Genomic DNA, 115,343 nt, shown 5'->3' with positions numbered 1-115,343 from the left:
AGTAGTGCTTGTGAAACGGCATCACGAATGTGTGGTTCGTCATCAACAAAGATAACTGCGTTATGCATGGTCGTTTTCCGTTACTGGTTTGGTGGTACTGGTGTTTGCCATCGGAACGGTGACCACAAAGGTCATGCCGCCTGACTCACCCGATTGCGTCCCTTGGTGGTTATAGGCGCTGAGCGCTCCGTGATAGCTTTCTAAAATACGTTTTGAAATGGTCAAACCCAGTCCGAGCCCTTCTGGTTTGGTGGTAAAAAACGGGTCAAAGATTTTCGCCAGTGCCTCGTCAGACATCCCCGGGCCGTTATCTGACACCAGAATATCGCAGCTCGAATCGTGGCATTGAATCGCGATGGAAATTTGTGGATCAATACAATAGCCATCCATCGCTTGCGCAGCGTTGTGGAACAGATTGATGAGCACTTGTTCTAGTTCAACGCTGTGAATGGCGAGCCTCACCTCGTGGTCGATCGTCGGTACTTTGAGCGTGACGCCTTGTTTGATCAACTTATTGCTCAATATGCTGGTGGCATTGTGCACCGCATCGTGGAGTATCGACACTTCATTATGAGGTTCATGAGAAGTTTTACGGGTGAAGACTTTTAGCCTAGCAATGACCTCGGCAATAGTCTCGTTTAGCGAGAGCATCTTGTTTAAGTTGTCTGCGACCATCGGGTAGCGTTCCATCGACAACAAGCGCTGGGAGTTTTCGGTGTAAGTTCTCAGCGCGGCAAGTGGTTGGTTTATCTCGTGGTTGATACTGGCAGACAACTCTCCCAGCAAAGCAAGTTTGGCGGCTTGAGTCAGCTCTTGCTGAGTTTGTCTTAGCTCTTGCTGGCTTTGTTCATACTGACGAACCGTTTGCTGCAACTTGTGGTTTGCTTCACTTAGTACAACTGTGCGTTGCATGACTTTTTCTTCCAAGCTCACATTGAGATTGGCAAGACGTGCCTTGTTCACCAACATCTGAAACCATGCCAATGCGATCAGTGCAATCAGCGCGTATAAAATCAAATAGACTACATCTGCTTGCAATACTGCCGTCAGTACGGTGTGGTGATTGATTAACGCTACAACGCGAAAACCTTTATCCAACAAATGTGTTGCGTACGCGAGGTAGTTTGGTGACAGCAACAATTGGTTATCCGCAAACTCACTTTCGTCACTTTGCGCGGTAAGTTCGCCGTAATATTCGGGCAACGTGTCACCGTATTGGCGAGTTTCAGTCAGTTCATTGATGGCCGTTGGTGAGAGTGGAAACAGTGCGCGATAGCGCCAATCGGGTAGGTTGCTCATAAACACTACGTTGTGTTTGTCGGTCACCAAAACGTCTGCGCCACTTTGTGCAAGGCGCTGTTCCAACTGCTCCAAATTCACTTTTACCGTGATGACGCCGATGACATCGCCGTTCAACCATAGTGGAGAGGAAAAGAAGTAACCCCGTTTGTTAGAGCGTACTCCTAACCCCACGTATTGGGCTGGCTCACCACGACGGGCATTTTTAAAGTAAGGGCGATAACTAAAACTCGAACCGACAAACGTATCCGCCTGTTGATAGTTACTCGAAGCGATAACCAAGCCTGTTTTATCATGGACATAAATGGTATCGGCCAAACTTTGCTTCAGCCATTGCGCCAACAGTAAGTTCAGTTCTGTCGACGGTGCACCTTTCTCAACGGCTTCAAGCAAGCGTGGGTCATGGCTAAGCAAATTGGGAATTTGTTCAAACTTCGCCAGTTCGTAGTCGACTTCTTGTGAGACTTGAGCCGCTTGGCTTTTGAGCTTTTGTTGCCATTGATCGTGTTGATAGCGAGTTGCGTAGTGATGCGTAAGAGCAAGCCCTAAAATGCCGATAACAAACAACAGCAATAGAAAATGACGCAGGGCTTTGGGATTGAGTAAGTTCACAATTAGCTCACCGGAGTTTTTAATGCCATGTTATCAAAAGGTATTAAACGATGCTGTGAGCGGTAACGTTAACTAGGAATCGAACTGCATTTTAGAAGTAGTATTCCGTACTAATAAATACGTAACGGTTGTTTGCCAAGTAAGCGATTGGTTTGTTGCGTAACATAGCGGTCAGTTTATGCTCACTTGAGGTTAAATAGTCAATCTTGTCCCGTTAGAGAGCAAACGAAGCGAAGTTATTTTTGGATGACTTCACGTTACTTCTCGTCGCTTCATTCTCATCATTTGGGTGGAAAAACTTGCCCTGCCGTTGGTCTTTGGTCTCGTTAGAAGTGTTGCTGGGCCTCGCTTTTTGCCTGAACCTAGAGGTTACCATCGGTTTTTCAACATCTATGTTTGCTGTCCTTGTATTTCAGTAGCTTCGGGAGCACAATCGACAAAAACGAGTGAAGGAGTAAAGATGGAACTTGCTGATATTCGTCGTGAGTACACGAAAGGTGGCCTACGTCGTAAAGATTTGAAAGCTGATCCAATTGATCAATTCAACCTTTGGTTGGAGCAAGTGATTAAGGCGGGGTTGACTGATCCTACTGCGATGACAGTGGCGACCGTGGATGAAAACGGCATGCCATTTCAACGAATCGTTTTATTGAAAAACGTCGATAAAGATGGCTTCGTGTTTTACACCAACTTAGGTAGTCGCAAAGCGCAGCATCTTGAACATAACAGCAACATCAGCCTGCATTTCCCTTGGCATCCATTAGAGCGCCAAGTTCACATTACTGGTGTGGCTGAAAAGCTGACTGCGATGGAAAACATGAAGTATTTTACTTCCCGCCCTAAAGATAGCCAGTTGGCGGCCATTGCGAGTAAGCAAAGTAGCCGTATTTCTGCTCGTGGAGTGCTGGAAGGTAAGTTCCTTGAGCTCAAACAGAAATTTGCCAAAGGTGAAATTCCAATGCCAACTTTTTGGGGCGGCTTTAGAGTTAAACCGCAAAGCATTGAGTTTTGGCAAGGCGGTGAGCATCGTCTGCATGACCGTTTCCTATTCTCTCAACACGATGGCGAATGGGATATAGACCGTCTCGCGCCATAGGGCATCTTATTTAACGCCTAACAAAACACCGCCATTTAGGCGGTGTTTGTGTTTATAAAGATAAAGCGGCGTGGCGTTAGCGCTCTCCATTCAAAACAACAGAAAGCTGATGTTTAAGCAGCGTTTTGGGTACAACAGATCCATAGCCTGCCTCCATTGCTTTATCGATCAGCTCGTTCTTACTATTCGCTTCAAACTTGTTTCTTAGACGTGCGACGTGCCCTTCTACCGTTTTTGTGGAGATGCCCATCACTTGAGAAATAAACTGAGGTTTTTTGCCGTAAAGCAGTAAAAATAGCGTTTCTTGCTCGCGGCATGTGAGCTTTTCTGGTTTCGGATTCAGATTCGAAAAGCGGAAAATGGATTGATGGTTTATGTCTGTACCGATGGCTCGACACACCCAGTAGCCCACTTCAATCACGGCGGTGTCGGTTAACTCTCGGCCATAAAAAATGGTGCCGAGGGTGTTGCCTTGTTCATCTCGCCAAGGGGTTTTCGTGAAAATATGTGCGCGCCAACGCCCGTCAGGGTAAGGATGAATATCAAGGATCTTCAACGATTCGCCCGTTTCGATCACATGTTTATCTTGGCGTTGAAATTCTTGTGCGCATTCAGTGGTTGGGCTCGACATCTCGAAGTCAGTTTTACCAATGCACTCTTCTGGTGAGGCATGGCCCAATAATTCGGCGTATTCCTGATTCACATAACGGAATACCGAATCTTTATCTTTGCACCCCCAACAACCCGGTAGCTGTCGGAGAAGCGACTGTTCTATGGTATTGACTGGAATATTCACAAGAGGACTCACTACTGCTATTTGGCCCCAAGCCATCTCTCCATAAGCTGTGTTTACACCAGCATTCAGACATGACTTGGATACATTGCCTGCTTTATGCAGGTCAGTATGCTCACTTCATGGATTCTTTCGTCATCTACGCGGTGTTATTCCTTGATCATGCTTTCGGTAAATAGCACCAGATGACACTGGGAGCGGAGAAAAATGGATCAAGAGTACTCAGCGTGGTGATTGACGTAAGGATACGGTGAGATGGCCGATATAATATCAGCTTATGCCATTGTTTTCATTTTTGAGATATAAAAAAAAGCCAGCCTGAAGACGGGCTGGCAACACAAGATATAATCTTGTCGACGTGTAGAAGAGGTTCTAAATTACATAGCGAGGGTCTGCTAAGTAAGTTAGAGGTATCAATCAGATACCGAGAGCTCAGGGTCGTATGCATCCTAGAGCTCGAGGTCTAATGTATTGAATCAGGGGCATATTAGTAAGGGGGGAAATCCCTCTATGTGGTTTATATTCAATCGATTAATGCGTTTTTAGCCATTCGCGGCAGGAATACATAGAAAAATACGAGACTTTTGTAGTGAAGATCTTTAGGAACTTAGCTTGTTGCCAATGCCCACCTTTTCTATCTGCCCGTTTTTGTTAAGAAAGTTGGTTGTACATTGACCGTAAGTTAATCTAGCATGATCATCGTTCCGGAACTATGATCATGTGGTTGGGGTTGATCTTGTTGGTTTGATCTTACGCGATTGGCTTCGTGGAGATTTGCAAGGCAACCGAGAAGGTATATCATGCCTCGATGTAAGCCGAACGCTTAAGATGACCGTGTGAAATGAGTGACTCAGATAACCCGAAAGCCCCACCATATAAAGAAAGTATGCTGCCAAAACCAGCAGAACTGATCACATTGCCATCTTATATGGATTGCCATGATCATGCTTACACGCAGATTGTGATTGGGTTGAAAGGTCAAGCGGAATTCGAAGTCCGTGGGCAGGGTAATTTAGTCGGTCCTGGGCAAGGTTGTGTGGTAACAGCATGCTCTGATCATGCTTTCGGCGGCGTGATTCATCAATCGGATATTTTAGTGCTGAATATGCCGAAGCCGACCAATGATGACCCTGAGATGCTTCAGAAGATCAATAACCTAGAGCGTTCCCACCTTTATTTTCAACTCGATGGTCAAATTCAGAAGCTGATTCAGATGCTGGTACAGGAAATGCGTAACCATCCTGATGATCTGCTGCTTAGTCGCGCGTGTAATGACACCGTGATTGCATTGATGCAGCGCCATATCTCTGCATTTGAAACCAGCCGCAAAGATTCGCGCTTTGATCTAGAAGCAATAGATCGCTACATCGAACAACACCTCAGCCATAAGATCAGCGTTGCTCAGCTTGCGGGGCGCGTTTTCTTGGGTGAAAGCCAATTCCACAGCTTGTTTAAAGATCAGATGGGGATTACTCCGCATCAATACGTATTAGGTAAGCGCATTGATATGGCTCGTGAGCTAATCGAGCAAGGTCACCTCTCTTTAGGGCAAATCGCCGAGTTTACCGGCTTCTCAAGTCAAAGCACTTTTACTCATACCTTCACTCGATTGCAGGGGCTTTCTCCCTCTCAGTATAAGAAACAGGTTGGGTAAATTTACCCAGAAAAAGACAAAACCATGCTCTATGCATGGTTTTTTTGTACTTTTTTACCTGTGATCTATTTCTCAATTTTATAGATTTGAGGCCAAATTGACGGTTTATTGAGCGTTACGGCCTCCAATGCTCAAAAGAAGGTGTTGCTATAAGAATAATCTTATTGATATTCCTAATGTTTTGTTGTGATTAAAATGCAAAAATTAAAATTTACAACACAAAATATTATCTATTTGAATGTGACTATGTGGATGTTTTGTTATAAAAGCGAGTTTTTGGCAAAAATATCGTAGTTTTTGACAAGTATTATTATCGGCCTCAAAATACACTGCCAGCCATTGATGATCCTCGAAGCGGTTTTCGAGGAGTGAGATTGAGGAACACACATGTTTACAGCTACGAACGTGTTGACACCGGAATTTATCGGGCAGCCGCTTGATAAGTTGTGGTCACTGATCTCGCCATTGTATATGGTGGACGAGTCTCAATGGCTAGAGCAATTATTGCCACTAGCGACGCCGACAACGGAAGAAAAATCGGCGATCACTAACCAAACGACCAAACTTATTGAAGCCATTCGTGCCGATAAGAAGTCAATCCAGATGATTGATGCACTTTTGCTGGAATACAGTCTCGATACTCAAGAAGGTATCTTGCTGATGTGTCTTGCAGAAGCGTTAATGCGAATCCCGGATGCGGCAACCGCAGACGCGCTGATTAAAGACAAGTTAAGCGTTGCGGACTGGAAATCTCACCTGAAAAACTCAGACTCTGTTTTCGTTAACGCGTCAACATGGGGCCTAATGCTGACAGGTAAAGTGGTCGGTCTTGGTGAGCAAGGCACCCAGAGCCCAAGTCAGGCTGTAAACCGTCTGGTTAACAAATTCTCTGAACCTGTGATTCGTAAAGCCATGTATCAGGCAATGAAGATCATGGGTCACCAGTTTGTTCGCGGCCGCACGATTGAAGAAGCGCAGAAAAATGGTCGCCCGATGCGCGACAAAGGTTTCACTTACTCATTTGATATGTTGGGTGAAGCGGCGCTAACAACAGCGGATGCAAACAAATACTTCAAAGATTACCTAATGGCGATCGAAGCGGTGGGTCGCGAGACTTACGGTAACGACACTAGCCCTGCGCCTTCGGTTTCTATCAAGCTTTCAGCATTGCACCCTCGCTACGAAGTGGCGAACGAAGAGCGTGTTATGACTGAGCTGTACGAAACGCTCATGCAACTACTAAAACGCGCGATTGAAGTCGACGTTGCGATCACGATTGATGCAGAAGAAGCTGATCGCCTTGAGCTGTCCCTAAAGCTGTTCGAGAAGATTTACCGCAGTGACCTCGTGAAAGGTTGGGGCAAGTTTGGTCTTGTTGTGCAAGCGTACTCGAAGCGTGCTCTACCAGTATTGGTTTGGCTCAATGCCCTTGCGAAAGAGCAAGGTGACTTGATCCCACTTCGCTTGGTAAAAGGCGCGTACTGGGATAGCGAAATCAAATGGTCACAACAAGCGGGCTACGACAACTACCCAGTGTACACACGCAAAGAAGCGACCGATGTTGCTTACCTTGCATGTGCGCGTTTCCTATTAAGCGAAGGCGTACGTGGCAATATCTTCCCGCAGTTTGCCAGCCACAATGCGCACACAGTTACTGCGATTGCAGTGATGGCGCAGCATAAGGATTTTGAATTCCAACGCCTACACGGCATGGGAGATTCACTCTACAACCATGTGATGGAGAAATACGGCCAACCTGTTCGTATTTACGCTCCAGTTGGTAGCCACGCGGATCTACTGCCTTACCTTGTTCGTCGTTTGCTAGAAAATGGCGCAAACAGCTCGTTTGTACACCGTTTGGTTGACGCGCGTTGCCCAATTTCTGAACTGACACATCACCCTGTGGATGCGCTAACCAGTTTTGCGACGCTGAATAACGATAAGATCCCAATGCCTTCAGGTATTTTCCCTGAGCGTAAAAACTCTTACGGCGTCAACATCGATATCGAAAGCGAAGCAAAACCATTTGAAGCGCAAGTTGAAAGCTTCCTAAACAATAAGTGGGCTGCGGGCCCTGTGATCAACGGTGAACGTTTTGCCGAAAGCATGATCAAGGAAAACCTCGCTGAGATCATTACCGCGCCTTACGATCGTCGTGTTGAAGTGGGTCAAGTCGCTTTTGCAACTCTTGATCATGTTTCCGCTGCGATTGAAGCGGCGCAAGCGGCATTCCCAGAATGGAAAGGCACTGCGATTGAGCAAAAAGCGAAGTGTTTAGAAACACTTGCTGACCTGATGGAAGCAAACTTGGCGGAGTTGGTGGCGATTTGTCATCAAGAAGCGGGTAAAACCATTCACGACAGCATTGATGAAGTTCGTGAAGCGGTTGATTTCTGTCGTTACTACGCAAAACAAGCGCAAAACCTACAACCATTTGAACTGGAAGGTTTTGATGGTGTGAAACGCATTTCAAGCCGTGAAGGTCTTGGTGTGTTCGTTTGTATTAGCCCTTGGAACTTCCCTCTGGCGATTTTCCTTGGTCAAGTAACCGCGGCGCTTGTTGCGGGTAACACAGTGGTTGCTAAACCGGCTGAACAAACCAGCTTGATTGCTGCTCGCGCGATTGATTTGATGCTGGAAGCTGGCTTCCCAGCTGGCGTAACTCAATTACTTCCTGGTCGCGGTGGTGAGATTGGTCATGCACTAACCTCTCACGACGCCATCGCAGGTGTCGCATTTACGGGCTCTACGGCAACGGCACAGCGCATCAACGTAACGTTGGCAGAGCGTACCGCGAAGCCAGTACCGTTTATCGCGGAAACTGGCGGCCAAAACGCCATGATCGTCGACAGTACTGCACTGCCAGAGCAGGTGGTTCGGGATGTGATTCGCTCTGCGTTTGCATCGGCGGGTCAACGCTGTTCTGCGCTTCGTGTGCTGTTTGTTCAAGAAGACGTTGCGGATCGCATCATCACCCTTATCCAAGGCGCGATGAAAGAGCTACACGTTGGCTTGCCTTACTTGCACAAAACCGATGTGGGTCCGGTTATTGACCGCAATGCGAAGCAAAAACTCCTTGCTCACCTAGAGCAGATGAGCAGCACGCAGAAGAAAGTTGCGCAGCTGCAACTGGAAGAAGCGTGTCAGTATGGCGATTTTGTTGCGCCAAGTGCGTTTGAAATCTCAGGCATTGATGTTCTGAAAGAAGAGCAATTTGGTCCTATCTTGCACATTGTTCGCTTTAAAGCGTCTGAACTGCCAAACGTGGTAGAGCAGATCAACCAAACAGGTTTTGGTCTAACAATGGGCATTCACAGCCGTAACGAAACCACTTATCGCTGGATTGAAAAGCACGCTCGCGTGGGTAACTGCTACATCAACCGAGATCAAGTTGGTGCGGTTGTTGGCGTTCAGCCATTTGGTGGTCAAGGCTTGTCTGGTACAGGTCCAAAAGCTGGTGGTCCTCACTACTTGTACCGCTTTACTCAACATCTTCTTGCTCAAGCAGAGAACGCATAAGGAGTCGCATTATGGTTCATCAGATCACATATTTTAAAGATGCATTCTCTGCTTGGGAGCAGTGGAATCTGACCGATTTTGATTACAAATGCGAACATGTGTTGGCATTAAAATCTGCACTAGAAGGGCAGAATGCTGTTGTGGCGAAAGTAGTGTCTTACCACTTGCAACAAGCGTCTGCACTGCTTGCAGAACCTCATCAGTTAGTGGGCCCTACGGGGGAAACTAACGAGCTGTACGCGGCTGGTCGTGGTGTGGCTTTGGTGATTTGTGAAAACAACATCGAAAACACTGAAAACGCGCTGTACAGCACTTTTGCAATGATCACTTGTGCCCTTATCGCAGGTAACAGTGTTGTGATTTGCAGCGACAATGCCGAGCTAAACCGACTGGTTGAGCAAGCGGTATCGTCAACAAACTTCCCATCTAACTTAGTCCAAGTAGTTGCGTACGATGCGTCTGCCCCGTTGCTAGAAAGCGATGTACGTAGTGTGGGTTATGTTGGGCATTCTCAGGTTGAGCATGCGCTCAATCTTCAATTGGCTAAGCGCGATGGTGCCATCGTCGGCTTAGTTTCTGAAACGGATTTGGAGTCACCAAAACTGGCTCACGATCCGCATCTCTCGTTGCGCTTTATTACTGAGCGTACTCGAACGATAAATATTACAGCGGTGGGTGGTAACGCGACTCTACTCGAGTTGGGGAACGAAACTCACTAACCTGACTTGTGACACCAATTTGAAATAACCAGCCTGAGAGCTCGTTCAGATTGGTGTCTCTTGCTTTGATGTATTGCTGAGATGGCAAAATGTCAGAGAAGACAAGGAAGGAAATAATTATAACGAGGACTATCAAATGATAGAAAATAGCTTTGCTATCACGTCCACTTTTGTGGCGTATTTAATAATTATGGTTGCCATTGGCGTTTACGCGTATAAGAGGACTTCCAATTCATCTGACTACTTCCTAGGTGGCCGTAGCCTAGGTCCGTGGCCTGCTGCGTTATCTGCAGGTGCATCAGACATGAGTGGCTGGCTGCTACTAGGTTTGCCTGGTTACGCGTATGCAGCAGGTATCGAGGCATTTTGGCTAGCAGGTGGTCTACTTGCTGGTACATGGGCTAACTGGTTCATCAGTGCAAAACGTCTGCGTACTTACAGCATCCAAACTGACGCGTTAACGTTGCCAGAGTTCCTGTCACGTCGTTTCAACGACAAATCAAAACTGATTCAGACCATCTCTGCGTTTTTCATTCTTCTATTCTTCCTTTTCTACACCAGCTCAGGTTTGGTTGCAGGGGGCAAACTGTTTGAAACCGTATTCGGCCTTGATTACAGCATTGCAGTAGTTATTGGTACAGTTTGTGTGGTTTCTTACACGCTGTTCGGTGGTTTCTTAGCGGTATCTTGGACTGACTTAGTGCAAGGCCTATTGATGGCAGCAGCACTGATGATCGTTCCGATTGCTGTTATGGACGGTGGTTTTGGCCAACTGTCTTCAGACATGCACAACATCAACCCAGAACTACTGACGTTGTGGAATGATGTGAAAGGTGAACCGCTGTCAGCTATCGCGATTATCTCGCTAGCGGCATGGGGTCTTGGCTACTTTGGTCAGCCACACATCCTAGCGCGTTTCAAAGCATCACGTTCAAACAAGGACCTAACTACAGCGCGTCGTATCGCTGTGGGTTGGACTGCGCTTTCAATGGCAGGTGCAATGCTAGTGGGTCTCGTTGGTCTGGTATGGGTGACTGGCCACCCAGGCACGCAACTAGAAGATGGTGAGAAAATCTTTATGTTGCTTGTGAACACCGTATTCCACCCAGTGGTTGCTGGTATCCTACTAGCAGCAATCCTAGCGGCAGTAATGAGTACAGCGGATTCACAGCTTCTAGTATCTTCATCTGCACTAGCAGAAGACTTCTACAAGCAAGTGATCAAACCTGATGCTTCTTCAGAAGAAGTGGTGATGATTGGCCGTGTGGGCGTTATCGTGATTTCTTTGATTGCATTGTTCCTAGCAATGACACCAGACAGCTCTGTGCTAGGTCTTGTATCTTACGCTTGGGCAGGCTTCGGCGCGGCATTTGGCCCTGCAGTAGTACTTAGCCTTTACTGGAGCGGTATGAACCGTAACGGCGCACTAGCGGGCATCCTAGTGGGTGGCGTGACCATCGTAGTTTGGAAACAGCTAACTGGCGGTTGGTTCGACGTTTACGAAATCGTACCGGGCATCATCTTCTCAACACTGGCTATCGTGTTGGTTAGCAAGATGACTGGCGGTGCAGGTCAAGAAGTTCTAGACCAACACCAAGAGTACAAGCAGAAGTTGGTTGATCTAGACTAACCGCTGCAAAGATGACAAAAGCCCGCGAATATCGCGGGCTTTTTTATTGTGTTTAAATCGGTTTAGCTAAGCGACTTATTCGCGGATTTTTGAGTAAATCACGGTGTTACTCAGCTCTCCCGATGTGGTAAGACGTTCGTTTCTGAGTTCGCCTTCGAACTCATAACCACAGCGCTTGGCTACAGCACGGCTCTTTTGGTTGGTGCTATCAGCATGAATTGCGATTCTCTTGGCACCCAAATCATCAAACGCATAGCGCTCAACTTCGAGCACAGCCTCGGCAACATAACCATTGCCAACGGCAGCATCATCTAACCAATAACCTATCTCAAAGGATGGCACGTCGGGATCTCGAATCATCAAGCCGACCGCACCCAGTAAGCGATCGCTTTCCTTTTCAATGATGTAGTAACGCAGCTCTTCTTCGAAGTTTTCAAAGTTTGCGATGGCTTTCTCTGTCCCTTCTATCATCGCTTCTAATGTCAGCACATGAGGCACCCACGGCAGATAGACTTCGAGAGTCTTTTGGCTGCGAACGACAGCTTGATGCGCCTCTTCGGCTCGTTCTAAACAAGCGGGGATGAGTTTGAGACGTTTCGTTTCCATGCTGGCTATCCTATGGGTGAAAAATGAACGGAAAATCATTTAAACAGATGTACTTAGAATGATCTAGTCACCGCCGTCATATTATTCACTTGGTTTGCCAGAGAGAAACTGAGAGAATCGAACCGTTATCAAACCAACTAGGTTCATTATGAAACTTTTAGTAAGAAACTTGGCTCGTCACATGACCGAGCAAGATATCCGCAAATTATTTTCAGCGTACGGCAAAGTAGAACTGTGTTCGCTAGTGCTTGATCAAGAAACGGGTTTGTCGAAAGGCTTCGGTTTTGTCATCATGCCGGACGAAGCAGAAGCAATTTCTGCTCTTGAAGCACTGAATTTGACGAACGTAGAAAAAAGCAAAATTCGCGTGAAAGTCGCACAAGACTAACACAGAGAAAAGCCAGCGTTATTGCTGGCTTTTTTGTCTTTCTATTTAGAGACCAAATTGGAAACTTCTGGAATATCTTCTTTTTTTGCTTTAACGACGTTGATCATCAATCCTCTTTTCAAGTTGTTTCATTAAATCCTTTAACTGCAGAGAATCGAAATTGTCAGAATTCGGCACTTGGTAAGCGTCGTTGACTGTGTAGATCATTAAACTTTGGCTGGAGAAGGACTCTTTCTGTATTTGGACTCTGACAATGTCATCAAGAGGTAGACGGAAGTAAACCGTTGAGCCCTGGCTGTACTTCAAGGCGCTAGTGCTTGCATCGATATATAGCGTTTTAGGATTGAACGCGCGGCGCGTGAAGTACGTTGAGATCAGTTTCAATCCGACTATTGTGAGTGCTAAGAGTCCAAACTCGACGAGCTTGTCTGCCAGGTAGGAAAAATAGAACAGCGACAACGATACAGTTCCCAGCAATAAAGGGTTGTTCTTGGGCAGATTTTGTGAAGTTTCATGGATGATCATCCGACATATCCCTCGACTTTATTCAGAAGCGACGAACGTGAGTTGGTAGACACAAACCTTTCGTTCTTTGCCTTGCATGCGCAATGTTTTGTCACCGACGTAAGGGATCTTTAGTTTTTGGATCACCGATTTAGAACGCAGATTGTCCACCAAATGCATCACGGTTATTCCGTTTAACTCAAAGTGCATTCGAGCAAATTCGAGTAAGGCTTTGGAGGCTTCGAATGCATAGCCTTTCCCCCAATGTGGCACGCCAACCCAGTAGCCTAATATTCCGTACCCCTCTTCGATACGCGGTAAACTCACCGCACCAAGTAACTCCCCAGTGTTTCGCAAGGTAATAGCGTACGCCACGCCTTGATGCTGCTGATACATCGGATAGTGCCTATCTATCCATGCTTGCGCCATCGGTAGCTCATAAGGATGTGGGATGTTTGCTGTCATGTCGGCAATTCGCTTATCTCCAGCGAGTAAAGCCACTTGTTGGCAGTCACCGATATTGAATGGCCGGAGGACGAGTCTTTCGGTAGTGAGAGTCGGTTGTATCGTCATGCATTTCTTCCTTGATGAGACGGCTGTTGTTGCTAGCAACTGGTTTGCGGGGTAAATCGAGATAACAAAGCGTTACGAAAGCTCGACCTAGCCAACTGTAAAGTTGTCACGCGCCTTACTAAATAATAAGCCCTAACAATAGCTTATGTGTGATGTGTCGTATTATTACACACATAGGTGCTGTTTTTCATATAAGTGGTATAAAAGTTGAGGTCTGACCAAGGTCTCAGTTTTTTCATACTTTAGTAGGATTTTTTGAAGATAGGGCACAAAAAAGTAAAGGGGCTTTTTTATTGTGGAATTATTTTGAACAAAATATGTCAATTGTCAGTAGCACACAAAAATTCAGGGAGAAGAGAGATGCCGGATATATATTGCTCAGCGTGTAGAAAATCAACGCAACATAAGGTGATCATGAAGCGTTGTGAGCCTCAATCCGTTGACACGTTAACCGGTAAGGTGGTGAGTTTCACGCAACTGATGGCGAAGTTTGTCTCGGGTGAGCACTATTACGAGATGGAACCACAGTATTTTTGTCGTTGCTGCAACCACCGAGCGATCGGTGAAGTGGTACCTCACCCGGCAAGACACGTATCCGCCGCTCTGTAGTTTAACGTTACGCTGCTAAAGGTTCTTCGTTGGAGTAGGGCGATCCGTCGATCATCACTGGCCAGCCATAAGATGCGTATTCACGTGCTAAAAACTTAGCGACTTCGTGAGAAACCGTGGTGTATGTCCATTCGCCAACACCAAACGGTTTGTACGCCAGTTGTAAGGTTAACATTGCTTTTTCCTCAATAATTTTTCCTATTATTGCCTTACTATTTGGCTCATTTCTTCTGTTTATAGCTCACTTTATTCTCTGCAAAGTTCATCGTTTCACTTTTTCATTCACACCGATTTTTCTCTTATAAAAGCCATGTGAGTGCCTTTGTTATTTATAAACTTATGTTAACAGCTAGGATGTGTTTTTAGGTTGATGATGACTTTTTGTGCTAAGCAAACGTTAAAACTAAGCGGAATTCACACGTTGTTCATTTGTTAGTTTGCAAACATAACGGTAACGATTAATGTAAAGCTCCCTGAGTTGTTACAAGGATGTGTTGATGAGCTACCAATTAGACAGGATTGATCTGCATATTTTGAGAGTGCTTCATTCACGCGGGCGAATTCCAGTCGTCGAACTGGCGAAGCAGATTAACTTAACCACGTCGCCGTGCTCAGATCGCGTCAAAAGGCTTGAGAAAGAAGGCTATATCAATGGTTATCATGCCGAGTTGAATGCTGAAAAATTAGGATTGGATGTTCAGGTGTTCATTCATATTCGTTTGGATCAAACCAGCTTCTCGATTTTTGAAAAGTTTGCCAAAGCGGTGGAATTGATGCCAGAAATTGAAGAGTGTTATTCGCTCTCTGGTGACTTCGACACCATGATTAAAGTCCGAGTGAAGAACATGAAAGCGTATCAAGAGTTCATGTCGAGTAAGCTAGGCACGCTACCGGGTGTTATTCAGACGCGAAGTGAAGTGGTGATAGAAGAGCACAAAACGGGATTTGGTGTGAATCCGGAGCTATTAGGCTAACGCACTTGTCGTGGGACAGGACATAAAAAAGGAGCCAAAAGGCTCCTTTTTCGATAGGTCTCTCGATGTTTAGTGAAGGATTATGCGCCGATAAAGGTGCTAATAACACCAATCAAACCACCGAATACGCCACCCCAAACTACTAGCCAGCCTAGGTGTTCTTTAATCATTTTTTGCACCATTTCTTTAACCAATGCCGGCGTTAACTCGCTAAGGCGTTGGTCGATGATGCCTTCGATGTTCTGCTTAATCTCATCCATCATGGCTGGTGATTCAAACTGCTCTTTCAAAGCTTCTTTAATGCTGTCGCTCTTGCTCAGTTCGATGATGGACACTTGCATCTTTTCGACGAAAGGTTGTCGCATCGGCTGTAGAGCTTCCGCGCCACCAAACATCGCTAGCATGCCGCCAAACTGGGAGCCCTCAATGACTTCTACTAATGAGTCAAAGGCTGGGTTTAGATCCACTTTCTCAATCACAGGTTGAAGATCGATGTTCACACCGCCCGCCATTTCTTTATTCAAGAATCGGTCGATGTTCGCTTCGGTAAAGAACTGTTCCATCATCAAATTTTTGATCGCCAGTTTGAATTCTTCAAACCGTGCGGGAATCACACCAGAACCGTATAAGCCCGGCACTTTTTCAAACAGCATGTGGATGGCAAGCCAGTTAGTGATGGCGCCAGAGAAGGCAAAGAGACCTGCATACCAAAGATAGTCGTTCTGAAATTGATGGCCCGCACCCATCAAAGCGATGGCGAGCAGATTCGTTAGCAAACTTTTGTTCATAGTGACCAGTTATGTATGAATAGAGGAAGAAATAAGTGGGCCAGATTCTATACCTAAGTCACATTGAGATGCTAGGTGTTGAGCAGATTGGTTTGCGTGGAAGCGTAGGGAGATAATTGAGGCTTTAGAAAAACAAAACCCGACAATCATTGTCGGGCCACTGCTTTTTCTTAGAAAAACTAAGATTCTATTTTTTTTATTTTTAGATGCGGTAGATCTTACAACAAAGTTGGCATTTCCATCTTTCTGAATAGCCGAATAGCTTGTCAGCCCAACTAGGTTTTACTTGTACGATCTGCATTGAACCACATTTACACATAAGCTAATTACCTTATTGTTAATTTAATAACTAAGCCATCTATTGAGTATAGCTGCTTATCAAAAAGTGAAACGATAAATGAATTCAGCTAGGTACTCTGCATTGTGTCCATTGCAATAGATACGCAACGAGGCGCTATATTAGCAGAAAAAGTGTGATCTTCATCATTGTTGGTGTTTCATAAATGAGAATGAGTGAGTTCGTCAGTTCAGTGCTCATGTAATTCGAGAATAAAAAACGGTGTTAAGAAGCTTGCTGATTGTCTAGTTCTTCACCAAGAAAACCGCCAGTTTGGTGTGCCCAAAGCTGTGCGTAGATGCCGTTATGAGCGATCAGCTCTTGGTGCGAGCCTTGCTCTACGACGTTACCTTTGTCGAGAACGATTAAGCGATCCATCTGGGCGATGGTCGACAATCGGTGTGCTATTGCAATCACGGTTTTTCCTTGCATGAGCTCGTTCAAGCTTTCTTGGATAGCGGCTTCGACTTCTGAGTCCAGAGCTGAAGTTGCTTCATCCAGTACCAACAGCGGCGCGTCTTTCAATAACACACGAGAAATAGCGATACGCTGACGCTGACCACCAGACAACTTCACGCCTCGTTCGCCAACTTGCGCATCGTAGCCGACATTGCCAAATGGGTCTGTCAGTGTTTCGATGAACTCGTGAGCGTGCGCTTGTTTCGTCGCTTTAAGCAGTTCCTCTTCTGAGGCGGTTGGGTTGCCGTACAAGATGTTATCTCTTATTGAACGGTGCAAAAGAGACGTATCCTGTGTCACCATACCAATTTTCGAGCGCAACGAATCTTGCGTGACGTCAGCAATGTTTTGACCGTCAATCTTGATGCTACCTTCTTCCACATCATGGAAGCGTAACAGCAAGTTCACCAACGTGGATTTGCCAGCGCCAGAGCGCCCAACCAAGCCGACTTTTTCTCCAGGTTTGATGTCGAGATTCAGATGGTTGATGACGCCTTTGTTTTCACCGTAATGAAAGCTGACGTTATCGAACTGGATGCCACCTTGAGATACGACCAAGTCTTTCGCATTCGGTTTGTCTTGGATATCGATAGGTTTGGACAGTGTTTTCATGCCATCCACGACAGTACCCATGTTTTCAAACAGGGCTCCGACTTCCCACATGATCCACATCGACATGCCGTTAACGCGCAGCGCTAGGCTGACCGCAATAGCAATGGCGCCGACGCTAATCGCGCTGTCCAACCACAGATAAATCGACAAAGCCGCGACGGAAAACACCAAGATGTAGTTGGAGATTTCAACCGCCACGTCAAAGCCCGTAACCAAGCGCATTTGACGATAAACCGTGTTGAGAAATCCTTTCATGCCTTGTTCGGCATATTGGGTTTCTCGTTGGCTATGTGAAAACAGCTTCACGGTTTGGATGTTGGTGTAGCTGTCGACAATACGGCCTGTCATGGTTGAGCGCGCATCGGCTTGCTCAGAGGCCACATCTTTCAGTTTCGGTACAAAGTAAATCTGAATCGCGATGTAAACCAAAAGCCAGACAATCATTGGAATCATTAAACGCCAATCTGCAGCTGCTAACATCACGACCATACTGGTGAAGTAAACCGTCACGTAGACAAACACGTCCATGCTCTTCATGACCGTTTCACGTACTGCGAGAGAGGTTTGCATCACTTTGGTTGCAACGCGCCCTGCAAAATCATCTTGATAGAAGTTCAGACTCTGATTGAGCAGATAACGGTGAGCAAGCCAGCGAATGGACATTGGGTAGTTACCCAACAAGGTTTGATGCACCAGCAAAGAGTAGATAACAACCAAAAGTGGCATCACAACCAGAAGTAAGACGCCGTAAAAAATCAGATCCGCTCGGTTATCTTGCAAAAAGGTTTCTGGATTACTGGTGGAAAGCCAGTCTACCAGTTGGCCCATTGCACCAAACAGCATGACTTCAACGATGGCAACAATCGTCGACATCAGTGACATGATGATCAGTGGCTTTTCATACCCTCGGGTGTAATGGCGTAGAAAGGCAAAAATCCCTGAAGGGGGCTGATCGGGCGTAGATTTGGGAAACGGCTCTGTGAAGCCTTCAAATCGTTTAAACATAACTCATCCTAAAGTTAAAACAATGCCATCTCGGTCTACTGAATCCATCGATTTACACTGCTTGGACATGGCAGTGCGCACCGAGATAGGTGGTAAGAAATATCGTTGTCCGCTGGCCAGAAAAGCAGACGAGTTTGTGAGAGGGGCGAAAAAATAGTCTAACCGATCGCCTTTTAAATGTAACTAGTTGGTTATGAACTGAATTGAAATATCCCATTTATTGGATTTGTCATGTCCGAGCCACAAAAGCGTAAACCAGCAAAGTGACAATAAAAAATCGTGTTTCGCTGTCTAATTGCAGGAAAAATTACTTTTAGAGAATAGAAATAATCGCGAAAACAGCAAAACTGAAGTTAACAATAAATTTACAATCTCTCCATTCTAGAGATAAGGAATATATTGGATGCTATTACACGAATCAGTACCCCAATTTGCTGATGGGAAAGAAGAAAGCACACAAAGTGCTCTGCGCCAAACCGCAAACTGCGTAGTGATGGTGCCACCTAAAGAATTTCGTTTTAATGAAGAAACGGCGCAAGACAATGAGTTTCAGCATCAGGTGTCATTGAGCCAGAAAGAAGTATCGCAAAAAACCATGGCTGAATTTTCGGCAATGGTTGCCACGTTGCGCCAAGAAGGAGTGCAAGTGGTGGAATTTGACTATCCAGTTTCTGATGTTGCGACGCCAGATGCGGTATTTCCAAACAACTGGTTTAGCACAACACCAGACGGCACGCTTTATACCTTCCCAATGGCCTGTGAAAACCGTCAGCATGAGGTGCGCCCAGAAGCGTTAATTGCCGTGCTAGCCGCTGCAGGACGTGAAGTTCACCAACAAAGCAGTCTAACGGATTACTTAGGCGATCATGCGTACCTAGAAAGCACTGGTGTGATGGTTTTTGATCATCTAAACAAAACCGTTTATGCCGCGTTGTCACAGCGTTGTGATCGCCTAGTGTTGGAAGATTACGCGAATCGCATTGGTTATGAGCGCGTGATTTCATTCCAAACCCGGTTGCCATCAGGTTCGCCGATTTACCATACCAACGTGATGATGGCTGTGGGTGAGCAGTTTTGTGTGATTTGTGATGAAGTGATCCCAGAATTTGAGCGTCGTTTTGTTTTGAAGTCTTTGGCAAAAGATAAACAAGTTATCTCAATTTCGCTTGATCAGATGAACCAGTTCTGTGGCAACATTCTGCAACTGGAAACCATCAACGGCGACAAGGTGATTGCGATGTCTCAATCGGCGTACGATGCATTCTCACCAGCACAAAGAAACCAATTGGCGACACACGGTAAATTGCTGCCATTCGATGTTTCTACCATAGAATCTATTGGTGGTGGTTCTGTACGTTGCATGTTGGGTGAAGTGTTCTTACCGAGTCGCAAGGCTGTGCTTTAACAAACTACACATTTTTTGTCAGCCGCAGTGAAGTGCTGACGAAGCGATCTCTTCATGGGTTTTTAGCCGTTAGCTCTGTGGCAGTACAGACTAACGGCTTTTTTGTGACAATCTAGCCTAAATTTTCTCTTAGCAATTTGATGTCTTTAGACGGCGGTGCGCCAAACAAGCGGCTGTATTCCCGACTGAATTGAGACGGACTTTCATAGCCAACTTTGAATGTCGCAGCCATGGCGTCTAAGTTTTCTGTCAGCATCAATCGGCGTGCTTCGCTTAAGCGTAACTTCTTTTGAAACTGTAATGGTGTCATGGACGTCATGGAGCGAAAGTGCGTGTAAAACGACGACTTACTCATACCTGTGTACGAAGCCAAATCTCCAACACTTAATGGTTTGACAAAGTTGTTTTTGAGCCAGTCGATGGCTTTGGCTATTTGATGGCTATGGCTGCCCGCAGTCACGATTTGATGGAGACGCGTGCCCTGTTCACTCATCAAAAGGCGATAAAAAATCTCCCGTTTAATGATGGGCGCTAAAATTTTGATGTTTTGGCCTTCGTCTAATAATTCTGCTAAACGTACAAACGCATCCAATAGAGATTCCGACAACTCACCGACAGCAATGCCTTTTTGCGCTTCTTTGGCTTGAGTAAAGGCAAGTTCGCTATCGACAATCAGTTGGGAAATCTCGGTCAAATCCAGCTCCATGATCAGCCCTAAATAAGGTTGCTCCTCACTGGCTTCGATAATGTTGGCAATGATAGGGAGATCGACAGAAGAAATCAGGAAGTGGTTGGCATCGTAAATAAAGCTTTCCTCTCCCAATAAGACTCGCTTCCTGCCTTGCGCGATAAGACAAATACTTGGATTGTGGGTATAGCTCGTAGGCGGCGTCGGCGTTGTCCAGCGACTGAACCTCAACCCCGAAATTGGCGTGTCGTATTGGTTTGCGTTTCCCGTCCATCGATCAATCAGTTTGGCTAATTTCTGAGTGGCGAATGCTCTACTTGGTAAGTTGGTTGGTGATGAATCTGACATCGCGAAAAGGCTCTCGGATTATTGAGGTTGTTATTCAATGTATACACGACATTTTGCGAAGTAAAGATTATCAGGCAAGGTTCTGTTTTTCTTTTGTGCGATTTTGAACCGATCCAATTTAAACGTTTTTAATCTCTGCTCTTATTTATTTTACTTTTAAATTAATGGCTTACTTATTGTTTTTGGCAAGGAAAGAGACGGTTGGTCGTCTTTCGTACCAAAATGAAAATCAGATTGTTTGGAAAATTAGGCAAGTATTAGCCATGAATAGGCTAACGATAAATGGCCTGCGGCGTTAACGTTATCTACACAGTTTGGCGAATGCTCGATACGCATCCTGCATTCCATAAAGAGACGTAGAGCAATGGTTAATCACACAGCAAAAACACAGATTCCACAATCACTAAAAGCCGGAGTATTTAACGGCCATGGCATTTTTGATTTCGGGGCTAAGAACGAAGCGTATGCCGATTACTTCACGGGGACAAGCTACTTGGCGTTGCTCAACCAACCGGGGCTGCTCGTAGCAAATGTGACGTTTGAACCGGGCTGCCGTAATTTTTGGCACATTCATCACGAAGGTGGACAAATCTTGCTCGTGACGGGAGGCCGCGGGTGGTATCAAGAATTTGGTCAGCCAGCACAAGCGCTCAACGTGGGCGATGTCGTGCATATTGCGCCTGGCACTAAGCATTGGCATGGCGCAGCTAAAGACAGCTGGTTTTCACATGTAGCAATAGAAATACCCGCTGAAGGAGCAAGCAATGAGTGGTGTGAACCCGTGACGGACGAAGAGTACGCAGAGCTTGGCTAATTGAACGCTAACTTAAGGACGTCGGAGATCTGACAATGACAGGCAAGCCAAGTAAATATCAAACTTACATGAGCGTAAATATTGCGCTCATTGGTGTCGCTTTTATGGCTCCTCAAGTCGCTTCGGCGTGTGGTCAACCAACGGAAGGTTCTGACGATGATCGCAATTAAAACTTCAATTAAGTCCATATTAATTTGGGTACTGACTATGACAACGATATCCGCCGTTATGCCTGCTTTTGCAACAGATAAATTGAGTAATAAAGAACGAGCAATCGTTCCAATCGCGGCTTTCACCGCAAGCGGTGACGTAGAAAAACTTAAGATTAGCCTGAGTGATGGTTTAGAGAGCGGCTTAACGATCAATGAGATTAAAGAAGTTCTCGTTCAACTATACGCTTACGCAGGTTTTCCCCGCAGTTTGAATGGATTGGCTGCTTTTATGGAAGTAGTTGAAGTGCGCAAAAATCGTGGTATTACCGACACATTAGGGCGTGAATCGACGCCGTTATCGACAGATAAAAGCAGCTTAGAGCTAGGCAGTCAGAACCAAACAACGCTGGTCGGTATGCAAGTCAAAGGCCCGCTGTTCGACTTTTCACCTCAAATAGATCAGTACTTAAAAGCCCATTTGTTTGGTGACATTTTCGCGCGTGACCTCCTGACGTGGAAACAACGAGAAATTGCCACGATTGCAGCGCTGGCAAATATCAACGGAGTGAACAGCCAGCTTGCGGCGCACTACAACATCAGCATGAATAATGGCGTGTCTGCCGAAGAACTGAATGATTTCATTCTGGTTTTAAAGCAGTGCTGTGATGAAAGTATTGCGAGTAATGCTCAATCTGTACTGGATTCGGTGTTAGACGCCAAAAACTGATTGTTTTGGGTTTGGGAGAGGCGCTCTTGGGCATGAAACAAACGATAAATGGTCAACAGGTTGGTGACGATAAAGGTGCTCTCAACCAATGAGCCACCGATCGAGCCAAGCCATAGGTTGTGGCTCACCCAACAAAATGAGTTGAATAAAATTAAGCTGCGCAGGGCGATGCCTTGTTTGGAAAACAGTGCCCAAGTGGCAACGGAGGAACCAAACACGGTGATGAATTCAAAAAAGTGGCTCATGTTTGGCAGGGTCATCAGCCACATCAGTGCAATGAAGAACCACATCACTTTGCGTGATTGGGTTTTGATGGAGGCGAAACTGCGAATGCCATTAATGACCACGCCAATGGCCGCGACGGTTGCGCCCAGTAAGACGAAATGAACGCCCATGATGAAACAAAACGCCATCATCTGATAGCGAAAGCGCAGGTCATCTTTCTGCCAGAAGGCCATCACGCCAACCATAAACGCGATGCCACCAATGCCTTGTGCTAGCCCATTTTCCATCTAGGTTCCTTAATCACGTGAGTGAATGTGAATGCAAACGAATCAGCCCTCCACCGAGGGAGGGCTGGGCACTTTATTCAATCGCTAAAAGCGATTACTCATTTACAAGCGCAACCGCTTCGCGAGTTAGGCGTGCAAGCTCTTCCCAGTTGCCCGCTTCGATCAGTTTCTTGTCTACCATCCAGGTTCCGCCACAGGCCAAAACGCGTGGAATCGCTAAGTAATCTTTGATGTTCGCAGGGTTAATGCCACCAGTAGGCATCAGTTCGATGTCGGTGTATGGCGCAAGCAGTGATTTCACCATGTTGATGCCGCCAGAAGCTTCTGCAGGGAAGAACTTCAAGGTGGTTAATCCCATTTCCAACGCGACTTCAACTGTGCTTGGGTTATTCACACCCGGTACGATATCAATCCCGATCTCTTGGCACGCTTTAACGGTATTTGGGTTAAAGCCAGGCGATACAATAAAGGTTGCGCCTGCTTCTTTTGCTGCAATTGCTTGCTCGCGGTTTAGCACCGTACCGGCACCAATCAGCATGTCTGGCTGGGTTTCACGCAGTAGGCGAATCGCTTCTTCAGCCGCCGCTGAACGGAAGGTGATTTCAGCCGCAGGTAGTCCGTTCTCCGCCAGTACTTTACCTAGTGGGATAATGTCTTCTGCTTTATCAATGGCGATAACTGGGATAACTTTCAGAGCTTTCAATTGTTCTTTAATGCTAGACATGAGTGTTCCTTAAACGACGCCAAGCGCCGGTTGTGTGAATGCTTTGGGAATGATGGCACCGCGATGTTGAATCACAGCACCTGCCAGTGCGTTGCCTCTTTGACATGAGGTCGCGAGATCGGCGCCAGCAAGGTATGCCGATAAAAAGCCACCATTGAATGAGTCGCCCGCAGATGTGGTGTCCAACACTTGAGCGACAGGTTGGGTTGGCACGGCTTGTGGAGCCAGAGCCGCGCTCGAACCCTGATTTGTTGGGTCTTGTACCAAACAGCCATCCGCGCCGAGCTTGACGATGCATTTGCCCACGCCAAGAGAAGTCAGGCGTTCAATGGTTTGCTCTGGTGTTTCGTCACCCCAGATCAATTGCTCATCATCAAAAGTCACCAAGGCAACGTCCGTCAGTTGATACATGGCTTGGTAAACGTTTTTGACGGTTTGATTATCGTCTTGAGGCCACAGTGCTGGGCGGAAGTTACTATCAAACGCGATTTCAACGCCTTGGGCTTTAAGTTCGACCAATAAGTTGAGCAGTGAAATTCGGTCTTCTTCTGGCAAGATGGCCAAAGAGATACCGCTGAGAAACACCGCATCCACTTGAGTTAATGCTTGCTTAACCAGACCAAAGTTAGGATGTTGAAGTAGGTAACGTGCGGCTGATTGATTGCGCCAATATAGAAACGTACGCTCGCCTTGTTCATCAAGCTGAATCAAGTACAAACCCGGTGTGCGAATCTCATCGCGTAGCACTAAGTCTGTTGAGACGCCTTCGTCTTCCCAGCGAGTCAGCATACCCGTGCTGATTGGGTCATTGCCAAGCGCTGTAACGTAAGAGATTTTAACTTCATCAGGTTTGCTATTGGCTTCGCAGCCGCGGCTCAAATAAACCGCAGCGTTGAGCGTATCCCCACCAAATGTTTGATGCATTGAGCCGAACGGTTTGCCATTCAACTCAATCATACATTCACCAATAATGGCGATGTGCTTCATTGGTTACACCCTCTCTTCAAAGTAGCGTTTTGCGTTACCAAAACAGATGTCTTCGACCATAGGGCCAAGCAACGATAGGTCATTCGGAACTTCGCCGTTCTCTGCCCAACGACCGGCCATGTCACACAAGATGCGGCGGAAGTATTCGTGGCGGGTGTAAGACAAGAAGCTGCGCGAGTCCGTTAACATGCCGACGAATTGGCTGAGCAAACCAAGTTGAGAAAGCTGCTCCATTTGGCGTTGCATGCCGTCTTTCTGGTCGTTGAACCACCAACCAGAGCCAAACTGCACTTTGCCCGCGATACCGCCACCTTGGAAGTTACCAATCATGGTTGCCATCATTTCGTTGTCACGAGGGTTCAAACAGTAAAGAATGGTGCGAGGCAGCTCGTTGGTTTGGTCCATTTCATCCAATAGATGTGCCAGTTCAAAAGCAAATGGGCGATCGCCAATCGAGTCAAAGCCAGCGTCGGCACCTAGAAGTTGGAACATGCGTGTGCTGTTGTTGCGCTGCGCGCCAATATGAAGCTGCATGACCCAGCCCAATTGCGCGTAGCGTTTGCCTAGCCAAACTTGAACTGCGGTAGAGAACTGCGCACATTCAAGCTCTGACAGTACTTCGCCATTTAAACGACGAGCCAGCAACGCATCTAAATCAACTTCGCTTGGAATTGGCGCGTAACGGACGATCTCAATGCCGTGGTCTGCCGCACGACAGCCATGTGCATCGAAGTGTGCCAAACGTTTATCTAGTGCAGTCAATAAATCATCAAAGTGGCGAATCTCAATGTCTGCTACTTCGCCCAGTTTGTGCATGTAATCCGCAAACACGTCCAATTCAATCTTGAACGCTTTATACGGACGCCAACTCGGCAGCACTTTAACGTTAAAGGTGTCGTCTTCTGCGATTGCTTTGTGGTGTTCTAGTGAATCGATAGGATCATCGGTCGTGCCCGCCATTACGACGTTCATTTGCTGCATGATGCCACGAGCCGTAAATTCAGGTGTCGCAAGTAGCTCATTACATTGATGCCAAATCTGATCAGCGGTGTTTGGGTTAAACAGCGTATTGGTAATGCCGAATGGGCGACGCAGTTCTAAGTGCGTCCAGTGGTAAAGCGGGTTGCCCAAGGTTTGAGGTACCGTCTTCGCCCACGCCATGTATTTGTCGTAATCGCTCGCATCACCCGTAATCAAACGCTCTTCAATGCCTGCCGAGCGCATACCACGCCATTTGTAGTGATCGCCTTCAAGCCAGATTTGACCCAAGTTATCGAACTGACGATTTTGCGCCACTTCCGCTGGGTTTAGGTGGCAGTGGTAATCATAAATTGGCTGGTGGAACGCATGCTCATGGTACAAGCGGCGCGCCGTTTCGTTTGAGAGTAAAAAGTCTTCACACAAGAAATTCTTCATCGTTAACTCCTATTACAACGCAGCGACAGTGGCACGAGCACCGTTATCGATTAGCGATTGGTAAGCACTGCTCACCGCATCAATCACTTGTGGGTTTTGACCAAGCTCTGCAGGGAAGATGGCTTCAACCGCGAGCAACGCAGGCACAACAGAAACGTTCAAGCCGTGTTGGTCGCAAATCTGACGTAGTGTCTCTGCCATTGGATCGCGAACATCAATGTCGTTGCCTTGCTCGTCCACGCCGGATACGTAGCGCATCCAACCTGCAATCGCCGTTGCCAACCATGAGAAGTTAGAACCTTGAGCAAGATGGAATCGCAAGCTGCCACCCATGCGTTGTGGGATCTTCTGGCTGCCATCCATCGCGATTTGCCATGTTTTGTGTTTCAAGCTTGGGTTAGTGAAGCGCTCGATAAGCAGCTTTGCGTAGCCTTCTAAATCGGTGCCTTCTGGCATGGTCAGCGAAAGAGCTTGCGCTTGCATCATCATGTCGAATGCCGCTTTGCGGTAGCCTTCATCTGTCATGGTGTCAGAGATGTGCGCGTAACCACCAAGGTAACCTAGGTAGGCCAAGAACGAGTGGCTACCATTTAGCATGCGCAGCTTCATTTCTTCGTAAGGCACAACGTCGGCAACAAATTCTGCGCCAGCCACGTTCCAATCCGGGCGACCTGCCACGAAGTTATCCTCGATAACCCATTGGCGGAATGGTTCACAAGCGATGCCACATGGGTCTTCACAGCCAAGTCGCTCAGCGATTTCAGTCAGTGTCTCTTCCGTTGCTGCTGGCACAATGCGGTCAACCATGGTGCAAGGGAAGGTAACGTTGGTTTCAATCCAGTCGCGCAATTCTGGGTCAAGCAGTTGAGCGAACTCAAGTACCGCTGCTTTTGCTACGTGACCGTTCTCTTGCACGTTATCGCAAGACATCACGGTAAATGGCGTCAGACCGCGTTCACGGCGCATCTTCAGTGCTTGCACGATGTAACCCAGTGCCGATTTTGGCTCCGTTGGGTTGGCAAGGTCAGCAATGACTAGCGGGTTGTTTTTATCAAGCGTGCCCGTCGCTGGGTCGGCGCAGTAGCCTTTTTCGGTAATCGTCATTGAAACGATCGCCACTTGTGGCTCTGCCATTTTTTCTAGCACCGCTTGAATGCTGTCGAGGCTTGGGTGGAGTGATTCAGTCACTGAGCCAATCACTTTTACCTCAGTCGATTCTGCGCCTTTCTCTGCCACTGTGTAGAGGTGATCTTGCGCGCGCAGCGATTGAATTAACTCTTCACCACCAAATAGGTTGATTTCGCAAATGCCCCAGTCAGAGCCCGTTTTGCTCAACATTTCATTGGTGAATAGAGCTTGGTGCGCTCGGTGGAAAGCACCGAAACCGAGGTGAACAATACGGCTTTTAAGTGTTGAGCGGTCGTAGTCCGGAAGCAGAACGTTATCATTCAGAGTGGAATTGGAAATAGTCTTCATTGTGGTATCCCTTTTCCCGCAGGCGAACCTGCGGGATGGTGTATTTTAATAATTCGTAATCTAAAACTTATAACCAAGCGCTTAGTAGCCAAGAACAAGGTTAGGCAAGAACAGGCTTAGCTGAGGAATAAAGGTCACGGCCATTAGTGCTGCAATCAGTGCAACGTAGAATGGAAGTAGAGGTTTAATTACTTTGTCGATGGCAACGTTCGCCACAGAACAACCGATGAACAACGCGCTACCAACTGGTGGGGTACAGATACCGATAGCCAAGTTGAAGGTCATCATGATGCCGAAGTGTACAGGGTCAATACCCATATCCAGTGCGATTGGCAGGAAGATAGGCGTAAAGATCAGTACCGCTGGTGTCATGTCCATGAAGATACCGACAATCAGCAGAATGACGTTGATGATCAAGAGAATCATCATTGGGTTGTCAGAGATAGCAAGTAGGGCATCTGCAATCATGTAAGGAATATCGGCGTTTGCCATCGCCCAAGACATGCCCATTGATGCGCCAACCAATAGCAATACGATAGAAGTGGTCACCGCAGACTCTAGGATGATCTTTGGAATGTCACGCCATTTCACTTCGCGGTAAATCAACACCGCTAACACAAAGGTATAAACCACCGCGATAGCTGATGCTTCTGTTGCCGTAAAGATACCGCCAATGATGCCACCCATGATGATCACAATCAGTGCCAAAGATGGGGCTGCTTTCAAGAAGGTATTCCAAACCATTGCCAGAGAAGGGCGTGCTGCCACTGGGTAACCACGACGTTTTGCAATGATACCTGCTACCATCATGATGCTAAGACCCATCAAAATGCCAGGAATGTAACCCGCTAGGAACAATGCTGCGATAGACGTACCGCCAGACACTAATGAGAACACGATCAGTGTGTTACTTGGCGGAATCAACAAACCAGATGGGCAAGAAGTGATGTTCACTGCCGCAGAGAAGTTTTCATCGTAGCCATCTTTCTTTTGCAGAGGAGACATGGTGCCGCCAACCGCTGCTGCAGACGCTACCGCAGAGCCAGAAATCGAACCAAACATCATGTTCGCCATTACGTTCACGTGTGCGAGTGAACCAGGAAGGCGGCCACCAAGCACTTTTGCAAAGTTGATAAGACGCAGTGCGATACCACCTTGGTTCATGATGTTACCCGCCAAGATAAAGAACGGGATTGCCAGTAGAGCAAAGTTATCAAGACCTGCTGCCATGCGCTGAGCTACAACCGCAATCGCCGGCTCTAATGGTAGGCCCATTAAAATGGTTGCCAGTGAAGAAAGACCAATGGCGAAGGAAACCGGTACACCAATTGCCAGTAATACAGCGAAGCTGCCAAATAAGGTAAGAATTAATTGCCATTCCATTGTGGAACCCTCTAAGAATCAAGTTGTGAGTCGGTGACTAGGGCTTCACCAGACATTAATTGTTTGACGCGCTCATAAGCGAAAATCACGGAATAAAAGATCATCAGTGCGCCACTGATAGGCAGGCAGAAATAGATGTAGCCCATCTCTAAGCCCAATGCTGGGGTCAGCTGGCCAGTGGCCAATGTTTTGAGTGCTAATTGTGTTCCGCCGTGGACCAACACCACATAAGAGAAGAGCGCAATGGCCACTTGGATGACGATTTCATTCACCAGTTTTTTCTTGCCTTTGAGTTTCATCGTCAAAAGGTCAATGGCGAGGTGACGTTTGAGACCTGTGGTGTAAGCGGCACCGATAAGCGCCACCCACATAAAGAGATAGCGAGCCAGTTCATCCGTGACGGTGCTTGGTTTACCGAGTACGTAGCGTGAAAGCACCTGCCAAACCACGCAGAAGACAAGAAAGGTCGAAAGAGAGACAGTAAATGCTGCCAACCCCCTGTTGATATACGTGACCAGTTTATTCATTTTCATTTCCTTAAAGTAAACACGCGGACTGCATAACAATTGGTTTACCAATGTGGGCGAGCGTATTTGTGTAGGGTCTCAAAATAGGCATGTTGTTCTGAGTGGATTATAAGTTAGGCGATTTGGTTGTCACGTGAGCAGCTTCACAAATGAATTGGTTAACCAATTTAAGGGTAATTAGTGTGATTTTGGTCAATCAATTTGCTTTTTTGTTTTGACGATAGGTTTTTCGATCGCCAATAATGACCTCGAAACAAGAAATACCGTGAAAAATTAAAACTACCCTACATATTGGATAACCAATCCAAGGAGAATAGAACAATGATGACGCGTAAGACTCTTTTAAGCGCTGTAGTAGGTGCTGCAATGACCTTCGGCGCCACTGCTTCTGCTTATGCTGCGACCACTTTGAAGCTAAGTCACAACCACCCTCGTGACCATGCAGTACATAAAGCAATGGACTTTATGGCAAAAGAAGTTCGTGAAATGACAGACGGGGAAGTTCGTATCCGTATCTACCCTGATGCGCAGTTAGGCACTCAGCGTGAATCGATGGAGCTGATGCAAAACGGTGCTCTGGATATGGTGAAGAGCAACGCGGCAGAATTGGAAGCTTTCTCCCCTGCTTACGCAGCATTCAACATGCCTTACTTGTTCCGCGATAAAGACCACTACTACAAAGTGACAGACGGGGAAGTGGGTCGTGAAATCCTGAATTCTTCAGCGGACAGCGGCTTTATTGGTGTGACTTACTACGATGCGGGCGCACGTAGCTTTTACACCAACAAACCAATCAATACGCCGGAAGATCTAAAAGGTCTGAAAGTACGTGTACAGCCGAGCCCATCTGCTATTGCGATGGTAAAAGCGTTAGGTGGTAACCCGACACCATTGGCATACGGTGAGCTATACACAGCATTGCAACAAGGCGTGGTGGATGCTGCGGAAAACAACATCCCATCATTTAGCTTGAGCCGTCACAGTGAGGTATCGAAATACTTCAGCCTAGACGAGCACACCATGGTGCCAGACGTATTGGTTATTTCGACTAAAACGTACGACAAGCTAACACCTGAGCAACAAAAAGCACTGATGAAAGCAGCAGCAGACTCTTCTGAATACATGAAGAAGTTGTGGGCTGAGTCAGAAGCAAAAGAGCGTACAAAAGCTGAAAAGATGGGCGTAACTTTTGTTGAACCAAATAAAGCGGCATTCGTTGAAGCGGTTCAACCAATGTACGCGGACTTAGAAAGGACAAATCCTGAATTAAATGAACTGGTTGAGAAGATCAAAGCAGTTAAGTAATTCACAAAGTAATTAGTAATAAACAATCGAAAACAAGGTGTTACCACATTCTGGTACATAGAGGTTGACCAATTGCTATTGGTCGTTATGATGGCGTGAGAAGTTAGATGGAATATAGTGATAATATCATCATGATGCCTTTTGAACCGAAAAGACCGTATCAAGAGATCGGTTTAGTCCTTAGACAAGAACTTATCAATGGCCGTTACGTGGTCGGAGATAGGCTACCGCCTGAGCGCGATATCGCAGAACGTCTCGACGTTAGCCGCACAGTAGTGCGTGAAGCGATCATCATGCTGGAGCTGGAAAACCTTGTCGAAGTGAAGAAAGGTTCTGGAGTGTATGTCATCAATATTCCATCTCAACCGAACTCCCGTGAGAACGTGATCAGCGATGATGCCGGTCCGTTTGAAATGCTCCAAGCTCGCCAGTTGCTTGAAAGTAACATTGCGGAATTTGCAGCGATGCAAGTAACGCCTGGCGACATCGTGAAAATGCGTGCAGCCCTTGAGTTAGAACGAGAAGAACTCGCCAGTGGCACCGCAGATTGCAACGGTGATGAGAAGTTTCACATGTGCATTGCAGAGGCAACTCAAAACTCTGTGCTGGTGGACATGTTGAAGCAATCTTGGGAGCGACGCGAGAGCAGCCCAATGTGGAAGAAACTTCATTCTCACATTGCTGGTCAAGACTACCGTGAAGAGTGGTTAGACGATCACGCCAAAATCCTTGCCGCATTGCAGCGTAAAGATCCTATCGCTGCAAAAAATGCCATGTGGCAACACCTTGAAAACGTTAAACAGCGCCTGTTGGAGCTGTCTGACATCGATGACCCGAATTTTGATGGTTACTTATTCAGTTCCAACCCTGTTGTTCTGCAGGGTGCTGAAAACGGTTAACCACATTGCCGGCTTCGGTCGGCTCTAGTCAGCGCAGCTGCATTATCGTGGCTGCATATTAAGAAGTCGTTGTGCACTTAGCTTGATAAATTCGAGCGGGCTGAGTGCGTCTTAAAAAAGGTGAGTGTCATGGAACAAACTTGGCGTTGGTACGGTCCGAATGACCCTGTGTCGCTAGACGATATTCGTCAAGCAGGCGCAACAGGCATTGTGAATGCCTTGCATCACATTCCAAATGGTGAAGTGTGGTCTAAAGAAGAGATTTTAAAACGTAAAGCCATCATCGAAGAGAAAGGCTTAACGTGGTCAGTGGTTGAAAGTGTGCCAGTTCACGAAGAAATCAAAACTCAGACGGGCAACTTCCAACAATGGATCGACAACTACAAGCAAACCCTGCGTAACCTTGCAGAGTGCGGTATCGACACCGTTTGCTACAACTTTATGCCGGTGCTTGACTGGACGCGCACCGACTTAGAATTTGAAATGCCAGATGGCTCTAAAGCGCTGCGTTTTGACCAAATCGCCTTTGCGGCATTTGAGCTGCACATTCTCAAGCGTCCGGGCGCGGAAGCGGATTACACCGAAGCGGAACAAGCGCAGGCATTGGAATACTTCAACAACATGTCTGAAGCGCAAATCCAGCAGCTCACCAGCAACATTATTGCAGGCTTGCCGGGCGCAGAAGAAGGCTACACCTTGGAAGAGTTCCAAGCGCAACTCGACCGCTACGCGGGCATTAGCAAAGACAAACTGCGTGAGCATATGGCGTATTTCTTGTCGCAACTGATGCCTGTGTGTGAGGAGCACGGCTTGAAACTCGCGGTGCACCCAGACGATCCACCGCGCCCAATTCTTGGCTTGCCGCGTATCGTTTCAACCATCGAAGATATTGATTGGTTGACCGAAAAAGTGCCAAGCAAAATGAACGGTTTGACCATGTGTACCGGCTCTTACGGTGTGCGTGGTGACAACGACTTAGTGAAGATGATCAAAAAGCACGGCGAGCGCATTTACTTCACCCACTTGCGTTCCACCAAACGCGAAGAAAGTAACCCGATGACATTCCACGAGGCGGCTCACCTTGATGGCGATGTGGACATGTACAATGTGGTGATGGCGATTCTGGATGAAGAACGGCGCCGCGCAGAAGTGGGCGACCATCGTTTGATCCCAATGCGACCGGATCACGGCCACCAAATGCTGGATGACCTGAAGAAGAAAACCAACCCAGGCTACTCCGCTATTGGTCGTTTGAAAGGTCTTGCAGAAGTGCGTGGTCTAGAGATGGCACTAAAACGCGCTTTCTACACTAAGTAACGATTTACAATGTAAAACCGTTTTTAAAAGCGCAGGGTTTCGGCTCGGCGCTTTTTTGTTTTCTGACGATTTGCATAGGCGACGTTTGGTTTAAGCGCCTAAAATAGGATGGTTCACCTAACAGATTGTGATAAAGTCCGCGCCTGCGTTTTACCGCATCTTCATTGTTTTTATTGCTTCTTCAACCAAAAGTACAAGGTTTCGCTAATGCCATTTTCTACTCTCTCATTGAGTTCTGAGCTGATTCACGCCCTGCCAAAAGACTTCAAGAGGCCGACCGATATTCAAGCGTTAGCGATTCCTGAACTGTTAGCAGGCAAAGACGTGTTGGCTTTGGCAAATACAGGCAGCGGCAAAACACTTGCTTATGGTTTGCCTTTGTTGGAAAAGCTGAGTGTCAATCCAGAACAAAAAGCGCTGATTCTTGTGCCAACTCGTGAGCTGGCAATGCAAGTGAGTGAAGTAATTAACCAAGTTGGTCAAGTTCTTGAACTCAACGCAGTGTGTTTGTGTGGCGGCGTTGATAAAGAGCAACAACAGCAGGCGCTAACGACAAATCCTCATATCCTTGTTGCGACAACTGGTCGTTTGGTTGATCTAGCAAACAATGGCTTGGATTTGAGCAAGGTTCATTACCTAGTATTGGATGAAGCCGACCGTTTGTTGGATATGGGCTTTTGGCCTGACGTACAAAATATTGCGGGGCTGATTTCAAACCAGCGTCAAACGGCAATGTTCTCGGCAACGTTTTCAGATGAGTTGAAGGGTAAAGCGAAGCTGCTTATGCAGGCACCAAAGCAAGTCGCAGCGCATCAAGAAAACAGCACGAATCAAGACATCGTTGAAACGTTGTACATGGTCAATAAAGGCAGTAAAACCAAGGCATTGATTGAACTGATTCAAAAAAACGCGTGGACTCAGGCGTTAGTCTTTATTGGTGCGAAAGAGAATGCTGATGGCTTAGCGAAAAAGCTGAATAAAGCGGGTATCTCAACCAATGCACTGCATGGTGACAAGAGCCAAGCAGAGCGAGAAGAAGCACTGGCGCAGTTTAAATCTGGGCAAATTCAGGTGTTGATTGCCACTGATCTACTAGCGCGCGGCATTCACATTGAGCAATTACCTGTAGTGATCAACTTTGAACTGCCAATGCATGCAGAAACTTATGTTCACCGAGTAGGACGTACCGCTCGCGCCGGCGAACAAGGTGTGGCGATGTCATTGGTATGTCATGGTGAAATGGACGCACTAAACGCGATTCGTCACCTGACTCAACGTGCATTGCTAGTGCAAGATCTGGTAGGTTTTCCAGTAACGGATAAGCCATCAACTGGCGAGAGCAAACGCGCGCCACGCGATAAAAAAGCCAACCGCCGAACTCATGCTAAGAAGAGCATTAAGCAGTTCCAAGGTAAGTCGAAACGTCCAGCCCCGAGTGCGAAGTAAACCAAAAAACACGCTCTGACGGCATAGTCGGTTCAGAGCGTGGCTTAAAATTTTACTTTGGGGTGTTAACCCGCCGTTGGGCCAATCAAGCGCATTTCCCAATCTTCAACTTCGCCAGTTTCTAGGCGGCGCTCGACCAACTTGCCCCAAGACTCGACTAACGGCAGCTCAGACAGCTTCGTGAGTTCTTCTCTATCTAAACAGCCAGTGAAAACCGCGCCCATGATGCGAGCCAGTGGCCATTCTGGATAAGGTCTTTCGCACAGAATAATCTCGTCACCTGCACCGATATCGCCTTCTTCCAGCACTCGGAAATACCAGCCTGTTCGAAGCGTATCTTGCAGTCTTCTCGCCATGTCGTGTTGGTCAAAGCGTACGTTAAGTTTCCAACAAGGCATGCGACCTTGCGACACTTCCAGTAGTGTTGAGCCGATGCGAATTTTATCTTTCAAGCAAATCGTGGATTCGGTTACGCCTTCGGAGCTGATGTTTTCGCCAAAGCCGCCGGCGGATTGGAAAATGGTTCTTTCGCCTAATTCTTGTTGCCAGATTGGGTAGTGTTCGCTTGGGTAAATATGAAGCGCTTTTTGAATGCCACCATGAAAGCGCGGATCGCCTTGCTCATCACTGGTAAAACCAAGCTCTGTTGCGTGCTGGCGATCAGGCAGCACTTGTTTGTTGATTGCGCTTTGCGCTCCATGAGCATAAGGGACGGTTTTCCCTGCTAGCACAGCTTTTACGACGCCGATTTTCTTCATATAACCTCCTTATTATTTGAATGAGAGATAAAGTGTTTACCTTCATTCACGATGCGGAGCATGATAGCCTAGAGAACTTGTGTCGGAATAGGGATGAAAAGACAATCAACAATGCTAACTCGCCAAATTGATTCGAAGTCAGGCGTCACCACCTCCAATGAGATGATGGCCGCGAATCCCCATTTTCCTGTTTTGGTGAAAACCATCGACATGCCAAAAGGTTACATTGATGCGCTGCATCAACACACTTGGCATCAAATCATCTTTCCTATCAAAGGGTTATTGCAAACGCAAACGGAGCATTATCAGCATTTGGTTCCGCACACTTCTGCGTTATTTGTTCCTGCGGGCGTTCAACATGAGTCGATTGCTCTAAGCAACACGATATTTGTTGGCATTTACCTCAACCCTGAGTTTGGCGCAACGTACGAGCCACAAGTGAGAACCATTGCTTTAACGCCGTTTTTAAATGAGCTTTTACAAGAGATCCGTAGACAGTGTGAAGGTGAGACAAGCCACGAAGAAGTGCTGCATTTGCTAGCGGTGTTGCATGATCAAATTTTGAAAAGCAACGTGCAGACATTTCAGTTGCTGCTGCCACAAGACAGACGACTAAAACTGATTTTCGAGCAGTTGACCGACGAGCCCGCGTTGAGCTGTTCGCTAAAAGAGTGGGGGGAGAAAATTGGGGCGTCTGAGCGCACTTTATCACGGTTGTTCGCTAAGGAATTCAACACTTCATTTCTGCTTTGGCGGCAACAAATTCGGCTAATTTACTCGCTTTCTTTGTTAGATGAATCGTTGCCAATCCAAGCCATTGCAGACCTAGTGGGTTATCAAAATGACTCATCCTACATCAAAGCATTTAAAGCCTATTTTGATATGACGCCACAACAGTTTAGAGTGAACGGCGCATCGCGCAGGTAGAAATACAGAGCTTCGACTTCACTTAATGCTTTTGAGTAGAAGTCGCGAAACTTCCTTTTTGAATTTCAATTACATGGTATGAATAACAATGGCACCAACGATAAATACACGAGTTAATCAATTCTGTTTTGGTCAACCTAAAACGTCGCTGTCGTTGGAAAAAGAGCCCCTAAAACCGCTTGCTCAGGGCAAGGTTCGGGTGCGACTGGAAGCCACCAATATTAACCCAAGTGACTTGCTTTCCATTCATGGTGTTGGGCAATACCGCCGCGTTCACGTACCACCTCGCGTGCCGGGATTTGAAGCGGTTGGGCGTGTGGTGGAAGTCGGTGCTGTCGGTCAAGCTGGCTTTCAAGTTGGGCAAAAAGTGTTGGTGGCGATGAGTGGTACTTGGCAATACTACATCGATGCTTTGCCCGAGAATCTTTTTCCGCTACCTGAAAGTTTGGATAACGGCTATGCCTGCCAGTTGTACATCAACGCGCTAACCGCGTGGGTGATCACCACTAAAGTGGCTAAGTTGAACAAAGAGGATGTGGTGATCATCAATGCGGCAGGGTCAGCGATCGGTAAGATATTTGCCCAGCTTGCTCATTCACTGGGTTTTACACTGATTGCTGTGACTTCAAAGCCAGACGAGTATCCGTACGATACGATTCCAGTGTTGGATGCGAAGAAAGACTTACACGCGCAACTGCAAACACGCAAACTGCTACAACCAACGGTCGCTTTGGATGCGATAGGCGGTGAGGCTGGCACGGATCTCATTCGTACCTTGAAAGAAAATGGTCAATACATCAACTACGGGACGTTATCGTTAGCGCCTTATACGCCCGTGTTTTTTGAGTCCATGAAGACCAACAACACCGACTTTAGTACCTTCTTTTTACGGTATTGGGAAGAATCGGTAGGTAAAGGCGGGAGAAAGACGGCATTCGCTGAAATGTTAAAACACTTTATTGCCAATGATATAAAGCTCGCAGTTGCACACTACTTGCCGTTAGAAGCGTTTCAAACTGCGATTGAACAAATTGAAGAAAAATCACTAGCGCGGAGTGGCAAGATTATTCTAACCATGTGAACACAAAAAGGGATGGCACTCGCCCTCCCTTTTGCATTTTAGTTAGGATTAACGAAACTGCGGCATGTAATCGAGGTTCGCTTGAATGGTCTCTTCCAATGCCTGCTCTAGAATCGTTCCCGTTGTGACCAATGGGTTGAGAATCAACGCTCGGTGCGCCGCATTGCGGTTGCCAGTGACCGCGGCTTCGACAGTGAGCGATTCAAAATCCTTCATCAATTGAATCAGGCGCAGTGTATCTGTTGGAAACGGCGCAACATTCAAAGCAATGGGCCCTGATTTGGTGATCATACAGCTGACTTCCACAGTGCAGTCGTCCGGCAAGCCCGCAATCGCGCCGTTGTTGCGAGTGTTCACGTGCATGATGGTGCGTTTGTCATTGTAGATCGAGCTCATCAGCTCACAGGCCGCTTCTGAGTAATATTGGCCACCGCGCTTTTCGAGTTCTTTTGGTTTCTCGTTAAGCTCTGGGTTGCGGTAGATATCGAACAGACGTTTCTCCATCGCTTTGACCACTTCGCCGCGAGTGCCTTCACCGTTCGCCTCTTCAATTTCCTGCTTCATGATGTCTTCGCTGGTGTAGTAGTAGCGAAGGTAAGCACACGGGATCATCCCCATATTGCGCAGCAGCTCTTGTGGCCATTCGAATGGAGGAATGTTTTGCGGTACTAAAGGATCGTTGCCAGATAGGATCTCTTCGACTACCTCTTGCAGCTTATCGCGACCTTCATGCAGGATCTGACGCGCCCAGATAAAGTGGTTCAAACCCGCGACTTGCAATACAAAGTCTTGCTCGTCAGCCCCCAGCATTTGCGCGATGCCTTTTTGCATGATCACTGGCACGTTGCACAAACCGACCGCTTTTACTTTGGTGTGTTTGAGAATCGCTTCGGTCACCATGCCCGATGGATTAGTGAAGTTCAACAGCCAAGCGTCAGGACACAATTCTTCCATCTCTTTACAGATTTCTAGCGCGATAGGAATGGTGCGACAGGCATTAGCAAAACCGCCTAAACCATTGGTCTCCTGACCGATCATGCCGTATTTAAGCGAGATGCGTTCATCGCGGATGCGACCTTCCAAACAACCCGCGCGAAATTGAGAACAGACAAAATCGGCGTTTTTTAATGCGGGTTTGCGATCCAGCGTTACGTGAACATCAATATGAGACAGGTTGTTTTTCGCCAACATACGGCGTGTTAAGTCGCCAATGATGCTGACTTTCTCTTTGCCATCTTCAATATCGACCAACCACAACTCGCCGATAGGCAATTCATGATTGCGCTTGATGAGACCTTCGATAAGCTCTGGCGTGTAACTGGAACCTGCACCAATAATGGTAATTTTTAGATTCTTTTTCATCGTGCTGTTTCTCGTTATGGATAAGACAGTTTGATTTAAAAGCATCGTGATTCGCTATACAAACCAATTTAAACTTGCTATGCATTAGCCTTTCTAATTTATGTTGAGTGCCAAGATGGACAGAAAACAGCAGATGCTCTCCAACATGTACACTTTCGCCGTTGCTGGTAAGTGTCTCAGTTTTACCAAAGCCGCTGAAGAGTTGTTTATTACCCAAGGGGCAGTGAGCCAACGCATTAAGTCACTGGAAGAACAACTGGGTTTCAGCTTATTTGTGCGTATGACTCGGCGATTAGAGCTGACCAAAGAAGGAGAGCGGTTACTGCACGCGCTTAACCAATCGTTTGAGGTGATTTTCTCTGAACTTGAAGACATCAAATTCAACGAGCTGCGTGGCGAGCTTTACATCGGCGTGGCCCCCACGTTTGCACAGAGTTGGTTACTGCCGCGTATGGTGGAATTTCAGCGTTTGTATCCTTCTCTCAATATCAAGCTTCGAGTAAAGGCAAGCCGATTAGATTTCTTACATGAGCCCGTTGATATTGCGATTTACTACAGTGACAGCGAGCATCCGGGTTTCCATCATCAAAGGCTATTTGATGAAGAGTTGATGCCGGTTTGTAGCCCTGAATACAGCCAAATACATTTCTCCAATGGTATGAGTAGTGCCAGTCAATTTGAGGCCGTGACCTTTATCCATTGCACAGAATCGTTAGAAGCAAACGAGCCAAATCATGAATGGCAGAGCTGGTTAGCAAGCCAAAGCAACCCTGAGCTGAAATCGCTTAATGTGATGGATAAAACCTACCTTTTTAACCATGCCGATATGGCGATGATTGCCGCCAAAAATAGCATGGGCATCGCAATGGCACGGGCATCTTTGGTGCAAACCAGTTTGGAAAAGGGAGAACTGGTCGCGCCTTTTGAACGCGTCAACGCAGGGAGAGGGTACGATTTGATTTGTTTAAACGGCCAGCAGCACAGACCGAAAAATGCCGCGTTTATCGAATGGCTAGAAACGCAGCTACCTCCCCTTGCATCGCAATAAAAACAAAGGGAGGCACAAGTCTTAGTTTGCGATGATTTCATCCATCAAGCGGTCAATGTGAATCACCACTTGCTCACTCGCGTCTTCCATCGAGTTGATGGAGGTCACCATGCCGGCCATATTTCCTGACTTCGCGTGGTTCATCGCATCACGGCCGCTGTCGTGCACACCTTTGTGTGGCGCTTCGAGCTGCGCATAGCTTCTTAGTTGGCTATATGCTTTGCCGTCACCTCGGTAGTACCACTGGCCCAATCGACATTCTGAATGGCTATTGACGGTTTCACCAAAAGAGCCACTTTGCAGCAAGCGATAGATGTTGTTTTTCCAAATGGCATGATCAAGCTTGACCGTATCGAGGAAAGAGCGGGTAGACGCAAAGTGGATCACCCGTTTCATGTGCTCTGATTTGACAACCACCTCGTTGACGATTGAGCCAATTTGCGCCGAAGAGGCGGATACTTCTTCTGCGCAGACTTGGTTTTCATCAATCGCGCTTTTGATTGAGCTGACTTGGGTTAGCACCTGATTAACCAGCGAATCAATTTGTTCGCTCGCTTCACTGGCTTTGCCTGCCAAATTTCTTACCTCGTCCGCCACCACGGCAAATCCGCGGCCTGCTTCACCAGCGCGTGCAGCCTCAATCGCTGCGTTGAGAGCCAATAAGTTCGTTTGGTCAGAAATCTCTTGGATAGTAGATACAAGGTGGGAAATAGAAGTCGCGGTGTTATCTAATATCTGCACAGATTCAATGCTTTGAGTGGCTTGTGAGCTGATTTTTACCGCTCGGTCATCCAGACGTGCGAGTGCTTGATGTGTTTGCTTGAACATATCATCAAGCAGCTTTAGCTCTTCGTTTTCATGCGCCATAGATTGAGCGCTTTCGACCATCGCTGTGCGAATGGTTTGGAGCATATCTCCGCCTTTCAAGCTGCTCGACATCAACTCGTCGCTACTTTCGTAACGCTGTTGCGCTGTGTTCAGTAGTTGTTTGGCTTCTTTTAACTGACGTTCCAACGTCTCTACGTCGGTTTGGTACTTGTCTTTAAGGCTCGCTAATTCCTGCTTAAGCGCCTCATTTTCCATTTTTAATTTTTTTGATCCGAACATATTTTTTATAAATGCAGCAAGGTTTTAAAAAATTCATGTTAAATCAGTTGGATAAGCAATGCACCATGACTTTCATATACTTGTTCATTTTTGTCACATTTTTTATGTGGGTTTTCATAAAAAGAGCGAAAGTCGCCCCTATCAATGTGAACGTGGTCAACACTGAGTGACGGATGAGTGAATCTAAATGGAAAGCTATGGAATAGAAAAGGGCGGGTGGAAGATAGGGGAAGAGGGCTCTTCCCCTTAGTATTTCGAGTGCTGAGGTTTTACTTTATGTGGAAAATTTGTTCAGTTTCAAGAGACGTCATTGCGCGAATTTGACGCCAAATGTAGTAAAAAATACCAAACATCATCAACATGCTAGGAATGGCGATCATTGGGTAGCTGTAAAGTGTCAACTTACCGAGCTCTTCATTGAAGGCCGCAGTGCCTGATGGGCTGGTGACGATCCACGTAGCAAGGAAGTAGTTCATTGCAGATGAGAATGCAAAGGTGCTTGCGAACAAGTAGTTCGAAGACATTAGGCAACGTTCGAACGCATCGGTTTTACCATTTTCTCTCAAACGCTCGTTAATCAATGCGAGGTTCAAAACCGTGTCGTTCAATACCATTTTTTGCATCAATGGGTAGCGGGTAAAAGTGGAGCCCAATACCGCGATGCCGATCAGGCCGGGAATCAAGGCTTCTTTCAAGGCTAACCAGCGAGTATCAAGCTCCAACAAGCCGATGCCACCAGTTAATAATACGCTGATAAAACCAAGCGCTGAGATAAAGTTAAATTTCTTGTTGCGGATGAGATCCATACCGCCGTAAACCACAGGAAAGAGCAAAGCGACAACCAGTGCCATTGCGGTTCCTAGGTGCTCTTCGCCACTGTATTTCATCAAGATGAACGAAGGGATGAATACGTTAAAAAGGATCTCGAATAGGGGATTCGACTTTTTCGCCGTCGTGTTACTCATAATTTCCTACTGACTCTATTATGTCGGCTGCCATTGTACTTTGGGTGGAAGTGTTCATCCAGTAACGCCAGATGTAAAGCGTTAACGCACCAAGTTATGTAACGACTTATGAAATAGACCCGAGCATAGCCAGTTAGTTGGCATGATTGACCAAGTTTTCTTGGTGGCTAGGTGAGCTCCATACCAGTAGGAACTTCTGTCTTAATGGTTTCCTTGCTGCGCGATGAGCTGGTTGCGCGCTCTGAATAATCGAGTCGCCACCGTATTGTGATTGAGCCTCAAGGCTTGGGCAATCTCATCATGATTCAGCCCAGCCACTAGGCTCAAGAGCAATGGCTCTCGGTATTTGGGTTTGAGAATCATCATTTGTTTTTGAAGCCAATCTTGGGCCATGTCGTGGTCACTGCCGGGGTAGGTTTTTGTCTGTATTGCACACTCATCAATGTCGACAAAATCGAACTGTTTTCTATCAAAGCGCCGAGCATTCTCACGACGCAAAATAGTGATGAGCCAAGACTTCTCGGCGTTGGGATCATTTAAGTTATCAAAGAATCGCCACGCTTTCAGGAAGGTCTATTGCGCCAAATCTTCAGCAATGTGTTGATCTTTGCACAGCCAATATGCGAGACGATAGATATCTTGGTATCGCTCTTTCGTCAGTGTTTCGTAACGTTTTTGTTTTTTCATAACATTAAGACCTGAAGTGTAGAAGTGGGCTGCAAGGTAACCTCTGAAACACCGAAGGTTACCTGTGGTTTCGTCCTTGCCCGCTTAAAATGGCTGGGTAGAAAAACGTGAGTATTGAAGGGCGTCTGCGACTTCTTGAGCTTTAGATTCCGAAGTCATGAGATGCAGTAATTTGAGGGCGGCCTGATAGCTGACTAGGCTGCCGTTTGAGGTGATGACTCCATCATCAACCACAAAATTCTGGTCGAACTGTACATCAACTGCTGGATAGTCTTTTTGTAATCCGTTTTCACCTCCTGCCCACGTCGTCGCTTTCTTACCGTTTAACAGGCCAGCCTCGGCCAATAGATACGCACCAGAGCAATTACTTGCCATCCAATCTGCCGCCTTTGATGTGGTTTGAATAAAGTGAATGAGATCCTTGTTTTCGATTAGCGCATCCATGTCGTAGCTGGATGTTAAAACCAGCACGTCGAGTTCTGGCTGATCGCCAATCCAAGCATCCACACCAATTTTTAATCCCTCTTCAGTGGTGATGGTTTTCTGATCAGAGACGGAAATGGTGAGTACTTCATAATCACTAAACCAAGTCAGACGACTTGCAACGCCAAAGACCTCTAAAGGCGCAGTAACATCAGAGGTCAGTACGCCGTCGTAAACCAGAATGCCAATGCGTTTATCCGCCGCATGTGCCGTTTGAAGCATCCCAAAGAATAGGACTAAGGTCGCTATTAGTAGATGTAGTGCATTCTTTAATCCATTTTTACCCATTGTTTTTTCCTCGCTAACAGAGCATCAAGTTATTGAGATTCATTATATTTGGGCTGATTGGTGATTGAAGAGCCAGTTTGTCTTTACTAAAGTGAAGAAAGTTCACGAATGGAATGTGCGAGTTTTATGGATAAGATACGGTCCCTACGATTTTTTATTGCTACTTTAGAAGGTGGCAGTTTTGCTGCAGCCGCCAAAGCGTATGGCACAGACCCTTCTACAGTGAGTAAGGCAATCCATCGTCTTGAAAGCGACTTGGGAATACAGCTGTTCCTGCGTTCTACGCGACAGATCCGTCTGACAGAAGCCGGTCGTCGATACGCAAATACCGCTAGGTTTGTACTGGACGAACTGACGGCGTGTGAGGATTCCTTAAAAAGCCACAATGATGCGCTTTCAGGACTGCTTAAGATTAATGTGCCGGTCTCCTACGGTCGCCTTTACATTCGCCCTTTATTAAAAGAGTTTTGTCGCCGCTACCCAAGCATCACTATCGATATTCATTACGATGACGCCTACGTTGATATTATTGAACAAGGGATTGATGTGTCGATTCGTTCTGGTGTCGTTCAGGACAGCCAGTTGATCGTGCGCCAGCTGAGTCCTATCGATTTTATTATTTGTGGCAGTCAGGATTACTTAACACGGCATGGTGTTCCTAGTGGCCCAGACGCATTCAATGACCATTCTTGGGTTCGTTTTCGTTTTAAACAAACGGGGAAACTGTTGCCGATTCGAATGCCAGAACCAGACGGTGCAAGTGAGTATAACCCCGAGAGAAATTTTATTGTAAACGACGGCGAATCGATGGCAGAGCTTTGCGCAGAAGGCTTAGGGTTAACTCAGATTCCTCACTTTATCGCGAGAGATTGGCTCAAAGCAGGGCGTTTAGTGCCGATATTTCCGAGCATGCGTCAAGCAGGAAATGGCGTGTATCTTCTCTATGCTAACCGGGAATATGTGCCTGCCCGAGTGAGGGTGTTCATCGATTTTATCACTCAAGCAATACAGGATATGGATGAAACGCCATTCCATACGTGGGCTGAAACGTTGCCGATTTACCAACCGAACCAAGGTGATTGAAAACTTCATGTGAGTCTTTGGTTAAAACACCCCAAGCCATATGGTGCTTTTATTGGTTTTTGTTAGGTTATTGGGCGTTATTATCGAAAAGCGCAGTTTGCTCTTCGTCACTCATAAAGGAAAGACAATGCCAACTAAGATCTTAGTGCCAGTTTTGGCTCTACTTCTCAGCGCATGTGGCGGCGACGGGGAGTCGTCAGCACCTGTAGAAAACGGCTCTCAAAACACAGGTTCCACATCGTCACAAGGTACATTTGCCGAGCAGATGCTCGCAGCGGTCAACAGTGCTCGCTCTACCAAACAACAGTGTGGCGCAACCACCATGCCACCTGTTGGAGCACTGACTTGGAGCTACGATTTGGAAAGCGCTGCTTATCGACATTCGAGCGATATGGCGAACAGCGATTTCATGAGTCATACAGGCTCTGACGGCAGCACGCTGTCAGATCGAGTCAACGCAACGGGCTATGCTTGGAGCGCTATTGGTGAGAATGTCGCCGTAGGGCAAAGCTCCATTAACGCCGTCGTCAATGCTTGGCTATCGAGCGAAGGTCACTGCCTCAATATCATGAGTGCGGATTTCGATCAGATGGGCGCGTCGCTTGTCGAAAATCACTCTGCAAGCTACGGGTATTACTGGACTCAGGTTTTTGCCAAACAGCGCTAATGCGATAAAGAAACCTAATAGATAAACTAAAACGCCAGCAGTCACCATCTGCTGGCGTTTTGTTATTTAAGTCTTTTTAGCTTGTCAGATTACGAAGTTTTGGATCATCCGCCAGGTATTCAACAAATTCGATCTCAAAACCTGCAGGGTCAACAAAATACACATTCTTGCGGTATGGCTCATCAGCCCCGGGTTGGGCAATCGGGTAACCTGCATCGGTCAGTCTTTTGATGATGGCATCGACGTTGTTGGTCACATAAGCAAAATGCGCTAGTCCAACTTGATGGCCACCCAAATCGCGGTTCTCCCCTTCACCGTGGTCACTCATCGCAATGTATTGGTACTCATCGCCAAAGTGCAGCCAGTTTCTATGCTTGCCGCTCCATGTACCTTCCCCCTCGTCACGCACGTACCAATGTGGAAATGCAGTTTGATAAAACTTCAGCATTTCAGGGATGTTTTTCACGACTAAATTAATATGTTCTAGTTGGATCATGATGTGCTCCTTTTTGTCATTTCCTAGCCAACGATGAACATGCTAAAACCTCAAGTTAAGTTGAGGTAAAGAGCTTTTTAAAATTTTTAGTGTTGATGTCTTTGGGTCTTGATGCATGGAGAGGTTCGGTGGGGTGGGTACTTTGAATCTGAGAGTTGGGTTAGGTGCATGTAACCCTTCCAAAAACCAAAAAAGCCAGCAGTTAGTACCTGCTGGCAAAGTCTTTGGGCTTCTAGGTTTTTGCTTTTCTTTCTTGCCACTCCGTTCTACACGGTGCCCCGATTGGTTTTCCGGGGAAGAAAACACCGCACCGTGCGCTTTGTGTTCAAGAAATTTGGAGATTAACCTTGCTTACGGATGAGGTAGTCAAACGCGCCTAAGCTTGCTTTTGCACCTTCACCCATCGCAATGATGATCTGTTTGTAAGGAACCGTCGTTGCGTCACCGGCTGCGAAGACACCTTCTAGGCTGGTTTCACCACGGCTACCGACTTCAATTTCGCCGCGCTCAGAAAGCGCTACTTCTGAATCTTTTAGCCATTCTGTATTTGGTACTAGACCGATTTGGACAAAGATACCTGACAGTTCAATCTCTTTGATTTCATCTGTGTTACGGTCTTTGTACTTCAAGCTTGTTACGCGAGTACCGTCACCCACTACTTCTGTGGTTTGTGCCATCGTGATGATGTCGATGTTTGGTAGTGAGTTCGCTTTGTCGATAAGCACTTGGTCTGCGCGAAGTACGTCTGCAAATTCAAGAACGGTTACGTGCTCAACAATACCTGCAAGGTCGATAGCCGCTTCGATGCCTGAGTTACCACCACCGATAACCGCGGTTTTCTTGCCTTTGAATAGTGGGCCGTCACAGTGTGGGCAGTACGCGACGCCTTTGTTGCGGTACTCTTGCTCACCCGGAACGTTCATTTCACGCCAGCGTGCACCAGGGCTTAGGATGACACTCTTACTTTTCAGCGTTGCGCCGCTTTCAAGTTGGATATGAATCAAGCCATCATCTGTGTGTGCTGCGCCCATCAGTTTTTGCGCTTGTTGCTCAGTCACGACGTCTACGTCATATTCTTTTAGGTGCTCTGCTAGGTCAGTCGCCAGTTTTGGACCTTCAGTACGCTTTACCGAGATAAAGTTCTCGATTGCCATAGTGTCCATCACCTGACCACCGAAGCGTTTAGCGACAACGCCAGTGCGAATACCTTTACGCGCTGCGTATAGTGCTGCTGCACTACCACCAGGGCCACCGCCGACAACTAGCACGTCGTATGGGTCTTTTTCGCTCAGTGCTTTGGCTGCTTTCTCGCTCGCACCGTCATCCACTTTGTTTAGGATTTCAGTTAGAGACATACGGCCTTGACCGAATAGCTCTCCGTTTACGAATACGCTTGGTACTGCCATGATGTCGCGTTGTTTCACTTCATCTTGGAATAGTGCACCGTCGATCATGGTTGCTTTCACTTTCGGGTTGATCGCCGCCATCATGTTGAACGCTTGTACAACGTCTGGACAGTTTTGGCACGACAGTGAAATGAACACTTCAACTTCCAACTCTTTATCTAGCGCTGCGATTTGTTCAATCACTTCCGGCTCTAGTTTGATTGGGTGACCACCAGAGTGCAGCAATGCCAAAACCAGAGAGGTAAATTCGTGACCCATTGGTAAGCCAGCAAAGCGGAGTGCTGTGCCTTTTACTGGGTTGGTCACCGTCATCACTGGTTTACGTGCGCTTGCGTTGTCGTCACGTTCAACGGTGATAAAGTCGCTCATCTCTGCGATTTGGTTCGCTAGAGACAGAATGTCATTCGATGCTTTGCTTTCATCTAGACTAACCACTAGACGAACGTCTTCTTTTACATTAGCCAGATATTGTTTGAGTTGTTGTTGGATCGCTTGGTCTAACATAGTTGTTGTTACCTTAAATAAACAAAAGAGTGGTTACTCTGGATAAAATCAGTAGGGAGAGAGCAAACCAGGCAGAAGGTCGTCAAGGTATCTAACCTGGAATGCTCTCTAAGTTAAGCGTCAATTAGCATGTCAAATTGAGCTTAAATTCAGTGGCTTAGATTTTGCCTACTAGGTCTAGAGAAGGAGCTAGCGTCTCTTCGCCTTCTTTCCATTTTGCTGGGCAAACTTCGCCTGGGTGCGCTGCTACGTACTGAGCTGCTTTCACTTTGCGTAGTAGGTCTTCTGCGTCACGACCGATACCTTCAGCAGTGATTTCCATTGCTTGGATAGTACCTTCTGGGTCGATTAGGAACGTTGCACGGTCTGCAAGACCTTGACCTTCACGCATCACACCGAAGTTGTTTGTGATGTTGCCTGTTTGGTCGCCAAGCATGTAGTACTGGATCTTGCCGATTGTTTCTGAGCTATCGTGCCAAGCTTTGTGAGTGAAGTGTGTGTCTGTTGATACTGAGTACACTTCAACGCCGCGTTTTTGTAGCTCTTCGTAGTGGTCTGCTAGGTCACCTAGTTCTGTCGGACATACGAATGTGAAGTCTGCTGGGTAGAAGAAGAATACAGCCCATTTGCCTAGAACATCTTGTTCTGTTACTTCAACGAATTCGCCGTTTTTGTATGCTGTAGCTGCAAATGGTTTGATCTTTGTATTAATCATTTTTTACTTTCCTCAGAATGTTTTAGGGTGAGCAGTTCTTGCTTTCGGAAAGTATATTCGCATCGGATTGTGTTTAAGGAAAATCGCTTGTAACTATCCTATTGATAGACAAATCCTATTTTCGCTAATAGGGAAATCCGATTATAGACGCGAGAAGTTGATTGGTTTTATTGAAGAATGACAGTAGAAAGAGTGTCTGAAAGCAATGAGATCAATAAAGCCTGCAATGGCAGGCTTTTAGCTATTGAGAGGCGTTTATAAAGGGCTTGGCGGTTAGCTGAGCTTATCGAGCACTTTCTCGCAGAGCGTTTTTAGCGTCACCAATTCTTCTAGATCCAACGTGAACTTACAGGCAATGGCATCAGGGACGGATTTCGCCTGATCTTTAAGTGCTCTGCCTGCTTCAGTAAGGTTCAATACGCGTACGCGCTCGTCGGTTTCACTTCTTCCTCTGCTCACAAAGCCTTTTGCTTCTAAGCGTTTTAGCAACGGGGTGAGCGTTCCTGAATCGAGGTGAAGCTGTGAGCCCAACTCTTTTACGCTTGTGCCATCTTTTTCCCACAACACCATCATTACCAAGTACTGCGAGTAGGTGAGATCAAGTGCGTCCAACAACGGTCGGTACGCGCGAATCACAGCGTTAGCAGCGCTGTATAGCGGAAAGCAGACTTGATTCTCTAGTAACAATTTTTCGTCTGCATTCAATGTACTTGGGGAGTAACACTGGCTCATGGGCTTAATCTCGATAAAGGCGATAAAAATAAATTGTGCACAATATAGTTGCAAACTATCGTCGTTTCGATGTAAGGTTGCAAGCAATTAAATTGTGCGCAACTTAAATTAAAGAGGATATTCGCATGACAACATTATACAAAACTCAAGCTACTGCTCTGGCTGGCCGCAATGGTCAAGTAAAAACCAACGATGGTCTGCTGGATCTTGAACTTGCTTATCCAAAAGAGATGGGTGGTACAGGCGCAGCAACGAACCCAGAACAACTGTTTGCAGCGGGTTACTCGGCTTGTTTCTCTAACGCGATTTTGCACGTTGCGCGTGAAGCAAAAGTAGCGCTAAAGAGCGCACCTGTGACAGCTGGAGTAGGCATTGGCCCGAATGAAAACGGTGGCTTTGCGTTGACCGTTAGCCTCGCGGCAGAGTTAGACCTACCACAAGAACAAGCACTAGAGCTGACGCGCATTGCTCACCAAGTCTGCCCATACTCAAATGCCGTTCGTGGCAACATTGACGTCGCCGTTACAGTAAATGGTGAAGCGATTTAATCGCTTTAGACACTGTTCTAATGCAAGAAAGCCTGCGAACGTGCAGGCTTTTTTCGATTTGAATAGGGCGATAAGGGTTAACGCGACTCCAACGGGTAAGAGCGATAACTCCACATACCGTAAGTACGCAGCGCATCGCGGTAAATGCCAAGTAGTTCGCTATCGCTGGCTTTCGCTAAGTCTTTGAGGGGTTTGTCAGGGTAACTTACGGTGTCGAAAGTGATGCCCTGCGGGCCAGTTTGCCAGCTAGCGATTTCAAACAAGGTTTGACCACGACGCACGTGACTTGCCGAGCTGATAATGGTCGCGTGTTTGATGTTGTGGCGCGCCAAGGCGTAGCTGCTGAACAGGGCATTGCCCACCGTGCTGGTGGCGTAGTTTTCTTCGATGATGCGGTCTTTGCTGACTCCTTTTTCAATCAGCCAGTCCGCCATCAATTTACCTTCGGTTTTGTGGTTCTTTGGTACGCCGCCCGTCAAAATAATTATCGCATCTGGGTTCGCTTTCGCCATTGCTAACGTGGTTTCCAAACGCTCAACCAAGATTTGGTGCATTGAACCATCCGGATTCAGTGCGTATCCCAGTGTGACGATCGCCCCTTTGTTGTCCAGTTTGCCTTTATCGGCTTTCTCTTTCAGCGGCGTTGCCAAAATGCGATCTACTGTGTCGAAGATGCGTTTGATGTCTGCTGCTTTACCAGCATTCAGTTTGGCCAGCGTTGTCATGTGTTGATCTGATTCGGCTTGATTGCCTTTAAAGCGCTGCCACACCGCAAGATAAGCGTGTAAATCTGCATCGTCCGGCGCCACTGCCAAGGCTTGTTCGAACAGTTCAATTGCTCGATCGACGTTCTTGTTGTAAATCTGCGCATTTGCCGCAGAAATGAGTAGGTCGGTGCGGTATGGCTCAAGTTGGTAAGCTTCTAGCAATCGGTCGGTAACCATCTCCATATTGCTCGGCATTTTCGCGGTAAAACCAGCGTGAGATATACGCGCCGGCGATTTAAAGGCTTCCACGGCGTCATTCAAAAGTTGGTCGACAACTTGACGTTTGGTCACCAGTTGCGAGTAGTCTGCGGAAGATTGGATTGTAGAATCGTTGGCGGCCAGTGAATAAGGGGCTGCTGTCAGCGCAATTACGCTGCCAAGGGCGATAGCCAGGAGGTTCTTCTTCATGGGTGAATCCTAGTTTTGTTATTTTTCGAATTAGAAAGGTGGATTTTTTCAGTCTAGGTTTGGCTCATGAATAAACTGTGAAACGAATCTCAAAGCTGCCGAGCCAAGCGACCTTTATCGCCAAAACACGAAGTAGGATCACGAAAATGGTTTACTAATTATTTGTCATGTAACTGTTTGGTTTAAAAGATAAACAGTGCGAATGCAACAAAACGTAGGCATTAAAAAAGCCCGAGTAAGACTCGAGCTTTTTAGATTCGACTGAACGAGAGTTGCTTACACGTAGTACGCTTCAACTTCGCCTTTCAGTTTGATCAGCATTGGGTTACCGAAACGGTCTTTTGCTTTAGGAGACGCAATTTTTACCCAACCTTCACTCACGCAGTATTCTTCTACGTCAGTGCGCTCTTTACCGTTGAAACGGATACCGATTTGGTGCTCAAAACATTCTTTGATGAAGAATGGGCTGCGTGGGTTACCTGCTAGGCGATCTGGTAGAGCTGGTTTTGCTGTATCTGTCATGTTTGTGACCTAAATTCCGTAAAAAGTGCGCTATTGTAGTCAGTGCACAGTGAGTGTTCAAGATAACCTTCAACTAATCTGCTCTCGATACAACTTGGGGCTTGCGCCAGCTTTACGTTTGAATACGCGAGAAAAGTAGAGTGGGTCGGTATAACCAACGATACGACCAATGTGATTGACCGAATAGTTGGTTGTGACCAACAATTGTTTCGCTCGGCTAATACGTTGGTCGTCACGCCATTGAGTAATGGTCATGCCTACTTCATCTCGAAATAGATGCCCTAAGCGTGAGGCGGACAGGCAGGTGAAATCAGCGATGTCTTCTAGTGTGAAATTTTGATTCAGGTTCTGCGTCATGTAGTTCATCGCTTCAATAACACGAGGATCTAACGGTTTGCTCACCACATCAGGTTGAATGGTTTTACAACGAATCAGTAGTTGTTCCAGTAAGTTAATCGCGAGATCATCTCGATAAGGCATGTCTGATTTGGAAATGTACTCAATGTCGATGAATAGGCGTTCAATCTGAGAAATAGTGCTGTTATCTAATCCTTGAGTGAGATACACACCACTTCGTTGTTCATGCCAACACAACCAGTCATTCCAAAAGGCACGAGGACGAAAATAGACCCAGCGGTGAAACCATGATGCGTTGTCTTTTTTACGATGGTAGAAGTGCGTTGCGCTTGGTGGAAACAGTAATAAATCCCCGGTTTTGACATCAAAAGCATCATTACCATGAAATATCGTTCCTTCACCTTGGCTCGTGATGTTGATGATGAACCCTTTCATCCCGTTCGGACGATCAATCACAAAATCGAGCTCGTCGCCTTCGATAATGGGGGTAAGCCCAGCCACAAGGTGTGCGTCAAAGTTGTAGCCGGGTTTTAAAGGGTCGTTGTTTTGCATATTTCAACTAATTTACTTTTTCATCAGTCTATTCTGGAGCGGAAAAACTGTCGTCGTTATTCCTCACAGTTTTCTAGAACGATCCATTGTTTGGCAGAAAAGGCTTCTCGGAAAAAGTCCGTCTTAGCGGTTTTCGATAAGAAGTCACTTGGTAATCCATCTCTTTGGTGCTGCCACTTCGCACTTCGCGCTTGCTCGTTGTCTTCGACAGGTGAATCGACAACTTGTTTGATGGTATGACGGATATCAAGGCGAGTTGGAACCGTGTTTCTCGCCAAATACTCGATCACGAGAGCATCATCAGCAAAGTAGTAGTTCATATTGATGGATAAGGTTTCTGAATGGTGCAGTTGACACCATTGTTCGAGCTTTTCTGGCTTGTGCCTAAAGCGCCAATCAGCATCGTGAACGGCAATGAGTTGTCCGTTGTTTAATACTTCCATGGTGCCGATAAAGTGCGTTTTACCATCCCGCTGTAGCTCGAAACTCGCTGGTTGCTCAGTGGAAAGGTTGAGCGTCCAGCGAGTTTTTTCCAGTTGAAAAGTGGGCACGGTTTCTACGTCTGTATCATTCACTAATTGACTCCAAAGTGCTCCCTAAGCGGGAGCACATTTGTGTGGTTTAACCGAGACGGTAATACACTCCGTTGTTACGCAATTCTTGTTTGAACTGGCGTAAGTTGGTGCTGTTGTCAATCACAACCATTTCGATGCCAAGGATTTCAGCGTAGTCGGCAAGCATCGGCAATGTGACAGCTTGGCTGTACACTGCGTGATGTGCGCCGCCAGCGTGAATCCACGCAGCTGCTGCGATATTTAAGTTGGGCTGAGGTTCCCAAAGCGCGTGAGCTACAGGCAAATGTGGCAGTGACTGTGGTGGTGTGACGGTATCAATCACGTTGACGATCATTCTAAAGCGATCGCCAAGATCAATAATCGACACGTTTAACGCTTCACCAGATTGGCCGCTGAAAATTAAGCGTGGAATATCGCAACGGCAGCCAATGGTGTGACGATGAACTTCCAATCTTGGCTTCGCTGCTGCGATAGTTGGACAAACTTCTAGCATGTGAGCGCCTAACACTTGCCCTTTTTCGCCGAAGTTGTAGGTATAGTCTTCCATAAAAGATGTACCGCCCGGTTTGCCTTGCCCCATGACTTTCATGATGTGCGTCATTGCTGCGGTTTTCCAATCACCCTCTCCGCCGTAACCAAAACCTTTAGCCATTAAGCGCTGCGTTGCTAGTCCTGGTAAATTTGTTAAGCCAGTTAGGTTCTCAAACGTGTTGGTGAAAGCGCCTGCTCCAACAGATTTGAGGAAAGATTCCATCCCAAGTTCTAAACGTGCCTCTTGCGTCATCAGCTTTTTCAAATCAGAGTCGTTGAACAAGTCTGGAGACATCTCATACACGGATGCGTATTCATCTAGCTGGTGATTTACATCCGCATCTGATATCGAGTTGACTACGTCACTGAGCTCACCAAGACCGTACGCATTCACTTCATATCCAAACTGGATTTGCGCAGAGACTTTGTTGCCTTCCGTGACCGCGACTTGGCGCATGTTGTCGCCAAAGCGGGCGACTTTCAGGTGCTGACCTGCATTCACACCAATAGCGGCGCGACACCAATCGTCGATATCTCTATGCACTTGCGGTTCTTGCCAGTGTCCGACTACGACTTTACGTTCAATATTCAGACGGGTGCCAATGAAGCCAAACTCTCGGCAACCGTGCGCACTTTGGTTGAGGTTCATGAAATCCATGTCGATTTCATCCCATGGTAGCGCCGCGTTGAACTGGGTGTGAAGGTGTAAAAATGGCTTATTTAGCTGGGTTAGGCCGGCAATCCACATCTTGGCTGGAGAGAAAGTGTGCATCCACAGCATCAAGCCGATACAGTCAGGATCGTTATTGGCTGCGCGGCATACTGCGAGAATTTCATCCGGTGTTTTTACTGTGCCTTTGTTAGCAATAGAAACTGAAATGTCATCAGACGAATTTAATCCTGCAATGATTTCTTCGCTGTTTTGCGCAACGCTTTCCAATACTTGTGGGCCGTACAGATGCTGAGAGCCTGTTACAAACCATACTTGTTTGTCGTTGAAAATCTTCATCATGTTTCCTTATTTTTTGCTTTGACCGTAGTAGGCGTTCGCGCCGTGCTTACGTAAATAATGTTTGTCGAGAAGCGAAGGGTTAAGAGTGTCTACCTCGGCATTGATTTGCAGTGTTTGCAAAGCCATGCCAGCGACAACTTCAACCACTACGGCGTTGTGAACCGCTTGAGCAGGGCTTTTACCCCAAGTAAAAGGTGCGTGTTCTTTGACCAAAATTCCGGGTGACGCCATAACGTTTGAATCACCGATGGTTTCGACGATGACTTTGCCAGTGTTGAGCTCGTAGTTGTGCGCGATCTCTTCGTCACTCAAGGCGCGAGTGCACGCAATTTGTCCGTAGAAATAATCCGCATGAGTTGTGCCCAACGCGGGAATGGCTCTGCCTGCTTGTGCCCATGCCGTTGCCTGAGGAGAGTGGGTGTGAACGATGCCGCCAATCTCCGGGAAATGGCGATAAAGCTCTAGATGCGTGGCCGTGTCGGAAGATGGGTTGAGTTTCCCTTCAACCACTTGGCCGTGCAGATCGACCACCACCATGTTTTCAGCATTCAGTTCGCAGTACTCAACACCGCTGGGTTTGATAACAACCAATCCAGATTCTCTATCGATGCCTGACACATTGCCCCACGTGAACGTCACAAGGTTATGACGTTGTAAATCCATATTGGCTTGCCAGACTTGGTGACGCAGCGTTTTGATTCGTTCGACTAATGAGTTCGCATCATTCCAGACGGTTTGTTCAGACATCTTCACGCTCCTGCGATTGGTGAAACTCCGCAATCTGCTCCATGTGCTGCCCAAGCTCGCGATACGTCGCGTAACGCTGTGCTCGCAATGTTTGCACTTTTGGTGTTGGTGAGTAGGTTTGACGAACAGGACTTGCCATCACGGCTTGTGCTGATTTAGTCGTCGGGTAAACGCCAGCTGCGACGGCTGCAAAAATCGCTGCCCCCAATGCGCAACATTGATCTGATTCGACCACGATGATGTCGCGACCAATCACATCGGCGCACATTTGCATCACGTAAGGGGATTTTTGCGCAATGCCACCAATGGCGATGACGCGTTCGACAGTGACATCTTGTTCAATAAAGCAATCGACGATCGCTTTTGCGCCATGCGCAGTGGATTCTACGAGTGCGGAGAAAATTGCAGGTGATGAGCTACCAAGGTTTAAGTCACAAATGGCACCTTTAAGACGCTGGTTTGCGTAAGGGGTTCGGCGGCCATTGAGCCAATCCATTGCAACCGGAGTATATTGGTCGATACCTTGCTGCTCGGCAGCTTGCGAGAGCATCGGCAAAAGTTCTGAAGCAATTTCTTCGGCAGTTAAGGCAAAGTCTGGATTGTGTTCGGCATAAGCCTGTAGTGGCCACATTAAGACGTTTTTGAACCAGGCATACATGTCGCCAAAAGCGGACTGTCCGGCTTCAAGTGCTAGCAACTCGGGCATGGCACTGCCTTCGACTTGACCACAAATACCATGAATAGTGCGGTCACCGACGTTTTGTGATTCAACCATCAAAATGTCACAGGTAGAAGTGCCGATGACTTTAACTAAATCGTTGGCACCAGCACCGGCACCAACGGCGCCCATGTGGCAATCAAACTCGCCGATTGCAATCGCGATGCCTTCTGGTAAGCCTAATTTTATTGCCCATGCTTTTGATAGGTACCCGGCCGCCTGATCGGAGGTAAAGACTTCTGTGAACATACGGTCGCGAATACCGTCTAACGTCGGTGAAATTGCGCTTAAAAACGCTTGTTCAGGTAGTCCGCCCCAGCTTTCATGCCACATCGCTTTGTGTCCAGCAGCGCAGATGCCACGACGCAATTTTTGTGGATGTTGAGTATCAGCCAAAATTGCTGGGATCCAATCACACAGCTCGACCCAGCTGAAAGCACGTTTTGCAACTTGTTCATCTTGTTCGCTGACCCAAGCCGCTTTTGCCCAAAACCATTCTGAAGAGTACACACCGCCGACGTAACGCGTGTAATCGGTGAATTTTCCCGAATGGGCGAGTTCATTAATTCGATCTGCTTTGGCTACGGATGTGTGATCTTTCCAGAGGACGAACATTGCATTTGGGTTGTGCTCAAACTCAGGAAGCAGCGCCAAAACAGTGCCGTTTTCATCTATTGGAGCTGGGGTTGAGCCTGTTGTGTCGACGCCTATGCCGACAACAGAATCGGCCAGAGTCTGTGGCACTGTTGCCAGTACCTCTTGGATCGCGCTGGTCATTGCATCCAAATAATCTTGCGGGTGATGTCTGAATTGCGATTGCGCAGGTTGGCAATAGAGCCCCTTCATCCATCGTGAGTAGTACACCACAGACGAGGAAACTTCCTGGCCTGTTTCGGCATTAACAATAAGCGCACGTACGGAGTCCGATCCGAAGTCCAAACCAATTACATGCTGCTGATGTGTATTTATTGTGTCCATGACAACTCCAACTTTTGGTCAGCAAACTAAATCTACTTGTTGTTATAGCCAGAGCAGGTGGGTTATCCCATAAATAGGGTTGCTAAGTTTATGGACAAAAACGTCACTGGGTGTTTTTTGTGTCCTTTTTAACACCTTTATATATTGCTCAAAAATTAAGTGTTTTCGACCATGATTAACGTTCGCGTTGGGGTTTGAGCGATATTTGAAAGTTGCTAGTCGCACAATTGAGAGCTGCTTCATAGCCTCTGTAGCTAAATGAATGGACAAAATTGCTACATTTTCCCGCTGTGATTTTTATCACTAACAAATGGTCAAGGATGCACAAATATGTACAGCGAACACTCACCTCTACCAGTGGATGGATAACAATGAAATTAAAAAAACTACTCACAATCGCTGCCCTATCTGGCATGACAATGCTCAGTGCCTCTGCTAACGCTTTTTTTGGCTCCAATGACGATAACGTCAGACTTGGTTACCTCGTGAAGCAGCCGGAAGAGCCTTGGTTTCAAACCGAGTGGTCTTTTGCGGAAAAAGCAGCGAAGCAATACGATTTTGAATTGGTCAAGATGGCCGTGCCTGATGGTGAAAAAACGCTGAATGCGATTGATACGCTTGCTGCCAGCGGGGCGAAAGGTTTTGTCATTTGTACGCCAGATCCAAAGCTTGGCCCTGCGATTATGGCCAAAGCGAAAAGCTACGATTTGAAAGTCATTACTGTTGATGATCAGTTTCTAAACGCGAAAGGCGAACCGATGAAAGAGGTGCCTTTAGTGATGATGGCGGCGAGTGAAATTGGTTACCGTCAGGGCTCAGAGCTGTTTAAAGAGATGACGAATCGTGGATGGGATGCCGCTACAACAGGTGTTATGGCCATTACTGCTGACGAACTAGATACCGCTCGTCGCCGTGTGGATGGTTCTGTAAAAGCACTTGAAGATGCTGGCTTTCCTAAATCTCAAATCTACCGTGTTCCGACCAAAACGAATGACATCCCAGGTGCGTTAGATGCCGCTAACTCACTGTTGGTTCAATATCCGAAGGTTAAGCAATGGCTGATTGTTGGTATGAACGACAACACGGTTTTAGGTGGTGTACGCGCGACTGAAGGCCAAGGTTTTGCCGCTGAAAACGTGATTGGTATTGGTATTAATGGTGTCGATGCCGTGAATGAGTTGGCGAAGTCAAACGCTACGGGTTTCTTTGGCTCACTATTGCCAAGCCCTGACGTGCACGGCTTTAAGAGCATCGAATCACTTTACAAATGGGTGAAAGAAGATGTGCAGCCAGAGAAGTTTGTGGAAGTCACCGATGTTGTGCTGATCACTCGCGACAACTTCCGTGAAGAGCTACAGAAAAAAGGTCTTTAAGCCTATTTGCGGTGGTGCAATGACCGCCGCTCTTTCGGGAAACGGAGAGAATGATCATGATAAATTCCCCTTCTTACCTTGAGTTTTGCAACATATCGAAGCATTTCCCAGGAGTTAAGGCATTGAGCAACATTAGTTTTCGCGCCAACAAAGGCAGCATTCATGCGCTAATGGGTGAAAACGGTGCAGGTAAATCAACGTTGCTTAAAACTCTCAGTGGCTTACACCAACCTACTGAAGGCGAGTTGGTCGTCGATGGTAAAGCTTTGGTGTTCAACTCAGCGACTGATGCGCTTGAGCAAGGTATCGCCATTATTTACCAAGAGCTGAACTTGGTACCTGAGCTTAGTGTGGCAGAAAACATCTACCTAGGTCAGTTGCCAACAAAAGGTGGCCGTGTAGATGTGGAAACATTGAACGCTCGAGCGCGAGAACAGCTAAAACGTTTGGGGGAGGATTTTGATCCTTCTCGCCCACTTAAAGAGTTTTCTATCGGCCAGTGGCAAATGGTGGAAATTGCCAAAGCACTAAGCCGCAATGCTCAGATTATCGCGTTTGATGAACCAACCAGCAGTTTGTCTCAACGCGAGATTCAAAACTTATTCAAAGTTATTCGCGAACTGCGCGATGACGGCAAAATCATTCTGTACGTTTCCCATCGTATGGAAGAGATCTTCGATTTGTGCGATGCCATTACCATCTTCAAAGATGGGACACATGTACAAACATTTGACGACATGACCGACTTAACCCATGAAAAATTGGTTGAGCTGATGGTCGGTCGTGAAATCAACGATATCTACAACTACCGTTCGCGTTCTCTCGGCGAAAGTGGCCTACGCATTGAAAACCTTGAAGGCAAAGGGTTAACCCAACCAGTCTCACTCGATATTCGTCAAGGTGAAATTCTGGGTCTGTTTGGTTTAGTTGGGGCAGGGAGAACAGAACTAACCCGTCTCATTTTCGGCGCGGAAAAAGCGCAAGCCGGACAAATTTACATTCATGGGCAGCCCATCAGTGTCAGAAGTCCACAAGATGCGATTCGCGCAGGCATTACGTTATGCCCAGAAGACCGTAAAGCGGACGCTATCGTTCCTATTCTCTCGGTGGAAGAGAACACCAACATCAGTGCTCGTCCATGGAATTTGAAATTGGGCGGTTTGATCGATTTCAAATGGGAAAGAGACAACGCAGAGCAGCAACGTAAGGCTTTGAACGTTAAAACCGCCTCACTACAACAGGCTATAGGGCAGTTGTCTGGTGGTAACCAACAAAAAGTGATTTTAGGCCGCTGGCTCTCCACCGATATGAGTGTGATTTTGTTGGACGAGCCAACACGAGGTATTGACGTTGGTGCGAAATCAGAGATCTACGAACTGATTTTCAATCTTGCTGAGCGCGGTGTCACTGTGCTGGTGGTGTCGAGTGATTTGCCAGAAGTTCTTGGTATATCCGATCGCGTAATGGTGATGAAAGAAGGTGCGGTAACAGGTGAACTACAGCGCCATGAGTTTAAAGAACAAACTGCTTTGAGTTTAGCCATGTTGGGCAACAACCAAGCTGCTGCATAATAAAGGAATATCCTATGTCTGTAACAAGCTCTACGAAAATACTAGAACAACAGGACGCGAAGCGTTCATGGAATTTTGCTGGGATTTGGGACCGATTCGGCATGCTGATGGTGTTCGCTGGTCTGTTTTTATTGTGTGCTTTCTTTGTGCCTTACTTCGCGACGTTCATCAATATGAAAGGTCTGGGTTTGGCGATCTCTATGAGTGGCATGGTGGCGTGTGCCATGCTGTTTTGCTTGGCGTGTGGTGATCTGGATTTGTCGGTCGCGTCCATCATTGCTTGCTCTGGTGTGGTTACCGCCGTCGCAATTAACGCAACCAGCAGCGTGGTACTTGGTGTGGGCGCAGGTCTACTTTCTGGCGTTGCTTTTGGTCTGTTAAACGGTTTTGTCATTGCTAAGTTGCAAATCAACGCACTGATCACCACTTTGGCGACTATGCAGATAGCACGAGGCTTGGGCTACATCATCTCAGATGGTAAAGCAGTGGGCATCACAGAAGAGAGCTTCTTTGCACTGGGTAACTCATCATTCATTGGTATCCCAACGCCGATTTGGTTGACGATCATTACCTTTGGAGTCTTTGCTTTCTTGCTGAATCGCACCGTTTATGGTCGTAACACGCTCGCGATTGGGGGCAACGAAGAAGCGGCTCGCTTAGCGGGTGTGAATGTCGTGAAAACTAAGATGATTATCTTCACCGTGTCTGGCTTTATCTCGGCATTGGCGGGGGTTATTTTGGCGGCGCGTATGACCAGTGGTCAGCCTATGACGTCAGTGGGCTTTGAATTGGTGGTTATCTCTGCCTGTGTCCTTGGTGGTGTGTCGCTAAAAGGTGGTATCGGTAAAGTCTCTTACGTGATTGCTGGCGTGCTGATTTTGGGTACAGTCGAAAATGCAATGAACCTTCTTAACATGTCACCATTCGCGCAATACGTCGTGCGCGGTGCAATATTACTTGCTGCTGTTATTTTTGACCGCTACAAACAAACCAGCCGCGCATAATGCTCTTTCTACTTGGTATCACTTCCAAGTGAACACAAGCCCAAAACAGCCATGATTTTATGGCTGTTTTGGGTTTAGCTCTCGAATCAAACCCTACAACCCCTTCAAATACTGCGCGTTGGCTGTTGGTTGAATCATGGCATTCAGCGTTTGGACGGCTTGTTCACTGTGATCTTCAAGTAGAGCTAAGAACGCGTCAATCAACTCAGGTTTGCTTGCTGAGACTTTCGTTTCGGTCTGGATATCACGCAGATCGATCAACACATCGGTAAACAATTGCGGCAGATCGTGCAGCACTTGCAGGTTTAAGACGTTGTGCTCGCTGTAGATTGAATTGTGGCTGCCTTTCTGTTTTTGCACCACGTAAGGATTGTCTTTTAAGTTGATGATAGACGTGCGTTTATCACAGCGTTTCAAACAACCTTTGTTGACCTTCACCTTACGGCATCCTTCGGTTTGTTGGAACAAACATTGGCGGCTCGTGAGTAGGGTATTTGGATGATAAATGCTGTAGAAGCTGCGCATGTTTTTCGGACGCTTGATATGGCGCATCTGCTTCATATTCAGCTCGTTAGAAACAAACGCGCCACTTGCCGCGAACTCGTATTGAAGGCATTTAAACGCGTATGAGTTCACCGTGTTCATTTGTGGGCCTGCCACCCAGCCTAAGCCGAGCTCTTTTGCGATCATGCCGACGCCTGAGTTGTTGGTGATCAACAATTCAGGTTGGATTGTGTCCAAAAATACACGAGCGGCGTAGTAGTCTTCGCCAATCAAAATGGCAGGGAACCAAGGTTTGAGCATTGGGTTGGCTTGGAACAATTCAATCATCGCGCTCAGTTCACCAGACAATCCCATTGGCAATTGATAGTAAACATCAATGTCGTGGTATTCGCACAGCATGGCTTCTTGTGCTGACGAGATCAGAACCGATAGTTTTGGCGCTCCTTGGCGAGGTTCTGGTTGAGGTAACGCTGGCAGAGTTGGTACATCAATCGACCCTTTCAAGCTGCTGCCGGATACTTGTGTTGAAGTGACATCGAACGACTTAGTTTGCTCTGCCACTTTCTCAATGATCGCGGTTTTGTCGTCGTAGAGTTTCTTTTTCACCGCTTGCACATCATCAGCAGATTGGCATTGATAAACCTTCGAAAAATGCTTTACAGCGTGGTCGCGCGGGTTGTCGATGTACATCGCCTTGCCGAAATCACCTTGCAAAAATGCGTTGGAGAAATCGCGGTTGAACACCGTGTATAACTCGGTGGTGTCTTCAGAGAGTTCCAAACCCTCGCACAAGCGATCGATTTGCTGACGCCAATTATCGACCACGGTATAGACGTAGTGCGATTTCTTGATTCGTCCTTCCACTTTTAATGAATACACGCCAGCATCGGCAAGCGCTTTCACGTCCCCAAAGGCGGAGTTGTCTTTCATATTGAGTGGGTAGTTGTTGCCCGTTTTGGTCGTTTCGTACTGTTCGCGACAAGGTTGGCTGCAGCGTCCACGGTTACCTGATGCACCATTGCGAGCGGAACTGATATAGCAAATTCCGGAGAATCCGATGCAGTATGAGCCGTGGACAAACACTTCCATCATTACGTTGTGCTCGCGACCAAATTGCGCCAGATGTTTTATTTCATCGATGTTAAGTTCGCGAGATAAGTTTACTCGGCTTGCGGTGAGCTGGTTGAGAAAGAGGGTCTGACCTTCGTTATGCGTGTTTAGTTGCGTTGAAGCGTGCACATCCAAATCGGGAAAGTGATGTTTGAGAATGTAGGCCAGACCGAGATCTTGCACGATCACGCCATCGATTTTGGTGGTGTTCAGTTGGCTGAGTAAGCGAACAATCGCTGGAATTTCACTTTCTAAAATCAGCACATTCAACGTTAGGAAAATCTTACAGCTGTGCTGATGGGCCAACGTTAACACGCCATTTAAGTTATCTAAGGTGAGGTTGGTCGCTCGGTTACGAGCATTGAAGCGGTCGAGCCCACAGTAAATTGCATCGGCGCCAGCGGCAATGGCGGCTTTGATGGAATCTAAATCACCACCGGGTGCTAATAACTCAAATTGATCGCGTGTCACTACTTTTCTCTTTCTTACTAAAATAGGCTGCAAATGTTACGTATTTCACGCTTTTGATGCTCGGCTAGTTAATGCTTTATTAATCTGAATCAATTAATCCGTGTTACACGGTCGACTCTTGAGTGGGTAGAGTGCAATTCGCGATAGCGGAATCTGACTTCTATAGTTTTCCTACACTTGGTTTTTCTATATTTAGTTTTCGACTCAGAAAGAGGAAGGGACGACAAATGAAAAAAGTAATCATCGGGTTGGTCGTGGCGTTGACGTCATTGAGTGCGTTGGCTTGTGAGGGTGTGGTAACCGTTGCGAGCACGCATTCAGCAAAAGATACGGCGGATAAATTTGTCGCTATCGCGCAAGAAAAAGGGTTGAACGTCTTTGCGCGCATTAACCATCAAGAGAATGCCACGAAAGTCGATATGACGTTGCGACCAACTGAAGTTATCGTGTTTGGGAACCCTAAAGTGGGCACGCCACTGATGATCTGTGCGCAGGAAGTGGCGCTCGATTTACCCCAAAAAGTGTTGGTGTATGAAGATGCAGAAGGCAAAACGTGGTTAGCTTATAACGATCCTATGTATTTAAAGCAGCGCCATCATATTGAAGGCTGTGACGAGGTATTGAACAAAATCAGCGGCGTGCTGGGCAATTTAACCAACGCGGCGGCGAAGTAGGGCTGGTTATTGGCTTCGCTTTTTTTACTCCGAAAACGAAAAAGCCAACCTCACAAGGAGGTTGGCAAATCTTACCTAGATTGGGGGAGGTAAGATCAGGAGGTGGCGAGTACGCTGTGTACTTCTGACTTAATTGAGTCAGACTGCGTACCGAAAATCGCTTGTAAACTGTCGCCAATCACTAACACATCTCGCGCGCCGAGCGCTTTTAGCTTAGCAACATCAACGTTGGCAATGTCTTTTACCGAGACACGCAGACGGGTGATACACGCATCGACTGACTTAATATTGGCTTTGCCGCCCAATGCAGCCACTACATCTACCGCGATTTCATCAGGCTGTCCGGCGATCTTCACTTCTGCAATGTCGGTTTCGCGACCCGGCGTTTTTAGATCCAACTTCACAATTAGGAAGCGGAACAAGCCATAGTACAGCGTCGCCCAGATTGGACCGATGATGATGAACATCCATGCGTTGCTCGACATTGGGTAGTAAAGGAAGAACTGGATCGCGCCGTGCGCAAAGTCAGTACTGTGTTTGATTTCCAAAAATGCGGTGATCGCAAACGCAATACCAGTCAAGAAAATATGAATCACGTACAGCACTGGCGCGACGAATAAGAAGGTAAATTCGATTGGCTCTGTGATACCGGTTAACCAAGAGGTCAACGCCGCTGACATCATCAAACCACCGACGATTTTCTTGCGCTCTGGAGACGCGCAGTGGTAAATCGCCAGTGCCGCTGCTGGTAGCGCCCACATGGAATACATAAAGCCACCAGACAGATAACCCGCGGTTTTATCGCCCGCGAAGAAGCGAGTGAGCTCTCCAGTAAACTCTTTGCCGGTTTCTGGGTCTACATAGCTGCCGACTTCAAAGAAGAACGGCGCATTCCAGATGTGGTGCAAACCAACCGGGAGTAATGAACGTTCGCCCGCGCCGTAAACCGCCCACGCGAGTACAGGGTTTTGGTACGCTGCCCAATGAGAAAATGCATCAAGAAGTTGTCCGACAGGTGGCCATGCAAACGCGAGAATCGCACCAACGACGATCGCCGATAAACCGGTGACAATGGGCACAAATCGCTTACCCGCGAAAAAGCCCAAATATTCCGGCAGTTTGATATTGTAGAAGCGGTTGTACATGATTGCCGCGACCGCACCGATAAAGATGCCGCCAAACACCCCGGTTTGCAGCGTCTCAACGCCCATAATGGTGGCGTCAGTTTCTATGCCGCGCAAGCCAGTCACGATACCGAGCGATGCGTTCATAATGATCAGACCAACTAAGCCTGCGAGCGCAGCGGCACCGTCATTGCCTTTTGATAACCCGAGCGCCACACCGACCGCAAACATCAACTGCATGTTGCCGAACACGCCTTCACCGGCGGCGAGCATCACTTTGTTGACCGCGTCTGGAATAAACGCAAAACCCGCGTTACCAATACCCAGCATCAAGCCAGCCACTGGTAACACCGCCACAGGCAGCATCAACGACCGCCCTATTTTTTGTAGTTGTCCAAATATACTTGCAAACATGGTTTCCTCCTGACGAATGCCAGTGTTGTAGGACCTGATTCCTTCAGGTCATGTTGTTTCACGTAAGGTCAGGATGATCATAGCGAGCAAGGCGGCGCCTAAGGTTACAAAAGGCAATCAGTTTGTAAGTGGCCGCTTACAAATCTCTTACACTGAGAAGTGAAAATTGTAATCGGCTCGATTGTGCATGGGCGTTTAAGAATGCATCATATTGGCCAGCGCTAAGCACAGGCACAGGGAAAGTAGGATGGAAAACAAGCAGATACTGGTCGTCGATGACAACCTCGACCTTCGCGAAGCGTTGTCAGATTACCTTGGCCGCGCAGGGTTTGAAGTGCTTTGCGCGGAAAACGGCGGCGTGATGTGGCAACTGCTCAACGATCACCATCCTGATTTAATCATCCTCGATATTATGATGCCCGGTGAAGACGGCTTTACCCTGTGCCAGAAACTGCGCAAAAATTCCGATATCCCGATCATCATGCTGACCGCCGTCACTGAAGAAGCCGACCGAGTCGCAGGGCTAGAAATGGGCGCTGACGACTACATCACCAAATCATTCAGTCCGCGTGAACTGCTCGCGCGCATCAAAACGATTCTGAGACGCAGCCAAACGACCGCCAATAGCAAACTGACGCGTAAAGTGCGTTTTGACGACTGGTTGTTAGATACAGTAACTCGGCAACTGACCCACGTTGCTAGCCGCGAGGTCAAACAACTGAGTGGCGCGGATTTGTCGCTACTTGGTTTATTCGTCAACCACGCACAATCGATCTTGTCGCGCGATGATATTGCGCGCGAGATCTGGGGACGCGATGCCGACCCGTTTGAACGCGGCATTGACGTGCAGATCAGCCGCTTGCGTCATCACCTTGAAGATAAAGACCGCTCGCTGATCCTAACGGTGCGCAACAAAGGCTACATGCTAACCACGGACGTGCATTATGAGAATTAAACGCTGGACGGGATCACTGGTCGTTCGCACCAGTGTGTTCCTGTTGCTGGTGATCATTTTGGCGCAGGTATTATCCGGAATTATCTGGTATCAACACGCCAGCAAACGCGATAAAGAAGGCCTGACCACCACGGTCAAAAGCTTAGCACTGAGCGCTTCTTCCACCATCGCTTTCTTTCAAACCCTCCCTTCTGAATATCGCCACTTGGTGCTCAATCAACTACGCAATATGGGCGGCACGCGCTTTTTCGTCTCACTCAACAACCACCAGATCGACGTCGACCCGCTGCCAGAAAGCGAACGCAAAACGTTGGTCATCAACCAAGTTCGCGAGGTATTAGAAAGCGAGCTGAGCGGCATTCCTAATATCGAGGTGGAGTTCACCCAGCGCGACAAACTCAAAGTGTTCAACAACGAGCTACCTATCGATGAACTGCCACTATTGTGGGCGCATTATTCGCTTTCGTTTGGTGACCTCAATCCACCGATTCTGGTGATGCAGGTCGAAGTCGCACAGAACGAATGGTTTTATCTCGCGGCGGTGCTACCCGCGCCTTACATCAACCTAGAGACTAACTATTTTGAGCTGCGCCAATGGCTGACGCTATTGGTGTCCGCGCTAATGCTGTTGCTGTGTACCTGGTTTATCGTTCGCAAAGAAATTCAACCCATTCGAGAGCTGGCAAAAGCAGCAACCCTGATGTCGAGCCGATTAGACGTGCCCGAAGTCTCTGAGCGAGGCAGTAACGAACTGAAAGCGGCGGTACGTGCGTTTAATAAAATGAACCGACGCATCGACAGCCACATTAAAGACCGCGAGATGCTGTTCAGTGCCATTTCACACGATCTGAAAACGCCGATTGCTTGCCTAAAACTGCGGGCGGAAATGCTGGATGACGACGCCGACCGAGAACGCTTTATCCGCCTGAGTAACGACCTAGATTTGATGGTCAAAGGCGCATTGCAATGCATTAAAGAGACCGATATCCACGAGGAAATCGAGCCGATCAATTTTACCCAACTGATTCAGCACATTTCCGCCAATGCGCCGGACACAATTCGCATCCACGGTGAAATCCGCACCCACTTTGCTGGTAAACCGTTAGCGATTAAGCGCTGCATTCAGAATCTGGTCGATAACGCGCTCAAATACGGCCATCAAGCGGACATTACGCTGAGTGAAAGCCCAGAGTCGATCCAGATTGAAATTGAAGATCACGGTGACGGTGTTGACGATTTATTACTTGAAAAGCTCTGCCAGCCATACTTCCGCGCTAGCAACGATAAAGAAGGCTGTGGGTTGGGGTTAACCATTTCACAGAGTATTGCAAAGGCTCATGGCGGCAACTTGTTGCTGAGCCATTCTCAGTTTGGCGGCCTCTGCGCCACACTGACTTTCCCGAGAGACTGACTATGAACAAACTGGCATTCTTGTTCCCACTGTTGCTCGCCCCTTGCGTCGCTCACGCTGAGTCGCCACAAGGGGTAGAGTTTTTACATTGGTGGACTTCTGACGGCGAACAGCAAGCGCTGCAAACACTCAAAGCTCAGCTAAAACGGCACGATATAGAGCTGCTGCAAAGCCCGGTATTAGGCGGTGGTGGCGACAGCGCGATGACGGTACTGCAAGCTCGCGCGCTGGCGGGCAACCCACCGAGCTTCGCGCAAATCGAAGGGCCAAGTATTAAGGCGTGGGATGCCATCGGTATTTTGCACAACGTCAACGCGGTAGCGGATGAGCAGCGCTGGGACGAGGTGCTCTACCCGCTGTCTATCGAAATCAATAAAACACAAAACGGCTATATCGCCCTGCCACTTACGCTGCACCGCTTGAACTGGTTGTGGGTCAACCACAAGCTGCTTAAACAACTGAATCTTTCCGCGCCGAAAAATTGGCAAGAAATGTTCGCCGCCATGGAGCTTGCGAAACAAAATGGCATCGTGCCAATCGCGGTCGGTGAGCAGCCGTGGCAAGTCGCCCAACTTTTCGAGAACTTAGTGATCTCCACTGGCGGCGTTGAGTTCTACACCAATGCAATGGTTAAACTTGAGCGAGACAGCATCGACAGTGATACCCTGCGCCAAGCGTTGACGCAATTTCGCCGCCTGAGTTTGTTGATCGACAACCAATTACCCGACAGTAAGTGGGATACGGCGACCCAAGCGCTAGCCGACGGTCAAGCGCTGTTTCAAATCGGTGGAGATTGGATTTTAGGTGAGCTGCTCGCCAATCAAGTCTCAGTCCCGCAAGAGGTCGGCTGTTACCCAACGCCGGACAGCGATGGCGTATTCCTCTACAACATGGACAGTTTGGTGTTTATGTCGAGCAAGTCGTTTTCTGCCGAGGCGGCGCTGCAAACCGCAAGCGCGCTGGCAGACGTCGAGTTTCAAGCTAAGTTCAATAAGGTAAAAGGCTCGATTCCGGTACGCACCGATATCGACATCAGCGATTTTAATCCGTGTCAGGTCCAGTCATATCAAGACTTTCACTACGGCGTTAAACACAACCTCGCTGTGCCGAGTATGATTGATTCGATGGCGGTCAATCCGGTTGCTCAGCAAGCGATAAACTCGGAAATCTTCCGTTTTTACCGCAATCCCAAGATGGAACCCGACGAGCTGATAAAACGCATTATTGCTATTTCGCAAAGCGGTTAATGGCAATGAATTTGTGCCGAGTGGAATAAAAAAGCCCCAATGATTGGGGCTTGAGTAAAGCGAAGTACGCCGTTTAGAAATAGTGGAAGATCGGCGGTTCATGCATCAAGAAGTTTTGATGGGAGATGTTCCACGCATAGGCGCCCGCTAAGGTAAACACAACATAATCACCAATATCGACGTGGGCGACGTGTTGATTGCGTGCCAGCACATCTTTGGGCGTACAAAGCTGGCCGACAAAAGTTGCTTGTGCATGCTGAATTGGATGAGAAATTTCATGGTGTTGCTCGCTTTTCAGGATGACGAATGGATGATCATGGCTCTGCGCTGCTGGCGTGCGAAAATGGTGGGTTCCTCCGCGCGCGATGACAAAGTTTTCGCCAAGATTTTGCTTAATATCCAGCACTTCCATTACGTAATAACCGCATGCCGCCGTGATGAAACGTCCGCATTCAAAACGCAGTGTCCAGTCTTGCACTTGCTCTTTGGCGATGAGGAATTCCAACTTGTCGCAAAACTCCATCCACGGAAAGTGTTGCTCAGGGTTTTGGTAGTTAATCCCCATGCCTCCACCCAAGTTGATCATCAGCTCACCGAGTTCAAACTCTTGTTGCCACGTTTTCACGACTTGGAAATAGCGCTGCATTAACGCTAAGTGACGTTCAACATCGAGCTGATGCGACATCAAGTGAAAATGGAAGCCTTTGAGTGACACTTGCGGGAAATCGCGCAGCAACATCAAAGCATTACTCAGTTCGGACTCGTCCAAACCAAAAGGAGTCGGCTTGCCGCCCATCGCCAACTTGCTGAGCGTGATGTCGCCAATATCGATGTTCATACGCAAAAAGATCGAAGCAGGGCGGTTGAGGCGCTCGGTTAGTGCACCAATGCGTTGCAGCTCGGTGAGGCTTTCGACATGAATTGCATCAACATCAAGCTCAATCGCTTGTTGCAATTCACTTGGCATTTTCCCTGGGCCACCGAAGATCAATGGCTTATCGAGTTGTTGCTGGTGGAGGTGTGCCAGCTCCCCGCCAGACGCCGCTTCAAAACCATCGACATACGGCGCGAGCGTTTTGAGAATCGGGCCCGATGGATTGGCTTTGGCTGCGTAAAATAGCTCGACATTTTTCGGCAAAACGTGACGCAGTTGTTTGATGTGTTCTTCTAAGGCGTTTAGGTCATACAAGTACGCGCACAAGGGTTGATTTTGCTGCTGTGCGAGCGTGTGAACTTGCTGGCTAACGCGTGTCGGTAGGGAGAGTGAATTAGACATATTGCGCTCCTTTTTCGTATTGCTGCCAAGGTGTGGCGACTTGGGTATAGCCCGACTCTTTATCGGCTTTTTGCATCAAACGTGTGGTGAAATTATTTTTGCTTGGGAAGTGACCGCCATTCAGCAACGCTTCTAGTTCCGGCTGTTTTCCATTCACTGACTGCCAACGCACAATGGCACTTTGCACCGCATTCCATAGCGTTTGCTCTAGTGGCTCATCACCTTCTGCGATGAAGAAAATCGCTTCGCTGATGTTGTTGATAAAGGTGCAGTATCCGATGCGATTCCAGCCTTGTTCGCGACTGTAGTAAACCGATTGTCGCGCGCGTTCAGACAAGTCAGTTAATGTTTCTGCTGGCCAAAACTCCGGCAGTAACTTGGTGCCTTCCAAATCACGAATCCAAACACAACACGGCATCTCTTGTTCAAAGCCAATCAAGGTGTTTTGCAAATGCGGCTCAAACGCCACCCCGTGTTTGAAGTAGTAGTTAAACACACCTGGAATCAGGCAATGCAAATAGCGTTCAAACCACAGTGTCGCGATGTCGGAATAGCGATTTTGCGTAGTACGCGCTTTGTTTTTAAGGCGTTGAGCAATGCAACTGTTGCCGTTTTTGTCGTAAGCAAACAGAGCGCCAGCGAGGGTTGGTTTTAAGATGTCGACTTCGCTCAGCGAGAAATTTTCGCGGTATAAAATCCCAAACGATTCGCGCGCTTTGGTGTTGTCGTCCCAATTACGCTCAGCGACACTTTCTAGATTCAACGTAGTGGCGTAAGGCTCTGTCATCACTTTAAATACGGGGTTGTGCAGCTGTTCGTTTTCTCTTATTGGTTTGAGAATCGACGTGAGCTGCACGGCGCTGTCGAGTTCGTACCACGCGTTTTTGCGCACGCAATTGGTTAATCGTACGTTGATGGAGAATTTCGCAAACCAATCCATGTCTGGGTGGTAGAGGGTACGAACTGAAGAGGTCGGCTGCATCTTTTCACCACCTAAACCCAGTGGTGTGATCTTGCCTTGTTCAATGGCACGCTTCACGCTTGGGTTGCTCAAAATGGTGTAGCTTTCCCAAGGATGGCAAGGGTAGAGTGTCTTCCCATTGCTGGTGGCGTGTTGTGGCGCGAGCTGTTGTAGCATGCGTTGCGCAGGGTTAGCTTTTCCGTCGGAACTCAGCACATCAAGTAAGGACGTATCCACTTCAAACCAGTACAGCGGGACTTGCGCGCCGACTTCTGGAGAAAACGCCAAGAGATCATCCATGGTGACGCCCGAACGACTTTTTGGGGTCGGATGGAAAGTGTGCCCCCAAATCAGAGATTGTTCCGAAGCGATAAATTCGTTGTGATGCGATTTGGGCGCGACGTTGAGAAACTGCTCGGTAACCAGCACGCTATTTTCCAGTTGTTCGATCAGCTCATGGTTGAACGGGATCGCCAACACCTGCTTGAGATAGTTCAGCAAAAGCGTAAGAGTTTGCGTGGCATCCAATTTCGCCCAACCAGAGCCCGGCATTTTCGCCCAAGGCAGTTCTGCCAATTTGATTTTGCCCAGTTTGCTCGCGTAGTGAATCGGCAAAACCAGCACGCCATTTTGTTGAGAAAGATGAACGGCTACCCGCTGCTTGGCGGAATAGTTGCGTTTTAACGTTTGGGGTAGCGATGTCGATTGGTAGTGCCATTCCACTTGTTGATTCGGCAGTGCAAATTCACGTAAGTAACAATTAAGAACACCCATTATCGTGTTGAGTTGGGCTTTCTCACGATTGAGCTGCACATCATGCGCGCGCAACTCGCTAGTCTGAGAGGATTGAGTTTGTAACATGTTGATTTCCAAATTTTGAGTGGAGAACCAGCGCGATCAAGGTGATTACGCTGACTATCGCAGAAAGTAGGAAAGGAACCTCAAGTAGCCCCAAGCTAGAAATGAAAGAAGCGCAAAATCCCGCCGCCACGCCACCCCATTTGGACATGGCATCAAAGCGAGAAAATACTTTGCCACTGAGTTTGCGATCCAGATTGCTCGCAAGATGCTGATGCAATCCGTGATAGCAACACACCATCGCGATGCCGAAGATAATTCTCGCAGCAATGAGTGCGGTTTCGGACGCAATCAAATGCAAAGCAGAGCTCACGGCAAGCAATGCAAACCCGAGCCACAACGTGCGCAGCGGTTGATGGCGATTCAGCCCATCTGACAACACGTGGATTTTGCCTGCCAGCAACAGATAGACGCCATGCGGCAGTGCGTACAAAAAACCGATCCATGCGTGGTGAGTGATGCCATATTGCTGCACAAACGGCGAGAAATAAGGAAAGGTCACCACCATAGAAAACGCAAACCCGAACTGAGCAAAGAAGATCCAGCGAATGGCATGCATTGCGTTTTTCTGTGCAACAGGTTGTTCTTGCTGAGATTCTGAGTTTGGCTTTTCGAGGTTTTGGTCGGCGGGTTTATCCACTGGCAGTGTTAGCGTGATGCCCATCGCAATTAAAGGCAAAACGCATAACCAAAGGTACGCGTTGAGCGGGTTGGTCTCTGACAAGCTCCAGCCGAGCCCAATGGGCGCAACGATCAGCGCCAAGCGAGCAGATAGTTGGGTTTTATTGAGTGACTTGCCGAGTGTTTTGGCTTCTTTAATTTGACTAGATAAGTAGCTGTTCGAGGCGGCCATGGTGCCGCCAAAGGTTCCTTGAACAATAAGACCAAACACAAACATGGCGAGGTTGTCTGCCAAGCCGCACAGCGCAAACCCTGCTGCAAGGCCAAGTTGTGCACGCAAGAGTGAGCGGCGGCGACCATAGCGATCGGCAAAGTTGCCCCAAAATCGCGCCGCCAACGCAGTACAAAACGTAGGTAGGATAAACAATACCCCTGCCCAGTCCGCATCAATGCTTTCGCCTAACGTTGGCAACACGACGGGTAGAAATAGCGGCATACCTAACGCGGCAAACGCAGCGATAAAGTGGCACAACAACACACTGTAGATGAGTTTGGTCATAATCGTTTAACGTACGCTTTTTTTGATGGCTTCTAAGTAGGCGCGTTGCGCTTCTTCGCTAGAAAGCAGTAAGAAGTTCGGAGCCGACAAACCATAGAACTTATTGATGTCGCTCGCGCCAGAGGCTTCTTTCGAGAGCAAACTGCCAGAACTCAACAAGTACTTGGCGTATAAATCAGGCGCCTCTTGCAGTAACTCGCGTGCCAGTTTTATTTCTAACCCTTCGCCTTCCAATCGATTGATTTGCTCCGCAATGCTTTTGGCCACGATGGCGTAAAGCGATGCTGAAGAGGCAATGCCCTTCGCTGCCATGGCTTCTACAATCGCCGCGATATCCAGTTGTAATGTGATGGTGGTAAACATCTGACCGAGCGCCAATTCATTGTCGACTTTGATGCGTTGGTCGAGCAGTTCATCACAATTTACAGGAGTTGTTCCTGTGCCGTGTTTTTGGACAGCATGCTCCATTGCGAAGTTGAAGCGCTCAGGCCAAATTCGCGCCGCGTCGTTGTCTTTCATCGCGAGCGTCATTTTGCCCTGTTGATCAAATGCAACGATGGCGTTTTGCTGGTTGGACTCCAATGCAATGCCATAACGAAGCCACAAGGTGAGGTGCACTTGGCATAATAGGTCGACGTAATCTTGGAACCACGCCAGCGTATCTTGTTGATAGTACTGCTCCGCCAAATGTTCTAAGAACAAGCGGTCGTCAGGCATTGGGCTTGCCAGTGCGGCAACCGGAACTAACGCTTTGTCTTCGCAATGAGTAAGTGGGTACTCACGTACGATGTACGCGAAGGTTTTATCCTCACCGACGTGTCCACCGTGTTTTTCGTTGCAATGGAACAAGCGAGTGTTTAAGTCGATGTCCGTTTGCTCAAGGTGGCTGAGTAGGCGTTCAAACCAGTGGCCGTCATACAGTGTTGAAGGCTTGATTAAGCGAATGTTTTTCGTGCCTAGCGATCGCATGATCAGCGGAACTTTGATGTGAATATGCGGCGCGTCGTTGACTACCACAGTACGAACGGAAAGCGTTGGCGTCACGTCTAGGTACGTAAACGGCGCTTCTATCATGCCTTCGGGTAAGGCTTCTAAAGAGCGAAGGGTGAGCGGATGCGCAGGGAACAGTACGTGGCTCAGTGCAAAATCAGCAGGAAGCCCAACTTGTTCCATCGTCGGCCAGCAATCAGGTTGTTCGCTGGTTAATGTCACCAGTGATTTTTCAATCGCAATCCAATGCAGATCAAAGCTTTGTGCGAACTCGGGCGCGTACTTAGCAAGGTCTTCATCGCTCAGACCAAACTTCGCACGCGCAGTTGGATAGTACGGGTGGTCAAGGTAAGAAGCGATCTGGTCGGCAAGCAGTAGCTTTTTATGCCAAGAACCAAGCTCGGATATTGGTTGAGAAATGTGGTCGGCGTGGTGACGAAACGCTTGGTCACAGAGTGCTTTGTGTTTCTCTGCGCATTCCAGTTCTTGAAGATACCCCGCCAACAATTCGTGAGAGCTCTCATGCGCCAGTGTCGTTAGTAGCGCAATCCACTCTTGATAATGCTGCTGATGCTCGACTTGGCCATTACTCTCCACCCACCAACCTAGCGGCGCTTCGCCATTGGCTTGGCCGTAACACCAATGCTGCATGTAATACGTTGGCACAACAGGTAAATAGAGCGTGAAATCCGGATTATCAAAGGTTAGCCAGACTTGCTCGCCTTGAGGAACAATTACCCCTTTTGGTGCGGCGTTACTGAACTTGGCGTTCGATAAAATGCCAAACATGTCTTCGCGCAAGCAAGTATCGATCAATCGTTGGGTTAGGTATAAAGCGTTGTGATTCATGCTGCCACCTCGCGAGTCGGAGCTAGATTGAAATTGTTAAGCGCGTTCTGCAGTGCTTGGTCGAGGTTTCGCCCCGATGGCGAGACAATCGAAATTCGGGCGAGATAATCCTTGTTGGAATAACTCTGTTGGAAGAGTTCTCCTGCGGTTTTTAGTACCTGTTGCTGGGTGATGACATCGCCATCGTGTTGGATGAAGGAGGTCGAATCTCCATCAATCACACCACTGTGTTCCGCAACCACATAGTGCACGTGTGCTGAGCCATGAATTTGGTAATCGCCGTCCAATCTTCGGCCCAAATGCAGACCTAAAATTGTGCTAAACCAACCGAAGTGAGCGAGATTGTTGAGTAAGAATTCGCGACCATCTCCAATGCTGCGGTAGTTGATTTCCACCAGAACTGGGCCGTTTTCCGTGATGATAAATTCGCTGTGGCAAACTCCAAAACCAACGCCGAACGCTTTCAGTTGAGCCAAGCAAGCTTCTCGGTGAGCAATGCCGTTTGGTCCGTTCCAGTCTGCGGCTGTTTCGATAAAGTAAGGCGGTTCAGAGAGCGACACATCAAAACCGCCCACGGCGATAAGGCGCTCACCATCTCCTAAAGTTTCGAGCGTAACCAAAGGCCCTTGAAGGAATTGCTCCACCAGAATGGCGGCGCTTGGGTGTTTTTGCCAAAACGCATCGCACTATGCGTCCAGCTCGCTTTGGGAGTCACAGCGCTGCACATCCAAACTCGCCACGCCTTCTTTGGGTTTTGCTACGACAGGGAAGGCCATGCCTAATGCCACATTCGAATGGCGGTGCAGCAAACAGCTTTGTGTGTTGGGTAGGGCTTTTTCATTCAACACTTGTCGAGTTAAGTGTTTGTTTTTGGCCTTTAACGTGACAGACCAATCTTTGGCCGGTAGACCAAAAAATTGTGCGCAGATGGCGGTGGAAGTTTGTAAGTGATCACTATTGCTGAAAATAGCGTCGGGTTTTAACTCATTCTCAGTGATGGTTTCGATGATCTCCAAGGGATTGAAGACATCGCACTCTAGAATGGCATCCGGATTAAAGTGACTATCACGACTTGCCAGCTCTAAATGGCTGAGCTTGTGATCGGTGATAAGAACGACGTGGAGGTCCATCGCTTTAGCTGCAGGCACGAAGCCGTGAGTGACTGCATCATTAACGACATGACTTACGATAATCATCGTAGATTTCATGAGCTTTCCTAATTTTCTAACATTTCCTAACGTTGATACTGTCTGCTCACAGTCGGCTTCCAATGTGCCTCTCGCGAGGCTACGGGGCAGAAGGTTTGGTCTTTATTGTTATTGTGTTTGATTTTTTGTTGTTGCTTGTGTTTTTAGGGTAAATAAATATAGAGCATAAAATTAATATTGCAAATGTAAATAATATTTGTTCTTATTTCTATCCGTTGGCTTTATAACAACTAAACGGAATTATGGAATGAATAAATTATTGACCCTGACCCCTTTGGCGGTCGCGATTGGTTCTTCACTAGTGGCACCAAGCGCAGTGGCTTCAGAAGAGACAAACTCAACCCCATCGGCAACCGAAACCATTCAAGTCTACGGACATCAGTACGAAGGCTACGCTGAACACATGCCTCAATCGGGCACCAAAACGGACGTCGAGTGGCTTGATGTGCCGCAAGCGGTCTCGGTGGTGACCAAAACAGAAATGCAAGATCGCGGCGCGGTGCGCTTAGTGGATGCGTTAGATGGGGTCGCAGGGGTCAATAACACCTTGGGCGAAGGCAGCCGCGATCAGTTCATGATCCGTGGTTTTGATTCACTCAATGATATGTACCGTGACGGTATGCGAGACGACGGTACGTTGCAGTCTTACCGCAGCTTGGCGAACGTTGAGCGCGTTGAAATTGTGAAAGGCCCAGCAGGCGCGCTGTATGGCCGTGGCTCGGCAGGTGGCATCATCAACTTGGTGACGAAGCGCGCTAACGGAGAGAACTTCACCCACGTAAAAGGCAGTGTGGGCAGCAACAGCCAATATGTTGGTCAAGTCGACAGCTCAATGGCGTTTTCCGACAAGGTCAACGGACGTATTAACTTGGAATACCGTCAGGCCGATTCTTACGTCGATCATGTTGATTCGAACGATTTCTTCATCGCGCCGACCATTCGCGTGTTGCCAGCGGACGGTCACACGATTGATATTGACGTTGAATACGCCCATCAAGAATTAGTGCCATATCGTGGTGTGCCATCAAAAAATGGCAAGCCAGTTGATTTGCCAGTGAGTACTTACTTTGGTGGCACGAACGATTATCAGGAGTCGGACAGTCTTCGCGTTGCAGTGGACTACGAATGGCGTTTGAGTGATCAATGGGTATGGAACAACCGAGCGGCGTTCAACCATATCGAACTTGAGCAAAAAGGCACGCGTCAGGGCAAAGTGACGGGCAATGAAGTGTCTCAAACCGTGAATAACTTTGGCTACGACCCTCGTACTACAACCACTTTGCAATCTGAGCTGATTTGGGAAACCAACGACAATCAATTGATGTTGGGTGCGGATTTCAACCAAATTGATATCGACCTGACGTTGGCAAGTGATAAAACGCTTCCCCCGCAAAATATCTACAACCCAGTTGTGGGCCCAACACCCGATCCGGGCTTCAAACCATTCCGTGACAATACCACCACAACCACGGGTGTGTACGTGCAAGATGTGTACACGTGGGGCGACCTTTCTGTGATCGGTAATGTGCGTTACGACTCGATGGATCTCGAACAGCAAAAAGCGGGCGCAGGAAAGGAAAAATTGGACGATGACAAAGTCAGCTACCGCGCTGGTTTGGTATACCGCATCAATTACGACACCTCCGTTTACGCCAGTTTAGCGCGCTCTTGGCAGTTGCCGTACGCAGGCATCTACATCAATCCAAAGTTGGCGGAATTCTTCCATACAGACCTAAAAGAAGTGGGGGCGAAAGCGTACCTGCTGGATAACGCATTAATGTTGAATGCGGCACTGTTCCAGATCGACCAAGAGCAGCCACAAACCAACGTAGACGGCGATGTCATCGACAAAATTGAAGTACGTCACCAAGGCATTGAGCTAGAAGCTCGCGGCCAAATCACCAAACAGTGGGATATCTCTGTTGGTTACAGCTACTTGGACGCAGAAGACAAAGCCACAGGTAAAAAGCCGAATGATGTGTCAGACCACTTGTTCTCCCTTTGGAGCACTTACCAATTGGATGACAACTGGCGTTTGGGTGGCGGCGTGAAATACGTGGGCGACCGTTATGCAGGTAACGACGAAGCCGTCGCACTTGGCGATTACACCACGGTGGATTTGATGGCGGCGTACACCACTGGTCGTCACAAGATCCAAGCGAACGCTTACAACATTTTGGATGAGAAATACATTCTTGGCGCAACAAACGGCACGTCTGGCCTAAACCAGATTGGCTACGGCGCACCAGCCGAGTTCATGCTTAGCTACGGATACCAGTTCTAGGCTTGTTGTGCGTAGTTGGCGCACGTTAGCCGATTTTTTGCCTCTTATTGAGGATGTTTTAGCCCCGAGAGCCTACGGGAAATGTTTTGCCCGAGGCTCAATTTCTCGCAAAGGAGACCTTAATGTCTTACCAGAATTTGGATGGTAAAGTGCGTGTACGTGCTGGTTTGTCTACCACTTACAGTGTGCTCGCGATTGCTATCGCTTCTGCCACCTCCATGAGCGCAGTTGCCGCTCCTGCCGCAAAAAACGAAACCACCGTGATGGAAACGGTGGTTGTCACTGGCAGCGTGATTGGCAACTCTGACATTGAAGACGTCAAAGAGTACCCAGGTGCTCGTACCGTCATTACCCGTGATCAAATTGAGAAAACCGCAGCGGGTTCGATTGATAATGCGCTACAGCGCGTTCCGGGTATTAAAGTTCAGGATGAAAGCGGAACGGGCGTATTGCCTAACATTTCCGTACGTGGTTTGAAAGCAAGCCGCAGTGGTCATGCTCAGTTCTTGATGGATGGTGTGCCGCTAACGCTCGCGCCTTACGGTCATACTGGTCAGTCTATCTTCCCAGCAACGCTGTCGATGCTTGATCGTATTGACATTGTACGCGGTGGTGCCGCAGTGCAGTACGGCCCAAACAACGTCGGTGGTGTGATCAACCTAGTGACCAAACCGATTCCACACACTTGGCAAACTGAAATCAGCAACCGCCTTACCGTGTTTGACGGTGGTGATGCGCCGCTGAATGATTTTTACCTACGCACGGGTGGCTGGTTAAGCGACACATTCGCGCTGCAGTTGGAAGGTAACTTTCTAAAAGGCGAAAGCTTCCGTGAACATTCCGATACGGACGTGAAGAACTTTCAAGCTAAAGCACAGTGGCTACTGAGTGATACTCAAGAGATTCAAGCATTCCTGCAACGTTACGATGCTGAAACGCAAATGCCGGGCGCACTTTCGCCACAAGATTACGAGCAAGATCGTCATCAATCGAAACGTCCTTACGATGATTATGAAGGTAAGTCGACGCGCTGGAGTGTTAAGTACATCCACGATTTGCCATTTGCCGACAGTGCCGAGCTAGAAGTGCTCACGTTTGGTCACAAATCAGAGCGTCTTTTCAAGTGGGGCTTTAACAGTGCGGGTGGCCATTGGGCGGATCCGGCTCTGCCTGCGACGGACGTTCGTACCTCTCCACGTGAATTTACCGTGTACGGCATAGAGCCGAAAATGGCGATGTATTTTGGTGAAGGAAAATCCGTTACCCAAAACTGGATCGTGGGTACTCGTTATGTTAACGAAGACATTGACTACAAACTCACTCAGACTCCAATCGCTGGTGGCGCAACCAAAGTGCCGCGTGATTGGCATTTAGATACGGATGCGTTTGCTGGTTACGTCAGTAACGAGATTGGCTTGTTCAATGACACGTTGAAGGTAACTCCAGGGCTGCGTGTTGAATCGGTTCGCATGACGTTTACCGATCGCGGTAAAAAGCAAACGGCAGACAACAAGGTGACCGAATGGCTGCCGGGTTTGACGGTGGCATACAACGTGACCGATCAGTGGGTAACGTATGCGAACGCGCAAAAATCGCTTCGTGCGCCACAAATTGCCTACATCCGAGGCTTGGGTGAAGAAGGGAGCGAACTGGCTTGGAACTACGAAGTCGGCGCGCGTTACACCCAAGATGCGACCAGTTTTAACGCTGCACTTTATCGCATCGATTTTGAAGACCAACTGCAATGGCAAAGCTCAACGCAGACCTTCGATAACATCGGAAAAACACTTCACCAAGGTTTAGAACTTTCTGCTCGTTACGTGCCTGAAGTTCTACCTGCTCTGAGCTTGGGCGCAAGTTACAACTACCTCGATGCCACGCTTGAAGAAGAAGGTGCGAATAAAGGTAACCAGCTGCCTTACACCTCTAAACATCAACTTGGTTGGGATGCGACCTACGCGTTTTACGGCATGGACACCACTCTATCGGGTTTCTACTTCAGTGATTCGTATACCGATAACGCAAACACCAGTGCCGAAGACGTAACAGGTGCAACGGGCAAAGTGCCGTCTTACATGGTGTGGAACTTCAACTTAGGTACGGATTTATACAAAGACGACAAAGGCAAGTTACGCATGAATGTTGCGGTGAACAACTTGTTTGACGAGGAGTATTACTTCCGTGGGATTGATACCAGCCCAGTTGGTCGATACCCAGCTCCGGGACGCTCGTACACACTGGATCTGAACTATCAGTTTTAAGCGTTTCGTTCGCCGAGTTTGAAAAGAAAAGTCGCCAATTTACCTTGGCGACTTTGCCGATCTTAGGTAATGGAAAACTCTTAGCACTGGAAAAAGCAAGATGAAAAATAAAAAACAATTTACGATCAAACACTTTTCAACCGTTTTGCTGATGCTGTTGAGCTCAGTTTTTATGTCATTTAGCGCATTGTCTCAGGCGCGCAGCGTGCAAGATGAGCAAGGCACTTTTGAGCTAGAAGCGATACCTCAACGTATTGTGGTTTTGGAGTTTTCGTTTGTGGACGCTCTGGCGGCCGTCGATGTCTCACCGGTAGGCGTTGCCGATGACAACGATGCCATACGAGTCATCCCTGCTGTTCGTGCCAAGATCGAACCTTGGCAATCGGTCGGCATGCGCTCACAACCGAGTTTAGAGGCGATTGCGGTGCTCAAGCCTGATCTGATCATTGCCGATGTCGAACGTCATCGCGCTATTTATCAAGATTTGCAGCGAATTGCGCCAACTTTGCTATTAAAAAGTCGTGGTGAGACATATCAAGAAAACCTCGAATCTGCACAGAAAATCGGGGTTGCGATTGGCAAGCAAGCGCAAATGACACAACGCATTGAGCAGCACAAACAGACCATGGCAGAGTTCAAACAGCATTTTGCGACACAAGAAACCATTCAGTTTGGTGTGGTTTCTGACAAAGGGATGTGGTTGCATAGCCCGGTTTCTTACGCTGGTGGCGTTTTGAGTACACTAGGCATCCAAAGCCCGCTGGCTCCATCTGAGCGCAATGCGTATATCCCAACCAGCTTCGAACTTTTACTAAAAACCAACCCTGATTGGTTACTAGTTGGACTTTACTCTCAACCAAATATCGTGGATGAATGGCGAAAAAATCCATTATTTAAGTTGCTAACTGCGGCGAAAAAGCAGCAACTGGTCGAAGTCTCTCCGGAACTGTGGTCATTAAATCGCGGAATGTTGGCGGCGGAAGAAATTGCCAGCAACCTTGAAGCGTTATTGGGGCGCTCATGAGTGCGTCGATAATCTCAGAAAGCCCGTCTTCGGTTAGCAAATCGCATTGGAAAGCGAGCTTGTTTGTCTGTGCTATGGCGTTGTGTACGCTGTCAGGCTATACCGCCTCGATGATTGGCTGGTCTAACTTTTCCTTGAGTGGTAATGACCTGACAAGCTATTGGTTTGCGTTTGATGAGGGCAATATGCTGCATCAAATCCTCGCGACGTTGCGTGCTCCTCGCACCTATGCTGGGTTATTGATTGGTGCTTCTCTTGCGGTATCTGGCGTGCTGATGCAAGGGTTAACTCGCAACCCTTTGGCGTCGCCATCCATTCTCGGCATTAATGCTGGTGCGGCGTGTTTTATGGCCTTGGCCTCCATCGGCGCACCATTCTTTAGTCAATTGAACCCAATCATCAACGCAGTATTCGGCGCGCTACTAAGTGGTGGTGCGGTCATGTTGTTGGGTGGTTTTTTCTCCGCGCGTTCTCACCCATTGCGTTTAGTGCTAGCGGGCATTGCCATCAGTGCACTGCTGATAGGGTTAACTCGTGCGTCGGTAATTTTGGCGGATGACATGGCTTACAGCGTGTTGCATTGGTTAACGGGTTCACTCTCTGCGGTAGATTCTGAGCAGTGGCAGCAACTGTGGCCTTTTGCGACTTTAGGTTTGGTGCTCGCCATGGGCTTAGCGCGAAACTTAAATTTACTCGCGTTGGGGGACGAAGTTGCTGTTGGGCTAGGTGGTAACATTCGTCTTACGCGATTTATCAGTGGTTTAGCGGTTGTGCTGTTGGCAGGAACTAGCGTAGCGATTGCTGGGCCAATTGGCTTTGTCGGGTTGTTAGTGCCGCACTTGGTACGCCCGATTGTTGGTCACAACTATCACATTCTCATTCCGGTTTCCGCTTTGTGTGGCGCGGCATTGGTGACGTGGTCAGATGCTTTGTCACGCGCGATTGCCTTTCCGGCCGAAACGCCGGTGGGCGTGATTACCGCACTGTTGGGCACTCCTTGCTTTATCGCGATTGCAATGAGGAAATCATCATGATGAATCAAACCAAACTGATAGCACTGCTTGGGCTTTTGCTGATTGCGTCGTCTCTCACGCTGTTTGTTGGCGCGGCTAATCTGTCGGCTCAACAGGTTTTTGCATTGCTGTTTTCTTTCTCTGATTCGGACTTTGTGATTCACCAATATCGACTGCCGAGAATGTTGCTCGCCATTGGCGTGGGCGCTGGATTAGGGCTATCAGGCGTTTTAGTGCAAGGCGTCATCCGTAATCCACTTGCCTCCCCAGATTTGATGGGGATAAGCGCAGGGGCAGGGCTGGCGGCTACCGCTTGCTTGGTGTTGTATCCGAATGCGCCGGTGGCAATGTTGCCGATGGTCGCTATGGCGGGAGGCTTGCTTGCCGCAGGCTTTATTGCAGTGTTGGCTTATTGGTCGAAGCCAACGCCTGCGCGCTTGGCGCTGATTGGCGTTGCTGTCAGCGCGTTTTTAGCCAGCGGTATCGACTTTCTTCTGATTGTGCACCCTATCGAAATCAATACGGCGATGGTATGGCTAACGGGCAGTTTGTGGGGACGAAACTGGCAACAAGTGCCATTTATTTGGAGTGCTCTATTGCTGCTACTGCCATTGGCGTTTTGGCTGGCTTGGCGGTTAGATGTGATGGGGCTGGGAGAAGAAAGTGCCACTACACTTGGCACGAAACCAAGACAGATCCAAATTCTTGCGTTGATTGCAGCCGTGCTATTGGCGAGCATCAGCGTGTCTGTGGCAGGCACGATCAGCTTTGTTGGCCTGCTTGCGCCGCATCTTGCGCGTTTGCTGTTTGGTCACAATCACAAGTTATTGATTCCTGCTTCTGCAACCCTTGGCGCGCTGTTGGTGATTTGCGCCGATGGTCTAGCGAGAGGCTTACAGCCACCAATTGAGTTGCCAGCGGGTGTGCTGACTTCTGTTATTGGCGCACCATATTTCATTTTTCTTTTGTATCGTTATCGAGGTTGGTAAGCATGTTACGAACGCAGAACTTATCCGTCGCGTACGGCAAACAGACTATTATTCCGGATCTCTCTTTGTCGATTCCTCAAGGTAAAATTACCGCGCTTGTTGGCCCAAATGGTTGCGGTAAGTCGACACTATTAAAAACCTTGGTACGCATCAATAAACCAGCTTCTGGCCTAGTGTTGTATGACGACAAACCACTAAGCAGCTACGGTGATAAATGCTTGGCACGCTCGTTGTCTTTGCTGCCGCAGATTCTTGTCAGTCCTGAAGGTATTACAGTCAGAAAACTGGTCGAATATGGCCGCTCGCCTTATCTCTCTCATTGGGGTCGGTTAAGTCAACAAGACAAAGCGTTGGTCGAGCAAGCAATGCAAGATACTGGCGTGATTGAGTTTGCTGACAAGCCAGTTGAATCGTTGTCTGGCGGTCAAAGGCAAAGGGCGTGGATTGCGATGGTAATGGCGCAAGATACCGACGTAGTGATGCTTGATGAGCCAACCACTTACTTGGATCTCTCTCACCAAGTTGAGCTGATGAAACTCATGAGGCATATGAACGACAAAGGCAAAACAGTGGTCGTAGTGCTGCACGATCTAAACCAAGCGTGCCGTTACTGCGATCATTTGGTGGTGTTGGAAAAAGGTCAGTTAGTCACGCAGGGAACACCGCAAGAGGTACTGACAGAAGGCATGTTGGCATCGGTGTTTGATTTACAAGCGAGAGTATTTAACGATCCAATCTCAGGCACGCCGATGTGTGTGGCGGTGTAGGTCTTACGTCTTTCGAAAGCTATCTGCAGTTAAAACGCTGAGCCATAAAAACAAACCCCGTTAGCAACTCAGTTACTAGCGGGGTTTGTTGTTTTTAAGAGCGTTTCTAACGTGGCGCTTAAGCCAGTTTAAACGTTGCCACTTTCGAGTTGAGATCCTCGGCTTGCGATTTCAGCTCAGCAGATTGATTCATCGATTCTTCGGCTCCTATCACCAAGTGATCGGTCACATCTTTAATGGACGTGACGTTTTGTGTGATTTCATTGGTTACGTGCGTTTGCTCTTCGGCTGCGGTCGCGATTTGTGTTGCCATATCGCTGATCAGCGCAACGGCCGCGTTGATTTCATCCAGAGCCAGTGCTGCGCGATCAGCATCTGCTACCGAACCTTGCGCGAGCTGGGAGCTTTTATCCATGATGGTCACAGCGCGTTGTGTGGTTTGCTGCAAAGTCTCGATCGTCGAGCGAATCTCTTCGGTTGAGGTGTGTGTGCGTTGTGATAGCACGCGAACCTCGTCTGCAACTACGGCAAAACCGCGACCTTGTTCACCTGCACGCGCCGCTTCAATCGCCGCATTCAGAGCCAATAAGTTGGTTTGCTCTGCGATGTCTCGAATCGTTGATAGCACGGTTGAGATGTCTTGCGCGTGCTGGTTGAGCTCGCCGATGACAACGCTCGCTTGGTTGACTTCAGAAGACAAATTGTTGATGGACGACTTGGAGTTGATCACCAATTCATGACCATTTTGTGTGCTCGCTGAAGAGTCTTGAGCGGCTTTAGCCGTCTGCTCTGCATGCGCTGCAATCTCTTGCGTTGCCGATGCCATTTCAGTCACAGCGGTCGCCACCATAGTGATTTCTTGTTGCTGATGGTTCAGATCAGAAACCGACTGATTCGCGCGAGTCGTGCTCAGTTCTGATTGCTGGCTGAGTTCTTCCGCTTGGTGACGAATGTGACCTATAAGCTGCTGTAAACTTTCGACAAACTGGTTGAAGTTTTCAGCCAGCTCACCAACTTCGTCACGGTTTTCTACTTTGATGCGTTGAGTCAAGTCGCCGCTACCGTTAGCGATTTGCGAAAGCGCATTCGAAACGTTGTAGAGTGGGCGGAACAAGATGTTACATAGCAGGTTAAACAGCGCCACACAGATGATAACCACGATAGCCGTCGCGATAATTTGATCCCAAACGGCATCGTAAAGTGGTGCAACCAACGAGTTGTGATCCAACACCGTTACCGTCGTGAGCTTGGTGCCCTCAATTGGACGCGCATAAATCACATAATCGGTGCCGCTGATCGACACGCGACGTTCAGTGCCTGAGCGTGCAGCGTTGGTGATGTCGTTGTTGTTTAAGCCCAGTTTGCTAACCGGTTGGTTGAGGAGCTTGCTGTCGTTATGGGTGAAAATATTGCCCTGATCGTTGGCAATAAACATGTAGCCTTCACCCGGAAGGATCACTTGGTTGAGGCTGTTTAAAATATCTCCAATTTCGACATCTGCACCCAGTACAGTTGTTTGGCCGTGCAGTTGTAACGCCTTACCGAGCGACACCACATTCGCACCAGTTGCAGCAGCAACGGTCGGGTTATCCATAAAGACTTTCGATGGATTGGCAATGGCGTTGGTGTACCAGCCCCACTTGCGAGGGTCATTATTGCCTGGCGGTAAAATCACCCCATTGGCGTTGTCTTGTGAGCCGTCTGGGTAAGCGAGGAAGACGTTATCGAACGCGCCGGAATCTCGCACCTGCTTCAAGTGCGTCACGATGGCTCGTTTTTCTGACTCAGCAGAAAGGGAGGTGAGTGCTCGCTCTTTAGAGAGTAGCCAGTCACTTACGTACTGGTTGTATGACGCGCTGGTGCTTTCCAGACGCTGGGCAACTTCCGCATCCAACCGTTGTAACGAATCTCGAAAAGACAAGCCTTCGACTAACACGCCCCCAAGGATGATGGCAGCACTGGCCGAGATAGCCAGTTTATTCTTCAGTGATAAATTTTTGAACATAGCAGCGATTAATAGATTTTTTGTACCCATGCGGCGTTAAGTGTCGGGCTTAATGCCCATTTACCTAAAGCGCGGGGTAGTTTGTTATTGGTTATTTTCATTCGTACATGATTCGGCGTCGTCGCTGAAAAGCGGTTTTGACGCCGAAATCATCGATTGATTATATTTTACTGCTCAAAATAAATACTGGCGCTATGTCGCGAATTTGAGCTTTATAAGAAATAAGAACCTAATACGAGAGCGGTTTGTTTTATGTATTTGTAAAGTAAGGATTTGTCGCGTTTTGTAAATGATAATTGATTTCATTAAGTGGTGATATAGATCACACTTGAGCGGTAAATAATCCATTAAAAATGTGAAGGTCATGGAACGAGGATTATATTGATCGGCTTAATCATAGTTATGGGCAATAGTTATGCGCAGTATATTGTTAGTCCCCGCGTTATTGTTGTCAGGGTGTGCTCTGACACAACAATCCACGCCGATTCAGCCTGATGCCAACTGGCACGTTAATCAGCTATCCAATGGAATGAAATACCACATCTATCCAACTCAAGACCAAGAAGTTTCGGTTCGTTTGGTGATGCACATTGGTTCGTTCCAAGAAGAAGCCAATCAAAAAGGCTACGCTCACTTCGTTGAGCACATGGCATTTAATGGCAGCACGCATTTTACCGGCAACGACGTTGTTAAGCTTTTTGAGCAATCTGGCGGCAGTTTTGGCGCAGATATCAACGCGTTTACCACCTATCAGCAAACCTCCTATAAGCTTGACTTGGCCAATAACGATAAGCTTGAAGATGCCCTGACTTGGATGCGAGACATTGGCGACGGTTTAGAGTTCGCTCCAGCTCAAGTTGAAAAAGAGAAAGGTGTTGTCTTGGGTGAATGGCGACGCGCCAATCCAGATGATAAGTCGTTTTCAATGCACGCGTATGAGGCTTCGATTGAAGGAACGCCTTACGCCGAACATGATCCAATCGGTACTCGTGATGCAATTGAGAACGCGACGTCAAATGGGCTGAAAAACTTCTACGAGAAGTGGTATCAGCCGCAGTATGCCGAGCTGATCGTCACGGGCAATGTGGACGCTAAGTCGCTTGCTAACATCATCAAGAACAAGTTCTCGAACTGGGAAAGTACCTCAGATATCGCCATCGAAAAGCGTCGTGACATTCGACTCAATACTCAAGACGAAATTCTGCCAAGCAACTCGATGGAGTCACCAAGCTTGCATTTGGTGATTGAACGCGGCGCTCTTCGTCGCGAAACGGTTGAGCAGCAACACGCAGAATGGCGAGACGAAGTGGCCATTCAACTGATTCAACAGCGTTTGATCAGTCTTCTCAATGATGCCGCCGAACCTTACCAATACGTTTATGCGCAGCCTTACTACTCGAACTACCAACGGCTGATGTCGGCGGGTATCTCATTTTCGCCTGACCGCCGTGAACAAATGCACCAAATTTTCATCAGTGCGTTGACGTCACTTCGCGATTACGGCGTGACACAAGCTGAGCTAGAGAGCATCACATCTAACTGGTATGGCGAACTGGCAAATCTTGATTCTGATTGGAGCAAACGCAAGCCAAATAGTTACGCGGAAGCGCGTATTTTCCAATTGGAGCAAGACAGCGTAAGCCAATCGAAAGAGAGCTATGCGCAAAGCTTGGCAGCTTTTTTGGATAAAACGACGCTAGAGAGCGTAAACGCGCAGTTAAAAGAGCTGCTGTCTAATCAACCAAGCTTTGTGATTGGCATGGGCAAAAGTGAAACGCAAGCGCAATTTGCTGATGTATTCACTGCGCTTAACAGCGCCTACCTACAAGCTGGTGAAAAGCCTTCTGACATGAACGCCAAAGCAGAAGGCTTCCTGCAACCAGCAGAGGAAGGCAGCATCGTTAGTATGCGTCAAGCTCCGGGTGGTTTTCAGGTTTACACCTTATCAAACGGTGTGGATGTTTGGTTCCAAAAAGACGCAAAAGCTGGTGGCCGCGCTTACATCTACTTCACTAGCCAAGGGGGTAAAGCCGCTCTAGATAAATCGCTTTATCCAGCCTATGAACTGGCTGCCATGACCGCTGTTCGCAGTGGATTAGGAGAGTTTTCTGGCTCAGAGCTGGATGCCTACTTACGTACGAACAACATCGCTTTTGGTCCAATACTCGAGCCAACAATGCATGGCGTTCAGGTTACGACGCAAAAAAATCGTCTAGTTGAAGCTTTGAATGGCTTGTACAACCTTTCGACCGAAATCAAGGTTGATGAACGCCAGCTTGCCGCGGTGAAACAAGAGTTTAAGCAAGAGCGCAGCGCTTTCTTGGAATCGCCAATGGGTAAGCTTATCCAAGTAGCGAACACCAGTGCTTATACGCCGGATAGTCGTCATCGTTTACTGAGCAGTGATGGTGCCGATACCGTCACGCCAGAGCAGATTCTTGCGGTGCATGATCAACTGTTTAAAACCGACCACGGTTACAAAATGGTGATTGTTGCAGACGTTGAGCCTGAGCAAATTACGCCGCTTCTACGCAAATACGTGGCATCAATTAAGATGAAGCCGGGTAAAGCTGTAGATTATCGTGTGTCATTTAATGATGAGCTGCCAGCGCGCTCGGTCGTCACTGATGGTCACGAGCCTTCATCGTTTTACCTGCTGCGTTTTACCAACACCGACAAGTACAACCGTACGGCAAAAGACACGGTGACAGAAGACATTCTGGAGCGCATCAGTGCCGCACGAGTGCTGGAGACGTTCCGTGAAGAATCAAGCTTAGATTACAGCCCTAGCATTTATACGATGACGCAAGATGGTGAGCCGATTTCGGACTGGTTGTTTGAATCGCAGGTGGATCCAAAAGATGTGGGTTTGATGGATAAACTGTTGGATAAGGTTTTCGACGATCTCGCGACCAACATTACCCAGAAAGAAGTCGACACTGCGGCCAAGCAGCTTGCTGTCGCGATGCAAGGATTGGGTGACAACCCTGGTTCTCGCGCTTGGGTTTACAGCCGCTACCTCGCGCACGACTACGGATTGGATGTTGTGCTGGATGTGGAGAAAGCCGCGAAGAGCGTAACACTAGAAGAAGTGAAAGCACGTGCGGCATCGGCGTTTGGTCCGAATGCCAAGCGTTCTGCGCTGATTCTCAATCCGATGTAAAACCAGACATTGGATGCAAACAGTAAAACGAAAAAGACGGCTTAATCGCCGTCTTTTTTATGCGCTTTTGCGCGCGAGTCGCTTTCTGTTGTCTTTCGCCGTTGCGCTTTCTTGCACTTTGCCTTTCAGGCTGACCACTTCTTTTTCTGGCAATTCTGCTGCTTCACCGAAGAACTTACCGCCCGGTTCAATGCTCAGATTGTTGCTCCAGATTTTACCACTGACACGGCCTTTAGTGAGTACTTGGATGTGCTCTGCGTGACAGTTTCCGTCCAGAATACCATTGATGATCAGCTGCTTGGCATACACATCGCCAGTGACTCTACCGCTTTCTGCAACGACTAACGTGCCTTCGACATTCAGTTGACCATCGACGATGCCGTCAATCTGGACGTCGTTTTCTACTTTGAGTTCTCCGCTAACAGTACAGCCTTTGGCGATGAGAGTTGAAGCTGCTGAGCTACTCGTTGTTCCACGGTTTTTATCAAAGATTCCCATCGTATTTTTCGCTCCTTAGTAAAGATATCTTCAAAATTATTAAGGCTCCAATCAACAAACGGTTTTGGGTTCAATGCTCGTCCGACAAAGCGCACTTCGTAGTGCAGATGTGGGCCAGAAGAGAGCCCACTGTTGCCAGAAATCCCAATCAAATCGCCTTTTCTTACGAATTGGCCGCTTTGCACTTTGAATTTCTTTAAGTGCGAGTAAGAACTGGTAAAACCGAAAGAGTGCTGTAGCCTCAGAAAGTTGCCAGAGCCGGTATTGCTGCGACGAGTGACTTCCACCACGCCATCGGCAGGGGCATAAATTTTTGTTCCGATGTTCACCGCGAAATCTAATCCGCGGTGCATTTTCGCTACCTTGGTGACAGGATGAATACGTTTGCCAAAACCGGATGAAAGTCGAACTTTACCCACAGGCGAACCGTTTGGAATTTGATTGAGCATCAGCGTTCGTACATTCGAAGTGATCGCTGCTGAATCCAGTCGAGTATCCAAATCTTCATTGGTGGCGTGATTGTCCACGCCAAGCACTTTTTCTAGCTCGCCTAAGCGTTCGGAAACCAACTGAACCCGCTCCTCTCGCTCTGAAAGGTCGTTTTCTAGTTCAGACTTCAACGCCTTTAATGTACTGAGCTCTTCGCCCATGCTGCGTGAGTGCTCGGTGAGCTGCGCTTGTTTCATCGCTGCGCTATCGACCCGCGCGTAAAGATGGTTTATGAGAATGGCGGTAGCTGCCAAAGTCAGTACAAATAGCCCTAAAAAGGTTTTTAGGTTGCGTTGCATCCGTTTACTGAAATACCAATGCTTGGAGCCATTGATGGTTGATATCGAGATCGTCAGTTGGTCTTTCATCATGTCGTAATGATCGTATTCTGGTATAAGCCTCGTCACTGAGTGAGCTCGACTGTAAGGAAAACCACAGGGGACTGCCAGAGGCAAATTGGAAAGAAGTGTCAGGTCGTGAGCCGTTTTCCGATATTTGATAAAAGACTCAGTGCGGATTTAATGTTGGGTTAATTTTGGTCGGTGTTGCATGTTTGGCACTTTAGAGTGACGAAATTACCAATAGTATGAATGTGCAATTCAACATACTTCACGGTTTATCCTATAAATTGCGGATATTTTAAGAAATTAATATTCATTAAATTGATAACTGGCGACGGATCTTTATGATGACGGTTGATATGCCGATAGAGCACTCATTAGCCAGTGTTTGGCGGTGTAGGAGAACTGTAATTCGTCTCTACAGAACTCGATTTATTAAGGCTTAAAACTCGAATGCAAAACGCATTTACGAACCGATATAACTAACAACGGAGTTGGTCGTGAAAAAACTATTATTGGCTACAGCAGTGGTCGCAGCAGCGGGGGCCGCTGGGTACCTGTACCAAAATAACCTTCCTCAGAGCGGTTCAAGCTCACTATTGGCGCAAATCCCAGCCGATTCGCTCGTAGTTACTTTCCAAACAGAACCTTTCAAACACTACGAATATGTGAACGCGTTTGGCTCTGCCAATCAAATGACCATGTCTGATATGTTTGTTGGTGAGCAGCTGTCACCAAAAGAGCAGTTTGCGATCGATCTGTTTGACGGATACTTAAAAAGTGCTGCGTCGCCAGAAACTTTGAAAGCGTACTTAGGTACAGGCGATGAGATCAACCCAGTGCTTTACACGCTCGGTATGGTGCCAGTTTACAAACTGCCAATCGAGAATCCAGAGGCGCTTTGGAAAACGTTGGATCACGAAGAGCAAATGAGCGGCGTGGCACACGAAAAAGTGAAGCTGGGAACGGTGGAGTACCGTCGTTATGAAATGACGGATGCAGTAGATCCGCAGGATGGCATTGGCTTAGTTGTGGCGGTTATCGACAACGTGCTAACCGTGACGGTGGATATCGCGGAGTTGGGTGATCTTAACCCGTTGAAAATGGCGCTGGGTCTTGAGTCTCCAACCCAATCATTAGCGGATAGCGGTCGTGCTGAAGCCATCCAAACTCAGTATGGTAAAAACAACAACTCTTTTGGCTACATCGACCATCGTGAAATCATCAAAGGTTTAACCACTGTTGATGGCAACATGTTTGCTCGTCAATTAACTCGTCTTAATGTCGATCCAAACATTACGGAAATGCGCACACCAGTTTGTCATAACGAGTTTACGCAAATTGCAGAAAACTGGCCTCAATCGGTGGCGTTTGCGGAGTACAAGCTAAACGGTGAGCAAGCGTCAATCAAAGGCGGCTTTGTTGTTGAGTCGAAGAACAAAGTGATCGTCGATGCGCTTAAATCGATTCGTGGTGTGTTAACCGAGTCTAACAGCGATAAGAGCTTCTTTAGCTTGGCGCTAGGCATCGACATCAATACGCTTGCGCCATCGATTGGTCAAATTTGGACAGAGATAACTCAGCCACAATACCAATGTGCGCTGCTGAGCCAAATGCAAAAAGACATGGGCGGACAAAACCCGGCGGCAGCGGTGAGCATGGGCTCTGGCATGCTGAATGGGTTGAAAGGGTTGAGCATGCAACTGTTCGATCTGAACATCAATCCTGATGCACAGTTTGGCGAAGTGTTTAGCCAAATGGATGGCATGTTTACTCTGTCTGCGAAAGATCCAAACATGTTGATTCAAACTGCGCAAATGCTAGTTCCTGAATTGGCGCAGCTTCAACTGCAACCAGACAATCAACCTGTAAACGTAAGTGACTTGTTAGAGATGCACACTGGCATGAAGATGGACGTGTTTGCACGCTTAAATGGCAGCCACCTAACGCTATACAGCGGCGAGTACGCGGCAGAAGCAAGCAAGGACGTGATGGCTCAAGAGTTGAAGCCAAACGGTTTGTTGAGCTTTAGCATGGACTCAGAGCGTATTCTGGAAGTGTTAGAAAAAGCATCAATGGCGACAGGCCAGCCTCTTCCCGAAGACGTGCTAGTGAGCTTCCAAAACGAGCTAACGGGTGGCATGAAGATGGACGTTACTGACAAAGGCATCGGTTTTGAGTTTGATTACCGCAGCTCAGCTAAAAAGGTGAGCGTTGCCCAGCAGTAAACGCAACAAGACTTGAAACCCTACGAAAACGCCCACGAAATACAGTGGGCGTTTTTCTTTCTTCAATTAAGTCGGTGACATTAGCTGGCTTTCTCTGCCACCTCTCGGTGTTGTTGCGCTTCTTCAGTGTTGAACCCACGTAGAATATTGGTCAAGGTGATGGCGGTAAACAGCACTACAACCAACGACAAATGCCACGCTTCACTCAATCCAAGTTGCACCAGCGTCATACTCACCAAGGAAGACACCACCATTTGACCGCCGCCAGACATGGCTGCCGCCGCGCCCGCTTGTTCTTTGTATGGTTGCATCACAAGTGCTTGTGCACAAGGCAACGCAATGCCATTGCCAAGAATCATCAACAATTGTCCAATCATCAAATACAAGGGTTCTACCGGGCAGAAAAACAACCACAGTGCCGCACTGATATGCAAAACAGGTGTGCAAAGCAACATTTTCTTATTTCCGATGACGGGGCGGATGCGGTTACAAATGGTTGTGCCGCCGAGCATACCTAACGCGGGGATCAGTGCCCACATGGCGTATTCGTCCGATGTCATCCCGATTTGGTCTTGCATGATAAAAGGCATCACGGAGACGGTCGTGATCATCAAGCTGAAGTTGAGCCAACTGATGCTCGCAAAGCTCATAAAATATCGAGACGAGAGCAAATCACGATACTGCACCAACATTTTGGCTGGGGAAGGGATTGCAGAGCGTCGTGTGATGGTCTCTTTGAATCGAAACGCAATGATGATCCAAGCGAGTGACACGTAACCCAACAATGAAATGAACACCATGCTCCAGCCAAAGTGGAAGTTAATGAACCCACCAATCACAGGAGCAATCAACGGCGTGATGGACGCTGCCATAGCAATGTAAGACATCGCGACGGGAAGCTCATTCCCGCTAAACTGGTCGCGAGTAGAAGCCCGAGCCAACACCGCGCAGCAACCCGTCCCCAAGCCTTGCAAAAAGCGGCCTAAGACCATGCCTGTAAACGTATGGCTCCAGAAAATGATCATCAGCAAGCCAGACATTGCGATCAGCAAACCAGCGAGTAGCACTTTCTTGCGCCCTAATGCGTCGGACATTGGGCCATAGATGAACTGGGAAGGGCCAAATCCAAGTAGATAAATACTCACGAGGAGCTGCGCTTGATCGAGTGAAACTGAGAAGTCTTTGGCGATCCAAGGTAGGGAAGGCATCACTAAACCCATGCTCAGTTGGCCAACACTGATGATCAAACATGCCAATAGAATCGTGCGGAAATTGATGGGACGGTTCATGATGATTCACCATCGGCGAATCCGGCATTTTTTCGCGTTCTTAGAGCGCCATCTTCATCAAACTCGCTCAATTTTGCTTTGACTCGTTTAACCGTCGACAAGCTGACATCGCATTGCTCTGCCACGCTTAACAGCGTGTTCCCTTCTAATAGTAACGCCGCGATGAGCCGATGTTTTTCCCGGTCAGCAGGGCGGCCACGGAACTTCTGTTTCCACAAATCTGGTTGATCTTTAATGGCTTGGCGGCCTTGCTCTGCCGCGAACAACCGATGTTGAATTTGTACCTTTCCATAACCTGATAGCAAAGCGAGTAACGTTTTCGTCTGTTCTGAGTCAGGTTCAAACGTCAATGGTTCACATACGGTTTTTAGTGTGACGCCTTTTTCAAGCAAGGCTCGAATGGCGTTGAGAGCCTGACTAAAATCGCGACCAAATGCTGTCAGCCACCACATCACGATGGTGTCGCCAGATTGAATCGTATTGCTAAGTTTTTGAAACGCTTCTCTTTCTGAAGGGGGAACGCAGCCACGAATTTTATCTTCAAAATGCAGCGCATCAGGAGCGGCCTCGCGCAACGCAGCAAGGTGCTCACTGTGGGCTTTATTTTTTGGAGAGTAGCGCGTGTATATATAAGTCGCCATGACCGCATTCCTCATTGGGTTGGTTCATATACTGTAATGGTCCATAAATATACAAGGGTTCATTAATGCTTACAACACTAAATGAGCTATTTAAGTTTTCTTAGAGCATATCCCAATTATCTAGGTGATGAGTTTTATGGCTGACTGGTGTTCAAAGATTTATGTTGGGGTATCTGTCTGCAAGCAATGAAAAAAGCCGATACAGATGTTTGTATCGGCTTTTTATTTTAGGTGTTGTATTGGCTAGCTTTGCAATGGCTCACCTTGTGGCGAATTTGGCTTTGGCTGGTAATGCAAAATCACCATCGAGGTCGGTGACAGCAAGACTTCACCTTCTGCGTGCCCAGGATTGAGGTTGCGCACATTGGTATCACAAATCGTTACCCATTCTTGATTACGCTCGTTTGGCAGCTTAAATCGCGCAGTGGCGTTCGTTTGGTTGATGAGGTAAACCAACTCTTGTCCGTCTTTACCAATGCCTAAGTGAAGCGCTACGGAGCTTAATCGGTTCCAGTCGTCGTGTTCCATTAATCGGCCATCGGTTCGACGCCAGAAAATGCGGTTGTTGTTGCGATTTTCGCCGCTGAAAGCACGGATGAAAGGCACCATGTATTGGTGACGGTTTGCGACCATTTGCGCCATCCAAGTTTTGAAGTGCGCTTTACGCTCTGTCTCGCTCCAGTTGATCCAACTGGTTTTATTGTCTTGGCAGTAGGCGTTGTTGTTGCCACCTTGCGAGTGTGACAATACATCGGCGGTCAAAATGTGCGGAATACCAAACGCAAAGAGCAAGCTCGCAATCAGGTTGCGTTTTTGCTTCTCACGCGTGGCGATGATCATGATGTTTTCCGTCTCGCCTTCTACGCCGTAGTTTTCTGAGCGGTTGTCACCGTGGCCATCGCGGTTCTCTTCGCCATTGGCTTCGTTATGTTTGTGCTTGTAAGAGACTAAATCTTGCAACGTGAAGCCATCGTGGTAAGTGATGTAATTTACCGTGAGTTTGTATGGCCAGTTGGCGGCGCTGTAGATATCGCGAGAACCCATAAGGCGAGTGGCAAACTCTTTCAAATAGCCTTGATCACCACGCCAAAAACTGCGGGAAATATCGCGCAGCTTGTCGTTACATTCGTTCCAACCAAATGGGAAGTTACCAACTTGATAGCCATTAGGGCCAATATCCCACGGCTCGGCAATCAATTTGGTTTCACGCAAAATCGGGTCTTGAGCGACGGCTTTGAAAAATGCCGCTTCCGGGCTGTAATCATCCCCTTGACGTCCCAAAGTGGCGGCCAAATCAAAGCGGAAACCGTCGATTTTGAACTCGCTAACCCAGTAACGCAGCGTGTCCATAACTAGGTTTAATGCTGGTTGATAGGTGAGATCGACCGTGTTGCCACAACCTGTGTAGTTGGCGAAGTGATTGCCGTGTTTGATGTAAAAGCGAGAATCGAGCGCTTTGAGATTAAACACCGTCGCCCCTTCGCCTCCTTCTGCTGTGTGGTTGTAAACCACATCCAGAATCACTTCGATCCCATGCTTGTGCAGCTCACGAATGGTGGTTTTGAGCTCGGTTACCGCGTCTTTTTCTGCGTAACGAGGATCGGGCACCATAAACAAATAAGGGTTGTAACCCCAATAATTGACTTTACCCATCTCCAATAAATGTGGCTCATGCATGCACGCGGCGATAGGTAGCAATTGCAACGTGTTGATGTTTTGCTGTTTGTAAAACGCCAGCATTTGAGGTGAAGCAAGGCCAAGATACCGCCCTTTGGTGGTTGCACTGACTTCTGGATGTAATTGCGTAAGCCCTTTGACGTGCGTCTCAAACAGCACCATGTCCTCTCTCGGGATACGAGGATTATCCGTCTCCTGCCAGTCGAAAGTGTCTTCAATCACGACGCATTTCGGCATATCAAAACTTTTGGCTGGAGTATAAGGAGGATGGTAGTGAAGGGCTTTATCTAAAGATTTGGCGTAAGGATCAGAGATGAGTAATGGTTCATCTCTATGTGTGACAACGTAACCATATTTTTGCCCCGGTTTGATATCGGGAATAAAGGTATGACGTATACCCGCATATTCATTGGGTAAGTCATGCAAACTATAGCTGCCATCGCTTGCAAACAATGCCAGCTGGATATCTTTTACACCCGGAGCATGAATAGAGAAGTTACAGCCTTCTTTATTTAACGTTGCGCCTAGGGGGTAGGGGCGAGAGAAAAGTCGTGTCATCGGAGATACTTTATTTATTATTTATTGCTACCTTTAGGAAACTATAAGTTAAAAACTTTGTCTTACTAAGGTCAACCACCTTAAATAGAAAAATATTCGTGTAATTTAATTACTTTAGATGACGACTTCGGGTCAAAAATATGAATTAGCTATCACTTTGTAGCGGCTCAAAACCGAAGAAACTTACTAATTCCTCCCTAGATTGGTGATCTGACTCGAAAAAACACCATGCGGTAATTTCTCTACTCCCTTCTCATCCCCCCTAAATTAGTTTGGGGCGGAGGAAGTCATCCTTGTACCCCTCGGGTAGTCTTATAACTGTTGAAACAAACGGGGATTCGTTCCCATCTTACCTCTCTTTCTTTAGGTGCGTTTTTACTGCCTATATTCACCTGAGGGCGAGCAGGGAAGACAGAATTATAAATACCCTTAATGGAGTTAAGAATGAAAAAAGTAAGTGTAATTGCAGCTGCTGTTGCTGCAACTTTAGCTGCTGGTTCTGCTTTCGCAGTGGACTTCCACGGTTACATGCGTGCTGGCGTTGGCGTGAACGCTGACGGTGGTCAACAACTAACATTCGAAAAGAACAAGGTTGGTCGTCTAGGTAACGAGAGTGATATTTACGGCGAGATTCAATTAGGTAAAGAAGTTTACAACAACAACGGTAAAACGTTCTACGTAGACTCTATGATCGCAATGACTTCTAACGGTTCAAACGACTGGGAAAGTACTTCAACTAACTGTGGTATGGACGGAAACAACGTGAAATGTGTAGACGATGCACAATTCGCTCTACGTCAGTTCAACGTTCAAGCTAAAGGCCTACTAAACTTTGCTCCAGAAGCGACACTTTGGGCTGGTAAGCGTTACTACCAACGTCATGACATCCATATCTCTGACTTCTACTACTGGAACATCTCTGGCGCGGGCGCTGGTGTTGAAGGTATCGAAGCAGGTCCAGGTAAAGTTTCTTTCGCTTGGGTTCGTAACGACCGTGGCGATATCGTAGATACAGGCAACGACGGCGGCGCAACAAACGTTAACACTCTAGACGTACGTTACGCAGGTCTTCCTCTATGGGACAACGGTTCTCTAGAAATGGGCTTGAACTACGCGATTCTTAACGAAACTGACGCTGCGCCAAACAGCACTAAAGATGCGAAAAACGGCGTAATGTTCACAGCAGAGTTGACTCAAGGTCTAGACTCTGGTTTCAACAAAACTGTATTCCAGTACGGTACTGAAGGCTACTCAAAAACAATGGCGTTCTACGGCGACGGTAGCTGGTACGGTGCAGAAGCGGATAATGGTGCATCTGGTTACCGCCTAATCAACTGGGGTGTAATCGGCATGGGCGACAGCTGGGAAATGGGTCACCAACTAGTATACGGTGTTGGTGAAGACATGTGGGCTGGCCAAGACAAGTGGGAAACAATGTCTGTTGTTGTTCGTCCAATGTACAAATGGGATGACAACCACAAAACTATCTTCGAAGCTGGCTACGCTATCGACGATAACGACGGCGAAGAAAACAAATACGGTAAGCTAACTGTTGCTCAAGCATGGTCTGCTGGCTCTAGCTTCTGGGCTCGTCCTGAAATCCGTGTTTACGCTTCTTACCTAACGGCTGACAAAGAAGACAACTCAAACACATTTGATAACGGTCGTTCAGACGATACGTTCCAATTCGGTGTACAAGCTGAAGCTTGGTGGTAATCATCTAACCACTAAGTCCTAAATTGTCCTAGAATGATACAGCCAGAACCTATCTGGCTGTATTTATTTCAAAAACAATAATGAGTCGAGGTAGACAGTAATGAGAAAATGGCTTGCTCCCGTACTGCTGGGCATGTTGGCTACTGGTTGTGCGTCCGTAGAACAAGTAGAGATGAGTCCAAAAGGTCAGCAACAAGTAATCACTCAATCGGGTGATATTCAATGGGTACCGCTTAATGTGCCTGTGGTTACTGAGTTCGCTTTGACTGATAAAAGCCAAATGCTGTTGGATGGCAACAGTGCTGGCGCAATTGCAGCGTTCGCTCTTCCGGGCAATCGTGGCAGTCTCGATATCAAATTAGAGACATTCGTAAGTAAAGAACTTCAATTTTATGCTCCAAATGTCGCAGTGATGAACTCGGCAGGAGAAACCATTTACCAAGCCGATTTCTCAAAGTTTAAGTACGAACCAGCAAAACTGTTGGACAACGATAAATTCGTACTTGATCTCAATGTGATTCCAGACATGACAGGTAATGATCTGCATGTATTGGTTTACACGACTTCCGCCGATCTAAAAGGAAGTACACAAGTTCTACACCCTGCAAAAGCCTTCGCCATGGCGCGCCATACTCAGCCGCCAGATATTGCAGACCCTCTCGCGAAACATAGCCCATTGGGTCAGTTCCGCTTTTCGGTATCCGCGAATGATATCGTGAATACCAAGATTGTTGCGAAAAACGACAACATTCCTCAAGGTTCGGATCTCACTAGCTACTACCACAGCTCTATTGAAGCGGCAGTCGCAGCGAACGATATTCCGAAAGCACTCACCTTGCTTGATGAAGCAAAAGAGCTAGGTATTGAAGGCGCACAAGAAGTGTTTGTGAAAGCCGTAAATAAAAAATAATCGAATATAAAAGGTCAGCGAAATGCTGGCCTTTTTTCATAGAAAATAAACTAATAAAAATACCCCTACATAGAGTTACCTTATTCACATAATTATTTTTATTGCTTTGTTTTTTATATTGGTTAGATCAATAATTAATGACAGTTCCTAACTTATATTTTTAGCTTAGGAAACAAATAAAACTCTCGAAGTGATTTAAATTCTCAAGCCGACGATATTTAGCGTTCGATATTTCCATTTTAATAACGATTAATATTTATTTTAGTCGTTGAGTTTATTTTGCTTTGGATATACTAAAAAGGAATTACGTGAAATGAACATGATGAAGACCTCTCTTGCTGCTGCCCTACTTGTTGCCTTAGTAGGTTGTCAATCGACGGCAGAACCTGAATCGGCCGCAGAGCCAGTTGTTAATATGTCTCAAGACGAAGTGGTTGCTTTCATGAAAGCGTGTGACAACCCAGATAGCACGGCGAAAGGACCAATTTCTAAACCACTATTTGTGGTGGGTACGTTTGCGGATTCCGATTGGAAACACGTGCCTCAGCGTCAATACACTTACAAAGGGAATAACTTCTACCAAGCGGTGGTTCAAGAAAAAGTAGGCTCATACAAAATGCAGTATGCGACCGAGTTGTGGTTCCCACAATTTACTGCAAAAGGAAATAGAATGAACGTTGGTGAATTAACACCATTAACGTTTGGTGGTTACGGTACTGATACGGTTGTGGATATTAAAGAAGATGGTAAGTATGTCTGGAGCCTTCAGTTTGAAGGAAAAGGCAAACCTGTTCATGTCATGGTAAATAAGTGCCAATAATATTCCATTCAGTTATTTAAAATCTGTTTTTATTTATTAACCCCTACATGGAAAACATGTTGGGGTTAATTTTATTACTCAAATGTTTATAGGTTATTTGAGTAAATTAGGGAGAGTAAAATGCGTAATGTTCTACGTAACCATCGCCTGTATCGATCGTTGCTTGCGTTAAGTGTGATGGGTGCTTTATCTGCGTGTAATTCTTCTGGTGGCGACAGTAATAGCAGCACGCCGCTACCGGATACGAGTTATGCTTGCCAAGCCAATGTCATGACGCAAAGTAACCAACTTCGTACTTATCAAATCATGGTAGAGAGCTTTGTGGATGGTGATGCAAGCATTGGTCACGGTACAGGTTATGGCACCAGCCATCACAATGGTGATTTGCAAGGGGTGATTGATTCACTCGATTACATCCAAGACTTAGGGATGAATGCGATTTGGTTGACGCCAGTTTTTGAGTCAGAAGCGATAGCAGGACAAGATCATTGGGCGGATCGTTTGGACGCCACCGGCTATTTTGCGACAGACTACTTTAAAATCGACCCTAAATTTGGTGACTTAGCGACCGCGAAAACTCTAGTCGAAGAAGCACACAAACGCGGTTTGTACGTATTTTTTGATGGCGTATTTGGCCACCATAAGAATGGTTTGATCAAACCCTCACCTTCCGGCTTGTTACCTTCTGGCTCAAGCCATCCCGTTGATTACCCAGCCAGTCTCGATTTCTACAAAGAGGTGGCGACGTATTGGATCAAAGAACTCAAGATTGACGGCTGGCGTTTAGATCAAGCCTATCAAGTTCCGACAGACGCATGGACACAACTTCGTAAAGCTGTCGATGAAGCCTCACAAAGTGTGACGTACACCAATAGCAAAGGCGATCAAGTGAATCCGTTGGGTTACATGGTGGCAGAGATTTGGAAAGGGGAGTCTGAGATCGCGAATGAGGCGTATGGATCGAACAGCGATCCAGCATTGTGCTCTGCGTTTGACTTCCCTATGCGCTATCGCATCGTTGAAACTTTGGCCGTGAATGAGAGTGGCGTGGGTGGTCGCGGAGTGGATTGGCTAGACAACGGCTACAGCACACACAACCAATATCCAACACATGCGCAGCCGAATTTGATGATCGGCAACCATGATTTAGTGCGCTTTGGTGACTTGTTGCAGCGCGGAAACTTGGCGGATGTGAATGATGCAGAATATTGGTTACGCCATAAAGCCGCGTTTGCTTTCCAAGCTGCGTACACTGGGCCAATCACATTGTACTACGGCGATGAAATCGGGGATCAAGTGGATGGTTTTGCCGCAAAAGAAGACAACAACACCTGTGCTATTCAAGGTTTGTGCGATGATCACGTTGCGCGCAGCAGTGCGAAAATTGAAGGCGTGACGGCGACGCTTGATGCAAACCAAGCCGATCTCAAAGCTTATGTGACATCGCTGATGACAATGCGCGATACGCATCCCGCACTTTATCAGGGGTCACGCACGAATTTAGTTGCGAGTAACGGCAGTTATGTGGACTTGAAACAATCTGGTTCAGACAAAATCTTGTTTGCGCTAAATACCTTAGAGAGCGCGAGAACCGTCATTCTTGCTCAGGAGAGTGTTGGCACAGGTGAGCTGGTGGATTTACTCACGAATGAAAAAATTGCTCCGAGCAATGGTCAATATCAACTTCCGATGTCGCCATTACAAGGGCGATTCTTTGCGGTAACTCCCTAAGGAATCATCCAGCATTGCCGTTCATCGGTTGAGCTGCACAGAACTTTTCTAATACACAAGCCAAGTGTTGTTGCTGACCCCCATAGGCGCACACTTGGCTTTTTTCGCTCTACTTCTCTCCTTTCTTCTCAACTTCTCAATGGTTTTTACCAGAGTGCGGATAACTAGCTACCTCGCGTTTTGTTCAGGTATTTTGCTGTTAATCCGTATGATATTTGTGAGATAAGCTGCACATTAAAAAGCAAATTAACACTCGTGCAACGTAAAAGTGTGACTTACGGGTTATTTATGCCTAACTAATATGTTTATCGTGTGTGGGATTTACATAACTAATGGAAAAGTATAATGAAATCCATCACAGCTCCTCTTTGTCTCCTTGCTGCCGTTAGCTCTCCGCTTGCGTATAGCCAAATTCTTAATGGTGACTTTGAACAGTGGAATGGCAATGCACCTACGCAGTGGTCAGTGATTGACGCTGGCATCGCGGTGTTGCCAAGCAGCGAACAAATCAAATCGGGCGGCTTGGCTGCTCAAGTCGTCGTGAACACGGGAACCAAGAGCAACACCGACTTTTTGCAAACCATTAATGTGGAGCAAGGGAAAACCTATCCGTTCTCAGTCTCGGTGTATCACACTGAAGGGCATGTAAAAGCTCGATTGGTGGCAGACGGTTATCACGGCTACTCCAATCCGCAGCAAACGAATCAGTGGCAAGAACTCACACTCAATTACACCGCGACGACCACGAAAACCATCGATGTGGGATTGCGTTTTTATGATGAAGCGGGCTTTGACGGCTCAGAAGTGGTTTATGTCGATAACTTCCAACCGACCGAGACAAGCACGCAGCCTCCCGTAGAGAGCTGTAGTGATCACCAAGTGGTCTTGACTCTCACGACCGACAACTATGGTTCTGAAACGAGTTGGACGCTGAAAAACAGCCAAGCCGAAGTACTGTTCTCTGGTCAGGGTTATGAGTCGGCAACCACCGTTGAAAAAAGCATGTGTTTAGCCGACGGTGACTACCAGTTCACCATTCAAGATGAGTATGGTGACGGCATTTGTTGTGGAAGTGGCGCGGGTTCGTACACGTTGATGGAAGGAGCCAAGACCCTTGCTTCTGGCGCTGAGTTCGCCAAAAGCGAAACCACTGATTTTACGTTAGGTGACACCACCACGACTTCACCAGTGGTTGATGGGTATTATCAAGCCGCGTCTGGCAAGACAGGCTACGCACTCAAAACGGCGTTGTTTAACATCATCAATAATCACTCCAGCCGAGGCTATTCAGCGATTTGGACTTTGGTAAAAGACGCAGATTTGGATAACTACTACGAGAAAGACGGCTCCATCCTCGATATGTATTCAGAGAAGCCTGCGGGCAACGACGCAGTGAGTTTCACGAAAGTAACCGACCAATGCGGTCAATACAGTCAAGAAGGGGATTGCTACAACCGTGAACACTCGTTCCCGAAAAGCTGGTTTGGTGGAAAAGTTGAACCGATGAACTCAGACGGTCACCATTTGTTTGCCACCGATGGTTATGTAAACGCCAAACGTAGCAACTGGCCATTTGGCGAAGTGGGCACCTCGACTTATGTTTCCAGCAATGGTTCTAAGCTAGGTCAAGCGAGCACAGCACTGGGTTATTCAGGCACCGTGTTTGAGCCGATTGATGAGTTTAAAGGCGATTTTGCGCGCGCGTATTTTTACATGGCAACCCGTTACGAGAACGTGATTGGCAATTGGGAGAACAACACGAGCAACTCTGACGCGGTGTTGGATGGCACCAGTACGAACGTATTTGAACCTTGGATGCTAAACATGCTGAAACGTTGGCACAAAAATGATCCTGTTAGCGCGAAAGAAATCCGTCGCAATGACTTGGTGTTTGAGTTCCAAGGAAACCGCAACCCGTTTATCGATCATCCTGAATTTGTTGAGCAAATTTGGGGGAATTAACGCGCAATTGGTTTCAACATTGCGAGTCAATCTCACGGCAGACCATTGAGAATAGGAAAGGGGAAGCATAATGCTTCCCCTTGTATTTACGGATGTTGTGAAAACTGGAGAACTCAGTTCTTCGTGACGGTTACGATTGGCGCTGACTTGTCAGCCGCATTGAAATGGAAGTTGTAATTTCCTGCTTCTGCAATCGCAATTTTTAGGTTTGCACTACCGCCACCGACTTCCATCGTCAGTGCTTTACCAAGCTCAACACTGCCTTCGCCGCCGAAGTTGGTGTCTGCTGCCCAGTCTGCACTTGCAATCTTCATCTCGTAGCTACCCGCAGCTAAGTCAATGTCTAGCGAGTAAACATCATTGGCGACGTAGCTGAACTTCGCTGCTGAATCTTGCGCCGGAGTGTCCCAACTTGTGATGGTGCCACGTAGGTACAGTGCTGTTTCACCAAACGTTGGCGCATCCGCAGATTTGGTTACGGAAACCACAGGTTTTTCAACTTTCTCATCTTGAACGTATAGCGCGTTCAGTGTGAAGTTGTACTTGCCTGTTTCTGCGACGGTGAGTTTACAGTTTTCGTCTGCACCTAGCTCCAGAGAGCCGCTGCCCACTGTTGCCACAGAACAACCGATGTTCGGATTTGCCCAACCTGTATCTGCAAATTTGAACTCGTGGCTGCCTGCTTCAAGTACGCCTGTTACTGAGTACATGCCGTTGCCAATGAAAGTCATTGCCCAGTCGCTGTTGTCTGACCAATTGTTCATTGTGCCTTTCACGTAAACCACGGTTTCACCGAAAGGAGGAATGCTCGATACGTCTTTGTTGTCCGTATTGACTGGCAGACCCGCACCTTGCGCGCCGTCTTGTGGCTGTACGAATACCGCAGTAGTCAGTGCTGGCACAGTGAAGGTTTCATTTGCGAAGCTTGCGCCTTTCACGATGTCATCTGCAGAGTTTTGTTGAACTTCATGCAGCTCGAAACCTGTCGCGCCTTTCACGACAAATGATTTCTCTGTTGATGTTGAGTTCACCACAGCAACGATCGCATCGTATTTCGAATCCAAATCGGCACCTGCTGATTTACCATCGTCGATAGACATAACGATCAAGCCTTCCACTTGGTCTTTACCAACGTTGCGGAAGTCAACACGGTTCATGACTTCTTGAGCGGTATCTAAGCGGAACAGTTCACTTGAACTACGGATTTTTAGTAGTTCTAGGAATTGTTGTTTGGTTAGCTCAATATCGGTTGCATCTGGCTTCGCTGTCGTATCAGAAACGATCTTCTTGATCAGCTCCCAGTTTGCGCCGTCTTTGTCTTCACGAGGCAGACCTACGTTCCAGTTGTTGTCACTGCCGTCAAAGAAGACGCGGTTGAACCAGTCACCAGAATCGTAAGAGTCGCGCTGCATCGATTTAGAACGCAGCAGCTCAGAACCCATGTGGATGAATGGGATACCTTGGCCAAGCATTACTGTTGATAGCGAGACGGATTGCATGCGTGCACGATCTGCAGAAGGAGTCGCAGTCGCAATCTTGTACGCGTTGTTATCCCACAGTGTTTGGTTATCGTGCTTAGACACGTACGAGATGTTTTCTGATGGCACTTTTGTGTAGCCTGCTGGCGCACCATTGTAATCAACGTTCTTACCTAGTTTAGTGTCGCCTTTGTAGTCTAGAAGAACGAAGTCAGCCAAGTTACCCGCCATGCCTAGACGAACCAAATCTTGGTTGTGTAGACGACCATTCACCGATTCTGCGTCCACTTTGGTTTCTTCATTCGCGTAAGCCGCGTTACCAAAACCTTGGTTGAAGCGAAGTGGATGCTTACCTTCTGAATCGACACCGCCATCAAATGGGCTACCGCCACGAACAGCGTCACGCAGACGATCCGAGAACGTACCGATTTCAGTGCCAGCCATGTTTAGCTGAGTAGCTTGATCAAAACGAGCGTTGTTAGACACTTCACCAAAGTCCCAACCTTCACCGTAGAACAAGGTGTTTTCGTCAATCTTGCGGATTTGCTCAAGTGCGTAGACCATCACATCTTTTGGCTGGTGGCCCATTAAGTCGAAACGGAAACCGTCAACTTTGTAGTCGTCCGCCCACACTTTCAATGAGTCAACCATCAGTTTACCCATCATCAAGTTTTCTGTTGCAGTGTTGTCACAACAGGTTGAGTTTTCTACGCCGCCAGTGTTGACGTTAAGACGGTGGTAGTATCCTGGGACGATTTTATCTAGAACGGATTTGTCGTTAATGCCAGAGGCATTGGTGTGGTTGTACACCACGTCCATGATCAGCTTCAGCTTCATTTTGTGTGTTGCTTGCACCATTTCACGGAACTCAAGAATACGTTTTGAGCCGTTTGGATCGGTCGCGTAGCTGCCTTCTGGCACCGTGTAATGGAATGGGTCGTAACCCCAGTTGAAGCTGTCTAGCATGCGCAAATCGTTCATCAGTGCTTGCGCAGAACCGGTGGCTGGATCGTAGCTGTTTAGCACATCTTCAATCACTTTCCCGCCATCAACTTCGTCACAGACAGACGCTTCTGGTTTGATGCCACACAATTTACCTACGGTGTCAGTAATATCGACGCGGTTCGCCGCTTCTTCATCAACCGTAGCAATATCGAACGCTGGCAGGATGTGAAGCGTTGTTAAACCTGCGTCTTTTAGTGCTTGCAAGTGAGAGACCGATTCGCGGTCTGCTTCTGTGAGTGCTAAGTACTTACCGTTGTATTCTTTGGTGCCTTTTGTATCGTTAAAGCTGAAGTCACGAAGGTGTGATTCGTAAAGTACGTGGTCTTCATCTTTTTTAACGGTTGGGCGTTCGTAGTCGCTCCAGCCTTGTGGCATCAAGCTTGGATCATCCAAATCGATCACTTGAGAGTACATCGAATTTTTCGACAAGCTCAGAGAATATGGATCTGTGACCAAGCGAGTTTCGATGACGCCCGTTGTTGGGTGGTAAACTTTAACTTTGTAACGGTAGTATTTGTTGACGACGTTGCTTTGCGCTTCAGAAACCCAGATACCGGTTGCTGAATCTTCTTTCATCGCAACGGTCGTTTCTTCTTTCAGATTCTCGTCATAGATGATCAGAGCAACGTCTTGCGCTGTTGGAGCCCAAAGCTTGAAGGTTGCTGCGCCGCCTTCCACAATCGCACCGAGTTCTTGGCTAATTGCGTTACCTGCCTTGGAGTCGGCAAACACCGCATCCAAAACGCCCGGCTTTTGCACTTCAGTTGCAGAAATAACGTCGCCATTTGCGTTGTACGCCACCATAACGATTTGTGATTTCAGAATCGTACGTAGGGTTGCATCGTCCACATCAATGCCAGCAGCTTGAAGGCTTGCAAGGTGGCGGAAACGAGATTTAAGACCGTCAGACAAATCGCCCGCTTTGGTCAGCTCAACAGCTGTACCGCCAGAGATTTGCTTGTCTTCATCCATTTGGATGTCGTTGGTCAAGCTGTAGAACAGCTTCATGGAATCAGCATTGGCTGCCGCTTCCCATGCGATAGTGTTGGCATCTAACCAATGCGCTTTTTGACCATCAATATCGACTGGACGTTCTTCGATTGGCTCGTAGTAAAGCTCGCTGCTGCCGTGGAAGCCAAATAGACCTTTAGAGTCGCCAATTTTGGTCAGCTCCACTTTTGAGTTTGAGCTGCCGAAGGCTTTCTCATCGCCTTTGTGCAGAATGAAGTTCATACATTCGTGCGGATCAGACGCATCTGGGTTCACTTTCAGTACGTAGTAAGCGCCGTAGGTGTCGTTGATGCCGTCGAATGGACGCGGTGCAGACCAGTCCGTACCTGTGCCAGCAATACCCATGGCTTCTAAGTCGGTGCTGGTACAGCCTTCGCCGTTCCACAAGTGCAAGCCCCAACCTTCGTAGTCGCTTGCCGTTGATGCGGATGCAATATCACGCTTGTAGTAAATGACAACCTCGTTCTCTCCCGCAGGGTATAGGCCAGAGCCTGGGTTCGTGGTGTCGTCGCTTGTGCTATCGCTGCCACAACCGCTGATGACCGCGATGGAAATCAAAGGCAGTACGGTTTTGGCAATCGTTGATAATTTGAATGTTTTATTGTCCACGTTTACAAATCCATTGTTATTGAATTGATATAACGGACGTGCGGTATTTCGTGGCTCTAAAGCTCGAAGCGCTACACGCCCTATTTGGGGCAAGATGCCGAAAAGGAAATGTTCAACTAGATGCTAATACACTGAATCATCAGCAAAATGTGAGAGCAGGCTGTTAAGTTTTTTACAAGTAAAAATTTTCTGTCACAGTCGATTTTGTTCACAAAATAAATAATAAAACGGTCGCATAGTGAGATATTCCGCACACCATCAAAATGTAAATTTTTATAGGAGGAGTAAGGGGGGATGATAGGGGAGGAGAATATCTCAGCCCCAAAACTGTGATTAACTTCTATAAAAAACAGGGTGATATTTCGCCTTTAAAAATAAGTTACGCTGATATTGAATAAAATAACGCCAACAGACACTTAGAAGCTTCAGATTTTGCGGTAATGGTCGTTATATAATAAAGGCTGTCGATATTGGTCGGCATGTGATTTTCAAGACTCCCCGGTAGGGAGTTCATTTGGGCCCTGACTAAAAAAGAGGCTATCTATGAGTAGTATGGGCATTGCCATTGCGGCAACTGGCCTTTCACTCGTCCTGATATTTGTTTGGATGATCTCATTGTCGATGCGAAGGCAACGGCTGGAGACCGAGAGGAAAGCGCGTGAAGCTGCGTATCGCAAAGCGATGCAAAAGGCGCGCGAGCAAGAACGCAAAGAGCGTGAGTTTAAAGCAGAAACTGGCCACATCCCGACGATTTTGTTTTTAGCGAAAGAAGCTGAGCGGGACAACGTTCGACAAGCGCTGTATTGGTACGACAAAGCGGCGAAGTTGGATAACGTGACAGGCATGTACGGCATTGTGCGCCTTAGTGAGCGCATGCGAGAAGATGTGATCTTAAAAGAGCAGGCGAACTTTTGGCGAACTGCCATCGCGGGCATGGAAGGTGATATTGAAGCGAAGTTCACGACAGGTAAAGCACTGGTGTTTGGTCGAGGGGTAGAGAAGAACATCCCGAAAGGCCACCAACTCATCGAGACGGCGGCCGAAGAAGGTTGCGTTGCTGCGATGCTTTACATGGGAGAGTGGCAGCTCTCGCCTGAAAATACTTCAGGCCATAAAGCCGATGCACTTTACTGGTTTATGAAAGCGGCAGAAAAAGACAGTGCAGAAGGAAAAATTCAAGTCGGCTTGTGTTATCTAAACGGCATTGGCGCAGACAAGAGCATGGTGAAAGGTTGCTATTGGCTGGAACGTGCTGCTGAGGGCGGCAGCGCAGAAGCGATGTACCATGCAGGCGAAGCATGGAAAGACAGAGGCAAAACAGGCAATGCGATTGCGTATGTTTGGTTGTTTCTTTCTGCCAATATGGGTTATCAACCAGCTCGCACCCTTCGCGATGAAGTGGCGGCGAACATCGGTGTGGATGTGGTGGTTGGACTTCAATCCATAGCGAAGCCTCTGCAAAGAAAGCTCGCATCTGGCATGGTGAAAAAGCACTCGATCATTCGTGCGCTGAACAAGGTGTACAAACGTGACGTATATTTCCCTGGCGAAGAAGAGCTTAACGAGGTGTTAAGTGACGAGCACAAATCTGGGGCGAATACGTGGGAAGAGACGACGGAGCTGAACTTCGAACCGGATATGACAACGGTCACAACAGAAGATCAATCAGCGAAACCACCTGAGCAGAAAACTCCTTCCAAAGATGTGCTCGATTTTACGCAGAATTTTTTACAACCTTAATCTTCGAAGAGCCTCAGTAATGAGGCTTTTTTATTGCCTGATAACAGCTACTGGCAAGCTCCTCTAGGCGATGCTACCCTCTCTCTTCCCATCCCTGTTTTTACAACAATCTCTATATAGAGACGAGTACACTGTTTTTAAGACGTTTGCGTGTTTTCTCTTCGCATCGAGTCCTGAATCCCGATGTTCGCTTCTATATGTACCAACGCTGCAAACATGGTCAAGCGGTCATGGTTGAGTGTTGCGAAGATCTTAATTTATTCATTTGCATATTATTTATTCGATTTCTCAACAGATTTTGTACGTTTAGTTCAGACTTTCTAGTTAAACCTAAAAATGGAGGGGAATCCCCCCTGTTTCAGAGATGGTTATTAAGCTCAAATCAAACATTTCCAATATCTAATTAACTGGAATTGGAAATTAATTTCGTGGCTATAAATAAAAGGCTAAAAAATACACTCATTACTTTATCTAATAATATTAATTAAAATTTGTACCTCTAAATCTAAATTTCTATTTTTGGTTTAAGATTTGATTTGTTGATTTTATTCTTAATTAGGCGCAAGATAATAAGCAAATAAAAATAGCGCATACTATGCGTATAAAAACATTCGGAAGTAACTTTTTCATTACATGTTTCAACAGAAAATGGAGCATATTCCATTTGCTCTGTTTTATTTCTATTAGAGATTTGTGTATGTTGAGAATCATTAGTGCAGATAAGTTCATCTCTTCAAGGTTCATCTTGGAATACAGCAAAGCGGAGTTTGCGTCTTTGTTGGGAGTTTCCGTAGCTAAGATAACCAATATTGAAAGTGGCAAATCTTCGATTCCCCCGGTGTACGATTACGCCATCAATCATTTACTCAGTGAGCATCCGTTCAAGGAAAGCGCAGTGGAAGCCCTTTGCTCTCATGAGACTCTTAACTTTGCCCGACGCATAGATGTGAACTCTAAGGTGCAACGCTTGTCCTGTAAGCGTTGCGATAGCCGTAGACTGCACGTTATGGCAGGAATGAGTGGGCTGTACTTTGTCGAGTGCATGGATTGTAAGCATACCATGTACTCGTCTGGTATCGCGGTAAAACGCTATCAACAGTGGTCCAACAATGGCGTAAAGCTAGATAGTCATTTATTTAATTGAATTGTGTTTCCTTTACACCTAAAGTAAAAAGCCATCAATACATGTGTTGATGGCTTTTTTATTATGTGTTTAAATTTAGTTAAAATTAAAATATTTATTATCCCTAATAATATAGTCCTACTAATTATATAGTGATAGAAATCTCAAAAATTTATTTTCTTGATATTTTATTTCTAACAACAATGGCTGTGGTCACACAATTTTTAATTATTTTTCCTTTTAAGCTTGGTTTCAATATCATTGGGCTATCAATTGGAAAGTGATGAAGATCGCGAAATTTTATTTCGAGAAAATAAGACTTTTAAATATGAAAATTTAATCACGAAATTTGTTTTTTGAATTTTAAATATCGTTTTCGTTTGTAATATCTGTACCTGTCAATTTTAAAGAACAAAAAAGAGATATTCCAAATGAAACGTTTAATTATAGGTGTTAGTAATTACATGCCAGAAGACTTCAGCTTATTAGCTGAATCTTTAGATGAACAATTTAATCGTCATTTACAACCTTTAGAGCAAGTTGAATTAACCGACGTTGGTGCGGCTATTATTACTTCAGCAGACATTAAAGCAGGTCTGCATAAAATGATTTCTGAAACGGGTTACGGTATTCCAGTTTTCTTAGTAACGGATGAAAACCCAGTTTCGGCAGAAGATTACGTTTGGCTAACTGGCGTTATCGATTTAGAAAGACAATCTATTGAGTACTACTGTCGTCAAATCAACGAAGCAGTAACCAAGTACGAATGTCGTCTGCTTCCTCCTTTCTTCAAGCAATTAACGCACTATGTTGAGATGGGTAACTCAGCGTTTGACTGTCCGGGACACCAAGGTGGTCAGTTCTTCAAAAAACACCCAGCTGGTAAACAATTCTACGATTTCTTCGGCGAAAACCTGTTCCGTAGTGACTTGTGTAACGCGGACGTAGATTTAGGTGACTTGCTGATCCACGAAGGTTCTGCACACCAAGCGCAAGCGCACGCTGCCAAAGTATTTAACGCGGACAAAACTTACTTCGTACTCAACGGTACTTCTGCTTCAAACAAAGTGGTGTGTAACGCGCTAGTAACTGAAGGTGATTTGGTACTGTTCGACCGTAACAACCACAAATCGAACCACCACGGTGCGTTAATCCAAGCGGGTGGTATGCCAGTTTACTTAGAAACGGCGCGTAACCCTTGGGGCTTCATCGGTGGTATGGATGAGCACTGTTTCGATGAAGAATACATTCGTGCTCAAATCGCGAAAGTGGATCCAGAACGTGCACGCGATGAACGTCCTTTCCGTCTTGCTATTATCCAGCTTGGTACTTACGACGGTACTATCTATAACGCTCGCTACGTGATGGATAAGATCGGTCATCTTTGTGACTACATCCTGTTTGACTCTGCGTGGGTTGGTTATGAGCAGTTCATCCCTATGATGAAAGACTGTTCACCACTGCTGCTGGATTTGAAACCAGAAGACGCAGGTGTGATCGTGACTCAGTCTGTTCACAAACAACAAGCTGGCTTCTCTCAAACATCGCAAATCCACAAAAAAGACCGCCATATCAAAGGTCAAGCTCGTTACTGTAACCACAAACGCTTTAACAACGCGTTTATGATGCACGCATCGACTTCACCATTCTACGCACTGTTCTCTGCGCTTGATGTGAACGCGAAGATCCACGATGGCGAAGCAGGTCTGCGTTTATGGCGCGATGCGGTTAAGACTGGTATCGAAGCGCGTAAAGAAATCCTTAAGAGTTGTGAATTGATTCGTCCGTTCATTCCAGACGAAGTCGAAGGTCAACCTTGGGGCAGCTACGACACTGACGTGATCGCCACGAACAAGAAATTCTTCATGTTTGAGCCAAACGCAAGCTGGCACAAATTTGAAGGTTACGGTGAAGGTCAATACTTCGTTGACCCATGTAAATTGTTGCTAACTACTGCGGGTATTGCAGAAGACGGCAGCTACGCAGATTTCGGTATTCCTGCAACGCTATTGGCGAACTTCCTTCGTGAAAACGGCATCATCCCTGAGAAGTGTGACTTGAACTCCATCTTGTTCCTACTCACTCCTGCGGAAGATATGGGTAAGATCCGTCACCTTGTGGCTCAAATTAACCGATTCGAAAAATTCATCCGTGATGATGCGCCTCTAAGTATCGTACTTCCAAGCGTCTACGAAGCGAATAAAGAACGCTACCGTGGCTACACCATCCGTCAGCTATGTCAGGAAATGCATGACATGTACAAAGAGCTGAACGTGAAACAGCTACAAAAAGCGATGTTCCGCAGCGAGTACTTCCCACAAATGGTTCACAAACCAGACGTGGCGACACGCAAATACTTCCGTGGTGAATGCGATTACCTACCACTTAAAGAGGCCGTTGGTCGCGTAGCCGCTGAGGGTGCACTTCCTTACCCTCCAGGCATCATCTGTGTGATCACTGGTGAAATCTGGACCCCACACGTGGTGGATTACTTCCTATCTCTAGAAGAAGGCATTAACCGCTTCCCAGGCTTCGCGCCAGAAATTCAAGGTGTGTACCTTGAAGATGTTAACGGTCGCACTACCGCACATTGTTATGTCCTAAAAGATTAATCTACCCGTTCTTATTCGTGGAGAATAATTTATGAGTACTGAAACTAAAAAAATGTCGGTGGTGCAGTTAACCATTCTGACATTCATCAACATGGCCGGCTCCGGCATCATCATGCTGCCAAGTAAACTGGCGCAAGTGGGCACCATTTCTGTGTTGTCTTGGCTGATCACGGCGGCGGGCTCTTTGGCGTTGGCTTACGTGTTCGCAAAATGTGGTCGCTTTAGTAAACGTGACGGCGGTATGAACGGTTACGCGTCTTATGCATTCGGTAAATCGGGTGCATTTATGGCGGGCTGGACTTACGGTTTGTCACTCCTTATTGCGAACATTGCGATCGCGATTACTTGTGTGGGTTACGGCTCCGCATTCTTTGAAGTGACCCTATCTCCGGTCGAAACCTGTTTGTACACCATCGCCATTCTTTGGATTTGTACTTTCGCTAACTTCGGTGGCGCGAAAATCACAGGTCAAATTGGTACATTCACCGTGTGGGGTGTAATCCTACCAGTGTGTTCATTGGGTATTGTTGGTTGGTTCTGGTTTAACCCAACCATGTACATTGAAGCTTGGAACCCACACAGCTTGCCATTTGGTGAGGCAGTGAGCGCTTCTATTGCGATGACGCTATGGGCATTCCTTGGTCTTGAATCAGCTTGTGCGAACTCTGAAGCGGTAGAAAACCCAGAGAAGAACGTACCAATCGCAGTACTGGGCGGTACACTAATCGCGGCTGTGGTTTACATTGTATCGACAAACATCTGTTCTGGTATCGTTGCAAACTCTGAGCTTGCTGCATCTACAGCGCCATTCTCAACTGTATGGACAGTGATGTTAGGTTCAGCCGCTGGTAAAGTGGTTGCGGGTATGGCGGTATTGGCTTGTGCAGGCTCTCTATTGGGTTGGCAATTCACTATCGCGTCAGTGTTCAAATCGTCTTCTGATGCTGGCTTCTTCCCTAAATTGTTCTCTCAAGTGGACAAACGTGGTACGCCAATCAAAGGTATGATCGCGATTACTATCATCCAATCTGTATTGTCTCTAATGACGATTTCTCCAACGCTGAACGAGCAGTTCGAAGCGCTGGTTAACCTAGCGGTAGTAACAAACGTTATTCCTTACATTCTATGTATGGGCGCAATCTTCATCATGCAGCAAGTGGCGCACGTGCCGGAGCGCGAGATGAAAACCACCAACGTTATCGCTCTGATTGGCTCTCTGTACAGTTTCTACGCGCTTTACGGCTCCGGCTACGAAGCGATGATGTGGGGCTCTATCGTAACCTTCCTAGGCTGGAGTGCTTACGGTCTGATTGCTGCGAAGCATGAGCCTTTAGCAAATTAAAAAATAATACTGAAAGAGCCTTCCCAAACGCGGTGTGGAAGGCTCTTTGTTTTTAGGCATTTACGCCAAATCTAAGTCAGCTCAATGTATTTGAGGCTAGACATCCAATGACGTGAAAACTCATTTTCGACATTTGGAGGACGAAAGATGATAAGTCAACCTGTTAAAATCGGTGACGATACCGCCGTAGTCATTCCAAGCGCAATCCTGGCTCAGCTCGGGATAAGGGAAGGAGATACCCTAGAAATCGCACTGAATAAAGACAAAATGGAAATTAAGAAGATGGTGTTGAAAACCAGCACTCCAACTTACTCTGAAGATATTGAGGAGAATTGAGTTAGAGAATCTTGGTTTGTCGGATACACTACTGGTTTCGCAAAACTAGCGCTTGCCGCTGTCTTTGAACTATCGATAACAACAATAAGAGGTAAGGTACTATGCAAGGTATCCTCTCTATACAATCTCATGTTTCTTTTGGTCATGCTGGTAACAGCAGTGCCGTTTTCCCAATGCAACGCATGGGTTTCGAAGTATGGCCGATTCATACCGT

General features: G+C 47.3%; 94 protein-coding genes and 2 pseudogenes (2 of these 96 only partly in view). 48 read left to right on the top strand and 48 right to left on the bottom strand.

The features are described from left to right. A protein-coding gene (locus tag OU793_RS02300; protein WP_024702249.1) for a sigma-54 dependent transcriptional regulator crosses the window boundary here: on the bottom strand, positions 1-68 show its beginning. It extends 1,159 nt beyond the left edge of the window; 68 of the gene's 1,227 nt are visible here — the first part of the coding sequence; it begins with the start codon at positions 66-68; the stop codon falls past the left edge of the window. Next, positions 61-1,911, bottom strand: a complete 1,851-nt coding sequence (locus OU793_RS02295) for an ATP-binding protein (protein WP_023623811.1) — start codon at positions 1,909-1,911, stop codon at positions 61-63. The genes OU793_RS02300 and OU793_RS02295 overlap by 8 nt, the downstream gene beginning before the upstream one ends. Positions 1,912-2,371: 460 nt before the next feature. On the opposite strand from OU793_RS02295, the gene pdxH reads away from it, so the two are divergent. Next, entirely contained in the window at positions 2,372-3,007 is a 636-nt protein-coding gene (pdxH, locus tag OU793_RS02290; RefSeq protein ID WP_140103542.1) for a pyridoxamine 5'-phosphate oxidase, read from the top strand. Between the two features lie 76 nt (positions 3,008-3,083). Here pdxH and OU793_RS02285 read toward each other — a convergent pair whose 3' ends face one another. Then, the gene (locus OU793_RS02285) at positions 3,084-3,839 is read right to left on the bottom strand and encodes a PAS domain-containing protein (RefSeq protein WP_043028050.1); all 756 of its coding nucleotides are present in this window, start codon (positions 3,837-3,839) and stop codon (positions 3,084-3,086) included. 802 nt (positions 3,840-4,641) lie between these two features. On the opposite strand from OU793_RS02285, the gene OU793_RS02280 reads away from it, so the two are divergent. The 4 genes from OU793_RS02280 (at position 4,642) to putP (ending at position 11,322) form a co-directional block, all read left to right on the top strand. Then, positions 4,642-5,454 carry an AraC family transcriptional regulator gene (locus OU793_RS02280; RefSeq protein ID WP_005468852.1) on the top strand — a complete coding sequence of 271 codons (813 nt, stop codon included), beginning with the start codon at positions 4,642-4,644 and terminating at the stop codon, positions 5,452-5,454. 387 nt (positions 5,455-5,841) lie between these two features. Next, positions 5,842-8,973, top strand: coding sequence for a bifunctional proline dehydrogenase/L-glutamate gamma-semialdehyde dehydrogenase PutA (gene putA, locus OU793_RS02275; protein WP_140103540.1), 3,132 nt, complete (start codon positions 5,842-5,844; stop codon positions 8,971-8,973). Between the two features lie 11 nt (positions 8,974-8,984). Then, positions 8,985-9,692 carry a 1-pyrroline-5-carboxylate dehydrogenase gene (locus tag OU793_RS02270; protein ID WP_005467523.1) on the top strand — a complete coding sequence of 236 codons (708 nt, stop codon included), beginning with the start codon at positions 8,985-8,987 and terminating at the stop codon, positions 9,690-9,692. Positions 9,693-9,828: 136 nt separating this feature from the next. Continuing rightward, positions 9,829-11,322: a sodium/proline symporter PutP gene (gene putP / locus OU793_RS02265; protein ID WP_005484781.1), complete on the top strand. Its 1,494-nt coding sequence runs from the start codon at positions 9,829-9,831 to the stop codon at positions 11,320-11,322. Between the two features lie 75 nt (positions 11,323-11,397). Here the strand turns inward: putP and OU793_RS02260 are convergent, their stop codons facing one another. Further along, a complete protein-coding gene (locus OU793_RS02260; RefSeq protein WP_053318149.1) occupies positions 11,398-11,928 on the bottom strand; it encodes a GNAT family N-acetyltransferase in 531 nt (176 codons plus the stop codon). 148 nt (positions 11,929-12,076) lie between these two features. Here OU793_RS02260 and OU793_RS02255 point away from each other — a divergent pair, with 148 nt between their 5' ends. Further along, positions 12,077-12,316, top strand: a complete 240-nt coding sequence (locus OU793_RS02255) for an RNA-binding protein (protein ID WP_005466432.1) — start codon at positions 12,077-12,079, stop codon at positions 12,314-12,316. 90 nt (positions 12,317-12,406) lie between these two features. Here the strand turns inward: OU793_RS02255 and OU793_RS02250 are convergent, their stop codons facing one another. Both OU793_RS02250 and OU793_RS02245 read right to left on the bottom strand, forming a co-directional pair. Next, a complete protein-coding gene (locus tag OU793_RS02250) occupies positions 12,407-12,841 on the bottom strand; it encodes a hypothetical protein (RefSeq protein WP_140103538.1) in 435 nt (144 codons plus the stop codon). Positions 12,842-12,859: 18 nt separating this feature from the next. After that, positions 12,860-13,393, bottom strand: a complete 534-nt coding sequence (locus OU793_RS02245; protein WP_025524207.1) for a GNAT family N-acetyltransferase — start codon at positions 13,391-13,393, stop codon at positions 12,860-12,862. A gap of 360 nt (positions 13,394-13,753) precedes the next feature. Between OU793_RS02245 and OU793_RS02240 the strand changes: the two genes are divergently transcribed. Continuing rightward, a complete protein-coding gene (locus OU793_RS02240) occupies positions 13,754-14,002 on the top strand; it encodes a hypothetical protein (protein ID WP_011106558.1) in 249 nt (82 codons plus the stop codon). Between the two features lie 7 nt (positions 14,003-14,009). Here the strand turns inward: OU793_RS02240 and OU793_RS02235 are convergent, their stop codons facing one another. Next, on the bottom strand, positions 14,010-14,177 hold the full coding sequence (locus OU793_RS02235) for a hypothetical protein (RefSeq protein ID WP_005466428.1): 168 nt from the start codon (positions 14,175-14,177) through the stop codon (positions 14,010-14,012). 322 nt (positions 14,178-14,499) lie between these two features. Here OU793_RS02235 and OU793_RS02230 point away from each other — a divergent pair, with 322 nt between their 5' ends. Further along, the gene (locus tag OU793_RS02230) at positions 14,500-14,976 is read left to right on the top strand and encodes an Lrp/AsnC family transcriptional regulator (RefSeq protein ID WP_005465952.1); all 477 of its coding nucleotides are present in this window, start codon (positions 14,500-14,502) and stop codon (positions 14,974-14,976) included. A gap of 80 nt (positions 14,977-15,056) precedes the next feature. Here the strand turns inward: OU793_RS02230 and OU793_RS02225 are convergent, their stop codons facing one another. Together OU793_RS02225 and OU793_RS02220 are read right to left on the bottom strand one after the other, a co-directional pair. Further along, positions 15,057-15,764 (bottom strand): DUF445 domain-containing protein, encoded by a 708-nt coding sequence (locus OU793_RS02225; protein ID WP_005484721.1) that lies wholly within the window; start codon positions 15,762-15,764, stop codon positions 15,057-15,059. Positions 15,765-16,326: 562 nt separating this feature from the next. Next, complete coding sequence (locus OU793_RS02220) at positions 16,327-18,177, bottom strand: ABC transporter ATP-binding protein (RefSeq protein ID WP_005477482.1); 1,851 nt, start codon at positions 18,175-18,177, stop codon at positions 16,327-16,329. A 403-nt stretch (positions 18,178-18,580) separates the two neighbouring features. Here OU793_RS02220 and OU793_RS02215 point away from each other — a divergent pair, with 403 nt between their 5' ends. After that, on the top strand, positions 18,581-19,582 hold the full coding sequence (locus OU793_RS02215; protein WP_140103054.1) for an arginine deiminase-related protein: 1,002 nt from the start codon (positions 18,581-18,583) through the stop codon (positions 19,580-19,582). Positions 19,583-19,694: 112 nt separating this feature from the next. On the opposite strand, the gene OU793_RS02210 is transcribed toward OU793_RS02215, so the two are convergent. Then, the gene (locus tag OU793_RS02210) at positions 19,695-20,618 is read right to left on the bottom strand and encodes an AraC family transcriptional regulator (RefSeq protein ID WP_069489157.1); all 924 of its coding nucleotides are present in this window, start codon (positions 20,616-20,618) and stop codon (positions 19,695-19,697) included. Between the two features lie 364 nt (positions 20,619-20,982). On the opposite strand from OU793_RS02210, the gene OU793_RS02205 reads away from it, so the two are divergent. The 3 genes from OU793_RS02205 to OU793_RS02195 are packed head-to-tail and all read left to right on the top strand — an operon-like array spanning position 20,983 to position 22,311. Beyond that, positions 20,983-21,432 carry a cupin domain-containing protein gene (locus OU793_RS02205; protein WP_031381652.1) on the top strand — a complete coding sequence of 150 codons (450 nt, stop codon included), beginning with the start codon at positions 20,983-20,985 and terminating at the stop codon, positions 21,430-21,432. Between the two features lie 35 nt (positions 21,433-21,467). Further along, positions 21,468-21,602: a hypothetical protein gene (locus OU793_RS02200; protein WP_256898109.1), complete on the top strand. Its 135-nt coding sequence runs from the start codon at positions 21,468-21,470 to the stop codon at positions 21,600-21,602. 58 nt (positions 21,603-21,660) lie between these two features. Continuing rightward, on the top strand, positions 21,661-22,311 hold the full coding sequence (locus OU793_RS02195; RefSeq protein WP_180793840.1) for a carboxymuconolactone decarboxylase family protein: 651 nt from the start codon (positions 21,661-21,663) through the stop codon (positions 22,309-22,311). Here the strand turns inward: OU793_RS02195 and OU793_RS02190 are convergent. The 7 genes from OU793_RS02190 to OU793_RS02160 all read right to left on the bottom strand — a co-directional run bounded on the left by OU793_RS02190 (position 22,272) and on the right by OU793_RS02160 (position 29,336). Continuing rightward, on the bottom strand, positions 22,272-22,823 hold the full coding sequence (locus OU793_RS02190; RefSeq protein ID WP_025545442.1) for a YgjV family protein: 552 nt from the start codon (positions 22,821-22,823) through the stop codon (positions 22,272-22,274). The two genes, OU793_RS02195 and OU793_RS02190, sit on opposite strands and share 40 nt — an antisense overlap. A gap of 94 nt (positions 22,824-22,917) precedes the next feature. Further along, on the bottom strand, positions 22,918-23,547 hold the full coding sequence (locus tag OU793_RS02185; protein ID WP_140103052.1) for a bifunctional 4-hydroxy-2-oxoglutarate aldolase/2-dehydro-3-deoxy-phosphogluconate aldolase: 630 nt from the start codon (positions 23,545-23,547) through the stop codon (positions 22,918-22,920). A 9-nt stretch (positions 23,548-23,556) separates the two neighbouring features. Continuing rightward, positions 23,557-24,534, bottom strand: coding sequence for a sugar kinase (locus OU793_RS02180; protein ID WP_140103051.1), 978 nt, complete (start codon positions 24,532-24,534; stop codon positions 23,557-23,559). Positions 24,535-24,537: 3 nt separating this feature from the next. After that, positions 24,538-25,950 (bottom strand): glucuronate isomerase, encoded by a 1,413-nt coding sequence (gene uxaC / locus OU793_RS02175; protein WP_159404239.1) that lies wholly within the window; start codon positions 25,948-25,950, stop codon positions 24,538-24,540. A 12-nt stretch (positions 25,951-25,962) separates the two neighbouring features. Next, a complete protein-coding gene (locus OU793_RS02170; RefSeq protein WP_159404238.1) occupies positions 25,963-27,426 on the bottom strand; it encodes a mannitol dehydrogenase family protein in 1,464 nt (487 codons plus the stop codon). Positions 27,427-27,507: 81 nt separating this feature from the next. Further along, a complete protein-coding gene (locus OU793_RS02165; protein WP_140103048.1) occupies positions 27,508-28,809 on the bottom strand; it encodes a TRAP transporter large permease in 1,302 nt (433 codons plus the stop codon). An 11-nt stretch (positions 28,810-28,820) separates the two neighbouring features. Continuing rightward, the gene (locus tag OU793_RS02160; RefSeq protein WP_025504690.1) at positions 28,821-29,336 is read right to left on the bottom strand and encodes a TRAP transporter small permease; all 516 of its coding nucleotides are present in this window, start codon (positions 29,334-29,336) and stop codon (positions 28,821-28,823) included. Positions 29,337-29,657: 321 nt separating this feature from the next. On the opposite strand from OU793_RS02160, the gene OU793_RS02155 reads away from it, so the two are divergent. From OU793_RS02155 to OU793_RS02140, 4 genes are all read left to right on the top strand, one after another. Then, positions 29,658-30,641 carry a TRAP transporter substrate-binding protein gene (locus OU793_RS02155; protein ID WP_140103047.1) on the top strand — a complete coding sequence of 328 codons (984 nt, stop codon included), beginning with the start codon at positions 29,658-29,660 and terminating at the stop codon, positions 30,639-30,641. Positions 30,642-30,748: 107 nt separating this feature from the next. Beyond that, complete coding sequence (locus OU793_RS02150; protein ID WP_005461367.1) at positions 30,749-31,540, top strand: FCD domain-containing protein; 792 nt, start codon at positions 30,749-30,751, stop codon at positions 31,538-31,540. A 129-nt stretch (positions 31,541-31,669) separates the two neighbouring features. Beyond that, the gene (gene uxuA / locus OU793_RS02145) at positions 31,670-32,857 is read left to right on the top strand and encodes a mannonate dehydratase (RefSeq protein WP_140103046.1); all 1,188 of its coding nucleotides are present in this window, start codon (positions 31,670-31,672) and stop codon (positions 32,855-32,857) included. Positions 32,858-33,064: 207 nt separating this feature from the next. After that, positions 33,065-34,303, top strand: a complete 1,239-nt coding sequence (locus OU793_RS02140; RefSeq protein ID WP_140103045.1) for a DEAD/DEAH box helicase — start codon at positions 33,065-33,067, stop codon at positions 34,301-34,303. Positions 34,304-34,368: 65 nt separating this feature from the next. Here the strand turns inward: OU793_RS02140 and OU793_RS02135 are convergent, their stop codons facing one another. Continuing rightward, on the bottom strand, positions 34,369-35,061 hold the full coding sequence (locus OU793_RS02135; protein WP_140103044.1) for an MOSC domain-containing protein: 693 nt from the start codon (positions 35,059-35,061) through the stop codon (positions 34,369-34,371). A gap of 111 nt (positions 35,062-35,172) precedes the next feature. On the opposite strand from OU793_RS02135, the gene OU793_RS02130 reads away from it, so the two are divergent. Together OU793_RS02130 and OU793_RS02125 are read left to right on the top strand one after the other, a co-directional pair. Then, the gene (locus OU793_RS02130) at positions 35,173-35,988 is read left to right on the top strand and encodes a helix-turn-helix transcriptional regulator (protein WP_031792002.1); all 816 of its coding nucleotides are present in this window, start codon (positions 35,173-35,175) and stop codon (positions 35,986-35,988) included. 88 nt (positions 35,989-36,076) lie between these two features. Further along, on the top strand, positions 36,077-37,069 hold the full coding sequence (locus OU793_RS02125) for a zinc-dependent alcohol dehydrogenase family protein (protein WP_140103043.1): 993 nt from the start codon (positions 36,077-36,079) through the stop codon (positions 37,067-37,069). Between the two features lie 48 nt (positions 37,070-37,117). Here OU793_RS02125 and OU793_RS02120 read toward each other — a convergent pair whose 3' ends face one another. After that, on the bottom strand, positions 37,118-38,431 hold the full coding sequence (locus tag OU793_RS02120) for a 6-phospho-beta-glucosidase (RefSeq protein ID WP_140103042.1): 1,314 nt from the start codon (positions 38,429-38,431) through the stop codon (positions 37,118-37,120). A 115-nt stretch (positions 38,432-38,546) separates the two neighbouring features. Between OU793_RS02120 and OU793_RS02115 the strand changes: the two genes are divergently transcribed. Further along, the gene (locus tag OU793_RS02115) at positions 38,547-39,479 is read left to right on the top strand and encodes a LysR substrate-binding domain-containing protein (protein WP_023584446.1); all 933 of its coding nucleotides are present in this window, start codon (positions 38,547-38,549) and stop codon (positions 39,477-39,479) included. A gap of 21 nt (positions 39,480-39,500) precedes the next feature. Here OU793_RS02115 and OU793_RS02110 read toward each other — a convergent pair whose 3' ends face one another. The 4 genes and pseudogenes from OU793_RS02110 to OU793_RS02095 form a co-directional block, all read right to left on the bottom strand. Continuing rightward, positions 39,501-40,586, bottom strand: coding sequence for a methyl-accepting chemotaxis protein (locus OU793_RS02110; protein WP_020838310.1), 1,086 nt, complete (start codon positions 40,584-40,586; stop codon positions 39,501-39,503). 269 nt (positions 40,587-40,855) lie between these two features. Beyond that, on the bottom strand, positions 40,856-41,551 hold the full coding sequence (locus tag OU793_RS02105) for a VC0807 family protein (RefSeq protein WP_005477491.1): 696 nt from the start codon (positions 41,549-41,551) through the stop codon (positions 40,856-40,858). A 201-nt stretch (positions 41,552-41,752) separates the two neighbouring features. Next, a pseudogene (locus OU793_RS02100) lies at positions 41,753-42,238 on the bottom strand (sigma-70 family RNA polymerase sigma factor). A gap of 84 nt (positions 42,239-42,322) precedes the next feature. Continuing rightward, entirely contained in the window at positions 42,323-43,009 is a 687-nt protein-coding gene (locus tag OU793_RS02095) for a DJ-1/PfpI family protein (RefSeq protein ID WP_020838307.1), read from the bottom strand. Positions 43,010-43,135: 126 nt separating this feature from the next. Between OU793_RS02095 and OU793_RS02090 the strand changes: the two genes are divergently transcribed. Together OU793_RS02090 and OU793_RS02085 are read left to right on the top strand one after the other, a co-directional pair. Next, entirely contained in the window at positions 43,136-44,092 is a 957-nt protein-coding gene (locus OU793_RS02090; RefSeq protein WP_140103041.1) for a LysR family transcriptional regulator, read from the top strand. Between the two features lie 127 nt (positions 44,093-44,219). After that, complete coding sequence (locus OU793_RS02085) at positions 44,220-44,759, top strand: CAP domain-containing protein (RefSeq protein WP_024702226.1); 540 nt, start codon at positions 44,220-44,222, stop codon at positions 44,757-44,759. A gap of 76 nt (positions 44,760-44,835) precedes the next feature. Here the strand turns inward: OU793_RS02085 and OU793_RS02080 are convergent, their stop codons facing one another. From OU793_RS02080 to OU793_RS02065, 4 genes are all read right to left on the bottom strand, one after another. After that, the gene (locus tag OU793_RS02080; RefSeq protein ID WP_005500076.1) at positions 44,836-45,255 is read right to left on the bottom strand and encodes a VOC family protein; all 420 of its coding nucleotides are present in this window, start codon (positions 45,253-45,255) and stop codon (positions 44,836-44,838) included. Positions 45,256-45,596: 341 nt separating this feature from the next. After that, entirely contained in the window at positions 45,597-47,165 is a 1,569-nt protein-coding gene (gene ahpF / locus OU793_RS02075) for an alkyl hydroperoxide reductase subunit F (RefSeq protein ID WP_054390893.1), read from the bottom strand. 157 nt (positions 47,166-47,322) lie between these two features. After that, complete coding sequence (ahpC, locus tag OU793_RS02070; RefSeq protein ID WP_005395542.1) at positions 47,323-47,880, bottom strand: alkyl hydroperoxide reductase subunit C; 558 nt, start codon at positions 47,878-47,880, stop codon at positions 47,323-47,325. A 273-nt stretch (positions 47,881-48,153) separates the two neighbouring features. Further along, positions 48,154-48,612: a MarR family winged helix-turn-helix transcriptional regulator gene (locus tag OU793_RS02065; RefSeq protein WP_017447146.1), complete on the bottom strand. Its 459-nt coding sequence runs from the start codon at positions 48,610-48,612 to the stop codon at positions 48,154-48,156. A 125-nt stretch (positions 48,613-48,737) separates the two neighbouring features. Between OU793_RS02065 and OU793_RS02060 the strand changes: the two genes are divergently transcribed. Further along, positions 48,738-49,160, top strand: a complete 423-nt coding sequence (locus tag OU793_RS02060) for an organic hydroperoxide resistance protein (RefSeq protein ID WP_021452879.1) — start codon at positions 48,738-48,740, stop codon at positions 49,158-49,160. Positions 49,161-49,237: 77 nt separating this feature from the next. On the opposite strand, the gene OU793_RS02055 is transcribed toward OU793_RS02060, so the two are convergent. The 7 genes from OU793_RS02055 to OU793_RS02025 form a co-directional block, all read right to left on the bottom strand. After that, on the bottom strand, positions 49,238-50,335 hold the full coding sequence (locus tag OU793_RS02055; RefSeq protein WP_140103039.1) for an ElyC/SanA/YdcF family protein: 1,098 nt from the start codon (positions 50,333-50,335) through the stop codon (positions 49,238-49,240). A gap of 276 nt (positions 50,336-50,611) precedes the next feature. Next, positions 50,612-50,857 (bottom strand): DUF3297 family protein, encoded by a 246-nt coding sequence (locus tag OU793_RS02050; RefSeq protein ID WP_005460424.1) that lies wholly within the window; start codon positions 50,855-50,857, stop codon positions 50,612-50,614. A gap of 69 nt (positions 50,858-50,926) precedes the next feature. Then, positions 50,927-51,766: an arabinose operon transcriptional regulator AraC gene (gene araC / locus OU793_RS02045; RefSeq protein WP_020841561.1), complete on the bottom strand. Its 840-nt coding sequence runs from the start codon at positions 51,764-51,766 to the stop codon at positions 50,927-50,929. Between the two features lie 56 nt (positions 51,767-51,822). Beyond that, positions 51,823-52,341, bottom strand: coding sequence for a hypothetical protein (locus OU793_RS02040; protein ID WP_005500066.1), 519 nt, complete (start codon positions 52,339-52,341; stop codon positions 51,823-51,825). Between the two features lie 46 nt (positions 52,342-52,387). Continuing rightward, positions 52,388-53,881 carry an L-arabinose isomerase gene (araA, locus tag OU793_RS02035; protein WP_025501716.1) on the bottom strand — a complete coding sequence of 498 codons (1,494 nt, stop codon included), beginning with the start codon at positions 53,879-53,881 and terminating at the stop codon, positions 52,388-52,390. Positions 53,882-53,890: 9 nt separating this feature from the next. Continuing rightward, positions 53,891-54,631 (bottom strand): L-ribulose-5-phosphate 4-epimerase, encoded by a 741-nt coding sequence (locus OU793_RS02030; RefSeq protein ID WP_005460645.1) that lies wholly within the window; start codon positions 54,629-54,631, stop codon positions 53,891-53,893. After that, complete coding sequence (locus tag OU793_RS02025; RefSeq protein ID WP_005460432.1) at positions 54,624-56,327, bottom strand: ribulokinase; 1,704 nt, start codon at positions 56,325-56,327, stop codon at positions 54,624-54,626. Before OU793_RS02025 ends, OU793_RS02030 begins: the two co-directional genes overlap by 8 nt. Positions 56,328-56,698: 371 nt before the next feature. On the opposite strand from OU793_RS02025, the gene OU793_RS02020 reads away from it, so the two are divergent. Genes OU793_RS02020 through araH form a run of 3 tightly spaced genes read left to right on the top strand, consistent with a single transcriptional unit; the run spans position 56,699 to position 60,275 of the window. Continuing rightward, positions 56,699-57,700, top strand: coding sequence for an arabinose ABC transporter substrate-binding protein (locus OU793_RS02020; RefSeq protein WP_005460652.1), 1,002 nt, complete (start codon positions 56,699-56,701; stop codon positions 57,698-57,700). 56 nt (positions 57,701-57,756) lie between these two features. Continuing rightward, complete coding sequence (araG, locus tag OU793_RS02015) at positions 57,757-59,271, top strand: L-arabinose ABC transporter ATP-binding protein AraG (RefSeq protein WP_180793839.1); 1,515 nt, start codon at positions 57,757-57,759, stop codon at positions 59,269-59,271. Positions 59,272-59,285: 14 nt separating this feature from the next. Continuing rightward, complete coding sequence (araH, locus tag OU793_RS02010) at positions 59,286-60,275, top strand: L-arabinose ABC transporter permease AraH (protein WP_005477508.1); 990 nt, start codon at positions 59,286-59,288, stop codon at positions 60,273-60,275. A gap of 93 nt (positions 60,276-60,368) precedes the next feature. On the opposite strand, the gene OU793_RS02005 is transcribed toward araH, so the two are convergent. After that, positions 60,369-62,360 carry a U32 family peptidase gene (locus OU793_RS02005; RefSeq protein WP_140103037.1) on the bottom strand — a complete coding sequence of 664 codons (1,992 nt, stop codon included), beginning with the start codon at positions 62,358-62,360 and terminating at the stop codon, positions 60,369-60,371. A 227-nt stretch (positions 62,361-62,587) separates the two neighbouring features. Here OU793_RS02005 and OU793_RS02000 point away from each other — a divergent pair, with 227 nt between their 5' ends. After that, positions 62,588-63,034, top strand: a complete 447-nt coding sequence (locus OU793_RS02000) for a DUF302 domain-containing protein (protein WP_140103036.1) — start codon at positions 62,588-62,590, stop codon at positions 63,032-63,034. Positions 63,035-63,129: 95 nt separating this feature from the next. On the opposite strand, the gene ptsG is transcribed toward OU793_RS02000, so the two are convergent. Continuing rightward, on the bottom strand, positions 63,130-64,572 hold the full coding sequence (gene ptsG, locus OU793_RS01995; protein ID WP_159404237.1) for a glucose-specific PTS transporter subunit IIBC: 1,443 nt from the start codon (positions 64,570-64,572) through the stop codon (positions 63,130-63,132). A gap of 247 nt (positions 64,573-64,819) precedes the next feature. On the opposite strand from ptsG, the gene OU793_RS01990 reads away from it, so the two are divergent. From OU793_RS01990 to OU793_RS01980, 3 genes are read left to right on the top strand one after another with little or no spacing between them, the layout of a single operon-like run. Next, on the top strand, positions 64,820-65,527 hold the full coding sequence (locus OU793_RS01990) for a response regulator (RefSeq protein WP_021450481.1): 708 nt from the start codon (positions 64,820-64,822) through the stop codon (positions 65,525-65,527). After that, on the top strand, positions 65,517-66,938 hold the full coding sequence (locus OU793_RS01985) for an ATP-binding protein (protein ID WP_140103034.1): 1,422 nt from the start codon (positions 65,517-65,519) through the stop codon (positions 66,936-66,938). The genes OU793_RS01990 and OU793_RS01985 overlap by 11 nt, the downstream gene beginning before the upstream one ends. Positions 66,939-66,940: 2 nt before the next feature. Further along, complete coding sequence (locus OU793_RS01980; RefSeq protein WP_031814398.1) at positions 66,941-68,185, top strand: ABC transporter substrate-binding protein; 1,245 nt, start codon at positions 66,941-66,943, stop codon at positions 68,183-68,185. Positions 68,186-68,258: 73 nt separating this feature from the next. Here the strand turns inward: OU793_RS01980 and OU793_RS01975 are convergent, their stop codons facing one another. The 5 genes and pseudogenes from OU793_RS01975 to OU793_RS01955 all read right to left on the bottom strand — a co-directional run bounded on the left by OU793_RS01975 (position 68,259) and on the right by OU793_RS01955 (position 75,507). Next, entirely contained in the window at positions 68,259-69,461 is a 1,203-nt protein-coding gene (locus OU793_RS01975) for a type III PLP-dependent enzyme (RefSeq protein ID WP_140103033.1), read from the bottom strand. Then, entirely contained in the window at positions 69,454-71,283 is a 1,830-nt protein-coding gene (locus OU793_RS01970) for an IucA/IucC family siderophore biosynthesis protein (RefSeq protein ID WP_140103032.1), read from the bottom strand. The genes OU793_RS01975 and OU793_RS01970 overlap by 8 nt, the downstream gene beginning before the upstream one ends. Beyond that, positions 71,255-72,460: an MFS transporter gene (locus tag OU793_RS01965; protein WP_140103031.1), complete on the bottom strand. Its 1,206-nt coding sequence runs from the start codon at positions 72,458-72,460 to the stop codon at positions 71,255-71,257. Before OU793_RS01965 ends, OU793_RS01970 begins: the two co-directional genes overlap by 29 nt. 6 nt (positions 72,461-72,466) lie before the next feature. Beyond that, positions 72,467-74,299 (bottom strand): IucA/IucC family protein, encoded by a 1,833-nt coding sequence (locus tag OU793_RS01960; protein ID WP_140103030.1) that lies wholly within the window; start codon positions 74,297-74,299, stop codon positions 72,467-72,469. After that, positions 74,296-75,507 (bottom strand): annotated as a pseudogene (locus tag OU793_RS01955) (acetyl-CoA carboxylase biotin carboxylase subunit family protein). Before OU793_RS01955 ends, OU793_RS01960 begins: the two are co-directional and overlap by 4 nt. 247 nt (positions 75,508-75,754) lie before the next feature. Here OU793_RS01955 and OU793_RS01950 point away from each other — a divergent pair. The 6 genes from OU793_RS01950 (at position 75,755) to fecE (ending at position 83,845) form a co-directional block, all read left to right on the top strand. Next, the gene (locus OU793_RS01950) at positions 75,755-77,791 is read left to right on the top strand and encodes a TonB-dependent siderophore receptor (RefSeq protein ID WP_140103028.1); all 2,037 of its coding nucleotides are present in this window, start codon (positions 75,755-75,757) and stop codon (positions 77,789-77,791) included. A 122-nt stretch (positions 77,792-77,913) separates the two neighbouring features. Next, positions 77,914-80,052, top strand: coding sequence for a TonB-dependent siderophore vibrioferrin receptor PvuA (gene pvuA, locus OU793_RS01945; RefSeq protein WP_140103027.1), 2,139 nt, complete (start codon positions 77,914-77,916; stop codon positions 80,050-80,052). A 100-nt stretch (positions 80,053-80,152) separates the two neighbouring features. Next, on the top strand, positions 80,153-81,076 hold the full coding sequence (locus tag OU793_RS01940) for a Fe(3+) dicitrate ABC transporter substrate-binding protein FecB (RefSeq protein WP_140103026.1): 924 nt from the start codon (positions 80,153-80,155) through the stop codon (positions 81,074-81,076). Continuing rightward, positions 81,073-82,110 (top strand): iron ABC transporter permease, encoded by a 1,038-nt coding sequence (locus OU793_RS01935; protein ID WP_109885315.1) that lies wholly within the window; start codon positions 81,073-81,075, stop codon positions 82,108-82,110. The genes OU793_RS01940 and OU793_RS01935 overlap by 4 nt, the downstream gene beginning before the upstream one ends. Continuing rightward, positions 82,107-83,078: an iron ABC transporter permease gene (locus tag OU793_RS01930; protein WP_025504940.1), complete on the top strand. Its 972-nt coding sequence runs from the start codon at positions 82,107-82,109 to the stop codon at positions 83,076-83,078. The genes OU793_RS01935 and OU793_RS01930 overlap by 4 nt, the downstream gene beginning before the upstream one ends. 2 nt (positions 83,079-83,080) lie before the next feature. Next, on the top strand, positions 83,081-83,845 hold the full coding sequence (fecE, locus tag OU793_RS01925; RefSeq protein ID WP_024702208.1) for a Fe(3+) dicitrate ABC transporter ATP-binding protein FecE: 765 nt from the start codon (positions 83,081-83,083) through the stop codon (positions 83,843-83,845). Positions 83,846-83,963: 118 nt separating this feature from the next. Here the strand turns inward: fecE and OU793_RS01920 are convergent, their stop codons facing one another. Further along, entirely contained in the window at positions 83,964-85,850 is a 1,887-nt protein-coding gene (locus OU793_RS01920; RefSeq protein ID WP_140103025.1) for a methyl-accepting chemotaxis protein, read from the bottom strand. Positions 85,851-86,265: 415 nt separating this feature from the next. Here OU793_RS01920 and OU793_RS01915 point away from each other — a divergent pair, with 415 nt between their 5' ends. Further along, positions 86,266-89,013, top strand: coding sequence for a pitrilysin family protein (locus tag OU793_RS01915; protein WP_140103024.1), 2,748 nt, complete (start codon positions 86,266-86,268; stop codon positions 89,011-89,013). A gap of 57 nt (positions 89,014-89,070) precedes the next feature. On the opposite strand, the gene OU793_RS01910 is transcribed toward OU793_RS01915, so the two are convergent. Beyond that, positions 89,071-89,511, bottom strand: a complete 441-nt coding sequence (locus tag OU793_RS01910; RefSeq protein ID WP_274647720.1) for a polymer-forming cytoskeletal protein — start codon at positions 89,509-89,511, stop codon at positions 89,071-89,073. Then, entirely contained in the window at positions 89,415-90,368 is a 954-nt protein-coding gene (locus OU793_RS01905; protein WP_005455166.1) for a M23 family metallopeptidase, read from the bottom strand. Before OU793_RS01905 ends, OU793_RS01910 begins: the two co-directional genes overlap by 97 nt. A 473-nt stretch (positions 90,369-90,841) precedes the next feature. Between OU793_RS01905 and OU793_RS01900 the strand changes: the two genes are divergently transcribed. Next, a complete protein-coding gene (locus tag OU793_RS01900; RefSeq protein ID WP_025506223.1) occupies positions 90,842-92,569 on the top strand; it encodes a hypothetical protein in 1,728 nt (575 codons plus the stop codon). An 80-nt stretch (positions 92,570-92,649) separates the two neighbouring features. On the opposite strand, the gene OU793_RS01895 is transcribed toward OU793_RS01900, so the two are convergent. From OU793_RS01895 to glgX, 3 genes are all read right to left on the bottom strand, one after another. Next, positions 92,650-93,858 carry a multidrug effflux MFS transporter gene (locus tag OU793_RS01895; RefSeq protein ID WP_005458342.1) on the bottom strand — a complete coding sequence of 403 codons (1,209 nt, stop codon included), beginning with the start codon at positions 93,856-93,858 and terminating at the stop codon, positions 92,650-92,652. After that, positions 93,855-94,499 (bottom strand): recombinase family protein, encoded by a 645-nt coding sequence (locus OU793_RS01890; protein ID WP_015313664.1) that lies wholly within the window; start codon positions 94,497-94,499, stop codon positions 93,855-93,857. Before OU793_RS01890 ends, OU793_RS01895 begins: the two co-directional genes overlap by 4 nt. Before the next feature lie 243 nt (positions 94,500-94,742). Beyond that, positions 94,743-96,734, bottom strand: coding sequence for a glycogen debranching protein GlgX (gene glgX, locus OU793_RS01885; RefSeq protein WP_159408129.1), 1,992 nt, complete (start codon positions 96,732-96,734; stop codon positions 94,743-94,745). Positions 96,735-97,178: 444 nt separating this feature from the next. On the opposite strand from glgX, the gene OU793_RS01880 reads away from it, so the two are divergent. The 5 genes from OU793_RS01880 to OU793_RS01860 all read left to right on the top strand — a co-directional run bounded on the left by OU793_RS01880 (position 97,179) and on the right by OU793_RS01860 (position 103,873). After that, positions 97,179-98,450: a maltoporin gene (locus OU793_RS01880; RefSeq protein ID WP_140056400.1), complete on the top strand. Its 1,272-nt coding sequence runs from the start codon at positions 97,179-97,181 to the stop codon at positions 98,448-98,450. 100 nt (positions 98,451-98,550) lie between these two features. Further along, entirely contained in the window at positions 98,551-99,360 is an 810-nt protein-coding gene (locus OU793_RS01875; RefSeq protein ID WP_017447177.1) for a MalM family protein, read from the top strand. A 313-nt stretch (positions 99,361-99,673) separates the two neighbouring features. Further along, positions 99,674-100,180, top strand: a complete 507-nt coding sequence (locus OU793_RS01870) for a hypothetical protein (RefSeq protein ID WP_025535575.1) — start codon at positions 99,674-99,676, stop codon at positions 100,178-100,180. A gap of 120 nt (positions 100,181-100,300) precedes the next feature. Then, complete coding sequence (locus OU793_RS01865) at positions 100,301-101,911, top strand: alpha-amylase family glycosyl hydrolase (RefSeq protein WP_140103022.1); 1,611 nt, start codon at positions 100,301-100,303, stop codon at positions 101,909-101,911. 345 nt (positions 101,912-102,256) lie between these two features. Next, entirely contained in the window at positions 102,257-103,873 is a 1,617-nt protein-coding gene (locus tag OU793_RS01860) for an endonuclease (protein ID WP_140103020.1), read from the top strand. A gap of 113 nt (positions 103,874-103,986) precedes the next feature. On the opposite strand, the gene pulA is transcribed toward OU793_RS01860, so the two are convergent. Continuing rightward, entirely contained in the window at positions 103,987-107,976 is a 3,990-nt protein-coding gene (pulA, locus tag OU793_RS01855; RefSeq protein WP_159404236.1) for a pullulanase-type alpha-1,6-glucosidase, read from the bottom strand. A 543-nt stretch (positions 107,977-108,519) separates the two neighbouring features. On the opposite strand from pulA, the gene OU793_RS01850 reads away from it, so the two are divergent. The 6 genes from OU793_RS01850 to pdxY all read left to right on the top strand — a co-directional run. Next, positions 108,520-109,716 carry a tetratricopeptide repeat protein gene (locus OU793_RS01850; RefSeq protein WP_023584485.1) on the top strand — a complete coding sequence of 399 codons (1,197 nt, stop codon included), beginning with the start codon at positions 108,520-108,522 and terminating at the stop codon, positions 109,714-109,716. Positions 109,717-110,413: 697 nt separating this feature from the next. Continuing rightward, on the top strand, positions 110,414-110,860 hold the full coding sequence (locus tag OU793_RS01845; protein ID WP_005458369.1) for a helix-turn-helix transcriptional regulator: 447 nt from the start codon (positions 110,414-110,416) through the stop codon (positions 110,858-110,860). Between the two features lie 410 nt (positions 110,861-111,270). Further along, the gene (gene speF / locus OU793_RS01840; RefSeq protein ID WP_011106546.1) at positions 111,271-113,451 is read left to right on the top strand and encodes an ornithine decarboxylase SpeF; all 2,181 of its coding nucleotides are present in this window, start codon (positions 111,271-111,273) and stop codon (positions 113,449-113,451) included. Positions 113,452-113,482: 31 nt separating this feature from the next. After that, the gene (potE, locus tag OU793_RS01835) at positions 113,483-114,793 is read left to right on the top strand and encodes a putrescine-ornithine antiporter (protein ID WP_005374814.1); all 1,311 of its coding nucleotides are present in this window, start codon (positions 113,483-113,485) and stop codon (positions 114,791-114,793) included. Positions 114,794-114,940: 147 nt separating this feature from the next. Further along, complete coding sequence (locus OU793_RS01830; RefSeq protein WP_005458312.1) at positions 114,941-115,129, top strand: AbrB/MazE/SpoVT family DNA-binding domain-containing protein; 189 nt, start codon at positions 114,941-114,943, stop codon at positions 115,127-115,129. A gap of 101 nt (positions 115,130-115,230) precedes the next feature. Next, positions 115,231-115,343, top strand: the 5' portion of a protein-coding gene (gene pdxY / locus OU793_RS01825) for a pyridoxal kinase PdxY (protein WP_140103702.1). It continues 757 nt past the right edge of the window; only the first 113 of its 870 coding nucleotides appear in the window; its start codon is at positions 115,231-115,233; its stop codon lies beyond the right edge, outside the window.

It is taken from the genome of Vibrio sp. VP6 (genome assembly GCF_028823755.1).
In the GTDB taxonomy this organism is placed as follows: Bacteria; Pseudomonadota; Gammaproteobacteria; order Enterobacterales; family Vibrionaceae; genus Vibrio; species Vibrio parahaemolyticus.
The sequence above is the reverse complement of the archived record's forward strand: the minus strand, read 5'-3'. Positions and strand labels throughout refer to the sequence as shown.

Coding starts and splice junctions, on each gene's coding strand:
- OU793_RS01895 (WP_005458342.1), bottom strand. CDS start 93,858: ATGAACCGTCCCATCAATTTCCGCACGATTCTATTGGCATGTTTGATC.
- araA (WP_025501716.1), bottom strand. CDS start 53,881: ATGAAGATTTTCAACGACAAACAAGTATGGTTTGTAACAGGCTCTCAG.
- OU793_RS02090 (WP_140103041.1), top strand. CDS start 43,136: ATGGATAAGATACGGTCCCTACGATTTTTTATTGCTACTTTAGAAGGT.
- OU793_RS02240 (WP_011106558.1), top strand. CDS start 13,754: ATGCCGGATATATATTGCTCAGCGTGTAGAAAATCAACGCAACATAAG.
- OU793_RS02200 (WP_256898109.1), top strand. CDS start 21,468: ATGACAGGCAAGCCAAGTAAATATCAAACTTACATGAGCGTAAATATT.
- araG (WP_180793839.1), top strand. CDS start 57,757: ATGATAAATTCCCCTTCTTACCTTGAGTTTTGCAACATATCGAAGCAT.
- OU793_RS02215 (WP_140103054.1), top strand. CDS start 18,581: ATGCTATTACACGAATCAGTACCCCAATTTGCTGATGGGAAAGAAGAA.
- speF (WP_011106546.1), top strand. CDS start 111,271: ATGAAACGTTTAATTATAGGTGTTAGTAATTACATGCCAGAAGACTTC.
- uxaC (WP_159404239.1), bottom strand. CDS start 25,950: ATGAAGAATTTCTTGTGTGAAGACTTTTTACTCTCAAACGAAACGGCG.
- OU793_RS02115 (WP_023584446.1), top strand. CDS start 38,547: ATGGACAGAAAACAGCAGATGCTCTCCAACATGTACACTTTCGCCGTT.
- OU793_RS01850 (WP_023584485.1), top strand. CDS start 108,520: ATGAGTAGTATGGGCATTGCCATTGCGGCAACTGGCCTTTCACTCGTC.
- OU793_RS02255 (WP_005466432.1), top strand. CDS start 12,077: ATGAAACTTTTAGTAAGAAACTTGGCTCGTCACATGACCGAGCAAGAT.
- OU793_RS01985 (WP_140103034.1), top strand. CDS start 65,517: ATGAGAATTAAACGCTGGACGGGATCACTGGTCGTTCGCACCAGTGTG.
- OU793_RS01915 (WP_140103024.1), top strand. CDS start 86,266: ATGCGCAGTATATTGTTAGTCCCCGCGTTATTGTTGTCAGGGTGTGCT.
- OU793_RS01910 (WP_274647720.1), bottom strand. CDS start 89,511: ATGGGAATCTTTGATAAAAACCGTGGAACAACGAGTAGCTCAGCAGCT.
- OU793_RS02150 (WP_005461367.1), top strand. CDS start 30,749: ATGGAATATAGTGATAATATCATCATGATGCCTTTTGAACCGAAAAGA.
- OU793_RS02050 (WP_005460424.1), bottom strand. CDS start 50,857: ATGACAGATACAGCAAAACCAGCTCTACCAGATCGCCTAGCAGGTAAC.
- OU793_RS01950 (WP_140103028.1), top strand. CDS start 75,755: ATGAATAAATTATTGACCCTGACCCCTTTGGCGGTCGCGATTGGTTCT.
- potE (WP_005374814.1), top strand. CDS start 113,483: ATGAGTACTGAAACTAAAAAAATGTCGGTGGTGCAGTTAACCATTCTG.
- ahpC (WP_005395542.1), bottom strand. CDS start 47,880: ATGATTAATACAAAGATCAAACCATTTGCAGCTACAGCATACAAAAAC.
- OU793_RS02270 (WP_005467523.1), top strand. CDS start 8,985: ATGGTTCATCAGATCACATATTTTAAAGATGCATTCTCTGCTTGGGAG.
- OU793_RS02285 (WP_043028050.1), bottom strand. CDS start 3,839: ATGGCTTGGGGCCAAATAGCAGTAGTGAGTCCTCTTGTGAATATTCCA.
- OU793_RS01990 (WP_021450481.1), top strand. CDS start 64,820: ATGGAAAACAAGCAGATACTGGTCGTCGATGACAACCTCGACCTTCGC.
- ptsG (WP_159404237.1), bottom strand. CDS start 64,572: ATGTTTGCAAGTATATTTGGACAACTACAAAAAATAGGGCGGTCGTTG.
- OU793_RS02160 (WP_025504690.1), bottom strand. CDS start 29,336: ATGAATAAACTGGTCACGTATATCAACAGGGGGTTGGCAGCATTTACT.
- putP (WP_005484781.1), top strand. CDS start 9,829: ATGATAGAAAATAGCTTTGCTATCACGTCCACTTTTGTGGCGTATTTA.
- glgX (WP_159408129.1), bottom strand. CDS start 96,734: ATGACACGACTTTTCTCTCGCCCCTACCCCCTAGGCGCAACGTTAAAT.
- ahpF (WP_054390893.1), bottom strand. CDS start 47,165: ATGTTAGACCAAGCGATCCAACAACAACTCAAACAATATCTGGCTAAT.
- OU793_RS01975 (WP_140103033.1), bottom strand. CDS start 69,461: ATGTCTAATTCACTCTCCCTACCGACACGCGTTAGCCAGCAAGTTCAC.
- OU793_RS02120 (WP_140103042.1), bottom strand. CDS start 38,431: ATGAAAAAGAATCTAAAAATTACCATTATTGGTGCAGGTTCCAGTTAC.
- OU793_RS02185 (WP_140103052.1), bottom strand. CDS start 23,547: ATGTCTAGCATTAAAGAACAATTGAAAGCTCTGAAAGTTATCCCAGTT.
- araC (WP_020841561.1), bottom strand. CDS start 51,766: ATGCAAAACAACGACCCTTTAAAACCCGGCTACAACTTTGACGCACAC.
- OU793_RS01870 (WP_025535575.1), top strand. CDS start 99,674: ATGAACATGATGAAGACCTCTCTTGCTGCTGCCCTACTTGTTGCCTTA.
- OU793_RS02000 (WP_140103036.1), top strand. CDS start 62,588: ATGAAAAAAGTAATCATCGGGTTGGTCGTGGCGTTGACGTCATTGAGT.
- OU793_RS01830 (WP_005458312.1), top strand. CDS start 114,941: ATGATAAGTCAACCTGTTAAAATCGGTGACGATACCGCCGTAGTCATT.
- OU793_RS01930 (WP_025504940.1), top strand. CDS start 82,107: ATGATGAATCAAACCAAACTGATAGCACTGCTTGGGCTTTTGCTGATT.
- OU793_RS01965 (WP_140103031.1), bottom strand. CDS start 72,460: ATGACCAAACTCATCTACAGTGTGTTGTTGTGCCACTTTATCGCTGCG.
- OU793_RS02025 (WP_005460432.1), bottom strand. CDS start 56,327: ATGGACACAATAAATACACATCAGCAGCATGTAATTGGTTTGGACTTC.
- OU793_RS02085 (WP_024702226.1), top strand. CDS start 44,220: ATGCCAACTAAGATCTTAGTGCCAGTTTTGGCTCTACTTCTCAGCGCA.
- OU793_RS02180 (WP_140103051.1), bottom strand. CDS start 24,534: ATGAAGCACATCGCCATTATTGGTGAATGTATGATTGAGTTGAATGGC.
- OU793_RS02220 (WP_005477482.1), bottom strand. CDS start 18,177: ATGTTTAAACGATTTGAAGGCTTCACAGAGCCGTTTCCCAAATCTACG.
- OU793_RS02055 (WP_140103039.1), bottom strand. CDS start 50,335: ATGAAGAAGAACCTCCTGGCTATCGCCCTTGGCAGCGTAATTGCGCTG.
- OU793_RS02125 (WP_140103043.1), top strand. CDS start 36,077: ATGGCACCAACGATAAATACACGAGTTAATCAATTCTGTTTTGGTCAA.
- OU793_RS02095 (WP_020838307.1), bottom strand. CDS start 43,009: ATGGGTAAAAATGGATTAAAGAATGCACTACATCTACTAATAGCGACC.
- OU793_RS02205 (WP_031381652.1), top strand. CDS start 20,983: ATGGTTAATCACACAGCAAAAACACAGATTCCACAATCACTAAAAGCC.
- OU793_RS02130 (WP_031792002.1), top strand. CDS start 35,173: ATGCTAACTCGCCAAATTGATTCGAAGTCAGGCGTCACCACCTCCAAT.
- araH (WP_005477508.1), top strand. CDS start 59,286: ATGTCTGTAACAAGCTCTACGAAAATACTAGAACAACAGGACGCGAAG.
- OU793_RS02135 (WP_140103044.1), bottom strand. CDS start 35,061: ATGAAGAAAATCGGCGTCGTAAAAGCTGTGCTAGCAGGGAAAACCGTC.
- OU793_RS02165 (WP_140103048.1), bottom strand. CDS start 28,809: ATGGAATGGCAATTAATTCTTACCTTATTTGGCAGCTTCGCTGTATTA.
- OU793_RS02105 (WP_005477491.1), bottom strand. CDS start 41,551: ATGAGTAACACGACGGCGAAAAAGTCGAATCCCCTATTCGAGATCCTT.
- OU793_RS01960 (WP_140103030.1), bottom strand. CDS start 74,299: ATGAATCACAACGCTTTATACCTAACCCAACGATTGATCGATACTTGC.
- OU793_RS01890 (WP_015313664.1), bottom strand. CDS start 94,499: ATGGCGACTTATATATACACGCGCTACTCTCCAAAAAATAAAGCCCAC.
- uxuA (WP_140103046.1), top strand. CDS start 31,670: ATGGAACAAACTTGGCGTTGGTACGGTCCGAATGACCCTGTGTCGCTA.
- OU793_RS01880 (WP_140056400.1), top strand. CDS start 97,179: ATGAAAAAAGTAAGTGTAATTGCAGCTGCTGTTGCTGCAACTTTAGCT.
- OU793_RS01940 (WP_140103026.1), top strand. CDS start 80,153: ATGAAAAATAAAAAACAATTTACGATCAAACACTTTTCAACCGTTTTG.
- OU793_RS02060 (WP_021452879.1), top strand. CDS start 48,738: ATGACAACATTATACAAAACTCAAGCTACTGCTCTGGCTGGCCGCAAT.
- pdxH (WP_140103542.1), top strand. CDS start 2,372: ATGGAACTTGCTGATATTCGTCGTGAGTACACGAAAGGTGGCCTACGT.
- OU793_RS02030 (WP_005460645.1), bottom strand. CDS start 54,631: ATGTCTGAACAAACCGTCTGGAATGATGCGAACTCATTAGTCGAACGA.
- OU793_RS01920 (WP_140103025.1), bottom strand. CDS start 85,850: ATGTTCAAAAATTTATCACTGAAGAATAAACTGGCTATCTCGGCCAGT.
- OU793_RS02140 (WP_140103045.1), top strand. CDS start 33,065: ATGCCATTTTCTACTCTCTCATTGAGTTCTGAGCTGATTCACGCCCTG.
- OU793_RS01845 (WP_005458369.1), top strand. CDS start 110,414: ATGTTGAGAATCATTAGTGCAGATAAGTTCATCTCTTCAAGGTTCATC.
- OU793_RS02210 (WP_069489157.1), bottom strand. CDS start 20,618: ATGTCAGATTCATCACCAACCAACTTACCAAGTAGAGCATTCGCCACT.
- OU793_RS02170 (WP_159404238.1), bottom strand. CDS start 27,426: ATGAAGACTATTTCCAATTCCACTCTGAATGATAACGTTCTGCTTCCG.
- OU793_RS02020 (WP_005460652.1), top strand. CDS start 56,699: ATGAAATTAAAAAAACTACTCACAATCGCTGCCCTATCTGGCATGACA.
- OU793_RS02065 (WP_017447146.1), bottom strand. CDS start 48,612: ATGAGCCAGTGTTACTCCCCAAGTACATTGAATGCAGACGAAAAATTG.
- OU793_RS02080 (WP_005500076.1), bottom strand. CDS start 45,255: ATGATCCAACTAGAACATATTAATTTAGTCGTGAAAAACATCCCTGAA.
- OU793_RS02245 (WP_025524207.1), bottom strand. CDS start 13,393: ATGACGATACAACCGACTCTCACTACCGAAAGACTCGTCCTCCGGCCA.
- OU793_RS02235 (WP_005466428.1), bottom strand. CDS start 14,177: ATGTTAACCTTACAACTGGCGTACAAACCGTTTGGTGTTGGCGAATGG.
- pvuA (WP_140103027.1), top strand. CDS start 77,914: ATGTCTTACCAGAATTTGGATGGTAAAGTGCGTGTACGTGCTGGTTTG.
- OU793_RS01875 (WP_017447177.1), top strand. CDS start 98,551: ATGAGAAAATGGCTTGCTCCCGTACTGCTGGGCATGTTGGCTACTGGT.
- OU793_RS01905 (WP_005455166.1), bottom strand. CDS start 90,368: ATGAAAGACCAACTGACGATCTCGATATCAACCATCAATGGCTCCAAG.
- fecE (WP_024702208.1), top strand. CDS start 83,081: ATGTTACGAACGCAGAACTTATCCGTCGCGTACGGCAAACAGACTATT.
- OU793_RS01865 (WP_140103022.1), top strand. CDS start 100,301: ATGCGTAATGTTCTACGTAACCATCGCCTGTATCGATCGTTGCTTGCG.
- OU793_RS02225 (WP_005484721.1), bottom strand. CDS start 15,764: ATGAACAAAAGTTTGCTAACGAATCTGCTCGCCATCGCTTTGATGGGT.
- OU793_RS01980 (WP_031814398.1), top strand. CDS start 66,941: ATGAACAAACTGGCATTCTTGTTCCCACTGTTGCTCGCCCCTTGCGTC.
- OU793_RS01860 (WP_140103020.1), top strand. CDS start 102,257: ATGAAATCCATCACAGCTCCTCTTTGTCTCCTTGCTGCCGTTAGCTCT.
- OU793_RS02195 (WP_180793840.1), top strand. CDS start 21,661: ATGCCTGCTTTTGCAACAGATAAATTGAGTAATAAAGAACGAGCAATC.
- OU793_RS02280 (WP_005468852.1), top strand. CDS start 4,642: ATGAGTGACTCAGATAACCCGAAAGCCCCACCATATAAAGAAAGTATG.
- OU793_RS02190 (WP_025545442.1), bottom strand. CDS start 22,823: ATGGAAAATGGGCTAGCACAAGGCATTGGTGGCATCGCGTTTATGGTT.
- OU793_RS02260 (WP_053318149.1), bottom strand. CDS start 11,928: ATGGAAACGAAACGTCTCAAACTCATCCCCGCTTGTTTAGAACGAGCC.
- OU793_RS02110 (WP_020838310.1), bottom strand. CDS start 40,586: ATGTTCGGATCAAAAAAATTAAAAATGGAAAATGAGGCGCTTAAGCAG.
- OU793_RS02250 (WP_140103538.1), bottom strand. CDS start 12,841: ATGATCATCCATGAAACTTCACAAAATCTGCCCAAGAACAACCCTTTA.
- putA (WP_140103540.1), top strand. CDS start 5,842: ATGTTTACAGCTACGAACGTGTTGACACCGGAATTTATCGGGCAGCCG.
- OU793_RS01970 (WP_140103032.1), bottom strand. CDS start 71,283: ATGTTACAAACTCAATCCTCTCAGACTAGCGAGTTGCGCGCGCATGAT.
- OU793_RS01935 (WP_109885315.1), top strand. CDS start 81,073: ATGAGTGCGTCGATAATCTCAGAAAGCCCGTCTTCGGTTAGCAAATCG.
- OU793_RS02230 (WP_005465952.1), top strand. CDS start 14,500: ATGAGCTACCAATTAGACAGGATTGATCTGCATATTTTGAGAGTGCTT.
- OU793_RS02155 (WP_140103047.1), top strand. CDS start 29,658: ATGATGACGCGTAAGACTCTTTTAAGCGCTGTAGTAGGTGCTGCAATG.